95 protein-coding genes, 2 tRNA genes, 1 pseudogene and 1 riboswitch (2 of these 99 running past the window's edge) are annotated in these 114,718 nt (G+C 67.2%); of the genes and pseudogenes, 29 read left to right on the forward strand and 69 right to left on the reverse strand.

The features are described 5' to 3' along the window. Window positions 1–976, forward strand: partial view of a TonB-dependent receptor gene (locus M6E97_RS21485; protein WP_277600584.1) — the end only. Its footprint begins 1,961 nt before the window's first position; only the last 976 of its 2,937 coding nucleotides appear in the window; the start codon falls outside the window, past its left edge; the stop codon is at window positions 974–976. Between the two features lie 144 nt (window positions 977–1,120). Here the strand turns inward: M6E97_RS21485 and M6E97_RS21490 are convergent, their stop codons facing one another. The 4 genes and pseudogenes from M6E97_RS21490 to mdlC all read right to left on the reverse strand — a co-directional run bounded on the left by M6E97_RS21490 (window position 1,121) and on the right by mdlC (window position 6,986). After that, the gene (locus tag M6E97_RS21490) at window positions 1,121–2,374 is read right to left on the reverse strand and encodes an OprD family porin (protein WP_009314331.1); all 1,254 of its coding nucleotides are present in this window, start codon (window positions 2,372–2,374) and stop codon (window positions 1,121–1,123) included. A gap of 107 nt (window positions 2,375–2,481) precedes the next feature. After that, the gene (locus M6E97_RS21495; protein ID WP_003141686.1) at window positions 2,482–3,951 is read right to left on the reverse strand and encodes an aldehyde dehydrogenase family protein; all 1,470 of its coding nucleotides are present in this window, start codon (window positions 3,949–3,951) and stop codon (window positions 2,482–2,484) included. Window positions 3,952–3,973: 22 nt separating this feature from the next. Further along, window positions 3,974–5,313: pseudogene (locus M6E97_RS21500) on the reverse strand (MFS transporter). A gap of 86 nt (window positions 5,314–5,399) precedes the next feature. Further along, the gene (mdlC, locus tag M6E97_RS21505) at window positions 5,400–6,986 is read right to left on the reverse strand and encodes a benzoylformate decarboxylase (protein WP_023094236.1); all 1,587 of its coding nucleotides are present in this window, start codon (window positions 6,984–6,986) and stop codon (window positions 5,400–5,402) included. Window positions 6,987–7,086: 100 nt separating this feature from the next. Between mdlC and M6E97_RS21510 the strand changes: the two genes are divergently transcribed. After that, window positions 7,087–7,983, forward strand: coding sequence for a LysR family transcriptional regulator (locus M6E97_RS21510; RefSeq protein WP_011666777.1), 897 nt, complete (start codon window positions 7,087–7,089; stop codon window positions 7,981–7,983). A gap of 14 nt (window positions 7,984–7,997) precedes the next feature. Here M6E97_RS21510 and M6E97_RS21515 read toward each other — a convergent pair whose 3' ends face one another. Beyond that, window positions 7,998–9,332 (reverse strand): MFS transporter, encoded by a 1,335-nt coding sequence (locus M6E97_RS21515; protein WP_019484471.1) that lies wholly within the window; start codon window positions 9,330–9,332, stop codon window positions 7,998–8,000. Between the two features lie 378 nt (window positions 9,333–9,710). On the opposite strand from M6E97_RS21515, the gene M6E97_RS21520 reads away from it, so the two are divergent. Together M6E97_RS21520 and M6E97_RS21525 are read left to right on the forward strand one after the other, a co-directional pair. Then, window positions 9,711–10,766, forward strand: a complete 1,056-nt coding sequence (locus M6E97_RS21520) for an aromatic ring-hydroxylating oxygenase subunit alpha (protein ID WP_003099966.1) — start codon at window positions 9,711–9,713, stop codon at window positions 10,764–10,766. 14 nt (window positions 10,767–10,780) lie between these two features. Further along, complete coding sequence (locus tag M6E97_RS21525; protein ID WP_019484472.1) at window positions 10,781–11,734, forward strand: PDR/VanB family oxidoreductase; 954 nt, start codon at window positions 10,781–10,783, stop codon at window positions 11,732–11,734. Here M6E97_RS21525 and M6E97_RS21530 read toward each other — a convergent pair. The 8 genes from M6E97_RS21530 to M6E97_RS21565 all read right to left on the reverse strand — a co-directional run bounded on the left by M6E97_RS21530 (window position 11,731) and on the right by M6E97_RS21565 (window position 19,773). After that, a complete protein-coding gene (locus tag M6E97_RS21530; RefSeq protein WP_003109450.1) occupies window positions 11,731–12,444 on the reverse strand; it encodes a GntR family transcriptional regulator in 714 nt (237 codons plus the stop codon). The two genes, M6E97_RS21525 and M6E97_RS21530, sit on opposite strands and share 4 nt — an antisense overlap. 63 nt (window positions 12,445–12,507) lie before the next feature. Further along, window positions 12,508–13,269, reverse strand: coding sequence for an SDR family oxidoreductase (locus M6E97_RS21535; RefSeq protein ID WP_003095557.1), 762 nt, complete (start codon window positions 13,267–13,269; stop codon window positions 12,508–12,510). A gap of 357 nt (window positions 13,270–13,626) precedes the next feature. Continuing rightward, window positions 13,627–14,559 carry an ornithine cyclodeaminase family protein gene (locus tag M6E97_RS21540; RefSeq protein ID WP_014603519.1) on the reverse strand — a complete coding sequence of 311 codons (933 nt, stop codon included), beginning with the start codon at window positions 14,557–14,559 and terminating at the stop codon, window positions 13,627–13,629. A 70-nt stretch (window positions 14,560–14,629) separates the two neighbouring features. Then, complete coding sequence (locus M6E97_RS21545) at window positions 14,630–15,346, reverse strand: ABC transporter ATP-binding protein (RefSeq protein WP_003095563.1); 717 nt, start codon at window positions 15,344–15,346, stop codon at window positions 14,630–14,632. Further along, window positions 15,343–16,215, reverse strand: a complete 873-nt coding sequence (locus tag M6E97_RS21550) for an ATP-binding cassette domain-containing protein (protein WP_003095566.1) — start codon at window positions 16,213–16,215, stop codon at window positions 15,343–15,345. The genes M6E97_RS21545 and M6E97_RS21550 overlap by 4 nt, the downstream gene beginning before the upstream one ends. Continuing rightward, window positions 16,212–17,489 (reverse strand): high-affinity branched-chain amino acid ABC transporter permease LivM, encoded by a 1,278-nt coding sequence (gene livM, locus M6E97_RS21555; protein ID WP_003161297.1) that lies wholly within the window; start codon window positions 17,487–17,489, stop codon window positions 16,212–16,214. The genes M6E97_RS21550 and livM overlap by 4 nt, the downstream gene beginning before the upstream one ends. Window positions 17,490–17,499: 10 nt before the next feature. Next, window positions 17,500–18,414, reverse strand: coding sequence for an ABC transporter permease subunit (locus tag M6E97_RS21560; protein ID WP_003095571.1), 915 nt, complete (start codon window positions 18,412–18,414; stop codon window positions 17,500–17,502). Between the two features lie 234 nt (window positions 18,415–18,648). Next, window positions 18,649–19,773 (reverse strand): branched-chain amino acid ABC transporter substrate-binding protein, encoded by a 1,125-nt coding sequence (locus M6E97_RS21565; protein ID WP_003135508.1) that lies wholly within the window; start codon window positions 19,771–19,773, stop codon window positions 18,649–18,651. Window positions 19,774–20,392: 619 nt separating this feature from the next. Here M6E97_RS21565 and M6E97_RS21570 point away from each other — a divergent pair. Beyond that, window positions 20,393–21,331, forward strand: a complete 939-nt coding sequence (locus tag M6E97_RS21570) for a LysR substrate-binding domain-containing protein (protein WP_003095575.1) — start codon at window positions 20,393–20,395, stop codon at window positions 21,329–21,331. 56 nt (window positions 21,332–21,387) lie between these two features. Further along, the gene (locus M6E97_RS21575; RefSeq protein WP_003095577.1) at window positions 21,388–23,013 is read left to right on the forward strand and encodes a methyl-accepting chemotaxis protein; all 1,626 of its coding nucleotides are present in this window, start codon (window positions 21,388–21,390) and stop codon (window positions 23,011–23,013) included. Between the two features lie 46 nt (window positions 23,014–23,059). On the opposite strand, the gene M6E97_RS21580 is transcribed toward M6E97_RS21575, so the two are convergent. Next, window positions 23,060–23,755 carry an NUDIX domain-containing protein gene (locus tag M6E97_RS21580; RefSeq protein WP_019484473.1) on the reverse strand — a complete coding sequence of 232 codons (696 nt, stop codon included), beginning with the start codon at window positions 23,753–23,755 and terminating at the stop codon, window positions 23,060–23,062. Window positions 23,756–23,769: 14 nt separating this feature from the next. Next, the gene (locus tag M6E97_RS21585) at window positions 23,770–24,372 is read right to left on the reverse strand and encodes an adenylyltransferase/cytidyltransferase family protein (RefSeq protein ID WP_003095582.1); all 603 of its coding nucleotides are present in this window, start codon (window positions 24,370–24,372) and stop codon (window positions 23,770–23,772) included. 109 nt (window positions 24,373–24,481) lie between these two features. On the opposite strand from M6E97_RS21585, the gene M6E97_RS21590 reads away from it, so the two are divergent. The 4 genes from M6E97_RS21590 (at window position 24,482) to choE (ending at window position 28,256) form a co-directional block, all read left to right on the forward strand. After that, window positions 24,482–25,141 carry a nicotinamidase gene (locus M6E97_RS21590; protein ID WP_003141693.1) on the forward strand — a complete coding sequence of 220 codons (660 nt, stop codon included), beginning with the start codon at window positions 24,482–24,484 and terminating at the stop codon, window positions 25,139–25,141. 2 nt (window positions 25,142–25,143) lie between these two features. Next, the gene (gene pncB / locus M6E97_RS21595) at window positions 25,144–26,343 is read left to right on the forward strand and encodes a nicotinate phosphoribosyltransferase (RefSeq protein ID WP_033937841.1); all 1,200 of its coding nucleotides are present in this window, start codon (window positions 25,144–25,146) and stop codon (window positions 26,341–26,343) included. Window positions 26,344–26,371: 28 nt separating this feature from the next. Continuing rightward, complete coding sequence (gene nadE, locus M6E97_RS21600; RefSeq protein WP_003099998.1) at window positions 26,372–27,199, forward strand: ammonia-dependent NAD(+) synthetase; 828 nt, start codon at window positions 26,372–26,374, stop codon at window positions 27,197–27,199. A gap of 133 nt (window positions 27,200–27,332) precedes the next feature. Further along, window positions 27,333–28,256: a cholinesterase ChoE gene (gene choE / locus M6E97_RS21605; RefSeq protein WP_034005288.1), complete on the forward strand. Its 924-nt coding sequence runs from the start codon at window positions 27,333–27,335 to the stop codon at window positions 28,254–28,256. Window positions 28,257–28,324: 68 nt separating this feature from the next. Here the strand turns inward: choE and azu are convergent, their stop codons facing one another. After that, on the reverse strand, window positions 28,325–28,771 hold the full coding sequence (gene azu / locus M6E97_RS21610) for an azurin (protein ID WP_003095591.1): 447 nt from the start codon (window positions 28,769–28,771) through the stop codon (window positions 28,325–28,327). A 275-nt stretch (window positions 28,772–29,046) separates the two neighbouring features. Here azu and M6E97_RS21615 point away from each other — a divergent pair, with 275 nt between their 5' ends. Continuing rightward, window positions 29,047–29,634: a TIGR00730 family Rossman fold protein gene (locus M6E97_RS21615; protein WP_034005287.1), complete on the forward strand. Its 588-nt coding sequence runs from the start codon at window positions 29,047–29,049 to the stop codon at window positions 29,632–29,634. Window positions 29,635–29,646: 12 nt separating this feature from the next. Here M6E97_RS21615 and M6E97_RS21620 read toward each other — a convergent pair whose 3' ends face one another. From M6E97_RS21620 to M6E97_RS21640, 5 genes are all read right to left on the reverse strand, one after another. Then, on the reverse strand, window positions 29,647–30,342 hold the full coding sequence (locus M6E97_RS21620) for a peptidoglycan DD-metalloendopeptidase family protein (protein ID WP_003095596.1): 696 nt from the start codon (window positions 30,340–30,342) through the stop codon (window positions 29,647–29,649). Window positions 30,343–30,528: 186 nt separating this feature from the next. After that, a complete protein-coding gene (locus M6E97_RS21625) occupies window positions 30,529–31,380 on the reverse strand; it encodes a mechanosensitive ion channel family protein (protein WP_003095599.1) in 852 nt (283 codons plus the stop codon). Between the two features lie 250 nt (window positions 31,381–31,630). Then, on the reverse strand, window positions 31,631–32,566 hold the full coding sequence (locus tag M6E97_RS21630; protein WP_003121150.1) for a transglutaminase family protein: 936 nt from the start codon (window positions 32,564–32,566) through the stop codon (window positions 31,631–31,633). Beyond that, window positions 32,566–35,064: a circularly permuted type 2 ATP-grasp protein gene (locus tag M6E97_RS21635; protein ID WP_033937842.1), complete on the reverse strand. Its 2,499-nt coding sequence runs from the start codon at window positions 35,062–35,064 to the stop codon at window positions 32,566–32,568. Before M6E97_RS21635 ends, M6E97_RS21630 begins: the two co-directional genes overlap by 1 nt. A gap of 261 nt (window positions 35,065–35,325) precedes the next feature. Next, window positions 35,326–37,569, reverse strand: coding sequence for a YgiQ family radical SAM protein (locus tag M6E97_RS21640; protein WP_003135540.1), 2,244 nt, complete (start codon window positions 37,567–37,569; stop codon window positions 35,326–35,328). A gap of 212 nt (window positions 37,570–37,781) precedes the next feature. Here M6E97_RS21640 and M6E97_RS21645 point away from each other — a divergent pair, with 212 nt between their 5' ends. Both M6E97_RS21645 and M6E97_RS21650 read left to right on the forward strand, forming a co-directional pair. Further along, window positions 37,782–39,662, forward strand: coding sequence for a diguanylate cyclase (locus tag M6E97_RS21645; protein ID WP_033937843.1), 1,881 nt, complete (start codon window positions 37,782–37,784; stop codon window positions 39,660–39,662). A gap of 166 nt (window positions 39,663–39,828) precedes the next feature. Beyond that, on the forward strand, window positions 39,829–41,370 hold the full coding sequence (locus M6E97_RS21650) for a glycoside hydrolase family 1 protein (protein ID WP_033937844.1): 1,542 nt from the start codon (window positions 39,829–39,831) through the stop codon (window positions 41,368–41,370). A gap of 23 nt (window positions 41,371–41,393) precedes the next feature. Here M6E97_RS21650 and alr read toward each other — a convergent pair whose 3' ends face one another. The 8 genes from alr to rnr form a co-directional block, all read right to left on the reverse strand. Beyond that, window positions 41,394–42,485 (reverse strand): alanine racemase, encoded by a 1,092-nt coding sequence (gene alr, locus M6E97_RS21655; RefSeq protein WP_019484479.1) that lies wholly within the window; start codon window positions 42,483–42,485, stop codon window positions 41,394–41,396. A 68-nt stretch (window positions 42,486–42,553) separates the two neighbouring features. Further along, window positions 42,554–43,948: a replicative DNA helicase gene (gene dnaB, locus M6E97_RS21660; RefSeq protein ID WP_003095622.1), complete on the reverse strand. Its 1,395-nt coding sequence runs from the start codon at window positions 43,946–43,948 to the stop codon at window positions 42,554–42,556. Between the two features lie 128 nt (window positions 43,949–44,076). Beyond that, window positions 44,077–44,523, reverse strand: coding sequence for a 50S ribosomal protein L9 (rplI, locus tag M6E97_RS21665; RefSeq protein WP_003095627.1), 447 nt, complete (start codon window positions 44,521–44,523; stop codon window positions 44,077–44,079). A gap of 21 nt (window positions 44,524–44,544) precedes the next feature. Continuing rightward, the gene (locus M6E97_RS21670; protein WP_003095630.1) at window positions 44,545–45,414 is read right to left on the reverse strand and encodes a hypothetical protein; all 870 of its coding nucleotides are present in this window, start codon (window positions 45,412–45,414) and stop codon (window positions 44,545–44,547) included. 36 nt (window positions 45,415–45,450) lie between these two features. Further along, window positions 45,451–45,681: a 30S ribosomal protein S18 gene (gene rpsR / locus M6E97_RS21675; RefSeq protein WP_003095634.1), complete on the reverse strand. Its 231-nt coding sequence runs from the start codon at window positions 45,679–45,681 to the stop codon at window positions 45,451–45,453. A gap of 29 nt (window positions 45,682–45,710) precedes the next feature. Further along, window positions 45,711–46,130: a 30S ribosomal protein S6 gene (gene rpsF / locus M6E97_RS21680; protein ID WP_003095636.1), complete on the reverse strand. Its 420-nt coding sequence runs from the start codon at window positions 46,128–46,130 to the stop codon at window positions 45,711–45,713. A 214-nt stretch (window positions 46,131–46,344) separates the two neighbouring features. Continuing rightward, entirely contained in the window at window positions 46,345–47,091 is a 747-nt protein-coding gene (gene rlmB, locus M6E97_RS21685; protein ID WP_003095638.1) for a 23S rRNA (guanosine(2251)-2'-O)-methyltransferase RlmB, read from the reverse strand. Next, entirely contained in the window at window positions 47,088–49,805 is a 2,718-nt protein-coding gene (gene rnr / locus M6E97_RS21690; RefSeq protein WP_004347671.1) for a ribonuclease R, read from the reverse strand. Before rnr ends, rlmB begins: the two co-directional genes overlap by 4 nt. A 204-nt stretch (window positions 49,806–50,009) precedes the next feature. Here rnr and M6E97_RS21695 point away from each other — a divergent pair. Both M6E97_RS21695 and M6E97_RS21700 read left to right on the forward strand, forming a co-directional pair. Then, window positions 50,010–50,096, forward strand: a tRNA-Leu gene (locus M6E97_RS21695). 129 nt (window positions 50,097–50,225) lie between these two features. Beyond that, window positions 50,226–50,312 (forward strand) — tRNA-Leu (locus tag M6E97_RS21700). A 156-nt stretch (window positions 50,313–50,468) separates the two neighbouring features. Here M6E97_RS21700 and M6E97_RS21705 read toward each other — a convergent pair. From M6E97_RS21705 to M6E97_RS21760, 12 genes are all read right to left on the reverse strand, one after another. Further along, window positions 50,469–51,761, reverse strand: coding sequence for an adenylosuccinate synthase (locus M6E97_RS21705; protein WP_003095642.1), 1,293 nt, complete (start codon window positions 51,759–51,761; stop codon window positions 50,469–50,471). A gap of 51 nt (window positions 51,762–51,812) precedes the next feature. Then, a complete protein-coding gene (locus tag M6E97_RS21710) occupies window positions 51,813–52,997 on the reverse strand; it encodes an ATP phosphoribosyltransferase regulatory subunit (RefSeq protein WP_003095644.1) in 1,185 nt (394 codons plus the stop codon). A 34-nt stretch (window positions 52,998–53,031) separates the two neighbouring features. After that, window positions 53,032–53,217 carry a DUF2065 domain-containing protein gene (locus M6E97_RS21715; protein WP_003095647.1) on the reverse strand — a complete coding sequence of 62 codons (186 nt, stop codon included), beginning with the start codon at window positions 53,215–53,217 and terminating at the stop codon, window positions 53,032–53,034. A 95-nt stretch (window positions 53,218–53,312) separates the two neighbouring features. After that, window positions 53,313–54,182 carry a protease modulator HflC gene (gene hflC, locus M6E97_RS21720; protein ID WP_003106429.1) on the reverse strand — a complete coding sequence of 290 codons (870 nt, stop codon included), beginning with the start codon at window positions 54,180–54,182 and terminating at the stop codon, window positions 53,313–53,315. Beyond that, complete coding sequence (gene hflK / locus M6E97_RS21725; RefSeq protein WP_003116168.1) at window positions 54,182–55,381, reverse strand: FtsH protease activity modulator HflK; 1,200 nt, start codon at window positions 55,379–55,381, stop codon at window positions 54,182–54,184. The genes hflC and hflK overlap by 1 nt, the downstream gene beginning before the upstream one ends. A gap of 94 nt (window positions 55,382–55,475) precedes the next feature. After that, the gene (gene hflX / locus M6E97_RS21730) at window positions 55,476–56,777 is read right to left on the reverse strand and encodes a ribosome rescue GTPase HflX (protein WP_003095652.1); all 1,302 of its coding nucleotides are present in this window, start codon (window positions 56,775–56,777) and stop codon (window positions 55,476–55,478) included. 12 nt (window positions 56,778–56,789) lie between these two features. Next, window positions 56,790–57,038, reverse strand: a complete 249-nt coding sequence (gene hfq, locus M6E97_RS21735; protein WP_003095657.1) for an RNA chaperone Hfq — start codon at window positions 57,036–57,038, stop codon at window positions 56,790–56,792. A gap of 105 nt (window positions 57,039–57,143) precedes the next feature. Continuing rightward, complete coding sequence (miaA, locus tag M6E97_RS21740; RefSeq protein WP_003109468.1) at window positions 57,144–58,115, reverse strand: tRNA (adenosine(37)-N6)-dimethylallyltransferase MiaA; 972 nt, start codon at window positions 58,113–58,115, stop codon at window positions 57,144–57,146. Between the two features lie 57 nt (window positions 58,116–58,172). After that, window positions 58,173–60,074, reverse strand: a complete 1,902-nt coding sequence (gene mutL / locus M6E97_RS21745) for a DNA mismatch repair endonuclease MutL (protein WP_003106411.1) — start codon at window positions 60,072–60,074, stop codon at window positions 58,173–58,175. Next, on the reverse strand, window positions 60,074–61,501 hold the full coding sequence (amiB, locus tag M6E97_RS21750; RefSeq protein WP_003123571.1) for an N-acetylmuramoyl-L-alanine amidase AmiB: 1,428 nt from the start codon (window positions 61,499–61,501) through the stop codon (window positions 60,074–60,076). The genes mutL and amiB overlap by 1 nt, the downstream gene beginning before the upstream one ends. Window positions 61,502–61,509: 8 nt before the next feature. Further along, entirely contained in the window at window positions 61,510–61,977 is a 468-nt protein-coding gene (gene tsaE, locus M6E97_RS21755) for a tRNA (adenosine(37)-N6)-threonylcarbamoyltransferase complex ATPase subunit type 1 TsaE (protein ID WP_003095664.1), read from the reverse strand. Then, complete coding sequence (locus M6E97_RS21760; protein WP_009314350.1) at window positions 61,965–63,473, reverse strand: bifunctional ADP-dependent NAD(P)H-hydrate dehydratase/NAD(P)H-hydrate epimerase; 1,509 nt, start codon at window positions 63,471–63,473, stop codon at window positions 61,965–61,967. Before M6E97_RS21760 ends, tsaE begins: the two co-directional genes overlap by 13 nt. 81 nt (window positions 63,474–63,554) lie before the next feature. Between M6E97_RS21760 and queG the strand changes: the two genes are divergently transcribed. Beyond that, complete coding sequence (gene queG / locus M6E97_RS21765; protein WP_003110324.1) at window positions 63,555–64,640, forward strand: tRNA epoxyqueuosine(34) reductase QueG; 1,086 nt, start codon at window positions 63,555–63,557, stop codon at window positions 64,638–64,640. Window positions 64,641–64,673: 33 nt separating this feature from the next. On the opposite strand, the gene orn is transcribed toward queG, so the two are convergent. After that, window positions 64,674–65,216, reverse strand: coding sequence for an oligoribonuclease (orn, locus tag M6E97_RS21770; RefSeq protein WP_003095671.1), 543 nt, complete (start codon window positions 65,214–65,216; stop codon window positions 64,674–64,676). 111 nt (window positions 65,217–65,327) lie between these two features. Here orn and rsgA point away from each other — a divergent pair, with 111 nt between their 5' ends. Beyond that, window positions 65,328–66,347 carry a small ribosomal subunit biogenesis GTPase RsgA gene (gene rsgA, locus M6E97_RS21775; protein WP_003113927.1) on the forward strand — a complete coding sequence of 340 codons (1,020 nt, stop codon included), beginning with the start codon at window positions 65,328–65,330 and terminating at the stop codon, window positions 66,345–66,347. Window positions 66,348–66,350: 3 nt separating this feature from the next. Here the strand turns inward: rsgA and motB are convergent, their stop codons facing one another. Both motB and motA read right to left on the reverse strand, forming a co-directional pair. Beyond that, window positions 66,351–67,394: a flagellar motor protein MotB gene (gene motB, locus M6E97_RS21780; protein WP_003095673.1), complete on the reverse strand. Its 1,044-nt coding sequence runs from the start codon at window positions 67,392–67,394 to the stop codon at window positions 66,351–66,353. A gap of 19 nt (window positions 67,395–67,413) precedes the next feature. Next, window positions 67,414–68,265 carry a flagellar motor stator protein MotA gene (gene motA / locus M6E97_RS21785; RefSeq protein WP_003095674.1) on the reverse strand — a complete coding sequence of 284 codons (852 nt, stop codon included), beginning with the start codon at window positions 68,263–68,265 and terminating at the stop codon, window positions 67,414–67,416. Window positions 68,266–68,405: 140 nt separating this feature from the next. Between motA and M6E97_RS21790 the strand changes: the two genes are divergently transcribed. From M6E97_RS21790 to fimX, 5 genes are all read left to right on the forward strand, one after another. Further along, the gene (locus M6E97_RS21790) at window positions 68,406–69,917 is read left to right on the forward strand and encodes an HDOD domain-containing protein (RefSeq protein WP_003102046.1); all 1,512 of its coding nucleotides are present in this window, start codon (window positions 68,406–68,408) and stop codon (window positions 69,915–69,917) included. A 74-nt stretch (window positions 69,918–69,991) separates the two neighbouring features. Next, window positions 69,992–70,807: a thiosulfate sulfurtransferase gene (gene rhdA / locus M6E97_RS21795; protein ID WP_033989618.1), complete on the forward strand. Its 816-nt coding sequence runs from the start codon at window positions 69,992–69,994 to the stop codon at window positions 70,805–70,807. Between the two features lie 3 nt (window positions 70,808–70,810). After that, the gene (asd, locus tag M6E97_RS21800) at window positions 70,811–71,680 is read left to right on the forward strand and encodes an archaetidylserine decarboxylase (RefSeq protein ID WP_034005285.1); all 870 of its coding nucleotides are present in this window, start codon (window positions 70,811–70,813) and stop codon (window positions 71,678–71,680) included. A gap of 317 nt (window positions 71,681–71,997) precedes the next feature. Further along, the gene (fimW, locus tag M6E97_RS21805) at window positions 71,998–73,821 is read left to right on the forward strand and encodes a cyclic-di-GMP receptor FimW (protein ID WP_003095679.1); all 1,824 of its coding nucleotides are present in this window, start codon (window positions 71,998–72,000) and stop codon (window positions 73,819–73,821) included. Window positions 73,822–73,885: 64 nt separating this feature from the next. Further along, window positions 73,886–75,961: a cyclic di-GMP-binding protein FimX gene (gene fimX, locus M6E97_RS21810; protein ID WP_003095680.1), complete on the forward strand. Its 2,076-nt coding sequence runs from the start codon at window positions 73,886–73,888 to the stop codon at window positions 75,959–75,961. 86 nt (window positions 75,962–76,047) lie between these two features. On the opposite strand, the gene serB is transcribed toward fimX, so the two are convergent. Further along, complete coding sequence (gene serB, locus M6E97_RS21815) at window positions 76,048–77,262, reverse strand: phosphoserine phosphatase SerB (RefSeq protein ID WP_003095681.1); 1,215 nt, start codon at window positions 77,260–77,262, stop codon at window positions 76,048–76,050. A 220-nt stretch (window positions 77,263–77,482) separates the two neighbouring features. Here serB and M6E97_RS21820 point away from each other — a divergent pair, with 220 nt between their 5' ends. Both M6E97_RS21820 and M6E97_RS21825 read left to right on the forward strand, forming a co-directional pair. Beyond that, entirely contained in the window at window positions 77,483–79,021 is a 1,539-nt protein-coding gene (locus M6E97_RS21820; RefSeq protein WP_003095683.1) for a YtjB family periplasmic protein, read from the forward strand. After that, window positions 79,018–79,554, forward strand: a complete 537-nt coding sequence (locus M6E97_RS21825; protein ID WP_267261950.1) for a metal-dependent hydrolase — start codon at window positions 79,018–79,020, stop codon at window positions 79,552–79,554. The genes M6E97_RS21820 and M6E97_RS21825 overlap by 4 nt, the downstream gene beginning before the upstream one ends. Before the next feature lie 57 nt (window positions 79,555–79,611). On the opposite strand, the gene M6E97_RS21830 is transcribed toward M6E97_RS21825, so the two are convergent. The 9 genes from M6E97_RS21830 to M6E97_RS21870 all read right to left on the reverse strand — a co-directional run bounded on the left by M6E97_RS21830 (window position 79,612) and on the right by M6E97_RS21870 (window position 89,113). After that, the gene (locus M6E97_RS21830; protein ID WP_003110318.1) at window positions 79,612–80,322 is read right to left on the reverse strand and encodes a PqiC family protein; all 711 of its coding nucleotides are present in this window, start codon (window positions 80,320–80,322) and stop codon (window positions 79,612–79,614) included. A gap of 292 nt (window positions 80,323–80,614) precedes the next feature. Then, complete coding sequence (parC, locus tag M6E97_RS21835) at window positions 80,615–82,879, reverse strand: DNA topoisomerase IV subunit A (RefSeq protein WP_003095687.1); 2,265 nt, start codon at window positions 82,877–82,879, stop codon at window positions 80,615–80,617. 7 nt (window positions 82,880–82,886) lie between these two features. Next, window positions 82,887–83,411, reverse strand: a complete 525-nt coding sequence (locus tag M6E97_RS21840) for a retropepsin-like aspartic protease family protein (RefSeq protein WP_033989617.1) — start codon at window positions 83,409–83,411, stop codon at window positions 82,887–82,889. Continuing rightward, window positions 83,408–84,421, reverse strand: coding sequence for an esterase-like activity of phytase family protein (locus M6E97_RS21845; protein ID WP_174217645.1), 1,014 nt, complete (start codon window positions 84,419–84,421; stop codon window positions 83,408–83,410). Before M6E97_RS21845 ends, M6E97_RS21840 begins: the two co-directional genes overlap by 4 nt. Beyond that, window positions 84,421–86,310 (reverse strand): DNA topoisomerase IV subunit B, encoded by a 1,890-nt coding sequence (gene parE, locus M6E97_RS21850; protein ID WP_003095690.1) that lies wholly within the window; start codon window positions 86,308–86,310, stop codon window positions 84,421–84,423. The genes M6E97_RS21845 and parE overlap by 1 nt, the downstream gene beginning before the upstream one ends. A gap of 11 nt (window positions 86,311–86,321) precedes the next feature. Then, entirely contained in the window at window positions 86,322–86,942 is a 621-nt protein-coding gene (locus M6E97_RS21855; RefSeq protein WP_003110317.1) for a YqiA/YcfP family alpha/beta fold hydrolase, read from the reverse strand. A gap of 132 nt (window positions 86,943–87,074) precedes the next feature. Next, on the reverse strand, window positions 87,075–87,893 hold the full coding sequence (cpdA, locus tag M6E97_RS21860; protein ID WP_003135609.1) for a 3',5'-cyclic-AMP phosphodiesterase: 819 nt from the start codon (window positions 87,891–87,893) through the stop codon (window positions 87,075–87,077). Window positions 87,894–88,046: 153 nt separating this feature from the next. Then, window positions 88,047–88,505, reverse strand: a complete 459-nt coding sequence (locus M6E97_RS21865) for a DUF1249 domain-containing protein (RefSeq protein WP_003095693.1) — start codon at window positions 88,503–88,505, stop codon at window positions 88,047–88,049. Further along, on the reverse strand, window positions 88,496–89,113 hold the full coding sequence (locus M6E97_RS21870) for an NUDIX domain-containing protein (protein ID WP_003095694.1): 618 nt from the start codon (window positions 89,111–89,113) through the stop codon (window positions 88,496–88,498). Before M6E97_RS21870 ends, M6E97_RS21865 begins: the two co-directional genes overlap by 10 nt. A gap of 242 nt (window positions 89,114–89,355) precedes the next feature. Here M6E97_RS21870 and M6E97_RS21875 point away from each other — a divergent pair, with 242 nt between their 5' ends. Further along, complete coding sequence (locus M6E97_RS21875; protein ID WP_016264100.1) at window positions 89,356–90,102, forward strand: RsiV family protein; 747 nt, start codon at window positions 89,356–89,358, stop codon at window positions 90,100–90,102. A 53-nt stretch (window positions 90,103–90,155) separates the two neighbouring features. Here M6E97_RS21875 and thiC read toward each other — a convergent pair whose 3' ends face one another. Continuing rightward, window positions 90,156–92,039 carry a phosphomethylpyrimidine synthase ThiC gene (gene thiC, locus M6E97_RS21880; protein WP_003135615.1) on the reverse strand — a complete coding sequence of 628 codons (1,884 nt, stop codon included), beginning with the start codon at window positions 92,037–92,039 and terminating at the stop codon, window positions 90,156–90,158. Between the two features lie 89 nt (window positions 92,040–92,128). Beyond that, window positions 92,129–92,265: riboswitch (TPP riboswitch) on the reverse strand. A gap of 229 nt (window positions 92,266–92,494) precedes the next feature. Here thiC and opmH point away from each other — a divergent pair. Then, window positions 92,495–93,943, forward strand: a complete 1,449-nt coding sequence (gene opmH / locus M6E97_RS21885) for an efflux transporter outer membrane subunit OpmH (protein WP_023099992.1) — start codon at window positions 92,495–92,497, stop codon at window positions 93,941–93,943. Window positions 93,944–94,008: 65 nt separating this feature from the next. Here the strand turns inward: opmH and M6E97_RS21890 are convergent, their stop codons facing one another. The 12 genes from M6E97_RS21890 to M6E97_RS21945 all read right to left on the reverse strand — a co-directional run bounded on the left by M6E97_RS21890 (window position 94,009) and on the right by M6E97_RS21945 (window position 109,370). Next, window positions 94,009–94,713, reverse strand: coding sequence for an NAD(P)H-dependent oxidoreductase (locus M6E97_RS21890; protein ID WP_023099993.1), 705 nt, complete (start codon window positions 94,711–94,713; stop codon window positions 94,009–94,011). A 50-nt stretch (window positions 94,714–94,763) separates the two neighbouring features. After that, on the reverse strand, window positions 94,764–95,945 hold the full coding sequence (gene aruH / locus M6E97_RS21895) for an arginine--pyruvate transaminase AruH (protein WP_003135629.1): 1,182 nt from the start codon (window positions 95,943–95,945) through the stop codon (window positions 94,764–94,766). A 22-nt stretch (window positions 95,946–95,967) separates the two neighbouring features. Then, a complete protein-coding gene (locus tag M6E97_RS21900; RefSeq protein WP_078463843.1) occupies window positions 95,968–97,647 on the reverse strand; it encodes a 5-guanidino-2-oxopentanoate decarboxylase in 1,680 nt (559 codons plus the stop codon). Between the two features lie 42 nt (window positions 97,648–97,689). Further along, on the reverse strand, window positions 97,690–99,780 hold the full coding sequence (locus M6E97_RS21905) for an acetate--CoA ligase family protein (RefSeq protein ID WP_003095707.1): 2,091 nt from the start codon (window positions 99,778–99,780) through the stop codon (window positions 97,690–97,692). A gap of 66 nt (window positions 99,781–99,846) precedes the next feature. Next, on the reverse strand, window positions 99,847–101,007 hold the full coding sequence (locus tag M6E97_RS21910; protein ID WP_003095708.1) for an acyl-CoA dehydrogenase family protein: 1,161 nt from the start codon (window positions 101,005–101,007) through the stop codon (window positions 99,847–99,849). A 20-nt stretch (window positions 101,008–101,027) separates the two neighbouring features. Beyond that, window positions 101,028–101,819, reverse strand: coding sequence for an enoyl-CoA hydratase/isomerase family protein (locus tag M6E97_RS21915; RefSeq protein WP_019484702.1), 792 nt, complete (start codon window positions 101,817–101,819; stop codon window positions 101,028–101,030). A gap of 258 nt (window positions 101,820–102,077) precedes the next feature. Continuing rightward, window positions 102,078–103,490 carry an amino acid permease gene (locus M6E97_RS21920; RefSeq protein ID WP_003095711.1) on the reverse strand — a complete coding sequence of 471 codons (1,413 nt, stop codon included), beginning with the start codon at window positions 103,488–103,490 and terminating at the stop codon, window positions 102,078–102,080. Between the two features lie 183 nt (window positions 103,491–103,673). Then, entirely contained in the window at window positions 103,674–105,926 is a 2,253-nt protein-coding gene (locus M6E97_RS21925) for an ATP-binding protein (RefSeq protein ID WP_023094242.1), read from the reverse strand. Then, window positions 105,923–106,699, reverse strand: coding sequence for a substrate-binding periplasmic protein (locus tag M6E97_RS21930; protein ID WP_019485809.1), 777 nt, complete (start codon window positions 106,697–106,699; stop codon window positions 105,923–105,925). Before M6E97_RS21930 ends, M6E97_RS21925 begins: the two co-directional genes overlap by 4 nt. Before the next feature lie 3 nt (window positions 106,700–106,702). Continuing rightward, a complete protein-coding gene (aruR, locus tag M6E97_RS21935; protein ID WP_003109882.1) occupies window positions 106,703–107,437 on the reverse strand; it encodes a two-component system response regulator AruR in 735 nt (244 codons plus the stop codon). A 117-nt stretch (window positions 107,438–107,554) separates the two neighbouring features. Then, window positions 107,555–108,202, reverse strand: a complete 648-nt coding sequence (locus tag M6E97_RS21940; RefSeq protein WP_019485810.1) for a TetR family transcriptional regulator C-terminal domain-containing protein — start codon at window positions 108,200–108,202, stop codon at window positions 107,555–107,557. Between the two features lie 76 nt (window positions 108,203–108,278). Further along, on the reverse strand, window positions 108,279–109,370 hold the full coding sequence (locus tag M6E97_RS21945; RefSeq protein WP_003095722.1) for an ABC transporter substrate-binding protein: 1,092 nt from the start codon (window positions 109,368–109,370) through the stop codon (window positions 108,279–108,281). Between the two features lie 173 nt (window positions 109,371–109,543). Here M6E97_RS21945 and M6E97_RS21950 point away from each other — a divergent pair, with 173 nt between their 5' ends. Then, a complete protein-coding gene (locus M6E97_RS21950) occupies window positions 109,544–111,490 on the forward strand; it encodes an FAD-dependent oxidoreductase (protein WP_003095725.1) in 1,947 nt (648 codons plus the stop codon). A 77-nt stretch (window positions 111,491–111,567) separates the two neighbouring features. Beyond that, window positions 111,568–112,167 (forward strand): helix-turn-helix domain-containing protein, encoded by a 600-nt coding sequence (locus tag M6E97_RS21955; RefSeq protein ID WP_003095727.1) that lies wholly within the window; start codon window positions 111,568–111,570, stop codon window positions 112,165–112,167. A gap of 48 nt (window positions 112,168–112,215) precedes the next feature. Here M6E97_RS21955 and waaA read toward each other — a convergent pair whose 3' ends face one another. Next, on the reverse strand, window positions 112,216–113,493 hold the full coding sequence (gene waaA / locus M6E97_RS21960) for a lipid IV(A) 3-deoxy-D-manno-octulosonic acid transferase (protein WP_003109887.1): 1,278 nt from the start codon (window positions 113,491–113,493) through the stop codon (window positions 112,216–112,218). A gap of 35 nt (window positions 113,494–113,528) precedes the next feature. Continuing rightward, window positions 113,529–114,413 carry a LysR family transcriptional regulator gene (locus M6E97_RS21965; RefSeq protein ID WP_003109888.1) on the reverse strand — a complete coding sequence of 295 codons (885 nt, stop codon included), beginning with the start codon at window positions 114,411–114,413 and terminating at the stop codon, window positions 113,529–113,531. Window positions 114,414–114,497: 84 nt separating this feature from the next. On the opposite strand from M6E97_RS21965, the gene M6E97_RS21970 reads away from it, so the two are divergent. Then, window positions 114,498–114,718, forward strand: the 5' portion of a protein-coding gene (locus M6E97_RS21970) for a DMT family transporter (protein ID WP_003095735.1). Its footprint extends 112 nt past the window's final position; the window shows 221 of its 333 coding nt (coding positions 1–221); its start codon is at window positions 114,498–114,500; its stop codon lies beyond the right edge, outside the window.

Raw genomic sequence — 114,718 nt, forward strand, 5'->3', positions numbered from 1 at the left:
TAATCCGTTCGAAGGCATTCCCTTCGACGAGTTCGGCCCGGCCAACGTGACGGTCCATCCCTCGCGGGTCACCAACGTGGTCACCGGCTACAACTACAGCAAGAAGGGCAGCAGCCGCGGCGGCGGTTTCTCGCCGGCATTCGGGATCAATTTCGAGCTGGCCCCGGATACCTTCGTCTACGCCTCCTACACCGAAGGCCTGCGCCTGCCGTCGCTGTTCGAGACCAGCCAGGGCACTCTCCAGGTCGAGCCGGGCAAGGACCTCAAGCCCGAGCGTTCGCGCAGCTGGGAGATCGGTGCCAGCGCGCTGCGCGACAGCCTGTTGGCCGACGGCGACTCGGCGGCGATCAAGCTGGCCTACTTCAACAACACCATCAAGAACTACATCACCCGCTATTACGATCCGGGCCAGATGGGCCTGATGACCTTCAGCAACACCGACAGCTACCGCACCAGCGGTCTCGAACTGCAATCGCACTACGACGCAGGGCGGGTGTTCGCCGACCTGTCGGCGACCTACTACCTGAAGACCGAGACCTGCGACGCCGCCTTCGCCGCCAGGCTGCGCGCCGGCGCCAACCGCTACCAGCGCACCGAGAACACGCCGAACTGCACACCGGGCAGCTTCATGGGCTCCTATACCAACACGCAGAACCCGCCGCGGCTGGCGACCAACCTGACCGCCGGCCTGCGCTTCTTCGACCAGGCCCTGACCCTGGGCGGACGCATGACCTATACCTCCGACCCCACCGCCACGGCGGACAAGCCCTGGCAGGTCGGCGCCACCACACCGCAGATCGAGTACCGCTCGGTGCAGCTGTTCGACCTGTTCCTCAAGTACAAGCTGTTCGAGCACACCGAACTGAATGCCTCGCTGCAGAACCTCACCGACCGCTATTACCTCGACCCGCTGGCACAGAGTTTCATGCCCGCGCCCGGGCGTACCCTGCGGGTGGGGATGCAGGCGAAGTTCTGAGCCGCCCTCTCCCCCTCCAGGCGTTGTCGGCGGAGCGCCGCTCCGGTAGGGCGGATAACCGCCCAGCGGTTATCCGCCGAAGCACCGGGCCTCCCGCTCCCCGTCCCTCCGGAGCTGTCCGGAGGAGCGGCGAGACAGCGTCCGTCACCACGACAACGGATAACTCACCACCAGCCGCGTCTGGTCGAAGTCGCTGTTGAAGCTGCGTCGGTTGCTGGCGTGGTTGAGGCGCACGTTGAGCCGCGCCAGCGGACCGCTCTGCACGGTGTAGCCGAGTTCGACATCGCGCTCCCATTCCTTGCCGCCGCTACCGGCCTTGGTGGTGGCGTTCGAGCCATGGCCGTAGCGGACCATGCCGATCAGGCCGGGCCAGCCGAGGCCGACGAAATCGTAGTCGTAGCGAACCTGCCAGGAGCGTTCGTCGGCGTTGGTGAAGTTGCCGTTGAACATGTCGTTGCCCATGCTCCGCCCACTGCTGCCGTAGACCGACTGCCAGCCGCTGTCGCCGCCGACCTTCTGCAGGCCAAGGTAGAAGGTATGCAGGCCGATGCCGGCGGAAAACAGGCCGTAGACGGTATGGCTGTCGATCTCGCCGGCGCGCGCGGCGCCGTCGTCGCGATCGACGAACAGGCCGAGGTTGGCGCCCAGGGTCCAGTCGCCGACACGCTGCTTGTGCAGCAGGTTGGCGTAGCTCTGCCGGTAGACGTCCTCCAGTTGCCCGTGCCACAGGCCCAGTTGGGTGCGCTCGCGGTTGAAGCGGTACTCGGCGCCGGCGTAGTTGAAACCGTCCGATTTCTGCGTCGGCGCGCTCCAGGCCGACAGGTCCTGCATGTCCGCCGAATTGCGCAGGCTCACCGCGTCGAAGCGTCCGGCCTGCAGGGCCAGGCCCGGCAGCTCGCGGGAAACCACGGCGAAGCCGCGGAACGTCTGCGGCAGCAGGCGTCCGTCGTCGTAGCGCAACAGCGGAATGTCCGGGAGCATCTCGCCGATCTTCAATTCGCTGGCCGAAACGCGCAGCTTGGCGGCCACGCCGACACGCCCATAGTCGTCCGCCGCGCGACCGTCGTCGTGCAACGGAAGAAGCTCGGAATTGCTGGTGCCACGTCCGCTGTTCAGCTTCACGCCGAACAGGCCGATGGCGTCGAGGCCGACGCCGACCGTGCCCGGGGTATAGCCGGAACTGAACTTGAGGATGAAGCCCTGCGCCCACTCGTCCACCAGGCTCTTGCCGGCATCGTGGTCGCGGAAATCGCGGTTGAAGTAATAGTTGCGCAGGACCAGGTCGGTCTTCGCATCCTCCAGGAAGCCGCCCTCGGCAGCTTGCGCGGCAAGACAGGCGAGCATCGGCAGGACCGCCCCTGCATTGCGCGGGACTGCGGTTTTACGACGGATTTTCATTGTTATTGTGCTCCGTTTTTCAGGGACGACCGGGCCCCGGCAGCCTCTGCGGGCCACCTGGCGACGACGGTCGGGTCAGCGGCGGGGCGCGGGCCCCGCCGCCAGGGTCAGAACGGGTACTGGCGCGGCGCGTGCTGCACGCTGATCCAGTGGTCGGTGGTGAATTCCTCGATGGCCCAGTCGCCGTTGAAGCGGCCAAGTCCGGAGTTCTTCTCGCCGCCGAACGGCGCGTTGGCCTCGTCGTTCACCGGAATGTCGTTGACGTGGGTCATCCCCGCGCGAAGCTGGCGGGCAAAGCGCACCGCGCGTTCCAGGTCGCGGCTGAACACCGCGCTGGACAGCCCGTATTCGCTGGCGTTGGCCAACTCCAGCGCATGCGCCTCGTCGCGCGCGCGGAGCAGGCCGACCAGCGGGCCGAAGATTTCATCGCGGGCGATCTCCATCGTCGCGCTGACCTCGCCGAATACGTGCGGAGCCAGCAACTGCCCATCGACGCCGCCCTCGTACAGCGGCTTGGCGCCTTCCTGGCGGGCCAGGCGGATCTTTTCCAGCAGGCCTTCGAGCTGGCGCGCGTTGACGATCGGCCCGACCGCGGTATCGGCGCGCTGCGGATCGCCGACGCGGAGACCCTTGACCCGCTCGACGAAGCGCGCGGCGAAGGCGTCGTAGAGGCTGTCCTCGACGATGATACGGTTGATCGCCATGCAGATCTGCCCCTGGTGGAGGAACTTGCCGAACACCGCGGCATTCACCGCCTGCTCCAGGTCGGCGTCGCCGAGCACCACGAACGGACTGTTGCCGCCCAGCTCCAGCGCCACGTGCTTGAGGTGCGCGCCGCCGCTGGCGATGCGGCCGATGTTGCGGCCCACCGGGGTCGACCCGGTGAAGGTCACCAGGCCCGGCACCGGGTGCTCGACGAAGGCGTCGCCGATCTCACTGCCGGGGCCGACCACCACGCTGAACAGCCCGGCCGGCAGCCCGGCCTCTTCGAAGATCCGCGCCAGCAGCAGTCCGCCGCAGACCGGCGTGTCGCTGGCCGGCTTGACCACCACCGCGTTGCCCAGCGCCAGGGCCGGGGCGATGGAACGCTGGGTCAGGTGCAGCGGGAAGTTCCACGGGCTGATCACCCCGACCACGCCGATGGCGCTGCGGTAGACCCGGCTTTCCTTGCCCGGCACGTCGGACTCGACGATGCGCCCGTGCACCCGTGCCGGGAACGACGCCGACTCCAGGGTGATCGCGCGCGCCGCGCCCCATTCGATCTCGGCCTTCAGGCGGGTGCTGCCGGACTCGCGGATGAGCCAGTCGACGATCTCCTCGTGGCGGCGGTCGAACACCTCCACCGCCTTGTACAGCACCGCCGCGCGTGCCGAGGGGCCAAGCGCGGCCCATGCCGGCTGGACCTCGGCGGCCTTGGCGTAGGCGGCATCGAGGTCGTCGCGGTCGGCCTGCTCGATCTCCAGCAGCAGGCTGCCGTCGAACGGATTGCTCACCTTCAGCCGGCGGCCGGCCCGGCCGTGGCGCCACTCGCCGGCCAGTGGCTGGAGACCGAGGTCGGTATAACGGGAATCGCTCATCGCTCTTCTCCTCTTTCGAAAATCACAGGGGTTTCTTCGCCGTCGCGTCGACGGACACTTCCGCCGGCACGCGCGGCCGCAGGTGGATGCAGGCGATCGCCAGCGCGCCGATCACGCCAGGCGCGGCGAAGGCCAGGAAGTTCTGCTGGAACGGCAGCTCCAGGGCCAGCAGGCTGCCGCCGAGCATCGGCCCGGCGATGGCGCCGAGGCGGCCGACACCGGCGGCCCAGCCGACCCCGGTGGAGCGCACCCAGGCCGGATAGAACTGCGCGGCGTAGGCATGGATCACCGCCAGGGTGCCGATGGTGGTGGCGCCGGCCACCACCAGCAGGCCGTTGAGCAGCCAGGGGCCTGGCCCCAGGCCGAGGGCCGCCAGGGAGGCCGCGGCCAGGGCGAAGAACAGCACCAGGGTGCGGCCGGCGCCGAGGCGGTCGGCCAGCCAGCCACCGAACAACGCGCCGAGGGTCGCCCCGACATTCAGAGTGACGAGGAACGCCAGGCTCGAACCGAGGGCGTAGCCGCCGCCGGCCATCAGTTTCGGCAACCAGGTGTGAGCCCGTAGCTCATCAGCATGCACATGGCGAAGGCCACCCACAGCAGCAGAGTGCCCACTGCCTGGCGCCCCTCGAACAACTGGGCGACCCGTCCGCTCGGCGCTTCGGCCGCGACAGCGTTCGCCCGCTCGGCGCCGGGCCGGTAGTCGGGATCGACCTTGCGCAGCAGCGCGTCCAGTTCGGCGCGGCGGCCCTTGAGTTCGAGGAACGCCGCCGACTCCGGCAACCAGCGCAACATCAGCGGCACCGCCAGTACCGGCAGCACCGCCACGTAGAACACCGATTGCCAGCCCCAGGCGGGGATCATGGCGATCGCCAGTAGCGCCGAGAGCACCGCGCCCACCGAGTAGAAGGCCGACATCACCGTGACCAGGGTGCTGCGCCGCCCGGCCGGGGCGAATTCGCTGATCAGGTTGATCGCGCTGGGCACCAGCGCGCCCAGTGCCAGGCCGGTGAAGAAGCGTCCGGCGCCCAGTTCCAGCGGGTCGCGGGCGTGCCCGGTGAGGAAGGCGGCGAGGCTCGCCAGCAGGGTGGTGGCGATCACCAGGCGGCGCCGGCCGAAACGGTCCGCCAGCGGCGCCAGCAGGGTGCCGCCGAAGAGCATGCCGAACAGCGCGCAACTGCCGAGGGTGCCGGCCTGCACCGGGCTCAGCTGCCACTCCTGCATCAGGCGTGGCACCACCGAGCCGTAGATGACCATGTCGTAGCCGTCGAACAGCATGATGAAACACCCCCAGCCGAGGATCAGCCAGTGAGTACGGTTAAAGCGGGCAGCGTCGATCACCGCCGCAGCGGATTGCCTGTTCATACCAACCTCTCTCTTGTTCTTGTTATGGGCGCACGCGGGCGTCGGTCGGCACCGCCCACTCTGGCATGGGGCGGCGCCGTGGAACATCAGGGTTCGATGGTTTGCGTCGGCACCTCGATCAAAACCGGGCGATCAGCGGCCAGGGCATGCTTCAAGGCGCTTTCCAGCTCTTCGCGGGTGGCCGCGTGGAGCGCCTCGACGCCATAGCCGCGGGCGATCGCGCAGAAGTCCAGGCCGGGCACGTCGAGCCCCGGCGCATCGGGCACCTCGAGCACCCCGGCGAACCAGCGCAGGGCGCCGTAGGTACCGTTCTTGAGGATGATGAACACCGCCGGCACACGGTATTGCGCGGCGCTCCAGAGTGCGGTGATGCCATAGTTGGCCGAGCCGTCGCCGATGATCCCGATCACCTGCCGCCGCGGCTGCGCCAGTTGCGCGCCGACCGCCGCCGGCAGGCCGAAGCCGAGTCCGCCGGCGGCCGGGAAGAAGTAGCTGCCCGGCTCGCGCATCTCCACGCGCTGCCAGAAGGCGGTCACGGTGGAAGTCGACTCCTTGACGAAGATGGCGTCGCGCGGCGCCAGCGCATCGACCACGTCGAACACGGTTTCCGGCCGCAGCGGTCCGCCCTCCTCGGCCAGCGCCGGCGGTCGCGGCAGCGCCTCGGGCAACGGCCGCGCACTGGGGCGGACCTGTTCGAGCAGTGCCTCGAGGGTCAGCGCGATGTCGCCGACCAACGCGTCGCCCATCGGCGCCCGTGCCGCTTCGCCGGGATCGCAGGTGACCTGCACCAGCTCGGCGCCGGCCGGCAGGTAATCGCCGGGGGCGAACTGGTGATAGCGGAACACCGGCGCGCCGACCACCAGGATCAGGTCGTGGCCGTCCAGCAGCCGGCTGATCCCGGCGATGGCCGCCGGCAGCACGCCGCGGAAGCAGGCATGGCGGGTGGGGAACGGACAGCGCGAGGCCGACGGCGCGACCCAGGCCGGCATCCGCAGCTTCTCCGCCAGTTGCACGGCCAGGCCGTTGGCATTCGCCCCGTCGACGTCCGGACCGAGCACCAGCACCGGGTTGCGCGAGCGCGACAGGCGCTCGCCGAGTTCGGCCAGCAATGCCGGCGCGGGCAGCGCGGCGCCGCTGACCTGGCGCGCGGCCAGGTGTTCGACACCGGCCGGCGCCGGTTGCGCCCAGTCGTCGTAGGGAATCGACAGGTACACCGGCGCCCGCGGCGGCAGGCTGGCGGTCTGGATCGCCTGGCTCAACGCGCGCGGCACATCCTGGGCGCAGGCCGGCTCGTGGCTCCATTTCACCAGCGGCTTGGGCAGTTGTCCGGCATCGACGTTGGCGAGCATCGCCTCGACCCCGATCATCGAGCGCACCTGCTGCCCGGCGGTGATGACCAGGGGGCTATGGGAGTACCAGGCGTTGGTCAGCGCGCCCATGCCGTTGCCGGTGCCGGCCGCCGCATGCAGGTTGACGAAGGCCGGGCGGCCGCTGGCCAGGGCGAAGCCATCGGCCATGCCGACCACCGCGCCCTCGTGCAGGCCGAGGATGTAGCGGAAATCCTCGGGGAAGTCCTTGAGGAACGGCAGCTCGTTGGAGCCGGGGTTGCCGAAGACGGTGGTCAGGCCGTGGCGACGGAGGATCTCGTAAGACGCGGAATGGACGGTTTTCATGCAGGCCTTCAAGCTCGTTTCCTGGATTTGCGCTACTGTTGCAGCCGCTCGATAATCAATCAAATCGATACTCTTTCTATAAAAAATAGAACTGGTCTATATGAGTCCGATCGATCTCAACCTGATCCGCACCTTCGTCACCCTCTACGAAGCGGGCAGCGTGACCCTCGCCGCGGAGCGCCTGTTCGTCACCCAGCCATCGGTGAGCTACGCCCTGGCGCGCCTGCGCGAACTGTTCGACGACGCGTTGTTCACCCGCACCCGCGACGGCATCCAGCCGACCTTCGTCGCCGAGCAGCTCTACGGCACCTTCCGCGAGTCGCTGACGCGCATCGAGGGCGCGGTACAGAGCGTTCGCCACTTCGATCCGGCGACCACCGAGCGACGTTTCCGCATCGCCCTCACCGATCTCGGCGAGGTGGGTTTCCTCTCGCTGATCCTCGAACGCCTGACCCGCGACGCGCCGTTCGCCGAAGTGGAAGTGCTGCCGCTGCAGGTGGACGAGGTCGGCGCCTGGCTGAGCAGCGCCAAGGTCGACGCGGCGATCTGCCGCCAGCCGGTGCCCGGCGCGCGCAGCCAGCGGGTCCTGCACGAGCGCTACGTGTGCCTGCTCAGCGACCGCCACCCGCGGATCGGCGACAGCCTGAGCCTGGAGCAGTACCTGGCCGAGCGGCACATCGTGGTGACCCGCACCTCCGGCCACGGCATCGCCGAGGACGTGCTCGAGGCCATGCAGGTGCGGCGCCGCATCAGCCTGCGGGTGCCGCACTTCTCGGTGCTGCCGAAGATCATTCCCGGTACCGAGCTGCTGACCATCCTGCCGGCGCAGATCGCCTATCGCTTCGTCGCCGAAGGCGGCATGCGCATGCTCGAACTGCCCTTCACCCTGCCGCCGTTCGACGTCTCCCTGCACTGGCACGAGAGCAGCGAACGCTCGGCGGCGCTGAACTGGTTCCGTACCACCATCGCCGAGGCGATCATCGCCGCCCAGCGCTGAAACGCCGGCGGCCCTCACGCAGCGTCTCCCAGCGTCAGCGAGCGCTCGCGACGCCGCGCACCGAGCAGCGGCAACACGGCGGCCGCGGCGACGAACACCGCCGCGAACGCCCCATAGAGGGACAGCGGCTGCCAGCCGTCGTCGAGCAGGAGTCCGGCCACCAGCGGCGAGAGGATCGCCCCGCCGCGACCGACGCCGATCCCCCAGCCGACCCCGGTGGCGCGCACCGAGGCGTCGTAGAGGCTCGGTGCCAGGGCATACAGGCCGGCCACGCAGGCGTTGGCGCAAAGCCCGATCAGCAGTCCCAGCGGCAAGGCCGCGCCGGGCAGCCCGGCGCTCAGCGAGAACAGCGCGAGCAGAGCGGCAGTAAGCAGCATGAACAGCGCCAGCACCCGTTCCAGGCGAAAGCGCGCGGCAAGCCCGCCGAGCAAGGCGGCACCGAAGATCCCGCCGATGCTCAGCAGGGTGCCGCCGGTGATGCCCTGGGCGGTGGACAGGCCGGCGGCGACCAGCAGCTTCGGCGTCCAGCTCATGATGAAGTAGAAGCCGAACATCACCAGGAAGAACAGCGCCCAGAGCAGCAGCGTGGTGCGTCGCTGGGCGACGCAGAGCAACCGGGCGAGGTGGCTACCGTGCTCCGCTCCGCCGCCAGGCGGGCTCGGCAGTTCGGCGAGCGCCGCGCGGCCCAGGCGCCGGGCCAGCGCGTTGACCCGTTGCAACGCCCGCGGCGGCCGGCGCGCCAGGAGGAAGTCCAGCGACTCCGGCAGGCACAGGCAGACCAGCGGGATCACCGCCAGGGTCAGGCCAGCGCCGAAGACGAACACCGAGCGCCAGCCCCAGGCGCCGATCAGCCATACCGCGAGCAGTCCGCCAAGGGTCGCGCCGAGCGCGTAGCCGGTGGACTGCAGGCTTACCGCCAGGCCGCGCCAGCGGCGCGAGGCGTACTCGCTGGCGATCACGTTGCTGCTGGCGAGGATGCCGCCGATACCCAGTCCGGTCAGCCCGCGCAGCAACGCCAGTTGCCAGGCCGCCTGGCTCAGCGCCGAGGCGAGCATGCCCAGGCCCGACAGCGCCAGGCAGGCGAGGATCAGCGGGCGGCGCCCCCAGCGGTCGGCCCAGGGCGCGATGAACAGCGAGCCGGCGGCCATGCCGAAAAGGCCGGCGCTGAGCAGCAGGCCGATCTCGGCGCCGCCAAGGTTCCATTCGGCGGCCACCGAGGATGCGGTGAAGGCCATCACCAGCACGTCGAAGCCATCGATCAGGTTGAGCACGATGCACACAGCCACCGCCAGCCACTGGAACGGCCGCATCGGTTCGTCGTCGAGAGCGCGGCGCAAGTCCCGGTTCATGGGCGGCCCTCCCCGAGCGGACAGGAAAGAAGCGACGGCAGGCGGGAGCGAGGCGCGGGAATGCAGGAATCCATCATCGGGAAGACCCTTTTTCTTGTTGTTGTAGGCACGGCAAGCGCAGGCACCCTGGCACCGTTGCGTCGATGCCGCAATCCTATTGGATCCATTTGTGCGACAAGAAAACGGAAGGCCAGCGGATATCCCACTGTCAGCGAAATCTGAGAAAGGCTCTGGAACGAGATAATTGAGCGATTTATTCCTGAAGTTTTTTATGTGCGACTATCGAACGGATTATTTTTTGTACAGAAGCGGTTGACTTGGAAAAGTTGCCTCGCGAATCATTGGATCCAATTACAAAAACAACGAGAGGATCCGACGATGTTTCCGAAGAACGCCTGGTACGTGGCCTGCACCCCCGACGAACTGGCCGGCAAGCCGCTCGGCCGACGCATCTGCGACGAGCCGATGGTTTTCTACCGAGGCGAGGACGGCCGCGTGGCGGCCCTCGAGGATTTCTGCCCGCACCGTGGCGCGCCGCTGTCGCTGGGCTTCGTCGAGGACGGCGTGCTGGTCTGCGGCTACCACGGCCTGGCGATGGGCGAGGACGGTCGCACCCGCGCGATGCCCGGCCAGCGGGTCCGCGGCTTCCCCTGCATCCGTCGCTTCCCGGTGCAGGAGCGGCACGGCTTCGTCTGGGTTTGGCCGGGCGCGGAAGAACAGGCCGACGCCGCGCTGATACCCCGCCTGGAATGGGCGGAAAGCCCCGATTGGGCCTATGGCGGCGGGCTGTACCACATCCACTGCGACTATCGCCTGATGATCGATAACCTGATGGACCTGACCCACGAGACCTATGTCCATGCGTCCAGCATCGGCCAGAAGGAAATCGACGAGGCCGCGCCGACCACGCGGGTGGAAGGCGACGAGGTGATCACCAGCCGCCACATGCAGAATGTCATGGCCCCGCCGTTCTGGCGCATGGCCCTGCGCGGCAACGGCCTGGCCGACGACGTGGCGGTGGACCGCTGGCAGATCTGCCGCTTCACGCCGCCCAGCCACGTGCTGATCGAGGTCGGCGTGGCCCACGCCGGCCACGGCGGCTACCAGGCGCCGGCGGAGCGCAAGGCGGCGAGCATCGTGGTCGACTTCATCACCCCGGAGAGCGCCACTTCCATCTGGTACTTCTGGGGCATGGCGCGCAACTTCCAGGCCCACGACCAGGCGCTTACCGAGAGCATTCGCGAAGGCCAGGGAAAGATCTTCGGCGAAGACCTGGAAATGCTCGAAAGCCAACAGCGCAACCTGCTGCGCCATCCACGGCGCGACCTGCTGAAACTGAACATCGACGCCGGCGGCGTGCAGGCCCGGCGCATCATCGAGCGCCTGCTGGCGGACGAGCGCCAGGCCGCCGCCCCCAACCGCGCCCAGGCCTGACGGGAGCCTTCGCCATGATCGAGGTCATCGTCGGCGCCATCCGCCTGGAGGCGCAGGATATCCACAGCTTCGAACTGTTCCGGGCCGACGGGGCGGCACTGCCGTCCTTCGAGCCGGGCGCGCACATCGACCTGCACCTGCCCAACGGCCTGGTCCGCCAGTACTCCCTCTGCGGCCCCGCCGAACGGCCGCGCCACTACCGTATCGCCGTACTGCGCTGCCGCGACTCGCGCGGCGGCTCGGCCACGCTGCACGCCGAACTGCGGGTCGGCCAGCGGCTGCGCATCGGCGAGCCGCGCAATCTCTTCCCGCTGTCGCCGGAGCCCGGTCCGCGCCTGCTGTTCGCCGGCGGCATCGGCATTACGCCGCTGCTGGCGATGGCCGAACGCCTGGCCCGCGATGGCGCCGACTTCCAGTTGCACTACTGCGCGCATTCCGCCGAGCGCGCGGCCTTCGTCGACTATCTTGACCGGTGCGCCTTCGCCGACCGCGTGTACTGCCACTTCGACCACGGCGACAGCCGCCGCCGCGCGGACCTTCGCGCCCTGCTGGCGGCCAGTCCGCGCGACGCCCAGCTATACCTTTGCGGGCCGGCGGGCTTCATGCAGTGGATCGAAGAAAGCGCCCGCGAACTGGGCTGGGAAGCAAGCCGCTTGCATCGCGAGCACTTCGCCGCCGCGCCACGGGACGCCAATGCGGACGGCACCTTCGAAGTGCAGTTGGCGAGCAACGGGGCGCTGATCCGAGTCGCCGCCGGGCAGACCGTGCTGGCGGCCCTGCGCGAAGCCGGGGTGGACCTGCCGGCCTCCTGCGAGCAGGGCATCTGCGGCACCTGTCTGACCCGCGTGCTGGACGGCGAACCGGAGCATCGCGACCTCTACCTCAGCGAAGAGGAGCAGGCCGCCAACGATTGCTTCACGCCCTGCTGTTCGCGTTCGCGCAGCCCACGGCTGGTGCTGGATCTCTAGTCGGCGGCGACGTCGCCGTGAAGCACGGTGACGCCCTTCCGCGCCGGATCGAAGTAGTCGGCATAGCGCAGGGTCGCGTTGGCGTGCTCGCGCATGATCGCCTCGGCGCGCGCCCCCTGGCCGTTGACCAGCGCGTCGACCACCGCGTGGTGCTGCATGTGGGCGAAGTTGAAACGGCGGAATTCCTGCTCGAGATTGTCGCGATCCACCGCCAGGGCGCTCACCGAGGCGAACGGCAGGTGGTCGTTGCGCGCCAGCGCCACGGCGATCGCCGGGTTGCCACTGGCCTCGATGATGGTGCGGTGGAAACGCATGTTCATGCGCTGGTAGCGCTCCAGCTCCTCCAGCAGGACCTGGCCGTTGGCGAACAATCGGTCGCCCTCGGCCAGGCATTCCTCCAGGGTCGCCCGTGCCTCGGCGGACAGCCCGCGCTCGGCCGCCTGGCGCGCCGCCAGGCCTTCCAGCACGCCGCGCACCTCGACCGCGCCGGCGATATCCTCGCGGGTCACCGCGCGCACCCTGTAGCCGCGCCCGGTCTTGCACAGCAGGCCTTCCTGCTCGAGGGTACGCAGAGCGATGCGCACCGGCATGCGCGAGACCTGCAGGCGTTCGGCGGTGGGAATCTCGACGATGCGCTCGCCGGCGGCGAGTTCGCCGGAAGCGATCAGCTTGCGCAGCTCGGCCAGCACGCGTTGGCCCGGTTTGCTCATGGAATTCGCTTATTCGATCGGGACGACCGGGGCATCATAGCGCGCCCCGGCCGCCTCCGCCGGTCAGCTTTCGCGGTGGATGGCGAAGCCGGCCCAGGACTGGCTCACCGGCATGATCTCGAGGCTGTTGATGTTCAGGTGGGCGGGCTGGTTCATGATCCAGAAGATGGTCTCGGCGATGTCTTCCGGCTGGATCGGATGGGCCCCGGCGTAGGTCTTGTCGTAGCGCGCCTGGTCGCCGCCGAAGCGGACCAGGGAGAACTCGCTCTCGCACAGCCCCGGCTCGAGGTTGGTCACGCGCACCCCGGTGCCCTGCAGGTCGCAACGCAGGTTCAGGGAGAATTGCTCGACGAAGGCCTTGGTGCCGCCGTAGACATGGCTACCCGGATAGGGCCACTTGCCGGCCACCGAACCCAGGTTGACGATGCTCGCCCCGGCGCCGTGGGCGATCAGCCGCGGCAGCAGCAGGCGCGTGCTGTAGAGCAGGCCCTTGATGTTGGTGTCGACCATGGTGTCCCAGTCGTCCAGGTCGCAGGACTGCGCCGGGTCGGTGCCCAGCGCCAGGCCGGCGTTGTTGATCAGGCCGCGCAGGGTGGCGAACTCTTCCGGCAGGTTGTCCACGGCCGCGCTCATCGCCGCGCGGTCGCGCACGTCCAGGGTCAGCGGCAACACCCGGGTCTTCGCCGAAAGCTCGCCGGCCAGGGCCTGCAGACGCTCCTCGCGACGGCCGGTGAGCACCAGCGACCAGCCGGCCTCGGCGAAACGACGGGCGCAGGCTTCGCCGAAGCCTGAGGTGGCGCCGGTGATGAACAGGGTGGACGACATGGGCATCTCCTCGTACGGGGCGGAAAAACGATATCCGGGGATTCTAGAGCCTCGCCGTGCCCGGTTGGCCATACAGTTGCGCACGAGTTTGCCGAGGCGCCTGCTCAAAAAACGACCAACCTCGCGGAACCCGCACCGTGCTTGGGCCGCAGCGAACAGCCACCAACTTGTCCACAGGGCGTCGCACAGTTTTCCTGAACAACTGTGGCAGCGGCATGACCACGCGCTGGGGATAAGTGCCCCGGCGCGAGCACTGATCATTTTCTGACCAGCCACGCCTAACCCTCGCCAATTCAAGGGCTTGGCGGTTCTTACCCACCTTATCCACAAGCCCCCGCACAGAAATCCTGAACAACCTCAGGCGGCGTTATCCACAACCCGGCGCGCGGCGACCAGGTCCTCCAGCGCATAACCCACCGACTTGAACAGGGTGATTTCCCCGGGATCGCCGCGCCGCCCTGCCCCGCCCAGCAAGTCGCGCAGTTCGGTGGATATCGCCTCGCGCCCGATGGCGCCTTCGGCGATCGCCTGCAACAAGTCGCCAGCCTCTTCCAGCGCGCCTGCGCGGGTATCCACCACGACCCGCGCGCGCGCCACCGCCAGGGCGTCAGTCTCGCGCATGGACGGCAGGAAGGCGCCGACCAGGTCGAGATGGACGCCCGGCTTCAGCCATGCGCCGCGCACCAGCGCTTCGCGGGAGGTGGTAACGCAACTGACGCAATCGGCCGCCTCCACCGCCGCGCGCAACCCGTCGGCCGCTCGCGCCGGGTAGCCCTCCTCGCGCAGCCGGGCGGCCAGCGCGGCGGCCTTGGCCGGATCGCGGCCCCAGATGTCGATGTGGCGATAGTCGCGCACGCAGGCGTGGGCCCGCACCATGTGCGCAGCCAGGGTTCCGCAGCCGACCACCAGCAGGCGCCGCGCATCGTCCCGCGCCAGGTAGTCGGCGGCCAGCGCCGAGCTGCAGGCGGTACGCCGGGCGGTCAGCTCCGAAGCCTCCAGCAACGCCAGCGGGCGACCGTCTTCGCCGTCGAACAGAGCGAACACCGCGGCCACCGCCGGCAGGCCACGCGCCCCATTGCCAGGGAACACCGTCACCAGTTTCACGCCGATCCCCTCACCGGCCTGCCACACCGGCATCTGTAGCAGCGAGGCCTGCGCCGGCAAGGCATGGCAGCTGCGCAGCGGCGCACTGCAAGGCTTGGCCAGGCCGATGCGCAACGCCTCGATCAGTTGTGGATAAGACAGGCGCTCGGCGACCTCGGCGTTGCTGAAAAAGCGCAGGCTGTGCATAAGTCTAGTTTCCTCCGTGGCTCCAGGGCAGCGCCCGCCCCGGCGGCCAGGCAGCCGGGGCGGGGCGCGCTCAATGTCCGCCGAGATAGGCGTTGCGCACCTCCTGGTTGCCGAGCAGTTCTTCGCCGCTGCCGCTCATGCGGATTTCCCCGGTGACCATTACGTAGGCGCGGTCGGAGAGCTTCAGCGCATGGTTGGCGTTCTGCTCGACGAGGAAGATGGTCATGCCGCTCCTGGCCAGCTCGCGCAGGGTCTGGAAGATCTGCTTGACCACGATCGGCGCCAGGCCCAGGGAGGGCTCGTCGAGCAACAGCAACTTCGGCCGGCTCATCAGCGCGCGGGCGATGGCGAGCATCTGCTGCTCGCCGCCGGACATGGTCATGGCGCGCTGGTTGCGCCGCTCCTTCAGGCGCGGGAACAGCTCGAACATGCGCTGCATGTCCTCCTCGGCGTGGTCCATGCCGATGGGAATGGTACCCATCAGCAGGTTTTCCTCGACGCTCATGTCGGGGAACACCCGGCGTCCTTCCGGCGACTGCGCGATGCCGTTGGACGCCACGTAGTGCGCCGACTTCTGGCGGATGTCCTGGCCGCGATAGAGGATCTGCCCGGCCGCCGCGCGCGGCTGGCCGAAGATCGACATCAACAGCGTCGACTTGCCCGCGCCGTTGGCACCGATCAGGCTCACCGTCTCGCCCTCGTTGACCTGCAGCGAGACCTTCTTCAGCGCCTGGATCGGCCCGTAGAACACGTCCACCTCACGGAATTCCAGCAACGCCGCGCTCATGACAGCTCCTCTTCGTCGGCACCGAGATAGGCGGCGATCACCTTCTCGTCATGGCGGATCTGTTCGGGGTTGCCACGGGCGATCACGTCGCCGTGGTCGAGCACGATGATGTGGTCGGAGATGTTCATCACCATGCCCATGTCATGCTCGATCAGCAGTACGGTGATCCCGTGGTGGTCGCGCAGGTAGCGGACGATGTTGCTCAGGGCGTGGGTCTCGGCCGGGTTGAGGCCGGCGGCCGGTTCGTCCAGGCAGATGAGTTCCGGCCGCGTGCACATGGCCCGGGCGATCTCCAGGCGCCGTTGCTGGCCGTAGGACATCTCGCCGGCCAGGCGGTTGGCGCAGTCCACCAGGTCGACCACCTCCAGCCAGTAGAACGCGTGGTCCAGCGCCTCGCTCTCGGCGCGGCGATAGCCGGGAGTGTTGAGGATGCCGGCGAGCAGGTTGCGGTTGACGAACATGTGCTGCGCCACCAGCAGGTTCTCCACCACCGACATGTCCTTGAACAGGCGGATGTTCTGGAAGGTCCGCGCCAGCCCGGCGCGGTTCACCAGGTGGGTGCCGCCGAACATCTTGTAGTAGAGGCGACTGCCCAGTTGCGGCGGCTTGACGAAGTCGTCCAGCTGGAACGGCTCGCCGAGCACCTGGATGACGTCCGTGGTGCGCCCCTGGGTGTTGAGCAGGATGTTGCCGCCGGTGGCCTTGTAGAAGCCGGTGAGGCAGTTGAACACGGTGGTCTTGCCGGCGCCGTTGGGGCCGATCAGCGCGGTGATCGAACCGCGCTCGACGTCGAGGTTGACGTCGTTGAGCGCCTTGATGCCGCCGAAGTGCATCATCAGGTGCTCGACGCTGAGGATCTTGTCGCTCATGGCGCCACCCCCTTGCGCGGGGCGAAGCCCACCCGGCTGATGCGGATCAGCCCGCGCGGCCGCCAGATCATCATCACCACCATGAGTATCCCGAGCAGCAGCACGCGGATGTCGGCGAAGCTGCGCAGCAGCTCCGGCGCCACGGTGAGGACGAAGGCGGCGATCACCACCCCGACCGTCGAGCCCATGCCGCCGAGCACGACGATGGCGAGGATCAGCGCCGACTCGAAGAAGTTGAACGAGGACGGGTTGACGAAGCCCTGGTAGCTGGCGAAGAACACCCCGGCCAGTCCCGCGGTGGAGGCGCCGAGCATGAACGCCGAGAGTTTCACCAGCACATGGTTGAGGCCCATCGCGCGACAGGCGATCTCGTCCTCGCGCAGCGCCTCCCAGGCGCGCCCGACCGGCATCCGGGTCAGCCGGTGCTTGATGTAGAGCACCAGCAGCACGACCAGGAACAGCACCACGTAGATGAACAGGAACTTCATGTTGGGGTTGTAGGCGATGCCGAGGAACTCGTGGATCGGCACCCCGCCATCCTTGGCCCGGCGGCCGAACTCCAGGCCGAGGAAGGTCGGCGCCGGCGCCGGCATGCCGTTCGGCCCGCCGGTGAAGGACAGCCAGTTGTTCAGTACCAGGCGGATGATCTCGCCGAAGCCCAGGGTGACGATCGCCAGGTAGTCGCCATGCATGCGCAGCACCGGGAAGCCGAGGATCGCCCCGGCCACCGCGGCGGTCAGCGCGGCCAGCGGCAGGACGGTCCAGAAGCCCAGGCCGAGGTACTGGTAGCCCAGCGCCAGGCCATAGGCGCCGATGGCGTAGAAGGCCACGTAGCCGAGGTCGAGCAGCCCGGCGAGGCCGACCACGATGTTCAGGCCCAGGCCCAGCAGCACGTAGATCAGGCCGAGGATGACCACCGCCAGCAGGTACTTGCTGGCGAAGAACGGGAAGATCACCGCGGCCACCAGGATCAGCGGCACGATCCAGCGCAAGCGGGTCTTGTAGCCCGGCGGCAGGACGTGGACGCCGCTGCCAGCCCCCTCGAAGCGCTCCAGCACGGCCCGCCCGCCGCGGGTCTGCAGGTAGAGGCTGAGCAGGAAGCGCCCGGCCATCACGATCGCGATGATCCAGCCGACCCGCTCGTAATGCAGGTTGAAGCCGTAGCCGTCGAGGACCACGCCGACGATGGGGCCGAACACCACCAGGGCGATCAACCCGGAGAGCACGGCATCGACGACGCACTGCTTGAGATCGATGGAAGTCTCGTTGCTCATCGTCGTCCCCTTACACCTTGGCGATCTGCGGGCGGCCGAGCAGGCCCTGGGGACGGAAGATCAGGATCAGTACCAGCAACGAGAAGGCGAACACGTCCTTGTAGTCGGTGTTGACCATCCCCGAGAACTGCGCCTCGGCCACTCCCAGCACCAGGCCGCCGAGCATCGCCCCGGGCAGCGAGCCGATGCCGCCGAGCACCGCCGCGGTGAACGCCTTGATGCCGATGATGAAGCCGGCGTAAAAGTCGAAGGTGCCGTAGTTCATGGTGATCAGCACCCCGGCCAGGGCGGCCATCGCCGCGCCGATGACGAACACGTAGGAGATCACCCGGTCGGTGTTGATCCCCAGGATCGAAGCCATCTTGCGGTCCTGCTGGGTCGCCCGGCACATGCGCCCGAGCTTGGTGTAGCGGATCACGTAGGTCAGCACCGCCATGCCGATCAGCGAAGCGATCAGGATGAACAGCTTGGTGTAGGTGAGCTGGACGAAACCGTCGCCGACGTGGAATTTCAGGGCGCCGTCGAGCAGGGTCGGGATCCCCTGCTGGCGCGGTCCCTGTGCCACCTGCACGTAGTTCTGCAGAATCAGCGACATGCCGATCGCCGAGATCAGCGGCGCCAGGCGCGTGGAGTTGCGCAGCGGCTTGTAGGCGATGCGCTCGATCACCCAGCCGTAGGTGCAGGTCACCAGCACGGTGAACAGCAAGGTGCCGAGGATCAGCAGCGGGAAGTTCTGCAGGCCGAAGAAGGCCAGCAGGGCAAGGGCGATGGCCGACAGGTAGGCGGAGATCATGTACACCTCGCCGTGGGCGAAGTTGATCATGCCGATGATGCCGTAGACCATGGTGTAGCCGATGGCGATGAGGCCGTAGACCGAGCCGAGGGTCAGCCCGTTGATCATTTGCTGGAGGAAGATGCCGTCCATTTTTCAGTCTCTTCAGGGCGAATCGCGACGGCCTTTGTAAGGCGCGCCGGCGCTCGCCGGTGAAAGCGGACGGGTGCTACTGAAACGGCCCCGGATCGCGGGACTCCAGACCGACCACACGCAGACGTCTTCGGTGAATCCGCACTACGGCGGCAAGCACGGGCGAGCACTTCAGCAGCTCCCGGACTTACCCATGCGCCGAGCCTGTGCCCGGCGCATGGCGGTCGAGCGCGATCAGGGCAACTGGTGGTACTTGCCCTTGTCGTCCCACTCGTAGACCACGTAGTCGGAGACTTTCAGGTCGCCCTTCTTGTCCCATTCCTTCTTGCCCATCACGGTCTGCACCGGATGCGACTTCAGCCACTCGGCGGCCTTGGCCGGATCGTTGGCGCCGGCGCCGTTGAAGGCCGCCGCCAGGGACTGGATCGAGGCGTAGGAGTAGAGGGTGTAGCCTTCCGGCTCGAAACCGCCGGCACGGAACTTCTCCACCACCGCCTTGCCGTCGGGGATCAGCCGCGGGTCGGCGCCGAAGGTCATCAGCACGCCCTTGACGTACTGCGGACCGCCGGCGGTGGTCGCCAGTTCGTCGGTGACCACGCCGTCGTCGGACATGAACCTGGCGGTCAGTCCCTGTTCACGCATCTGCCGTACCAGCGGACCGGCTTCCGGATGCAGGCCGCCGAAGTAGACGACCTCGGCACCGGAGGCGCGGATCTTGGTGACCAGCGCGTTGAAGTCCTTCTCGCCGCGGGTCAGGCCCTCGTAGAGAACCTCTTTCACGCCGAGCTTGTTCAGTTGCGCCCTGGTGGCGTCCGCCAGGCCCTGGCCATAGGTGTCCTTGTCGTGGATCACTGCGACCTTCTTGGCCTTCAGCACCTTGACGATATAGTCGCCGGCGACCACGCCCTGCTGGTCGTCGCGGCCGCACATGCGGAACATCCCGGAGAGTCCGCGCTCGGTGACCTGCGGGTTGGTGGAACCGGGGGTGATGGCGATGATCCCGGCCTCGTCGTAGACCTCGGATGCGGGGATGGTCGAAGAAGAGCAGAAATGGCCGACCACGGCGATGGCCTTGTCCTGGTCCACCAGGCGGTTGGCCACGGCCACGGCCTGCTTCGGTTCGCAGGCGTCGTCGGCCTTGACCAGCTTGATCTTCTCGCCGTTGATCCCACCCGCCGCGTTGATGTCTTCCGCCGCCTGGGACGCGCCGCGCCAGTATTGTTCGCCGAAGGAGGCGTTGGCGCCGGTATGCGGTCCGGCCACGCCGATCACGACGTCGGCCAGCGCATGCGTGGAAAGACCCATCACGGACGAAACCGCGAGAGCCAGGATGCCTTTTCTGAACAGCTTCTTGGACATGGGGTGTTGCTCCTGAGGATGATGTTGGCGCTCGTAACTACGATGTTGTTGTTGTGTTTCGCTCAACAGGCAGAGCAAGCGGCGTGCCATTCGTTTTTTTCCTGAGTGGCCGGCCACAAGAACTTTAGCCCTCCTTTCCGTTTTTATCTTTGTTATTGGAAATCAGTCATTTAGGCATTTCTCCGAATCCCCTTCGGAGAGCTACAGCCCAGGCCTCACAAGGCCTGAACCGTTCCTAGGAATAACTCTACAACGATATTGAAGCGGTTAGAAACTGCACGTCACTGGTGCGCTGCACGCACTAATTGAGGTCCTCTTTTTCAATGAAAGTGCAGGACAGAGCGGTTTTTAAAATTAATATGAACATGAACTTCCCGGGATTCGGTACTTGGCGGAAAAAGTCGATTCGAATACGACATGGACATATCCGTGAGCGACGCCACGTTCGGCGCAAAGCCCTGTGACGGATTCGTCATAAGCCAGCGAATGCTCTATCGCGAGACTTGCCGGCAGTAATAAGCGTCGCCCGGCACTCCGGCAAGCGAGCTTTCCTCCCCACGTCATTCCGTTTATTCATATAACGCGTTCCGCCCGCTCCACCCGCGCCAGGAAACCCGCCATGCTGAACAAACGCCGCCTGCCGTCGATGACCGCCCTGCAATGCTTCGAAGCGGTAGCCCGGCACCTGAGCTTCACCCGCGCCGCCGAAGAGTTGAGCCTGACCCAAAGCGCCATGAGCAAGCAGGTCGCGCAACTCGAGGAGCAGTTGCAGCACGCCCTGTTCCGCCGGGTGCGCAAGCGCCTGCAACTGACCCCGGCCGGCGAGCTGTACCTGGCCGAGGTACGCCGCATCCTGCAACAGGTAGAGCTGTCCACCCGCTTCCTGCTTTCCTACGGCGGCGAGACCGAAGTGCTGCGAGTGGCGACCCCGCCGACCTTCGGCGCGCGCTGGCTGATCCCGCAACTGAACGGCTGGCGCCACCGCCACCCGAACATCCACCTCGACCTGCGCCAGGAACTGGAACCTGACGACCTGCGCCAGGGCCATTGCGACCTGGCGTTCTTCTTCGGCCCCGGCACCCTGCCGGGCGCCGAGTGCATACGCCTGTTCGGCGAACAACTGGTGGCGGTCTGCGCGCCATCCCTGCTGCCGGCCGGCGGACTGGACGAACCGACCCAACTGGCGGGGCTGGTGCTGCTGCAGAACGCCAGCCGCGCGGAGGCCTGGCACGACTGGTTCGCCAGCCTGGAGCGAAATTGCCAGGGTTGCTACCACGGTCCACGCTTCGACACCTTCTACATGTGCATCCGCGCCGCCCAGGCCGGTTGCGGGGTAGCCCTGCTACCGCGCTTCCTGGTCGAGGAGGAACTCGCCGAAGGCAAGCTGGCGATCGCCTGGCCGCACGCCCTGCCCAGCCAGGAGGCTTACTACCTGGCCTATCCCGAGCATGCCGCGGAAGTCCCCAAGGTGCGCCATTTCATCGAGTGGATGGTAGAGCGCCTGGAGCAGGAGCAACCCTCAGCGGGCCCCCGCCAGACGCGCCACGGCCCGGTTTGACGTTTCCGCTGCGCGGAACCATCTTTACTCTCACTCGGTTCACCTCGGAACGTCCCATGCTCACTGGCGTCACGGTTCGAATCCGCCTGCTGGTCCTGGCGTTGCTGCCCCTGACGATGCTCGTCACGGTCATCGCGATGGCGCTGGCCAACGCCAGTCGACTCGATGCCAGCTTCCAGGACCTTTTCAACAACCGGATGAAGCCCATCAGCCAGCTCAAGATCGTCGCCGACGCCGTTGCGGTCAGCGTGGTCGACGCCCTGCACAAGTACCGTGCGGGCGTCTTCGATGAAGAGCGCCTGCAGCAGGAGTTGAGTGGGGCGCTGTCGCGCATCGAGAAGTCGTGGGCCGACTATTCCGCAGACCACCGGACTGCCGCCGAGAAGGAAATCATCGAGTCGCTGGTCCCCACCCTGGAACAGGTCAAGCGGATGACCCTGGCATACGGCGAGCAGGCCAGGGCCGGAAGCCTGCGAAACGTCGAGGCCGGAACGTTCAATCGCGAGATGTATGGTGCGTTCGATCCCCTGGGAACCGCGCTGTCGACGCTGATCGACCTGCAGCTCAGCGAAGGCGCCAAGCTCAACGAGCAGATGGAGAAACGCTACGACTCCATGCGCACCACCTTCCTGCTCATCGGCGCCGCAGCCCTGGTCCTCATCGTCGCCGCGGCCTGGTTCATCAGCCTGTCGATCATGCGCCCGCTTTCCGATCTGCGCGGGGTGATCCGCCGCGTGCAGGACTCCTCGAATCTCACGCTCCGCGCCGATGCGCGCGGGCGCGACGAAGTGTCCGATACGGCGCGCGCATTCAATATGATGCTGGAAAGCCAGCAGGCGCTGCTCCGCCATCTCGCCGAAACGGCCAGGAAGCTGACCGTCACCTCGGACGAGATGAGCGCCATCAGCAACCAGGTCAGCCATGTCGCCACGTCCCAGGGCGACCAGACCGACATGGTCGCCACGGCGGTACACCAGATGAGCATGGCGGTCCAGGACGTGGCGCGGAACGCCCAGGCCGCCGCAGCCAGCGCGGAATCGGCGAACAGCGAGGCGCACACCGGAACCGGCCTCGTGCATGCGAACCTCGACGCCATCCAGGGCCTGTCGGTCATGGTCGGAGAGGCGGGAGCCGTCATCGACACGCTGCGCAACAAGACCGAGGAAATCAGCACCGTCCTGGAAGTCATCCAGAACATCGCCCAGCAGACCAACCTGCTCGCCCTCAATGCCGCGATAGAAGCCGCACGGGCGGGCGAGGCCGGACGCGGGTTCGCGGTGGTCGCCGATGAAGTGCGCAGCCTGGCCACCAATACGCACAAGGCCACCGAAACCATCCGCGAGATGATCGAAGCCCTGCAGGCAGGCGCCAGCAGCGCGGTCAGCGTGATGCAGCAGTCACGCGAGCAGGCCCAGGTCAGCGTCCAGCGCGCCCACGAGGCGGGAAAGGCGCTCGGTCTCATCGCCCAGGCGATCGAAGGCATCGCCCAGAGCAACGCGCAGATATCCACGGCGACGGAAGAACAGACCGCCACCGCGAGCGAGGTCAGCCAGAACATCGACTCGCTCAATGCCAGCATCGGTGAAGTCGCCGAGGGCGCGGTGAAGACCTCCACCTCCAGTGTCGAGCTGGCGAAGCTGGCAAACGGACTGGAGCAGCAGATCCAGCGCTTCACCGTCTAGCAAGCGCGGCAGGGAGCGGCCTCACCGGCCCTGCCGCACCCGTTTGTCAGGACGCCAGCAGGCTGCGGTCGAAAACGAAGGCGCCGCCCTGCTTCGGGGTGAAATGCAGGACGTGTTGCGGGCGCCCCATGGGCGGACGCTGGCGTTCGCCGGTGTCCTCGACCCAGCCAGCCTCTTTCATCCGCTCCAGGCGCCCGCGCAGGCTGGAATGCTGGACTTCCTGGCCGATGGCGCACTCGAAGGCCTTCAGCGCCTCGGCCACGGTGAAGCGCGGCGCCAGCAGGAACAGCGGCAGGGCGCTGTACACCGACTTGCTCGCCAGGCGCTCGCAGGCCTGCTGTACCAGTTGGGCGTGGTCGAACGGCAGGGCGAAGCGCTCGCTGCGAACGTCGCGCAGCGGCACGAAGTCGAGGTCGTCGTCCTCCACCCGGGTGTCCGGGCCGACCAGCACCAGGTAGAACACGCTCAACGACCAGCCGCGCGGGTCGCGTACGGCGTTGCCGACCGTGGCCACCTGCTCGATGTAGGCCGGCTCCAGCCGCGCCTTGTCGCGCAGGGCGCGCACCGCCGCGTCGTCGAGGCTGTGGTCGGCGCTGCGGCCGTTGACCAGCACGCCGGGCAAGGCCCACTGGCCGGCGAAAGGCGCCTGGGCGCGGCGGATCAGCAACAGCTCCAGTCCGTGCCCGGGGTTCAGGCGCAACGCCACGATATCCACGCTGGCCAATACTTCCGCTGAACTCATCGTCACTCCTCTCTTCAGACCGCCTGGCGTTCGCCGCCATAGCAGTGCAGTTCGTCCTTCACTTCCGGCAGGCACCAGGCCTCCGGTATCGCCAGTCCTTCGCGCAGGCGCTGGCGGATCATCGAGCTGTGCAGCGGCAGCCGCTCCTCCGCCACCAGCCGGCCGAAGCGCCAGCACAATTCGGCGGCGCGTTCGAAGCGCGGCAGCTCCGCCTCGTTGTCGGCGCCGATCAGCAGGGCGATCCGCGCTGACGCCAGGCCGCTACGCGCGGCCAGCGCTTCCAGCAGGTCGATGCTGTAGACCGCCGGACGATCGGGCATCAATCCTGCTTCGATCGGCTCGCAATACACCCGCCGCGGATCGATCCGCCGGGCCAGCCGCGCCAGCCAGCGGCAGCGCAGCTCGAAATCGCCCATGCGCTTGCCGAAGGCGTGGCGGTGGCTCGGCACCAGGGCGACCCGTTCGGCGCAAAGCAGCGCCCGGCGGATCACCGACTCATGGCCGGGGTGCGGCGGGTCGAACGCCCCACCATAGACCGCGAGAGCGAAGTCGGGGGCGCGTCCGCCGCTCATCCCGGCAGGCAGTCGGCGAATCCGGGAACTTATTTCATCACGCATAGAAAATACCTTCCACTGCGAAATTTTGTAGTACAAGTGCTTGACGACTTATTTCACGTGATGAATTATGTACCCACATTCAGCCCCAACCCGTCAAGCGGAGGCTTCCATGAATCGCCCCAGCAAGATCGCCAGCTTCGATGTCGACGCCCAGAAAGGCTTCACCCCGCTGTGCCCGGACGAACTGCCGGTGCCCGGCGGCGACGCCATCGGCGCCGCCCTCAACCAACTGGCCAGCCGCGCCGCGCTGCGCCTGGGCAGCAAGGACGCGCACAGCCCGAAGGCTGCCTGGGTAGTGGAAAGCGCCGAGCAGATGCTGCGGCCGCTGGCCTATCCGGATGCCGACCTGACCTGGGTGAGCCACTGCGTACCGGGTACGCCGGGCTTCGAGCTGCTCGACGAACTGCCGCGGCCGATCGACTACGACTTCTTCGTCTGGAAGGGCGTGGAGCCGGACCTGCACCCCTACGGCGCCTGCTACCACGATCTGGCGGAACGCCGCAGCACCGGGGTCATCGAATACCTGAGGCAGAATGGCGTGAGCCATGTGCTGGTGGGTGGCCTGGCGCTGGACTACTGCGTGAAGAACACCGCCCTGCAACTGCGCCGCGCCGGTTTCGAGGTGCTGCTCTACCTGCCCGCCTGCCGGGCCATCGCCGAGGACACCGCGCAGCGGGCCTGCGACGAGATGCGCGACGCCGGGGTGATCCTCTGCGCCGACCTGGAACGACTGGATAGCGCCCTCACCGGCGCCGACAAGGAGAAGTGAACATGGCCGAAAGCGTCTTTGCCGAGCGCATCGCGCAGAACCTGCTCGATACCGATTTCTACAAGCTGACCATGATGCAGGCGGTGCTGCACAACTACCCCAACGCCGAAGTGGAGTGGGAATTCCGCTGCCGCAACGCCGAGGACCTGCGTCCGTACCTGGCGGAGATCCGCTACCAGATCGAGCGCCTCGCCGAAGTCGAGGTAACCGCCGACCAGCTCGCCTTCCTCGAACGCATCCCGTTCATGAAGCCGGACTTCATCCGCTTCCTCAGCCTGTTCCGCTTCAACCTGCGCTACGTGCACACCGGCATCGAGGATGGCCAACTGGCAATCCGCCTGCGCGGCCCATGGCTGCACGTGATCCTCTTCGAGGTGCCGCTGCTGGCCATCGTCAGCGAGGTGCGCAACCGTTATCGCTACCGCGAGGTGGTCCTGGAACAGGTCGGCGAGCAGCTCTATCGCAAGCTCGACTGGCTCTCCGCCCAGGCCAGCAGCGAGGAACTCGCGGAATTCCAGGTCGCCGACTTCGGCACCCGCCGGCGCTTCTCCTACCGCACCCAGGAGGAAGTGGTGCATATCCTCAAGCGCGACTTCCCCGGGCGCTTCGTCGGCACCAGCAACGTGCACCTGGCCCGCGAGTACGATCTCAAGCCGATCGGCACCATGGCCCACGAATGGCTGATGGCCCACCAGCAGCTCGGCCCGCGGCTGGTCGACAGCCAGCAAGCGGCGCTGGACTGCTGGGTCCGCGAGTACCGCGGACAGCTCGGCATAGCCCTGACCGACTGCATTACCATGGATGCCTTCCTCGACGACTTCGACCTGTACTTCGCCAAGCTCTTCGACGGCCTGCGCCACGATTCGGGCGACCCGCTGGCCTGGGCGGAGAAAGCCATCGCCCACTACCGCCGCCTGGGTATCGACCCGCTGAGCAAGACCCTGGTGTTCTCCGACGGACTGGACATGCCCAAGGCGTTGCAGCTGTTCCGCGCGCTACGTGGCAAGATCAACGTCAGCTTCGGCATCGGCACCAACCTGACCTGCGACATCCCGGGGGTCGAGCCGATGAACATCGTCCTGAAGATGACGGCCTGCAACGGCCATCCGGTGGCGAAGATATCCGACGCCCCGGGCAAGACCCAATGCCGCGACGAGAACTTCGTCGCCTACCTCCGCCACGTCTTCAACGTGCCGGCCTAATCCTTTCGCACCTAACGGGAGCCCGAACATGCAACAGATCCAACGCGACATCGCCCAAGCCCTGCAGGTCCAGCCGCCGTTCCAGTCGGAGGCCGACGTGCAGGCGCAGATCGCCCGGCGCATCGCCTTCATCCAGCAGTGCCTGAAGGATTCCGGGCTGAAGACCCTGGTGCTGGGGATCAGCGGCGGCGTCGACTCGCTCACCGCCGGCCTGCTGGCCCAGCGCGCCGTCGAGCAACTGCGCGAGCAGACCGGCGACCAGGCCTACCGCTTCATCGCCGTGCGCCTGCCCTACCAGGTGCAGCAGGACGAGGCCGATGCCCAGGCCTCGCTGGCGACCATCCGCGCCGACGAAGAGCAGACCGTCAACATCGGTCCGTCGGTGAAAGCCCTGGCGGAACAGCTGGAAGCCCTGGAAGGACTCGAGCCGGCGAAGAGCGACTTCGTCATCGGCAATATCAAGGCGCGCATCCGCATGGTCGCCCAGTACGCCATCGCCGGCGCACGCGGCGGCCTGGTGATCGGCACCGACCATGCCGCCGAGGCGGTCATGGGGTTCTTCACCAAGTTCGGCGACGGCGCCTGCGACCTGGCTCCGCTCAGCGGCCTGGCCAAGCATCAGGTACGCGCCCTCGCCCGCGCCCTCGGCGCTCCGGAGAACCTGGTGGAGAAGATCCCCACCGCCGACCTCGAGGACCTGCGCCCCGGCCATCCGGACGAGGCTTCCCACGGCGTCACCTATGCCGAGATCGACGCCTTCCTGCACGGCCAGCCGCTGCGCGAGGAAGCTGCGCGGGTGATCGTCGACACCTACCACAAGACCCAGCACAAGCGCGAACTGCCGAAGGCGCCCTGAGCCTCCCGGTCCGTGCGGCAGGCCCGTCGTCGACGGGCCTTTGTCGCGGGCGGGAATGTGCCTGTCGCAACCAGGTCTTCAAGTCCGCGCGGCGGCGCGCTAGAAGGAAGCTGAATCCCTGCGAAGGCCAGCCATGCGCACCCGTCTCCCCACCCTGCTCCTCGGTGTCCTGCTGGCCGGCCAGGCCTGCGGACACACGTCCCCGCTGCTCGCGCCGGTACGGCAGATCCACGCCTTCGGCGACAGCTATTCGGACAACGGCGAAAGCCAGCGACTGACCCGCGAGATGCTCGCCAAGGGCATCGCCGGCACCCAGGCATTGCCCGGCGAAGTCTACTGGCAGGGCCGCTGGAGCAACGGCCCGACCGCCGTCGAGGTACTCGCCCGCCAGCTCGGCGCACAACTGGCCGACCATGCGGTGGGCGGCGCCAAGAGCGGAGCGGACAACTACTACGGCTGGATGAGCGCCTACCGCCATACCGGCCTCGCCGGCCAGGTCGACGCCTACCTCGCCACGCTGGACGGCAAGCCGGCCGACGGCCAGGCGCTGCACTTCATCTTCGTCTCCGCCAACGATTTCTTCGAGCATGAGGATTTCGCCGGCGAGCAGACCCTGGAACAACTGGCCGGCAGCAGCGTGGCGAACATCCGCGCCGCGGTGCAGCGTCTCGGAGAGGCCGGCGCACGACGCTTCCTGGTGGTCAGTTCGACCGACCTGAGCGTGGTCCCGGCGGTGGTCGTCGGCAACCGGGTCGAGCGTGCGCAGCGCTACCTGCAAGCGGTCAACGCCAGCCTGCCGATCCAGCTCGCCGCCCTGCGCAAGACCCGCGGCCTGGAGCTGAGCTGGTTCGACCATCTCACCTTCAGCCGCCACTTGCGGCGCAACCCGGCACGCTACGGCCTGGTGGAGCTGGACGCGCCCTGCCAGCCGACCCAGCCCAGCGTCCGCCCGGCCTGCGCCAACCCGGACCAGTACTACTTCTGGGACGAGTGGCATCCGACCCGGCGCGTGCACCAACTGGCCGGCGAAGCGATGGCGGCGCGCTACGCGCGCTGAGCCCGGCGCGCGCCCATGAAAAAGCCCGGCAGCGGCCGGGCTTTTTCATGCAGCGGATCGCTCGCGCATCACTTCAGGGTCAGGGTGCCCTTCATCAGCGCGGAGTGGCCCGGGAAGGTGCAGAAGAACATGTACTGCTCGCCTTCCTTCAGCTTGGAGACGTCGAAGGTCACCGAGTCTTTCTCGCCCGAGCCGATCAGCTTGGTGTGGGCGATGACACGGCTGTCGTCGGGCTTCAGGTAATCCTTGTCCAGGCCGGAAGCCATGCCGTCGGTGACCACGCCCTGCATGTCGGCGGCGGTGCTCAGTACCCAGTTGTGGCCCATGACGTTCTTCGGCAGGTTGCCGGGGTGGGACAGGTTGACGGTGAACTGCTTGCAGCTCTTGTCGACGGTGATGGCATTGGTGTTGAACTGCATCTGGTCGTTACCCTGGATGTCCACCGAGCACTCGGCAGCCAGCAGCGGCGCACTGAGCAGGGACAGCAGGGATACCGCAGCGAGTTTACGTAGCATGGAGCAGCCTCCTAGGCAGGTTGGGCGATGAATCCTGAAAGAGCAGACTGCCCGATCGGGCACCGAGTTCCACTGATTCAGGTCAAACCCGAACCGGACGTGGCGGGGCATCGAGCGGGATCTGCCCGGCGTTTACTACGGGGAACTCCTGTTTTAGCACAGATGTGCCGCTTCGCGCCTGCGACGCAACGTCCGGCAATGCTTCGCACGGCTTGGTCGAAGCGCTCCCAGCCGCTACCCTGTGCGCCTTTTTCCACCCCCGACAGGAGTCGATCATGACCTTGCGTTCCGTCTGCGTATTCTGTGGCGCCAGCCCCGGCGCTTCCCCGGTCTACCAGGAAGCCGCCGTGGCCCTCGGCCGGCACCTGGCCGAGCGCGGCCTGACCCTGGTCTACGGTGGCGGCGCGGTCGGTCTGATGGGCACCGTGGCGGACGCCGCATTGGCCGCCGGCGGCGAAGTGATCGGGATCATCCCGCAGAGCCTGCAGGAGGCCGAGATCGGCCACAAGGGCCTGACCCGCCTGGAAGTGGTAGACGGCATGCACGCGCGCAAGGCGCGCATGGCCGAGCTGGCCGACGCCTTCGTCGCCCTGCCCGGCGGGCTCGGCACCCTGGAAGAGCTGTTCGAGGTCTGGACCTGGGGCCAACTGGGCTACCACGCCAAGCCGCTGGGCCTGCTCGAAGTGAACGGTTTCTACAACCCGCTGCTGACCTTCCTCGACCACCTGGTCGACGAACGCTTTGTCCGCGCCGAACACCGCGGCATGCTGCAGCGCGGTGCCAGTCCGGAGGCGCTGCTCGATGCCCTCGCCGCCTGGACGCCAAGCGTGGCGCCAAAGTGGGTCGACCGCACCCCGCAGTGATCCGCTCCTCTCTCAGGACGGCGGCAGCAGGCTCAGCGGGTCGAGCGGCCGGCCGTTCTGGCGGATCTCGAAGTACAGTTGCACCCGGTCGGCATCCGAGGAACCGGCCTCGGCGATCTTCTGGCCCTTGCTGACCATCTGCCCCTCCTTCACCAGCAAGCGGCTGTTGTGCGCGTAGGTGCTGGTGTACGAGGTACCGTGCTGGATGATCACCAGGTTGCCGTAGCCACGCATGTTGTTCACCGCGAACACCACCTTGCCGGCCAGCGAGGCCTGTACCGGCTGGCCCAGGGTGCCGGCGATGCGGATGCCCTTGTTGAGCTTGTCGGAACTGGAGAAGCGGCGGATCACCGGCCCCTTCATCGGCCACTGCCAGCCGCGCAGGGTCACCGACGGCGGCGGAGGCGGCGGCTTGCGCGCACGGCTGCTCGACGAGGAGCGGCTGCTGGCGACGTAGGTCGACTTGCGCCCGTCGAAGCGCACTACCTGGCCGACCTTGACCGCGTAGGGCGGGCGGATGCCGTTGGCGCGCGCCAGGTCCTTGTAGTTCCAGCCGTGCCGGGTGGCGATCGAATAGAGGGTGTCGCCGCGCTTGACGCGATACTCGCCGCGCACGACCTTCGGCACCGACGCCCCCGGGCCGGGAGCCTTGGAGCTGCACGCGGATACCGCCAGCAGGACGGCGATCAAGAGCAATCTGAAGAACACACGGAATCCTTTTCCCGATGAAACCCGGCCGGCTGCAGCGACGGTTGCAGGCCCGCACTATACCTTGTTCGCCGGGGTGCCCGTTGGACTCGCCGATGGCCCGTTTTCTCCGCGCGGCCCGCCACCCGGTCCGCGCACAAACGCCAACGCCCCGCAGGACGGGGCGTCGGTGCCGAGCGGGAAACGTCAGGCGCCGGCGGACTGCTGCACGATCACCGTCTGCGCCGGCATCGGTGCCGGGAAGTCGGCGCCGAGGGCGTCCTTGATCACCTTGTTGGTATCGAAATAGACCTGCCAGTAATGGTCGTTGTGGCAATACGGGCGCACCGCCAGCACCGGCCCGACCAGGTTGAACTCGAGGATCTCCACGTCCACCGGCGGCTCGCCGAGCACGTTGGGAATCGCCGCGACGCGCTGCTTGAGCAGGGCGATGGCCGCCTGGTAGTCGGCGGCACCGGAAAGCTGCGCCTTCAACTCGACCCGGCGGAACGGGTTGTGGGTGAAGTTCTGGATGTTGTCGCCGAATATCTTGTTGTTGCCGACCATGGTCAGCACGTTGTCCGGAGTGTTGATCGCCGTGGTGAACAGGCCGATCTCCTTGACCGTGCCGGTCACTCCGCCGGCGCAGATGAAGTCGCCGACTTTGAACGGCCGCAGGACGATGATGAAACCGCCGGCCGCCAGGTTCGCCAGCAATCCCGACCAGGCCATGCCGATGGCCAGGCCGACCGCCGCGATCAGCGCCGCCAGGCTGGTGGTCTGGATGCCGAAGAAACCGAGGATGCCCACCACCAGCAGCACGTTCAGGGTCACCGTGATGAACGAGCCCACGTAGCGCAGCACGGTGGGATCGACCTTTTGCCGCTCGAGGGATTTCTGCACCATGCCGACGGCGAAGCCGATCAGCCAGCGGCCGATCACCCAGAAGGCGATGGCCGCGAGAATCTTGATGCCGAAGGCGAAGGCGTACTGGGACACCGTCGCCCAGAGCGCGTTGATCTTCTCGGTACCTACGTTGACGATCGTCGTGTCATCCATATCGCTCACCGTGCGCAAGGAAGGAGTCTGGCTCCGTACGAGAACCGCCCCTGGCACCGGAAAGGCAGGCTCCGGCCCTTGGCCCGACAACGTCCGTAGCGGATTCTGGAAAAGCTAGCACGGCGCCGCGAATTTGCCGGAGCAGCGCTTCGTTGTCCCCAAACGGCGTGGGCGAGGCTGTGGACAACCTGGGTGAAAAGGTCCGGGAGTCCCGGGCGGCAGGGCCTCCGCGGAGCCGATCATTTTCTGATCAGCCGGCAGTTTCCCGTAGCGGCAGCACGGTCACCCGCACCTCCGGGTCATGGCTACCACCGCCGAGGATCACCCCGCGCAGCGGCGACACATCGGAAAAATCCCGCCCCCAGGCCAGGGTGATGTGCTCCAGGTCGGGCAACAGGTCGTTGGTCGGGTCGAAATCCACCCAGCCGTTCTCCGGGCAATACAGCGAGACCCAGGCATGCGAGGCGTCGGCGCCGATCAGTCGCGCCTGCCCGGGCGGCGGGCGGGTCAGCAGGTAGCCGCTGACGTAGCGCGCCGCCAGTCCGCGCGCGCGCAGGCAGGCGAGCATCAGGTGGGCGAAGTCCTGGCAGACCCCGCGACGGCGCTCCAGCACTTCGTCCAGCGGCGTCGCCACCTGGGTGGCCTGCGCATCGAAGGCGAACTCGCGGAAGATCTTCTCCATCAGTGCCGCCGCCGCCACCAGCAACGGCCGTCCGGGCGGGAAGCAGTCGGCGGCGAACTCGGCGAATCGCCGCTGGATGCGCACATAGGGCGACTCGACGCGATAGCGGCAGGCTTCCAGCTCGGCGGCGGACAGCGCCCGCCCGGAAAATGCCAGCCCGGCGGCGACGGTTTCCCATGCCGGCGACGCGGTCAGTTGCGCCGGCGCATGGGCGAACACTTCGACCTGCAGTCGCGCGCTGACCCGCAGCGCCTCGTGGGGACGCTCGAAGGCCAGCCGGCTCAGCGGATTGCCGAATGCGTCGTGGCCATCCTCGCGCCGGCTCGGCCCCGGCTCGATCAGCAGTGCCCGCTCATGACAGGCCTGCCAGGCGCATTCGCGTGGCCAGAGATGCGCCAGTTGCCGCGACAGCGAGACCGGCGTCGCATAGCGGTAATGGGTGTCGTGCAGCACCTGGTAGCGGGCGCCCTGGAGCGGAACGGAGCGAAGCGCGGGTGCGGACATCAGGTGGATACCGTTCTCTGGCTGACATCGTCGACATGGGCGAAATAGCGCAAGCCTAGCCGATCGGAGACCTGTCCGGCGCAGGCGGCGATGTCGCGCAGCAGTCGCGCCAGCCCGACGAGCACCTCGTCGAGTCCTGCCGCGCCGAACAGCGGGCTTTCCAGGGCCGCCAGGTCGAAGCTGCGCAGGCGTTCGCCCAGGGTCCTGAGTTCCCGCTCGCGTGGCGCGCCGAACTCCTCGTGCAGGCGCTCCAGCGAACGCTCCAGGGCCTGCAACTGGAAGCGCAGCGAGTGCGGGTTCTGCTCGTGCAACAGGAGCAGGTCGAGCACCGGGACCAGCTGCGGCGACGCCAGGTAGCGCGAGCGGTAGGTGATGCCGCTGTTACCCAGCTCCAGCAGCCACTCCAGCGCGCCGGCGTCCCAGGCGCTACCGCCGTCGAGGAAGGCGGCGATGCTCTCGGCGAAGAAGCGCACGCGCTCGATGCGCCGGCCGATCATCAGGAAACGCCAGCCGTCGTCGCGGGTCATGTCGTCGAGGGCGAAACCGGACAACGCGGCCAGGGACATCACTAGCCGGTTGAGGAAGTCCAGCGCTTCGCCGAGGTCGGTGCGTGCCGGATCGAGCGCCTGCATGTCGCGTTGCAGCTCCAGCAAGGCCAGCCAGTTCTCCCCGGACAAGCGCCCGCGCACCTGCGCCGCCGCCCAGTGCAGGCGCCGCAGGTTGGCGCACAGGCTCGCCGGCCAGTGCTCGTCGAGCAACGCCCGCAACAGGCACCTTTCCAACGGCGCGCCATCCCCGGGCAGCAGGCCGATGCCGCCGGCCAGGGCCAGGGCGCTGCGCAGCGCCTCTTCGTCGCCATCGGCATCCACGTAGCGCGACAGCACCACCCGCAGCAGGCGCGCGTGGTCGTCGCAACGCTCGGCATAGCGGCCGTACCAGAACAGATTTTCCACCACCCGCGACGGCAGGTAGGGATCCTCGCGGACCAGGTCGCGCACGCCGAGCCGGCGCGGCCGCCACGGCTCGCCGCCGACCGCACGCTCGGCCAGTACCCAGGTGTCCTTGCTGGCGCCGCCGCGTTGCATCGACACCACTTCGGCGTCCGCCGCCGAGGCTACGCGGGTCAGGCCGCCGGGCATCACCCAGTAGCGGCCGTCGCTGGCGGCGACGGCGAATACGCGCATGCCGATGGCCCGCGACTGCAGGCCGACGCCGGCCTCGCCGTCGCGCCAGACCGGCGCCTGGGACAACTGCGCCAGGCGTTGCGCCACGTAGGCCTGCGGGCGCTCGCGCAAGCGCTCGCCGAGGGACGCCAGGCCGGCACCGTCGAGGGCGTGGCCGAACAGAGGTTCGCAGCGCTGGCCGGGAAAGGCCGGCTTGATCACCAGGTCGGGCAGTGCCGCGAGTATCGCCTCGAGTGCCTGCGGCTCGCCGCACCAGCGGGTGTCGAGCGAGGGCAGCGCCAACTCCTCGCCGAGCAGGCGGCGACAGGCCTGCGGCAGGAAGCCGAGCAGGCCGGGCGATTCCAGCACCCCGCTGCCCAACGCGTTGGCCACCAGTACGCGCCCCTGGCGTACCGCCTCGAGCAGGCCGGGAATGCCCAGCGCCGAGTCGGTACGCAATTCCAGCGGGTCGCAGAAGTCGTCATCGAGGCGCCGCAATACCGCGTGCACCCGTTTCAGGCCGCCGAGGGTCTTGAGATAGAGGGTGGCGTCGCGCACCGTCAGGTCGTGCCCCTCGACCAGCGGGAAACCGAGCTGGCGCGCCAGGTAGAGATGCTCGAAGTAGGTTTCGTTGAAACGTCCGGGAGTCAGCAGCACCACCAGCGGCGTCTCGCCGTCGCCGGCGGCCTGGCTGGCGAGGGTCTCCTGCAGGGTGCGGAAATACCCGGCGAGATGCTGCACACGCAGGTCGCGATAGAGTTCCGGCAAGGCCCGCGAGACGATCTGCCGGTTCTCCAGCGCATAGCCCGCGCCGGACGGCGCCTGGGTGCGGTCGGCAAGGACCTGCCAGCGTCCGTCGGCATCGCGCGCCAGGTCGACGGCATAGCTGTGCAGGAAAATCCCGCCGGGCGGCCGGATGCCGAGCGCCGGCCAGAGGAAGTTCGGATGGCCGAAGACCAGTTCGCTGGGCAGCAGCCCTTCGGCGAGCAGACGCTGCTCGCCGTACAGGTCGGCCAGCAGCGCGTTGAGCAGCCGAGCACGCTGTGCCACGCCGGCGGCGATCGGCTGCCACTCGGCGGCGGACAGCAGGTTCGGCAGAAGGTCCAGCGCCCAGGGGCGGTCAGTGCCCTTGGGATCGGCGTAAACGTTGTAGGTGACGCCGTTCTCCTGGATCTGCCGTTCCACCAGGGCCTGGCGCTGGCGCAGTTGCTCAGGGCTGCTGCGCTCCAGTTGGCGGAACAGCCGCTGCCAATGGGGACGCACGCCACCCTGGCGATCGAGCAGCTCATGGTAGGCCGTATCGGTGAACGGATAGTGGGCAAGCAGCTCGGGCATCGAAGGCTCGCGGGGCTGGGGTTGCGGTCACTGTAGCGGAGTCGGCGACGCGCCGCCGGAGCGAAGCGACGAGGCGTTGCCGGGTCCGCCAGCGCGGTTCTCCGCGAAGACCGGGTTGCCCCGGAAGCGCAAGACTTGTGCCAGCGCCGCCAGGCCCGGGAGGCCAGGAGGTCGCGCCACGGCGATGCACCGCGACGGTGCGCGACCGCTGGCCGGGTTGCAGCCACGCACCCTTTGCGGGCGGCAGGGCCGCCCCGGCGATCAGCGCGGGATGTTCGGCTGGCGCGACTTCTTCTTGCCCTTGGCGAAGGCCGTCGCCTTGTTCTGCTGGCCCTTGCTCCACGGCTTGCCGCCGTCGCTGGCGCGGGGTGGCAGGCCGGTATGCTGGGTCAGCAGCTTGCCGGCCTTCTTGCTGCCGGCCGGCGTCGAGTTCTTCCGCCGGGCGCTCTGGTATTCGCCGGTATCCGGCTGGTAGGTCGGGACCAGGTGGTGCTTGCCATTGCCGATCAGGTCGGCGCGCCCCATCCGCTCCAGCGCCTCGCGCAGCAGCGGCCAGCCTTTCGGGTCGTGGTAGCGCAGGAAGGCCTTATGCAGGCGCCGCTGCTGGTCGCTCTTGACGATGGTCACGCCATCGCTCTTGTAGGTGACCTTGCGCAGCGGGTTCTTGCCCGAGTGATACATCGCGGTGGCGGTGGCCATCGGCGAGGGATAGAACGCCTGGACCTGGTCGGCGCGGAAGCCGTTGCGCTTGAGCCACAGGGCCAGGTTCATCATGTCTTCGTCGGTGGTCCCGGGGTGGGCGGCGATGAAGTACGGGATCAGGTACTGCTCCTTGCCGGCTTCCTTCGAGAACTTCTCGAACATCTGCTTGAAGCGGTCGTAGGTGCCGATCCCCGGCTTCATCATCTTGTCCAGCGGACCGCGCTCGGTGTGCTCCGGGGCGATCTTCAGGTAGCCGCCGACGTGGTGGGTCACCAGTTCCTTGACGTACTCGGGCGACTCGACGGCGAGGTCGTAGCGCAGGCCGGAGGCGATCAGGATCTTCTTCACCCCCGGCAGCGCCCGGGCCTTGCGGTACAGCTCGATCAGCGAGCTGTGGTCGGTATCGAGGTTCTCGCAGATGCCGGGGAACACGCAGGACGGCTTGCGGCAGTGCCGCTCGATGTCCGGGCTCTTACAGGCGATGCGGTACATGTTCGCCGTCGGTCCGCCAAGGTCGGAGACCACGCCGGTGAAGCCGGGCACCTTGTCGCGCATCTCCTCGATCTCGCGGATGATCGAGTCGTGCGAGCGGTTCTGGATGATCCGTCCCTCATGTTCGGTGATCGAGCAGAAGGTGCAGCCGCCGAAGCAGCCACGCATGATGTTCACCGAGAAGCGGATCATCTCGTAGGCGGGAATCTTCGCCTTGCCGTAGGCCGGGTGCGGTACGCGGGCATAGGGCATGCCGAACACGTAGTCCATTTCCTCGGTGCTCATCGGAATGGGCGGCGGGTTGAACCAGACATCCACTTCGCCGTGCTTCTGCACCAGGGCACGGGCGTTGCCCGGGTTGGTCTCCAGGTGCAGCACGCGGTTGGCGTGGGCATAGAGCACCGGGTCGTTGCGCACCTTCTCGAAAGACGGCAGGCGGATCACGGTCTTCTCCCGGGTCAGCCTGGGGTTCGCCAGCAACTGCACGACCTTGGCTTCCTGCGGGTCCTCCTGCACGCCCTTTTCCTGCTCGATGGCGCAGGCGGCAGTGTCCTGGGTATTCACGTAGGGATTGATGATCTTGTCGATCTTGCCCGGCCGGTCGATCCGCGTGGAATCGATCTCGAACCAGCCCTCCGGGGTGTCGCGACGGACGAAGGCGGTGCCGCGCACGTCGGTGATCGCGCTCAGCGGTTCGCCCTGGGCCAGGCGCTGGGCGATTTCCACCACCGCACGCTCGGCGTTGCCGTAGAGCAGGATGTCGGCCGTGGCGTCCATCAGGATCGAGCGGCGGACCTTGTCCTGCCAGTAGTCGTAATGGGCGATACGGCGCAACGAGGCCTCGATCCCGCCGAGGATCACCGGCACATGGCTGTAGGCCTCCTTGCAGCGCTGGCTGTAGACCAGGCTGGCGCGGTCCGGGCGCTTGCCGGCCAGGCCGCCGGGGGTGTAGGCGTCGTCGGAACGGACCTTCTTGTCCGCGGTGTAGCGGTTGATCATCGAGTCCATGTTGCCGGCCGCCACGCCGAAGAACAGGTTCGGCTCGCCGAGCTTCATGAAGTCGTCCTTCGACTGCCAGTCCGGCTGGGCGATGATGCCGACGCGGAACCCCTGGGCCTCCAGCAGGCGGCCGATGATGGCCATGCCGAAGGACGGGTGGTCGACGTAGGCATCGCCGGTGACGATGATGATGTCGCAGGAGTCCCAGCCGAGCTGATCCATCTCTTCCCTACTCATAGGCAGGAAGGGCGCCGGACCGAAACACTCGGCCCAGTACTTGGGATAGTCGAACAGCGGCTTGGCGGCTTGCATCACGGGCACCAGGGGGTATCTCTAGGAATAGGGGGTCGCGAAAACGCGGGCGCGGAATATAGCACAAAAAATGAGCAATTCCGACGTTTTCACTGGGTATTGCCTGCCGTCGGCCGGCTTCGAAAAAATGCCATCATTTCGCCACCTTCTTTCTATACTCCATTCATCGTCATCTCACCCGGCCTCTAAGGCAGGCCCCCGGGAGAGTCATCGTGCGCCATCCTCTTGCCCTGCTCGCGGTCGTCTTCCTGCTACTGGCCAGCGCCGTTTCGCGCGCCGCGCCGGAGTTTCCAGCGCCCCCGGCCAGCGGCGCCTGGTTGAACGGCTCGCTGGACCTGCTCGAAGACCCCGATGGCAACCTGGCGGTGGAGGACCTCGAACAAACGGAGCAGGCCGGCCGCTTCGTCGCCGCCGCCGGCCGCACCAGCGTCGGCCTCAGTCGCAGCGTCTGGTGGCTGCGCCTCGACCTGCCGAGACGCGAGGCGGTATCCGGCGGCTGGTGTCTGGAAGTCGCCAGCGCCAGCCTGCACGACCTGCGCCTGTACCTCCCCGACGAGCGCGGCGGGTTCCGCGAACATCGCAGCGGCGAAGCGGTGCCCTTCGCCGAGGGCCGCGACCACGCCTATCGTCATCCGCTGTTCCAGCTCCCTCCCGGCGATGGGCCGTTGCGCGTCTACCTGCGCAGCTACGATCCCGGCGGCAACGCCTTTCCGCTGAGGCTCTGGAGCCACGACGAACTGCTGGAATACCGCAGCCAGGGCAACCTGCTGTTCGGCATGGCCTACGGGCTGATCCTCGCCCTGCTGCTGTACAACCTGTTCCTCTTCACCAGCCTGCGCGATCGCGCCTATTTCTGGTACGTGCTGACCGCTGCCAGCGCGCTGGTGCTGACCCTGAGCATCAGCGGCCATGGTTTCGAGTATTTCTGGCCCGAGCGGGCGGTGCCCTGGTGGCTTGACCGCCTGGCGCTGCTGGCGATCTGGGGCATCTGCGTGATCCGCTTCAGCCAGAACCTGCTGCAAAGCCGGCAGCACGCACGCTGGGCCCATCACCTGCTGAACGCCTGTTGCCTGCTGTTCCTTGCCTGCCTGGCGTTCAACGCCGCCGGCTGGCGCTGGCAGGCGGCCGGCGTGCTGGCGCTGACCCTGCTGGCCAACCTGCCGATCGCCATCGGCCTGGCAGTGCAGCGCTGGCGCCAGGGTTCGGCCACGGCGCGCCTGTACCTGGTCGGCTTCGGCCTGGTGCTCGGCAGCGTCAGCCTTGGCGTGATGCGCGCCACCGCGCTGGTCCAGCCGACCTCGGCCAACGCCATGGTCTTCCCGCTGGCGCTGACCCTGGAGGCCCTGCTGTTCTCCCTGGCGCTCGCCTCGCGCATCCAGGATCTGAAGCAGGAAAGGGCCCTGGCCCTGGACCAGGCCGACCAGGAAAAGAACGCGCGCCTGGCCCTGCTGCACAGCGCCCAGCGCGACCTGGCACGCGCCGTGGAAGTCCGTACCAACGAGCTGAGCGAGGCCAATCGCCAGTTGCAGATGCGCGAAGCGCAACTGCAGTACGCCGCCCATCACGACTCGCTGACCGGGCTTGGCAACCGCAGGCACCTGATGGAATTCGCCGAAAGCGCCCTGGACGATGCGCGCCGCCACGGCAACAGCATGGCGCTGCTGCTGATCGACCTGGATCACTTCAAGCCGATCAACGATACCCATGGCCACGATGCCGGCGACTTCGTCCTGCAGAACGTGGCCCAGCGGCTGCGCCATTGCGTGCGCACCGAGGATTGCGTGGCACGCCTCGGCGGCGACGAATTCGCCGTGCTGGTCGGCGGGTCGAATGCCGAGCAGCATGCCCGCGACATCGCCGAACGCCTGCTGCGAGAACTGGCGAAACCGGTGGAGTTCGCCAAGCAGTGGCTGGTGATCACACCGAGCATCGGCGTCGCCCTGTTTCCCGGCGACGCCCTGCAGTTCGGCAAACTCTACAAGGCCGCCGACCAGGCGCTGTACCGGGTCAAGGGCGCCGGGCGCGCCGGCTATGCGATGGTCCAGGAGCTACAGTTGGAGCAAGCCATGGACAGCCTTCGAACTTACAAATGAAGCCTGGAGACAGCCCACATATCGAGCTATCCTACAATTCCTTTGAAAGATGATTTCCAGACCTGCGAGTAAAACGCTCAAAACGAGTAGAAATATAAAAATCGACTCGATATCACGAAAACACCTAGACCCCTACAATCATAAACCAACCTAAAAAACCATAAAAATGCGAAGAAGCCTCCTCCAATTTAAAAATTTTCGAAAAACCCTAAAAAAAAATATAAAGAACCGTCTCGCGCTTCTTTCTCTTGCGCTCCTATATGATACCTCGCTGGCCACTGCGAAGCCTCAGGAAAACTGCAACTTTCTCTGGGGAACGGCCTCAGCGGCCTATCAGGTAGAGGGCGGTTGGAATCTGGACGGGAAAGGACCTTCGAACTGGGACGACTTCACCCATAGAGGCATTACCAAGTATCTTATCGGAGAGAGCCACACTGGCGATGTTGCCACGAACCAGATATCCAGAGACGTCTATCTAAAAGACATAGATCTGATGCGCAAACTCGGAGTCAACTCGTACCGTTTCTCGATAAGCTGGGCACGAGTGCTGCCCGATGGCCAGACGATAAACCCCAAAGGGCTCGAGTACTACAAGATACTCATACAAGATTTGAAGAATGCCGGAATAACTCCAATTGTAACACTTTACCACTGGGATATGCCCTTAGCTCTTTACAAGAAAGGTGGATGGTACTCCTCTAAATCGCCCGACTGGTTCGCTGGCTACGCAAAGCTCATTTTCAGCAATTTTGGCGAAGAGGTACCTTACTTCATAACTTTCAATGAGCCGGAGGGCAATATCTTTACCCTGACGCCCTTGGTAGAGAACTTCCTCACCGAGACCCCCTCACCCTATGAGAAAGTACTATCCGTAGAGTCACGCGCAGCTCAGGCAGAGGCCATGCACAACCTCCTGCTGGCGAACTCGCTAGCGGTTACCTCATACAAGGAAGCAGGGTACAAGGGACGAATCGGTATTGCCCTGAATCTATCCCCCTGTGTCGATAATGAGAACCCGAACAGCGCAGCCAAGAGGAACTGTAACTCTGTGCACAATGCCTGGGTTCTGGACGCGCTTTACAAAGGAAACTACCCGAAAGATATAAAAACTCTCTATCAGAAGTACGCACCCGCGTTCCAGCCCTCTCAGGATGATATGAAAAAGATCATGCAGGGAAGACCTGACTTCATCGGCGTAAACTTCTACTCTCCCACCCTGGTGAAAGACGATCCAAGCCAACCCTTCGGAATAGCAAATCGCCCAAATCCAGACCAGTATCCTTCCTATAACGGCCCCGTCTCTCCTTCTCATCTGGTCGAACTACTAATGCAGATAGACAAAGAATACGACCATCCTACTCTGATCATAACGGAGAACGGAGCCGGTTTCGGAGTGGACGATGAAAAACTCACTGAAAATAGGGTGCTAGATCCACTCAGGGCAAAGTATCTCTCTGACCACATTGATGCAGTGCTCTCAGCCAGGCATGCAGGAGTGAAAGTAGAAGGGTATCTATTCTGGAGTCTTCTGGACAACTTCGAGTGGCTGTTCGGCTACAGAAATCGCTTCGGAATGATTGGGGTCGACTTTGAAAGCCCACAACTAGCGAGGACACCAAAATCCAGCTATTACAAATACCAAGAGAAAATCAGGGATTATAAAGAGCGTAACAAGTGCCTGCCCCAGCAAAGCCGGCACTCAGGTTAACGACTTCAAAAAAAGACCTGGCGCTATAGGCGGCCAGGTCCGTACTGGAAGGCACGCGGAACCCGCGCACCAACCTTGCTCAGAAGCTCGTAGCCGAGGGTGCCGCAGGCACGGGCGACCTCGTCCACCGACAACCCGGCGCCCCACAACTCCACCGGGTCGCCAACGCGAGCCTCCGGCAGGTCGGAGAGGTCGACCGCCAGCATGTCCATCGAGACCCGCCCGGCCAGGGTCGCGCGGCGTCCCCCGACCAGTACCGGAGTCCCGGCTGGCGCGGTGCGCGGGTAGCCGTCGGCGTAGCCGCAACTGACCGTGCCGATCCGCGCCGGCCGCTCGGCGATCCAGGTGGCGCCGTAGCCGACGCTCTCGCCCACGGCCACCTCGCGCAGCGAAATCAACTGCGCGCCCAGGCTCATGGCCGGCCTCAGGCCCAGTTCGGCGGCACTCAGGTCGGCCAGCGGGGTCGACCCGTAGAGCATGATCCCCGGCCGTAGCCAATCCATGTGGGCGGCCGGGATGGTCAGCACCGCCGCCGAGTTGGCCAGGCTGCGCTGGTCGAAATCCAGGTCGAGCAGGCCGAGGAAACTCTCCAACTGCTGCTCGGTGAGCGGATGGTTGCGTTCGTCGGCGCAGGCGAAATGGCTGATCAGGTTCAGTTCGCGCACACCGGGATGGTTGCGCAGGCGCGCATGCCAGGCGCGCAGCGCGACGGGATCGAAGCCCAGGCGGTGCATGCCGGAGTCGAGCTTGAGCCAGACGTTGAGTGGAATATCCAGGCCGGCGGCGAGGAACGCCTCGCCCTGTTCCGCGCCCTGGATCACCAGGTCCAGGCGCAATTGCCCGGCGAGGGCGTATTCGCTCGCCTCGAAGCAGCCTTCCAGCAACAGGATGCGCGCGCTGGCGTGCAAGGCGCGGACTACCGCGGCCTCCTCCAGGCAGGCTACGGCGAAGCCATCGGCATCGTCGTGCAACGCGGTAACCACTTCGCGCGCACCGTGGCCATAGGCGTTCGCCTTGACCACCGCGAACGCCTGGCGCTGCGGCGCGCAGCGCTTGGCCAGGGCATAGTTGTGGCGAATGGCGGAAAGGTCGACGGTGGCAACGAGGGGACGCATGGCATCGGGTCCTGCAACTGAAACGGGTGCCTATGGTAAGGCGCCCGCCGGGCAAGACCCAAGCCGGGTCATTCGTCCTCGAAGTTGTACATGCCGGCGGCAAGGTTCTCGAAGCGCGTGTATTTGCCGATGAAGGCCAGGCGCACCGTGCCGATCGGACCGTTACGCTGCTTGCCGATGATGATTTCGGCGACGCCCTTGAACTCGGTCTCCGGGTGGTACACCTCGTCGCGGTAGACGAACATGATCACGTCGGCGTCCTGCTCGATCGCCCCGGATTCGCGCAAGTCGGAGTTCACCGGGCGCTTGTTGGGTCGCTGCTCCAGGGAGCGGTTGAGCTGCGACAGGGCGATCACCGGGCAGTTGAATTCCTTCGCCAGGGCCTTCAGCGAGCGGGAGATCTCGGAAATCTCGTTGGTCCGGTTGTCGCCGCTGGAGCCGGGTATCTGCATCAGCTGCAGGTAGTCGATCATGATCAGCGCCAGGTCGCCGTGCTCGCGCACCAGGCGACGGGTCCGCGCACGCATTTCCGAGGGGCTGATGCCGGCGGTGTCGTCGATGAACAGCTTCTTGTCGTTGAGCAGGTTGATCGCCGAGGTCAGGCGCGGCCAATCCTCGTCGTCGAGCTTGCCGGAACGGACCTTGGTCTGATCGATGCGACCGAGCGACGAGAGCATACGCATCACGATCGAGTCGGAGGGCATCTCCAGGGAGTACACCAACACGGCCTTGTCGGTGCGCATCACCGCATTCTCGACCAGGTTCATGGCGAAGGTGGTCTTACCCATCGACGGACGCCCGGCGACGATGATCAGGTCGGCCGGCTGCAGGCCGCTGGTCTTCTCGTCGAGGTCGGTGAAACCGGTGGACACCCCGGTCAGCGCCTCGCTGGTGTTGAACAGGTAGTCGATGCGGTCGATGGTCTTGACCAGGATATCGCTGATCCCCACCGGCCCGCCGGTCTTCGGTCGCGCTTCGGCGATCTCGAAGATCTTCCGCTCGGCCTCGTCGAGGATCTCGTTGGCGCCGCGTCCTTCCGGGTGGAAGGCGCTGTCGGCGATCTCGTTGCTGATGCCGATCAGTTGGCGCAGGGTGGCGCGCTCGCGGATGATCTGCGCGTAGGCCTTGATGTTGGCGACCGACGGAATGTTCTTCGCCAGTTCGCCGAGATAGGCCAGGCCGCCGACCTGGGCCAGTTGTCCTTCCTTCTCCAACTGCTCGGAGAGGGTCACCACGTCGATCGGCTGGTTGGCCTCGGCCAGCTTGTAGATGGCGCGGAAGATCAGGCGATGGTCATGGCGGTAGAAATCGCCGTCGGACACCGAGTCCGACACCCGCTCCCAGGCGTTGTTGTCCAGCATCAGGCCACCCAGCACGGCCTGCTCGGCCTCGATCGAGTGCGGCGGCACCTTCAGGGCTGTGGTTTCCAGGTCGTATTGCTCGGGGCTGGTGATCTCGTTCATAGACTCGACGCAAGAAAAAGGAACAGCGGAAAAAACAACGGGCACGGTGCCGTTGCCGGTACCGTGCCCGATGTTAGCGGACTGCCGCGGACACGCATATGCCCGCCCAGCCCTACCGATCGGATCGCTTACTCAGCGACGATGATCAGCTTCAGAGTGGTTTCCACGTCGGTGTGCAGGTGCACGGCGACGTCGAACTCACCGGTGTTGCGCAGCGCGCCGTTGGGCAGGCGAACTTCGGCTTTTTCCAGCGGGTAACCGGCAGCGGAAACGGCTTCGGCGATGTCGCGGGTGCCGATCGAACCGAACAGCTTGCCTTCGTCGCCAGCGTGGGCGCCGAGGGTTACCACCAGCTCGGAGAGCTGGGCAGCACGGGCTTCGGCAGCGGCCTTCTTCTCGGCGGCAGCCTTTTCCAGCTCGGCGCGGCGGGCTTCGAACGCAGCGACGTTCTCGGCGGTGGCGACGGTGGCCTTGCCCTGCGGCAGCAGGAAGTTACGGGCGTAACCGCCCTTGATGTTCACCTTGTCGCCCAGGTTGCCCAGGTTGGCGACTTTTTCCAGCAGGATGACTTCCATTTGAGTCTTACCTCTTAACTTTTAACCTTCACCGTTCGTGGAACCCTGGCGCCGGGCCAGGCGTCCACGAAAATCAAACAGACTGTCGACAACCGCCAAAAGACAGATCAGGTTCCCCAGCAGCAATACAGCCAGGTACAGGCCCACCAGCCAACCACCCGCGAGGCGCTTCAGGGCGATCAGGCCATGCCCGAGCGCCACGCCGGCGATGATCAGCGGCACGCTGCACAACGGACCGAGCACCGCGGCCTGCACTTCCAGCGCCGGGACCACGACGGCCCCCAGCAGCAGGATCACGGCAACCGCCGGCGCCAGCCGCAAACTCCGGAATTCGCGGCCGAAGCCGCCCGGGTTGTACAGCGAAGCCTGCCAGTACCGCGCGAGCATCAGGCAGAGCAGGCAGGTCACCTGCAGCGAGGAAGCCATGACCCCGGTCAGGGTCGGCACCAGCGCCACCTGCAACTTGTCCAGCTCTTCGCCCGACAGCTGGGACTCCCCGCGAAGCTGGGTCAGGACCTTGGTGACTTCCGTCGCCAGGGCGCCGATCAGCTCGCTGGAGGTATGCCCCAGCACCAGCGCGAATACCACGCCAACTGCAACACTGCCCAGCAGCACATGGCTCCAGGACGTGCTGGCGCGCAGGATCTGCGCCAGCGTCAGGGTACCGAGCAGGACCAGAAGGATGCTCGGATCGCCCAGGTACCACCAGAACATCGCCGGTAGCACCGCCCAGGCCAGGACGCCGAAGGCGTCGCCGAATCCGCGCCGCAGCAGCACCAGGCTACCGGCGGCGGCACTCAGCCAGAACAACAGTGGAACAACCGCGGAGCCTGCCACGGCGAGCGTGGCCTGCATGCGGCCGCGCATGGTGAACTCAGCCAGTGCGCGCATGCGATCTATCCCTTACCAGCGTTCGACTGCCCGATCTCAACGGCCGTGGCTGTCGGTGTAAGGAAGCAGGGCCAGGTAGCGGGCGCGCTTGATAGCGGTCGCCAGCTGACGCTGGTACTTGGCCTTGGTGCCGGTAATACGGCTCGGAACGATCTTGCCGGTTTCGGAAACGTAGGCCTTCAGGGTGTTGAGATCCTTGTAATCGATCTCTTTCACGCCTTCGGCGGTGAAGCGGCAGAACTTACGACGACGGAAGAAACGTGCCATGTGATTGGCTCCTCAATACTGGTCCGGAATTACTCGTCAGCGTTATCGCTATCGCTGTTGTCGTCGCCATCGGCGCCTTCAGCGTTATCGTTCGGACGCTCACGACGCTCGCGACGCTCGTTGCGGCTTTCTTCAGCCTTGAGCATCTCGGACTGCTCGGTGACAGCTTCGTCGCGACGCATGACCAGGTTACGGATCACGGCATCGTTGTAACGGAAGTTGTCTTCCAGCTCAGCCAGGGCCTTGGCGCTGCACTCGACGTTCATCAGAACGTAGTGGGCCTTGTGCACGTTGTTGATGGCGTAGGCCAGCTGACGACGGCCCCAGTCTTCCAGACGGTGGATCTTGCCGCCGTCTTCTTCGATGGCCTTGGTGTAACGCTCGACCATGCCACCGACTTGTTCGCTCTGGTCCGGGTGAACCAGGAACACGATTTCGTAATGACGCATAAATGCTCCTTACGGGTTGCAGCCTGCCGCAGAACGGTCAGGCAAGGAGTGAATGTTTTCTTGGCTTGCCTGGCGGAGAGGCGAACGAACGCCTGCCCGCGCGGCAAGGGGCGACATTCTAGAGAAGGGCAACCGGCGAAGCAAGGAAGATTGGCGAATATTTGTACAGCGGATGGAATGGCGCGGGGCCGCGCCGCGGCGGCCCCGCACGCGCTCACTCCAGCGGGGTGCGCTGGCGGAGGATCTCGAACAGGCAGACGCCGGTGGCGACCGAGACGTTCAGGCTGCTGACGCTGCCGGCCATCGGCAACCTGGCGAGGAAGTCGCAGTGCTCGCGGGTCAGCCGGCGCATGCCCTTGCCTTCCGCGCCCATCACCAGCACGGTCGGCCCCTTGAGGTCGAGCTGGTAGAGGGTCTTGTCCGCCTCGCCAGCGGTGCCGACCACCCACAGGCCGCGCTGCTGGAGCTTTTCCAGGGTGCGCGCGAGGTTGGTCACCGCCACCAGCGGGATCACCTCGGCGGCCCCGCAAGCGACCTTGCGCACGGTGGCGTTGAGGGTCGCGGACTTGTCCTTGGGCACGATCACCGCCTGCACCCCCGCCGCATCGGCGGTACGCAGGCAGGCGCCGAGGTTGTGCGGATCGGTGACGCCATCCAGGGCCAGCAGCAGCGGCACGCCCTCGCTCCGCTCGAGCAGTTCCTCGAGCATGTTTTCGCCCCAGACCTGGCTGGGGCTGACTTCCGCGACCACGCCCTGGTGGACGCCTTCCGCCCACTCGTCGAGTTCGCGCCGATCGCGCTGCCCTACCGGAATACGGAACCCGGCGGCCAGCTCGGTGAGCACCTGGACCCGCGGATCATGCCGCCCCTCGGCCAGCCACAACTGCTTGACCCGCTTCGGGTGATGACGCAACAACGCTTCCACGGCATGCACGCCGTAGACCTTTTCCCACTGACTCATGACTTGGCCTTACGTTTGCGCGCCCCGGTGGCGGCCGGAGCGTTGTCGGCCTTCGGCTTGGAAGGCCCCTTGCGATGCTTGGTCGGCTTTCCCGGCTTGGCGGCAGCGGCGGGCTTGCCGCCCTTGGCCTTGCCCTTCGCGCTCTTGCCCGCAGGAACGACCTTGCCCTTCTTCCCGCCCTTGTCCTTGCCGCCGCCGACGCGCGCCTCGGCGAGCAGCGCCTGCTTCACCTCGCGACTCTTGCGCACGTCGGTGTTGCCGAGCATCTCCGCGGCCTGCGCCAGCAGCTCCGGCGCGACCGGCGGCAGCGCCTGCACCTTGCCGGCCTTGCGCCGCGGCACCACCGCGGCGTCAGGACTGGCCAGCGCCGGCTCCAGGTCGACCTCGGGCACGGATGCGCCCTTGCGCCCCTTCGGCGCCTTGCCGGCGTTCGCCGACTTGTCGCCGTTGCGCTTCTTGCGTCCGATCGGCGCGCTCAGCACGTTTCCGGCCAGCTCGAAATCGATCTTCCGCTCGTCCAGGTCGACCCGCGCCACTACCACTTCCGTGGTGTCGCCGAGACGGAAGCTGCGCCCGGTGCGCTCGCCGCTGAGGCGATGGTGCACGGCGTCGAAATGATAGTAATCGCCGGGCAGCGCGGTCACATGGACCAGGCCTTCGACGAAGATGTCGGTCAGCTCGACGAACAGACCGAAACCGGTGACCGCGGTGATTACGCCAGGGAAGGTCTCGCCGACCCGCTCGCGCATGTATTCGCACTTCAGCCAGTTGGTCACGTCGCGAGTGGCCTCGTCGGCACGCCGCTCGGTCATCGAGCACTGCTCGCCCAACTGGTCCAGGCGCAATTCGTCGTACGGATAGATGCGCGCCTTGGGCATGCTCGCCGCGCCGGCCCGCTGCACGTGCGGAGTCTCCGCCTTGGAGCGGATCACACTGCGGATCGCACGGTGCACCAGCAGGTCCGGGTAGCGCCGGATCGGCGAGGTGAAGTGGGTGTAGGCGTCGTAGTTGAGGCCGAAGTGGCCATTGTTGTCCGGGCTGTACACCGCCTGGCTGAGCGAACGCAGCATGACCGTCTGGATCAGGCGGAAGTCGGCGCGGTCGTGGATCTTCTCCAGCAACTCCTGGTAGTCGCCCGGGGTCGGCGCGGCCTTGCCGCGGCCGAGGCTCAACCCCAGCTCGCCGAGGAACTGGCGCAGGTTGTTGAGCTTCTCCTGCGGCGGGCCGTCATGCACCCGGTACAACGCCGGGATGGCGTGCTTCTGCAGGAAGCGTGCGGTCGCCACGTTGGCGCAGAGCATGCACTCTTCGATCAGGCGGTGCGCATCGTTGCGCTGGGTCGGGCGGATTTCCGAGATCTTCCGGTCGGCGCCGAAGACGATGCGGGTTTCCTGGGTCTCGAAATCGATCGCGCCGCGGACATGGCGGCCGGCCAGCAGCGCTTTATACAGCGCATACAACTGCTGCAGGTGCGGCACCACGCCGGGCAACTGCTGGCGCAGGTTCTCGGCCTCGACGCTGTCGGGATGCTCGAGCAACTGGCTGACCTTGGTGTAGGTCAGGCGCGCATGGGAGTGGATCACCGCTTCGTAGAACTGATAGCCGGTCAGCTTGCCGGCCTTGGACAGGGTCATCTCGCAGACCATGGCCAGCCGGTCGACCAGCGGATTCAGCGAGCAGAGACCATTGGACAGCACCTCCGGCAGCATCGGGATCACCCGCTCGGGGAAATACACCGAGTTGCCGCGCCTGGCCGCCTCTTCGTCCAGCGCCGAACCGACCTTCACGTAGTGCGAGACATCGGCGATCGCCACGAACAGGCGCCAGCCGCCGCCGCGCTTGGCCTCGGCGTACACCGCGTCGTCGAAGTCGCGGGCATCCTCGCCGTCGATGGTGACGAAGGGCACCTGGCGCAGGTCGACACGCTTTTCCTTGTCCTTCTCCGCCACTTCCGGCTTGAGCTTGGCCGCTTCCTTCTCCACTGCGGCCGGCCAGACGTGGGGGATATCGTAGCTGCGCAGGGCGACTTCGATCTCCATCCCCGGCGCCATGTAGTCGCCGAGCACCTCGACGATCTCGCCCTGGGCCTGGCGGTGGATGCTCGGCCATTGCTCGATGCGCACCTGGACGAACTGGTTGTGCCTGGCCTTGCCGGCCTTGCCCGGCGGGATCAGGACTTCCTGCTGGATCTTCGGGTTGTCCGCGACCACCACGCCGATGCCGCTTTCCTCGAAGTAGCGGCCGACCACGATCTCGTGGGCCCGCTCGATCACCTCGACCAACTGGCCTTCGCGGCGTCCGCGCCGGTCATGGCCGGACACCCGGGCCAGGGCGCGGTCGCCGTCGAACACCAGGCGCATCTGGGTGGGGCTGAGGAACAGGTCGTCGCTGCCATCGTCGGGGATCAGGAAGCCGAAGCCATCGCGGTGCCCGCTGATGCGGCCGCGGATCAGGTCCAGCTTGTCCACCGGCGCGTAGGCGCCACGACGCGTATAGATAAGCTGCCCGTCGCGCTCCATGGCGCGCAGGCGACGACGCAAGGCCTCTTCCGGCTCCTCGCCGGCGAGCCCGAACTCGTCGAGCAACTGGGAGCGAGTCGCCGGAGCGCCTCGCTCGGATAGGTGAGCCAGGATCAGTTCCCGGCTGGGGATGGGGTTTTCGTACTTTTCCGCTTCGCGAGCGGCCTCGGGATCGAGGTTTTGCCAATCGGCCATTAGAGGTAGGTCACCTTTTCTTCTTTAGCGTTTGCTGCCATTGCTCTATTGAAGCGCGAAAACGCTTCGTCGGTCAGCTTCGGCAGCAGAATAATTTTTATCGCATCAGGGGTTTACAAGCAGAATACGTACTCGTATAGTTCGCGCCCACAACGTTGCTGAGACGTTGTAACACGGAAACGATGAGCGATCATCGACTCCAGTGCCCAGGTGGCGGAATTGGTAGACGCACTAGGTTCAGGTCCTAGCGGTGGCAACACCGTGGAAGTTCGAGTCTTCTCCTGGGCACCATATTTCAGACAAAGCCGGGCATTAGACCGTTTTTGTTTCAGCAGTTCAGCCACTACCAGGCATTGAAACTGCGACAAGGTTTGCAACACCCAAGTCGATGAGCGATCATCGCACAATGCTGAAAAGCATGCCCAGGTGGCGGAATTGGTAGACGCACTAGGTTCAGGTCCTAGCGGTGGCAACACCGTGGAAGTTCGAGTCTTCTCCTGGGCACCATCTTCAAGACAAACAGCCGAGCATCGCTCGGCTTTTTGTTGTCCGCGATTTTTCCCTTCGAGCCACGCCACCTCCCCCCGCTCGCCGCGGCGCCGACCCCGGAAATGAAAACGGGCCGCATGCGCAGCCCGTTCCGTCATCGCCCCGCTATCCGCCTCAGGCGAATGGATGGCGCAGGATGATGGTTTCGTTGCGGTCCGGACCGGTGGAGATGATATCGATCGGCGCACCCACCAGTTCTTCCACGCGCTTGATGTAGGCGCGGGCGTTGGCCGGCAACTCTTCCAGGGTCTTCGCACCCACGGTCGACTCGCTCCAGCCGGGCATTTCCTCGTAGACCGGCTGCAGGCCGATGTAGCTGTCGGCATCGGTCGGCGCTTCCAGCACATCGCCATCGGCATTCTTGTAGCCGACGCACAGGCGCACCACGTCCAGACCATCGAGCACGTCGAGCTTGGTCAGGCACAGGCCGGAGATGCTGTTGATCTCGATGGCGCGGCGCAGGATCACGGCATCGAACCAGCCGCAGCGACGAGCGCGACCGGTGGTGGCACCGAACTCGTGGCCGCGCTTGGCCAGGTAGGCGCCGACGTCGTCGAACAGCTCGGTCGGGAACGGACCGGAGCCGACGCGAGTGGTATAGGCCTTGGTGATACCCAGTACGTAGTCCAGGTACAGCGGGCCGAAGCCGGAACCGGTGGCGGTACCGCCAGCGGTGGTGTTGGAACTGGTCACGTAGGGATAGGTGCCATGGTCGATGTCCAGCAGCGATCCCTGGGCGCCTTCGAACATGATGTCCTTGCCGTGCTTGCGCAGGTCGTGCAGGGTCGCAGCGACATCGGCCATCATCGGCTTGAGCAGCTCGGCATACTCCATCGCCTCGTCCAGAGTCTTCTGGAAGTCGATGGCCGGCTCCTTGTAGTAGTGCTGCAGGACGAAGTTATGGTAGTCCAGCAGCTCGCCCAGCTTGGCGGCGAAGCGCTCGCGGTGGAACAGGTCGCCGACGCGCAGGCCGCGACGCGCCACCTTGTCCTCGTATGCCGGGCCGATGCCACGACCGGTGGTGCCGATCTTGGCTTCGCCGCGGGCCTTCTCGCGCGCCTGGTCGAGGGCGACGTGATAGGACAGGATCAGCGGACAGGAAGGACTGATGCGCAGGCGCTCGCGCACCGGCACGCCCTTCTCTTCCAGCTTGGTGATTTCGCGCAGCAGCGCATCCGGCGCCAGCACCACGCCATTGCCGATCAGGCACTGCACGCCTTCGCGCAGGATGCCCGATGGAATCAGGTGCAGGACGGTTTTCTCGCCATCGATCACCAGGGTGTGGCCAGCGTTGTGACCACCCTGGTAGCGAACTACGGCAGCCGCCTGCTCGGTGAGCAGGTCGACGATCTTGCCCTTGCCCTCATCACCCCATTGGGTGCCCAGGACTACGACATTCTTACCCATAACACTTGTCCCCATCGTGGAAGTTCGATGCCGGCCGCGGCCGGCGGAATCTCAGGACGCCAGCGGCGCCACCTGCCAATTGCCATCGCGCAGCGCCAGCTGCCGGTCGCAGCCCGCCTCGCGCGCAGAAGCCGCATCCTGCCCGGGCAGAGCCTGGACGACACGCTGCCCGTCGCGGCGCAGTCGTTGCACCGCCTGCCAGAGCCCGGCCCCTTCGGCCGGCGCCCAGATACCCGATACAGCCTGGTCCAACCGGGCCTGGCCGAGAGTGACCAGGCTTTTCAGATCGGTGGAGAAACCGGTGGCCGGGCGGGCGCGCCCGAAATCGGCACCGATATCATCATAGCGACCGCCCTGGGCGATGGACTGGCCAACGCCGGGCACGAAGGCCGCAAACACCACGCCGGTGTGATAGTGATAGCCACGCAGCTCGCCGAGGTCGAAATACAGCGGCAAGCCGGGGAAACGTCCAGCCAGCGAATCGGCGATCTCGATCAGCTCGTTCAGCGCCACCTGGACATCGGCCGGCGCCGCCGCCAGACGGGCACGGCCCTGCTCCAGCGCATCGCGGCCGCCGCATAGCTCGGCCAGCGCACGCAACATGCCGCGCAGCTCGGCAGGCAGGTCTGCAGTCAGCGCCTCGACCTCGTCCACCGCCTTGCGCTGCAAGGCATCGAACAACTGCTGCTCGACTTCGCCGGACAGCCCTGCCGCGCGCGCCAGGCCGCGGTAGATACCGACATGGCCGAGGTCCATGTGCACGTCCGGCACTTCCGCCATCTCGAGCATTTCCAGCATCAGGCTGATCACCTCGACATCGCTGGCAGGGCTCGGATCGCCGTACAGCTCGGCGCCCAGCTGGATCGGACTACGCGAAGTGGACAGCGCGCGCGGCTGCGCATGCAGCACACTGCCGGCATAGCACAGGCGGCTCGGTCCCTCGCGGCGCAGGCTGTGCGCATCCATCCGCGCCACTTGCGGCGTAATGTCGGCACGGAAACCCATGAGCCGGCCGGACGCCGGGTCGGTCACCTTGAAGGTGCGCAGGTCAAGATCCTGTCCCGCACCGGTGAGCAGCGACTCCAGGTATTCGATATGCGGGGTCACGACGAACTCGTAACCCCAGCGGTGGAACAGATCCAGCACCTGACGGCGGGCTGCTTCGATGCGCGCCGCCTCCGGGGGCAGCACCTCTTCGATCCCATCTGGCAGCAGCCAGCGGTCTACCGTTGCCATTTCGCCTCTCCCCTTTCAGCCGGGCGGCACATCATCAGTGAATCCAGTAAAGAAGCAGGGTGCCGAGCAGCATGCTGCCCAGCCCCACGAGACGCAGGTGACGGTCGCTCAGCCGGCCGATGCCGGTGACCGCCTCGCGCCATTGTCGCGGACACAGGAACGGCAGGATGCCTTCCAGCACCAGCACGAGACAAAAAGCGATGCCGAATTCCTGCCACATGATTCTCGCGGACGCAAAAAAGCCGGGATTTCCCGGCTGGCTCATCATAACACGATTTCTCCGGCGGGCGCTGCCGCCCGCCGGAGAACCGAGTATTACTTGTTGGCCTTGTTCAGATAGCGGAAGAACTCGCTGCTCGGATCGAGCACCAGTACGTCGCGCTTCTCGGCGAAGCTTTCGCGATACGCCTTCAGGCTACGGTAGAAGGAATAGAACTCCGGATCCTGGTTATAGGCCTTGGCGTAGATCGCGGCAGCCTTGGAGTCGCCGTCACCGCGGGTCTCTTCCGACTCGCGGTAGGCTTCGGCAACGATTACCCGGCGCTGGCGATCGGCGTCGGCACGAATGCCTTCGGCCAGTTCGCGACCCTTGGCGCGGTGCTCGCGGGCCTCGCGCTCACGCTCGGTGCTCATCCGCTCGAAGACGCTGCGGTTGACTTCCTTCGGCAGGTCGATGGCCTTGACCCGCACGTCGATCACCTCGATACCCAGCTCCTTCTGCGCCATGCGGTTCAGCGAAGCGGTGATGTCGCCCATCAGCGCGTCGCGCTCGCCCGATACCACTTCATGCAGGGTACGCTTGCCGAACTGGTCGCGCAGACCCGCTTCGAGACGCCGCGACAGGCGTTCGTCGGCGATCTGCTTGAGGCCCGAGGTAGCGGTATAGAAGCGCTCGGCATCCGCCACCCGCCACTTGGCATAGGCATCTACCATCACCGCTTTCTTTTCCAGGGTCAGGAAGCGCTGGGTCGGGGCATCCAGGGTCAGCAGGCGAGCGTCGAACTTGCGCACTTGGTTGACGTACGGGATCTTGAAGTGCAGGCCCGGCTTGACGTCGGACTCGACCACCCGGCCGAAGCGCAACATGACCGCGCGCTCGGTCTGCTGGACTACGTAGACGCTGTTCCACAGGACGATGGCGGCGACGACACCGACGATCAGAGCGATCAAAGACTTGTTGCCCATCAGCGGCTCTCCCTCGTACGCGCGTCTTGCTGGCGCAGGTCGTTGACGATCCGCGACCCCAGGTCGGAAGCGCTGGCGCTGCCACCACCGGCGGAAGCACCGGCACCCGTAGCGGGGGCGGCGTTACGACCATCGATCATCTTGTCCAACGGCAGGTAGAGCAGGTTGTTCTGCCCCTGCTGACCGGTCACCAGCACCTTGCTGGTCTGGCTGAAGACTTCCTGCATGGTGTCCAGGTACAGACGCTCGCGCGTCACTTCCGGAGCCTTGCGATATTCCACCAGCAGCTTGGAGAAGCGATCCGCCTCACCCTGGGCGCGCGAAATCACCTCGTCGCGGTAACCGTTGGCTTCTTCGATGATGCGCTGGGCCTGGCCACGCGCCTCCGGCACCACGCCGTTGGCATAGGCTTCGGCCTGGTTCTTCTCGCGCTGCTCGTCCTCGCGGGCCCGGATCACGTCGTCGAACGCTTCCTGCACCTCACGCGGGGCCTGGGCGCTCTGGATGTTCACCTGGGTCACGGTGATACCGGTCCTGTAGGTATCCAGGAAGCGTTGCAGGCGCTCGCGCACCTCGGTCGCCATCTGCTCGCGGCCTTCGGTGAGGATCCGGTCCATGGTGGTGGAGCCGGCGACATGCCGCAGCGCGCTCTCGGTCGCCTGCTGCAGGCTGACCTCGGGCTGGTCGACGTTGAGCACGAAGTCCTGCAGGTTGCTGATCTTGTACTGCACGGTCAGCGGCACTTCGACGATGTTCTCGTCCTCGGTGAGCATCTGCCCCTGCTTGCTGTACGCACGCTCGCGGGTGACGTTCTCCTGGAAGCGCTTGTCGATCGGCGGGAAGTAGAAGTTCAGGCCGGGACCGACCGTCTCGTAATACTTGCCGAAGCGCAGGATGACCGCCTGCTCCTGCTCGTCCACCACATAGATGGCGTTGTACAGCCAGAGCACGGCGAGGATCGCCAGGCCGATACCGAACAGGCCCAGGCCACCGCCCTTGCCGCCGGAACCGGAGCCGGAACCGTTGCCACTGCGTTTTTTTCCACCGAACAGCCCGTTCAGGCTGTCCTGAAGCTTGCGGAAAGCCTCATCCAGGTCGGGCGGCCCCTTGCGGTCACCACCGCCACCACCACCGCGGCGGCCTCCCCACGGGTCTCGATCGTTGTTGTTCGAGTTGTCACCCGGCTCGTTCCAAGCCATAGCGCTCTCCATCTAGTAACGCGAAACGCGCCTGCGGCGCGGCCACCCATGCTACCGAATGCCCTGCCCGCTGCCAAAAGCAGCGATACGGGCTTTATTGCAAAGTGTGTTGCGCAACGAACTCCGCCGGCTGCCAGCCAGCGCGGCTCGCCAGGCGGTTCAACTCGGCCCGCGGCAGGCGCACCTGCAGCAGGGTACAACCTTCCTCATCGTGCGCCTCGGACTGCACCGCGCCCAGTTCGAACAACTGGGCGCGCAGGCGCCCGAGCCGCTGGGGCAGGCGCAAGGTCCCGACGAAGAGGTCCTCGCCGAGCAGCTCGGCGATGGCCTGGCGCAACAGGTCGAGGCCTTCGCCGGTCTGCGCCGACAGCCAGACGCGCACCGGCTTGCCGGAGTCGTCGCGCTGGATGTGCGGCTCGACCGAGGGTAGCAGGTCGACCTTGTTATAGACCTCGAGCATCGGCAATTCGTTGGCGCCGATCTCGCCGAGCACCGCCAGCACCTGCTCGACCTGCGCATCCCGTTCGGGCTCGTAGGCGTCGATCACGTGCAGCAGGAGGTCGGCGTTGCTCGACTCTTCCAGCGTAGCGCGGAAGGCCTCCACCAGCTTGTGCGGCAGGTGACGGATGAAGCCCACCGTGTCGGCCAGCACCACCGGCCCGAGATCGTCCAGTTGCAGGCGACGCAGGGTGGGGTCGAGGGTGGCGAACAACTGGTTGGCGGCATACACCTCGGAGGCGGTGAGCGCATTGAACAGGGTCGATTTGCCGGCGTTGGTATAGCCGACCAGGGAGACCGCCGGGATATCCGCGCGCTTGCGCCCGCGTCGAGCCTGCTCGCGCTGGCTGCGGACCTTCTCCAGGCGCTGCTTGATCTGGCGGATGCGCACGCGCAGCAGGCGTCGGTCGGTTTCCAGCTGGGTCTCGCCCGGACCGCGCAGGCCGATACCGCCTTTCTGCCGTTCGAGGTGGGTCCAGCCGCGTACCAGCCGCGTGCTCATGTGCTCCAGTTGCGCCAGCTCCACCTGCAACTTGCCTTCGTGGGTACGTGCGCGCTGGGCGAAGATGTCGAGGATCAGCCCGGTCCGGTCGAGTACGCGGCACTCGAACGCTCGCTCGAGGTTGCGCTCCTGGCTGGGCGTCAAGGTGTGGTTGAAAATCACCAGCTCGACGTTTTCGGCCTTGACCAGGTCGTGCAACTCCTCGACCTTGCCACTGCCGATAAGATATTTGGCGCTCGGCTGGTGGCGGGAGACGCTGACGAATGCCACCGTTTCCGCGCCGGCCGAACGCACCAGCTCCTGGAACTCCTGCGGGTCTTCACGCGCCTCGGGGTTCTGCCCTTCCAGATGCACCAGAACAGCCTGTTCCCCACCACCTGGGCGCTCAAAGAACAAAGCGGACTCCCGTCAAGCGTTGCCCGGCTCGGCCGGCTGGTCACCGCTCGGCAGACGCACCGGACGGCTCGGTACCACGGTGGAGATCGCGTGCTTGTATACCATCTGGCTGACGGTGTTCTTCAGCAGGATGACAAACTGGTCGAAGGACTCGATCTGGCCTTGCAGCTTGATGCCGTTGACCAGATAGATGGAAACCGGGACGCGTTCTTTCCGCAGGGTATTGAGGTAAGGGTCTTGTAGCGAATGCCCTTTTGACATGTGCCGCACTCCTTTAAGGATCGTAGTTTGAAGTAGTCGAATAGGGTGACTTGGCGCCGTCCAAACTCCGGTCTCGCTCCGGAAACAGACGGACAAATTAAGGTCTCAGGCCAATATGGAGACCGTTTTCAGGTATTTCAAGGCACGCGGCAGATTGTCACCTGCTAGGCTGTCCATCCAGTGTAGATGGCTCCAGCTTCGCAGCCAGGTGAACTGGCGCTTGGCCAACTGGCGGGTAGCGATGATGCCGCGTTCGGTCATTTCAGCGTAGGACAGCTTGCCATCCAGGTAATCCCACACCTGACGGTAACCCACGGCTCTAATAGACGGTAATCCTGCATGCAAGTCACTTCTGGCATGCAGTGCTTCGACCTCGGCGATGAAACCCTGTTCCAGCATCTGGCGAAAACGCTGCGCAATCCGCGCGTGCAACACCTGGCGCTGCTCGGGAGCAATCGCCAGCTGAGCGACAGTATACGGCAATTGATTCCTGCCTGACGCGTCAAAATCCGCCTTTTCAGCGCTTTGCCGGCGACGCAGGTCGCTCATCGACACCCCGCCGAGGCGATACACCTCGAGCGCCCGCATCAGTCGCTGCGGGTCGTTGGGGTGGATGCGCGCAGCCGACTCCGGGTCGACCTCGGCGAGTTGCCGGTGCAGCGCCTCCCAACCTTCGGCCAGGGCCTCGGCCTCGATCGCCGCGCGCACCTCGGGATCGGCGCCGGGCATGTCGGCCAGGCCCTCGAGCAACGCCTTGTAATAGAGCATGGTGCCCCCCACCAGCAGGGGAATCCTGCCGCGCGCGGTGGCCTCGGCCATCGCCGCCAGGGCGTCGGCGCGAAATTCCGCGGCCGAATAGCTCTCCGCCGGGTCGCGGATATCGATCAGGCGGTGCGGATAGCGCGCCAGCAGCTCCCGGGAAGGCTTGGCCGTACCGATATCCATGCCGCGGTAGATCAGCGCCGAGTCGACGCTGATCAGCTCGCAGGGCAGCACATCGGCCAGCGCCATCGCCAGGTCGGTCTTGCCGGCGGCGGTCGGCCCCATGAGAAAGATGGCGGGAGGCAGGGAAGACATCGGAAAGCTCTTGGACAAAGCGCATAGCTTCGGGCTTTGCGCCCGAAGCTGCAAGGCTCAGCGTCCGCGCAGGAAGAGCTTGTCCAGCTCGTCCAGGCCCAACTGGGTCCAGGTCGGACGCCCATGGTTGCACTGGCCGCTGCGTTCGGTGATTTCCATGTCGCGCAACAGGGCGTTCATTTCCGGCAGGGTCAGGCGCCGGTTGGCGCGCACCGCGCCATGGCAGGCCATGGTGCCGAGCAACTCGTTCAGGTGTGCCTGGATACGGTCGCTGGTGCCGTACTCCAGCAGGTCGGCGATGACATCGCGCACCAACTGGGTCGCCTCCGCCTGCTTGAGCAGCGCAGGGATCTGCCGGATCGCCAGGCTTTCCGGCCCCAGGCGCTGCAGCTCGAAGCCCAGGCGCTGGAACCAGCTGGAATGCTCTTCCGCGCAATCCGCCTCGCGCTCGCTGACCGCGATCGACTCCGGCACCAGCAACGGCTGCCCACGCAAGCCTTCGCTGGCCATCGCCACCTTGAGGCGCTCGTAGGTGATCCGTTCGTGGGCCGCGTGCATGTCCACCAGCACCAGGCCGTGGGCGTTCTCGGCGAGGATGTAGATGCCCTTGAGCTGCGCCAGGGCGTAACCCAGCGGCGGGATGTCCTGGGCGCTCTCGGGCAACGCGGCTGGCGCCTCGCCCGCGGGTAACGGCGCGAAGTAGGCCTTGTAGGCGCCACCGGCCTCGGCCAGAGAAGGCGGCGCCTCCGGCCGGGTGTAGGCGGAATAGCCGGAGGAGCCGCCGGAGGCCGACGAGCCGCCACTCCAGCCCACCCGTGCCGCCGGACTCTCCAGCACGCTCTCAGCCAGGCGCATCTCGCCCTGCGGGCCGAACTCGCCGGCGGCAGCGCCGGTCGGTCGCGGCTCGGTCAGGCTGGTCGCCCCGGGCGGCGCGAGCTGGTCGTCGGGACGGACCTCGCCCAGCGCACGATGCAAGGTGCCATAGAGGAAGTCATGGACCATCCGGCTGTCACGGAAGCGAACTTCGTGCTTGGTCGGGTGCACGTTGACGTCCACCACCGCCGGATCGACTTCGAAGAACAGCACGAAGGTCGGATGCCGGCCGTTGTACAGCACGTCGCGATAAGCCTGGCGCACCGCGTGGGCGACCAGCTTGTCGCGCACCATGCGCCCGTTCACATAGAAGTACTGCAGGTCCGGCTGGCTGCGGGAGAAGGTCGGCAAGCCGACCCAGCCCCACAGGTGCAGGCCGTTGCGCTCGACCTCGATCGGCAGCGCCTGCTCGAGGAATGCCTGGCCGCACACCGCGCCGACCCGGCGCGCGCGGGCCAGCTCGTCTCGCGCCTCGTGCAGGGCGAAGATGGTCTTGCCGTTGTGGCGCAGGTGGAAAGCCACGTCGAAACGGGCCAGCGCCAGGCGCTTGATGACTTCCTGCAGATGGTCGAACTCGGTCTTCTCGGCGCGCAGGAACTTGCGCCGCGCCGGGGTGTTGAAGAACAGGTCGCGAACCTCGACGCTGGTCCCCACCGGGTGCGCCGCCGGCTGTACCCGCGGCTGCATGTCGCGGCCCTCGGTTTCCACCTGCCAGGCTTCGCCAGCGTCGGCGGTGCGCGAGGTCATGGTCAGGCGCGCTACCGAGCTGATCGAGGCCAGCGCCTCGCCACGGAAGCCGAGGCTCATCACCCGCTCCAGGTCTTCCAGCTCGCGGATCTTGCTGGTGGCGTGGCGAGCCAGGGCCAGCGGCAGGTCGTCGGCGGGGATGCCGCGACCGTCGTCGCGCACTCGCAGCAACTTGATGCCGCCCTGCTCGACCTCCACGTCGATGCGCCGGGAACCGGCGTCAAGGCTGTTTTCCAGGAGTTCCTTGGCCACCGAGGCGGGACGCTCGACCACCTCACCGGCGGCGATCTGGTTCGCCAGCCGCGGACTCAGCAGCTGGATACGCGGTGCTTCACTCATCACTGGGCCGCCAGGGCGGTGCTCGGGATGGACAGGGCCTGGCCGACTTTCAGGTTGTCGCTGGACAGGCTGTTGCTGCTGCGCAGCGCGGCCATGCTCACTTCATAGCGCTGGGCGATCATCGCCAGGGTCTCTCCGGGCCGCACCACGTGCTCGCGCGGCCCCATGGAGAGCTTGCCCTGGGCGCGCAAAGAGGCGATGTAGGTGCCGGGCGGCGGGCTCTGCTGGAAATACTGGCGGATGCCGCTGGTGATCGAACGCGCCAAGGCCTGCTGATGGCTGGCGCTGGCCAGCTTGCGCGACTCGTTGACGTTCGAGATGAAGCCGGTTTCCACCAGGATCGACGGGATGTCCGGCGACTTCAGCACCATGAACCCGGCCTGCTCGACACGACGCTTGTGCAGCGAAGTGATGCGGCCGACATTGGTCAGCACCTTGTGGCCGACGTCCAGGCTCGACGAGAGGGTGGCGGTCATCGACAGGTCGAGCAGCACGCCGGCGAGCATCTGGTCCTTGTCGCCGAGGCTGACGCTGCCATCGCCGCCGATCAGGTCGGAACGGTTCTCGCTGTCGGCCAGCCAGCGCGCGGTTTCCGAAGTGGCGCCGCGGTCGGACAGGGCGAACACCGAGGCACCGAAGGCGCTGCGGCTCGGCGCGGCGTCGGCATGGATCGAGACGAACAGGTCGGCGCCCTTCTTGCGGGCGATCTCGGTGCGCTTGCGCAGTGGGATGAAGTAGTCGCCGGTACGGGTCAGCTCGGCCCGGTAACCGCGCACCTGGTTGATCTGGCGTTGCAGCTCGCGAGCGATCGACAGGGTGATGTTCTTCTCGTGCAACCCGCCCGGGCCAAGGGCGCCAGGGTCTTCACCGCCGTGGCCGGCGTCGATGGCGATGACGATATCGCGGGTACCGCCCTTGGTCGGCAACGGCAGCTTGGCCACCGGCTGGGTCGGCGTCACCGGAGTGACCGGCACGCTCGGGGTCGGCGTCGCGGGTACGTCCGGGGTCAGGTCGGCGCCCTGGTCGTAGAGATCGACCACCAGGCGGTTGCCGTATTGCTGGTTGGGCGGCAGGACGAAGCTTTTCGGGGTGACCTGCGCCGACAGGTCGAGGACCATGCGCAGGTCGTTGGGCGTGCGCTGGGCGGAGCGCACCGCGGTGATCGGGGTGTTGCCGAGCTTGAGACCGTTGAGCTGGGTCGCCAGCTGGGCGCCGCTGACGTCGATGACGATACGGTTGGGTGCGGCCAGGGTGAACAGGCTGTGCTGCACCGGACCGGAGAGATCGAAGACCAGACGGGTGTTGTCCGGAGCGCGCCAGATCCGCACGCTCTTGATTTGCGCGGCGGCCAGAACCTCGCCGACCTGGCAGGCCAGCAGAATCATCACCCCAGTCAACAACGTCCGCAGACGCAAGCCCCAACCCATCGTTTTTCTCATGCTCCCATGGTCAGGGTGGCACACCAGGCTTCGCCCCGCGCACCGTGCGGTACCAGGCGCAGTGTCCGTCCACCCGCTTGGGCAGTAATGGTAATGTCCAGATCGGCGGTTGGCAAAACGCCCGCACCGCGCTCGGGCCACTCGATCAGACAGAGTGCGCTGCCGTCGAAATAGTCGCGGATGCCGAAGAACTCCAATTCCTCCGCATCGGCGAGCCGGTACAGGTCGAAATGGTAGGCGCGCAGCTCGCCGATTTCGTAAGGCTCGACCAGGGTAAAGGTCGGGCTTTTCACCGAGCCGGCATGGCCGAGGCCGCGCAGGATGCCGCGCGAGAGGGTGGTCTTGCCGGCGCCGAGGTCGCCATGCAGGTAGATCACCCCCTGCCCCCCGCTGACCCGGGCGATGCGCCCGCCCAGTTCGAGCATCGCGTCTTCCCCTTCGGCGGACAGGATCACTTCAGACACGGACTGCACTCCTCGAGCAACTGACGAACGGTAGGTATGAGATCGGTCGCCGCCAGCCCGCGACCCTGGGCGCCGAGCCGCTCACCGGCGGCGGCATGCAGCCAGACCGCCAGGCAGGCCGCCTCGAACGCCTCCACGCGCTGGGCCAGCAAGGCACCGGTGATGCCCGACAGCACGTCACCCAGGCCGGCGCCGGCCATCGCCGGATGCCCCTGGGAACAGACGGCGAGTCGTCCGTCGGGCGCGGCGACCAGGCTGCCGGCGCCCTTCAGCACCACCACCGCCTGGTAGCGACGCGCCAGTTCCAGCGCCGCCGCCGGACGATCCGCCTGCACCTCGGCGGTCGAGCGACCCAACAGGCGCGCGGCCTCGCCGGGATGCGGCGTCAGAATCCATGTCTGCGGCCCTGCTCCGACCGGTTCCAGGGCCAGCAGGTTCAACGCGTCGGCATCCCAGACCTGCGGCAACGGTCGCGACCGGACAGCGCTCAGCAGGCTGCGACCCCAGGCGCGCTGGCCAAGCCCGGGACCGAGCACCAGCACGCTGGCGCGTTCGGCAAGGGCCAGCAGTTGGTTCGCCGACGCCACGCCATGGGCCATGACCTCGGGACAACGGCTCAGCAACGCCGGCACATGTTCGACGCGGGTCGCCGCCGAGACCAGCCCGGCGCCGCAGCGCAGGGCGCTTTCCGCGGCCAGTAGCACGGCCCCGCCCATGCCGGTGTCGCCGCCGACCACCAGCAGGTGGCCGAACAGCCCCTTGTGTGCGGTCCGCGGCCGCGCTGCCAGCCTCGGCAGGGCATTTCGCGCCAGGCGGCGAGCCCGGGGCTGGAGCGCTTGCAGCACGACGGCGTCGCTACCGAGTTCGTCGAACACCAGCTCGCCGACCCGTGCCGGCGCCTCGCCAGTGAACAGCCCGATCTTCAGGCCGATGAAAGTCACTGTCAGATCCGCCCTGATCGCTTCCCCCAATACCGCGCCGGTGTCGGCGCTCAAGCCGGAAGGAATATCCACCGCCAGCACCGGCAGGTCGGCGGCGTTGGCCAGGCGGATGGCCTGCGCAAAGGGCTCGCGCACGGCACCTGCCAGGCCGGTGCCGAGCAATGCATCCACTACTACGCCCTCGAGCACGGCGCACTCGCTCCAGGGCTCCACCACGACCCCGGTCGCCAGCGCGGCGGCATGCGCCTGCGCCGCGTCGCCGGCAAGCCGCTGCGGCGCCGCGACCGCCAGCACCCGCACTCGCCAACCCGCACGTTGCGCCAGCGCCGCGATCAGGTAGCCGTCGCCGGCATTGTTGCCGTGCCCGGCGAGCACCGTCAGCGCCGCGGCCTCCGGCCAACGGCGGCGCAAGGCACGCCAGGCGGCGTGGGCGGCGCGCTGCATGAGTTCGAAGCCCGGCGTGCCGGCAGCGATCAGGCGCGCATCCAGGTCGCGCACCTGGGCGGCGGAATAGAGGGCGAGTGGCAGGTCGTCGTGCTGGAAGGTCATGGTCATCGGATCGATTCGGCGTCAGGCGCGCAGTCTGGCAGAATTATACCTATCCCATTTCGCTTTCCCTCGTCTTCGTTGCCTCCCATGACTCCCCAACCTCTGGCCGACAACCTTTCCCCGCCGGACCCCGCCCGCCTCGCCCAGTCCATCAAGGACTGGGGCCGCGAGCTGGGGTTCCAGCAGGTCGGTATCAGCGACGTCGAGCTGGGCGAGCACGAAGCGCACCTGCAGCGCTGGCTGGAGGCCGGCTACCACGGCGAGATGGACTACATGGCGGCGCACGGCAGCAAGCGCTCGCGACCTGCCGAGCTGGTTCCCGGCACGCTGCGGGTGATATCCCTGCGCATGGATTACCTGCCCGGCGACACGCGCATGGCGCAGGTCCTCGCGACACCGGAAAAAGCCTACGTCTCGCGCTACGCCCTCGGCCGCGACTACCACAAGCTGATCCGCAAGCGTCTGCAACAACTGGCCGAGCGCATCCAGGCCGAAGTCGGCCCGTTCGGTTTCCGCGCCTTCGTCGACAGCGCGCCGGTGCTGGAAAAGGCCATCGCCGAACAGGCCGGCCTCGGCTGGATCGGCAAGAACACGCTGGTGCTCAACCGCAAGGCCGGCAGCTACTTCTTCCTCGGCGAGCTGTTCGTCGACATGCCGCTACCCGTCGACCCGGCGATGGACAGCGAGCATTGCGGACGCTGCTCGGCCTGCCTGGACATCTGCCCGACCGCGGCCTTCGTCGGCCCCTACCGACTGGACGCGCGACGCTGCATCTCCTACCTGACCATCGAGTACAAGGGCGCGATTCCGCTGGAGCTGCGGCCACTGATCGGCAACCGGGTATTCGGCTGCGACGACTGCCAGATCGTCTGCCCATGGAATCGCTTCGCCCGCCCCACCGGGCAGGGCGACTTTCAGCCGCGCCACAGCCTGGACAACGCCGAACTCGCCGAACTGTTCCTCTGGAGCGAGGAGGAGTTCCTCGGCCGCACCGAGGGTTCGCCGCTGCGCCGCGCCGGCTACGAACGTTGGTTGCGCAACCTGGCGGTGGGGCTGGGCAACGCGCCCTCGACCATCCCGGTGCTGGAGGCGCTGAAGGCGCGCCGCGGGTTCCCTTCGGAGCTGGTCCGCGAGCACGTGGAATGGGCCCTGCGGCGCCACGGGGAAACCTAGCCCAGCCGGCGCCTGCCGCCCGGCCCGGACGGATCAGAGCTTGATGAAGTGGTCGCGATAGTGGCGCAGCTCGGCGATCGACTCGCGGATATCGTCCAGCGCCAGGTGGGTGTTGCCCTTCTTGAAGCTCTCGCGGACCTGCGGCGCCCAGCGCGCAGCCAGCTCCTTGAGGGTGGAGACGTCGAGGTTGCGGTAGTGGAAGTAGCCTTCCAGCCTGGGCATGTGCCTATAGAGGAAGCGGCGGTCCTGGCAGATGCTGTTGCCGCAGATCGGCGAGCTGCGCTTGGGCACCCACTGCTCGAGGAAGGCCAGGGTCTGCGCCTCGGCCTCGGCCATGCTCACGGTACTTTCCCGAACCCTCTGGGTCAGGCCGGACTGGCCGTGCTGGCGGGTATTCCACTCGTCCATGCCGGCGAGGATTTCCTCTGGCTGGTGGATGGCGATCACCGGTCCTTCGGCCAGGGTGTTGAGGTCACTGTCGGTGACGATGGTGGCCATCTCGATGATGACGTCCCGGTCCGGATCGAGGCCGGTCATCTCCAGGTCGATCCAGATAAGGTTCTGCGGGTTCTGCATGGGGAGTCGCTCCAGTCGCTATGCCGTGCATTCTAGCGTGGAACGCCGCCGCGCGAATGATGGCCGCGCGCCCATGTTAAACTCGCCGCCGATTTTTCATGCGGACGCATCATGGCCAAACGCCACTTGACCCGCCGGCAGAGCTGGCGCATCGAAAAGATCCAGGAAGAACGCGCGGCCCGAGCGGCCCGTCGCGAGTCGCGTGCCGTGGAAGAGCTGGAGGGCGGCGACCTGGGACCGGAGCAGACCGGCCAGGTGATCGCTCATTTCGGGGTTCAGGTAGAGGTCGAGTCCGCCGACGGCCAGGTTTCCCGCTGTCACCTGCGCGCCAACCTGCCGGCACTGGTGACCGGCGACCAGGTGGTCTGGCGTGCCGGCAACCAGGGCATCGGCGTGATCGTCGCGCAATTGCCACGTCGCTCCGAGCTGTGCCGCCCGGACATGCGCGGGCTGCTCAAGCCGGTAGCGGCCAACGTCGACCGCATCGTCATCGTCTTCGCCCCGCGTCCCGAACCGCACGCCAACCTGATCGACCGCTACCTGATCGCCGCCGAACATGCCGGCATCCAGCCGTTGCTGCTGCTGAACAAGGCCGACCTGGTCGACGAGAGCAATGCCGAAGGCATCGATGCGCTGCTGAATGTCTACCGCACCCTGGGTTACCCGCTGATCGAGGTGTCGGCCTTCAATGGCCTGGCGATGGACGAACTGCGCGGCGCGCTGGACGGTCACGTGAGCGTCTTCGTCGGGCAGTCCGGGGTGGGCAAGTCGTCGCTGGTGAATGCCTTGTTGCCAGGTGTCGACACCCGTGTCGGCGACCTCTCCACGGTGACCGGCAAGGGCACCCATACCACCACCACCGCGCGACTGTTCCATTTTCCCGGCGGCGGCGACCTGATCGACTCGCCCGGCATCCGTGAGTTCGGCCTGGGGCACGTGTCGCGAGACGACGTCGAGGCCGGTTTCATCGAGTTCCGCGACCTGCTCGGGCATTGCCGCTTCCGCGACTGCAAGCACGACCGCGAACCAGGTTGCGCCCTGCTCCAGGCCCTGGAGGACGGGCGCATCATGCCGCAACGCATGGCCAGCTACCGGCACATTCTGGCAAGCATGCCGGAAACGGACTACTGAACCTCAGTCGCCCTTGATCTGCTCCAGCTTCAGGCTGCCGCCGTCGTCGAACAGGTTGAGCTTCTTCTGCACCTCGTCCGCCGGTAGCGAAGGTTGCGCGCCCGCCGCCGGTGCCTCGGCAGCCGGCTTCGGCTGCTCGCCCGGGGCAGCCGCGGGGGCGCTGGCTTCGGGAGCGCCGGTCTCGCCTTCGATGGCCTTCTGCGCCTTGCGGGTCAGGACCACGATGTCGATCCGCCGGTTCACCGGGTTCAGCGGGTCCTTGTCGTCGAACAGGCGTGCCGAGGCATAGCCGACAACCTGGGCGATCTGCCCTTCCGGATAGCCGCCGGCGACCAGTGCACGGCGCGCGGCGTTGGCGCGATTGGCCGATAGCTCCCAGTTGCCGAAGTCACCGTTGCCGGCATAGGGCTTGGCGTCGGTGTGGCCGCTGATGCTGATCTTGTTCGGCACCTGGCGGATGGTCTCGGCCATGGCCAGCAGGATGTCCTCGAAATACGGCTGCAGGCGCGCGCTGCCGAGGTCGAACATCGGCCGGTTGGCGGCGTCGACGATCTGGATGCGCAGGCCGTCGCGGGTGATCTCGAAGTGGATCTGGTCCTTGAAGTCCTTGAGCATCGGATTTTCGTCGACCTTGTTCTGCAACTCCTGCAGCAGCAGCGCCAGGCGCTCTCGCTCAACCTGCTCGGCGAGGTTCTCGGCCTGGTCGGCGTTGACCTGGTGGTCCTGCTCGGGGCTGATCCGGCTTTCGTTGGAGTCCGGCTGGGCCTGGACCTGCGGATTGAGGGTCTTGTCCGGCGCCGGCGTCGGCGTGCCGCCGAGGTCGATGACGTAGGGGCTGGCGCTTTCGCTGAAACCGATGGGGTCCTGGAAGTATCCGGAAATCGCCTTCTTCTGCTCCGGGGTGGCCGAAGACAGCAGCCAGAGCACCAGGAAGAACGCCATCATCGCCGTGGCGAAGTCGGCGAAGGCGATCTTCCACGAGCCGCCGTGGTGGCCGGCGGCATAGCGCTTGACGCGCTTGACGATGATCGGCTGGTTATTGTCCATCTATCGACAGTGCCTCCACTCAGCGGCCACGCACGGCCTGCTCGAGCTCGGCGAAGGTCGGCCGATGGGCGGGCAGCAGCACCTTGCGGCCGAACTCGACGGCCAGCGAAGGCGGCATGCCGGAAGCGGAAGCGACCAGGCAGGCCTTGATCGCTTCGAACATGTTCAACTCTTCCTTGGCATCGTGCTCCAGCGCGACGGCCAGCGGGCCGACGAAGCCGTAGGCGGCGAGAATCCCGAGGAAGGTACCCACCAGGGCGGCGGCGACGTGGTGGCCGATCTCCGCCTGGCTGCCTTCGCCAAGCAACGCCATGGTGATGACGATGCCGAGTACCGCGGCGACGATACCGAAGCCCGGCAGGGCGTCGGCGACCTTGGTCACCGCGTGGGACGGATGCTCCAGGTCCTCCTTGAGACTGGACAGCTCCATGTCGAACAGGCCTTCCAGCTCGTGCGGCGCCATGTTGCCGGAGGACATGATGCGCAGGTAGTCGCAGACATAGGCGGTCATCCGTTCGTCCTTCAGCACGCCGGGGTACTTGCTGAAGATGGGACTGGCCGCGGGGTCCTCGATGTCCGCCTCGATCGCCATCATCCCTTCGCGCCGGCTCTTGTTGAGGATCTCGTAGAGCATGCCCAGCACCTCGAGGTAGTAGGTCTGGGTAAAGCGGTTGCTGAACATCTTCGGCGCTTTCTTCAGCACCACCATGAACGTGCTGCCCGGGTTGGCCTGGAGGAACGCCCCCAGTGCCGCACCGCCGATGATCAGGACCTCGAAGGGCTGGATGATGGCGCCGATCTTGCCGCCGGAGAGCAGGAAGCCCCCGAGGACACTGGCGAAAACGACGATGATGCCGATGATTTTTGACATGAGGACCGGACGTGCGAAATGAACAGGATAAGGAGGGGGACTGCTAGGCTCCCTCTTGTTATCGGTTGCTAGCCGCAAGACTATAGTCCGAATACTCGAAAAGCCAGTTCGCCGCCTCGCCGACACCGAGCCCGACACCCATGACAGACCGCCTCGCCGCCTGGCTCGAAGAGCTCGACCGGCAACCCCTGCCGATCCCCGCCAGCCACTATGCCGGCCTGCACGCCGCGCTGAGCGACAGCCGCCGCTCGCTGCGCGAGATCGCCGACCAGTTGCAGGGCAGCCCGACGCTGGCGTTGTCCATCCTGCGCGAGGCCAATCGCGCCGAGAGCGCCCGCGACAACCCCGCGGAAAGCCTGGAGGTGGCCCTCAGCCGCCTCGGCCTGGCGCGCGCGAGCCAACTTCTGAAGACCCTGCCGAGTATCCAGGATGCGGAGATGCCCAGGGTCCTCGGGCAGATGCTGCTGATCAGCCAGCACGCCATGCAGCAGGCCAGCGGCCTGTTCGGCGCGCGCCTGGCCAGGCTCTGGCAGGAAATCCACTGGGGCAGCCTGCTGACCATGGCTCCGGTCTGGGCGCTGGCCAACGCCCGCCCGCAGCTGCTGGAGCAATGGCAGCAACGCGTGCTGGTACAGGGCGAACCGACCCTGCGAGTGGAGCGCGAACTGCTCGGCATGCGCCTGCTGCCGATCTGCCTGGCGCTGGCCGAACGCTGGCGGCTACCGCAGTGGGTCATCCAGGGCTATCGCCTGCTCGCCTGCGACCGTCGCCTGCTGGTTCGAGCCCTGCGTATCGCCCGCGACCATCAGTCGCCCCTGCTCCAGCAACAGCAACTCGATGCCCAGCCCGATCTCGCCCGCTGGCTGACCCAGCCGGCCAACTGCACTCTCCTCGCCAATGGCCTGGCCATCGCCGCGCACCAGAGCTGGGACGGGCCGCACATGCTGCGCTGGCAGCGCCTGACCGGTCTGTACCTGGGCCAGCCGCTGACCGAAGTCCAGCAGCAGGTGCACATGCTCGCCGCGCAAAGCGCGCGCCTGCACGCCCGGCCGCCGCTGTGGCATCCGGCGGTGGCCTTGATCTGGCCCTGGCAGGCCAGCCGCTGGCGTGCCGAAGCGGCGCCCCCGCCGCCGCCCTCGGCGGAAGCCCTGGCCGAGTGGCGGCAGCATTGCGCCGAGTTGCTCCGCGAGCCCAGCCCGTTCAGCAACGTGGTGCAGCTCACCGCCTGTGCCCGCGATGCGCTGCGCGCCTGCGGCCTGCAAAGGATGCTGCTGCTGGTGGCCGATCGCACCCAGGTACACGTGCTGGCGCAGCAGAGCGCCGGACTCGAACCGGGCCAGGAGAAATTGCAACTGGAGATTGCCAGCAGCCCGCTGCTGAAGAAACTGTTCCAGCAGCCTGCCCTGCTGCGCATCGGCCCGAACAACCAGGACCAGTTGCTGCCGGCCCTCGGCGAACCCTTGCGCCAACTGTTCCCCGGACCTCACCTGCTGCTGCGCTCGCTGGGCAACGGCTCGCGGGTGGTGATGCTGGTCCTGGCCGACCTCGGCGGCCAGCCGTTCAGCGACCTGCATGCCCAGGCCTTCGCCAAGACCGCCCAGTGCACCGAGCGCGCGATCCAGCAGTTCGGCCGCCAGCGCCGCACGGAATGAGGGACATGCCCGGCACACTGGTCGGGCGCGCTTTCCGTTAAACTGCTGCCCTTCTTCAACCCGGGGGTACTCGCATGTCCGTCTTCTCCGACCTGCCATTGGTGATCGAGCCCAGCGATCTCGCGCCGCGCCTGGGCGCGCCCGAGCTGATCCTGGTCGACCTGACCAGTGCCGCCCGCTACGCCGAAGGGCATATCCCCGGCGCGCGTTTCGTCGACCCCAAACGCACCCAGTGGGGACAACCCCCGGCACCCGGCCTGCTACCGGCCAAGGCCGACCTGGAAGCCCTGTTCGGCGAGCTGGGCCACCGCCCGGAGGCGACCTACGTGGTCTACGACGACGAAGGCGGCGGCTGGGCGGGCCGCTTCATCTGGCTGCTGGACGTGATCGGCCACCACCGCTACCACTATCTCAACGGCGGCCTGCCGGCCTGGATCGCCGACGCCCAGGTGCTCGACCGCGAGGTCCCGGCGCCTGTCGACGGCCCGCTGCCGCTGACGTTGCACGACGAGCCCAGCGCGACCCGCGAATACCTGCAAAGCCGCCTCGGCGCCGCCGACCTGGCGGTATGGGATGCGCGCAACCCCAGCGAATACGCCGGTACCAAGGTGCTCGCCGCGAAGGCCGGGCATGTGCCCGGCGCGATCAATTTCGAATGGACCGCCGGCATGGACCCGGCTCGCGCCCTGCGCATCCGCGCGGATATCGCCGAAGTCCTGGAGGACCTCGGCATCACGCCGGACAAGGAAGTGATCACCCACTGCCAGACCCACCATCGCTCCGGCTTCACCTACCTGGTGGCCAAGGCGCTGGGCTACCCGCGGGTCAAAGGCTACGCCGGCTCCTGGTCGGAATGGGGCAACCACCCCGATACCCCTGTAGAGGTTTGAGGAATGTCGTTCAAAGATCGTCTGTTCATCTGCAGCCAGTACCTGCTGCCGCACCACCTGCTGTCCCGGCTGATCGGCTTCGCCGCCGACTGCCGGGCGACCTGGTTCAAGGACCGCCTGATCGCCTGGTTCGCCCGGCGCTACCAGATCGACATGCGCGAAGCACAGGTCGAGGACCTGCAGGCCTATGAACATTTCAATGCCTTCTTCACCCGCGCCCTGAAGGATGGCGCCCGCCCGCTGGCCCAGGAGCCCGGCGCGGTGCTCTGCCCGGCCGATGGCGCGATCAGCCAGCTCGGCCCGATCGAGCACGGGCGGATCTTCCAGGCCAAAGGCCACAGCTACAGCCTGGCCGAACTGCTCGGCGGCGACGCCGAACTGGCCGCGCCCTTCATGGGCGGCGACTTCGCCACCGTCTACCTGTCCCCCCGGGACTACCACCGCGTGCACATGCCGCTGGCCGGCACCCTGCGCGAGATGGTCTACGTTCCCGGCCGGCTGTTCTCGGTGAACCAGACCACCGCGGAAAACGTTCCCGAGCTGTTCGCCCGCAACGAGCGGGTGGTCTGCCTGTTCGACACCGAGCGCGGTCCGATGGCCGTGGTGCTGGTGGGCGCGATGATCGTGGCCTCCATCGAAACCGTCTGGGCCGGCCTGGTTACGCCGCCGAAGCGCGAACTGAAGACCTTCCGCTACGACGAAGCCGCCCGTGCGCCGATCCGCCTGGAAAAAGGCGCCGAGCTGGGTCGCTTCAAGCTGGGCTCCACCGCCATCGTCCTGTTCGGCCCGCAGCAGGTCGCGTTCAACGACGGCCTCGGGGCAGCGAGCCCGGTGCGCATGGGCGAATGCCTGGCCCTGCCGAAACAATCCTGACCTCGCCGGGACGGAGCACCCCGAGCGTCTCCGTCCCATCTCTCCCCGCCGCCGGAACCTCCCGGCGGGATCGTGGCGTCCGAAGGCTGCGGGTCCATTTCGATGCTGCTAGAGTTCGGAAAGGTCCTATCGAGCCTGTGCCGACCCCTCGGTCAGGAAAGCGGACTGCCGCACAGTTCCTGTCCTGGCCACGACGATGAACCCGCCTCCCGTGTTAAGAAAGAGGAGGCGCAGCCGCGGCGATCGGAAGTCCGGCACCTCTCCGGGGCTTCATCCCCCCGTAGAGCCTTTTCAGTAGCGGAGCCGTCTAACCCCCCATGGAAAACCAGAGCCCCCACCTCTCGTTGCGCGTCCCCACTCCGACGCAGCAGAACCTGAGCTTCTGCGACGCCACCCCGAAGGACATCAAGTACTGGCTGGCGCACCTGCCCAAGGCCAACCTCGGGGAAACCGCGCGCCAGCTCTACCAGGGCCTGATCGAACTCAACCAGTTGGTGCTGCCCGTCGAGGCCCGCCTGCAACTGCTCGAACTGTTCCGTCCAGAGGTGCATTTCGTCTGCGCCCACCTGGAACGGCACTTCCTCAACCAGGCCATCGTCCTCGACGAACGGCCGCGCAAGATCGCCAACCTCTGCCAGGCCCTGCAGAACCACCTGGCCATCGGCTACAAGCTGATCGTGGTCCAGGAAGCGCCGCGCAACAGCCGCGACCGCGCGCAGTTGCTCGCGGTCGGTATCCAGCGGGCGATCCGCAGCCTGTGCGGCCCGCTGATCCGTGCCAGCCAGTTGTACTGCCCGGTCCCCGAGGGGCTTTGGCTGGAACTCCACCAGCTGTACCAGTTGGCCAGCCAGCGCGGTGTGCATCGTCTCGCGGTGCGCGACGAACTGGCCAAGCACACCCCCGGCCTGAGCGTCGAGCAGGCCTACCTGATACCGCTGCTGCTCGGCTGCGCGCGCTGCAACCAGATGCGCCAGAACAACATTGCACGGCTCGCCGAGGTGCTCGAACCCTGGAGCCAATTGCTGTCGATACAGAGCGCGGCGCTGCCCGGCTCGCTGTTCATCGCCGTGCCGCAGATCGACGGCCCGCCGCGCTACCGCTCGCTGTACCCGGAGACCCAACTGGCCAATGCCCTGGGCATCGACACCCAGCCGCTGGTCGAACTGATCCGCGAATACCTGCTGCAGCCCGAGGCCGAGCGCGCGAAGGCGCGCCTGCCGCTGATCGAAGGGGTGACCCTGGACCTGCTGCAACATCTCTCCTCGGCCTGGGGTGACATCGCCGAACGTACCTTCCAGCGCACCCAGGGCCAGGGCCAGTTGACCCTGTGCATCGGCATGAGCGCCCTGCACTACTTCCTCGCCGGGCGCCGCCCGTTCAACGAGGTCCTGCAGATCCAGGAAGCGCCCGAGGCGCCTCGCTTCAAGGCCGACGTCCAGGACGCCTGGGCCGGCGCCTTCGATGCGCAGAAGGTCACCGACTGGCAGCCCGGCATGCCGCTGGAGGAAATCGAGTACCGCCCGCACCAGTCGCCCCGCGGTGGGCAGCCCGATCACCCGCAGGCCCACGCACAGACTGACGCCACCGAGGACTATCCGACCTACGCCCTGCCCATCGTCAACCACAGCCCCGGCGGTTATTGCCTGAGCTGGCCAAAGGAGGTGCCCGCCCAACTGCAGGCGGGCGAACTGGTCGGCCTGCAGGACCTTCCCGGCCAGGCGTGGAGCATCGCGGTGGTGCGCTGGATCCGCCAGGTGCGCAATGGCGGCACGCAGATGGGCATCGAGATGATCGCCCCGGCGGCGCAGCCCTGCGGCCTGCAACTGCTGCGCAAGACCGAGCAGAGCAGCCACTACCTGCGCGCCCTGCTGCTGCCGGAAATCGCCGCGATCTCGCGGCCGGCGACGGTGATCACCCCGCGCCTGCCGTTCCAGGAGGGCAGCCGGGTGCAGATCAACCTGCACGGCGAGGAGCGGCGCGCGGTGCTGAATCGCCGGCAGGCCTCGACCGGCAGCTTCAGCCAGTTCGAATACCGTTCGGCGGAACCGGTGAACACCCCGAGCGATAAGCCGGTCACAGCGCCAGTGGCCCGGCCGCCTGCGGGGGAGGAAGATTTTGACTCGCTCTGGAAGTCTCTGTAGATTGCCCCGACACCTCCATTCGCCGTCTTTTCGCGCCCGCCCGGACGCGGACTGAGCCCTTTCCATGGCCATCGAAAAGAAAACCATCCGCCTGCTGATTCTGGAAGACTCGCAGAACGAAGCCGAACGCCTGGTCAGTCTGTTCCGCAATGCCGGCCACGCGACCCGCGTACATCGACTGACCTCTCCCGAGGACCTCGCCGAGACCCTCCAGCAAAGCTGGGACCTGCTGATCGCCGCGCCGACCAGCGAGTGTCTCGAGCCCGGCGAGGCGCTCGCCACCTTGCGCCGCCAGTCGCGCGACATCCCGTTCATCCAGCTGGTGGCCGACAACAGCTCCGACGCCATCACCGACGCCTTGATGCTCGGCGCCCAGGACGCCCTGCCGCAAGGCGAGGACGAGCGCCTGGTGCTGGTCGCCAACCGCGAGCTGGCCGGCCTCGCCGAACGCCGCGCGCGCCGCGCCGCCGAACTGGCCCTGCGCGAGGCGGAAAAACGCTGCCAGTTGCTGCTCGACAGCTCGGTCGACGCCATCACCTACGTCCACGACGGCATGCACATCTACGCCAACCGCTCCTACATGGCGCTGTTCGGCTACGAGGACGCCGAGGAACTGGAAGGCCTGCCGGTCATCGACCTGATCGCCTCCTGCGACCAGGGCGCCTTCAAGGATTTCCTCAAGGGCTACCAGAACGACCAGCGCCAGACCGAACTGGTTTGCACCGGGGTCAAGCTCGACGGCCAGGAATTCAAGGCGCGCATCAGCCTCTCCGCCGCCACCTACGACGGCGAACCCTGCATCCAGGTGGTGATCCGCGGCGAGGTCGACAACGCCGAACTGGAAGAAAAGCTCCGCGAAGTCAGCAGCCAGGACCCAGTCACCGGACTCTACAACCGCAGCCACTTCCTCGACCTGATGGATGCCGCCGTGCAGCAGGCGGTGACCGCCCGCAAGCCGTCGACCCTGGCCTATATCCATCTCAACGGCTACCCCTCGCTCCAGGCCGACCACGGGCTTTCCGGGATCGACCTGCTGCTCGGCCAGTTGGCCGGACTGATGCGCGAACAGTTCGGCGAGGAAGCCGACCTGGCGCGTTTCGGCGATTCGATCTTCGCCGCCCTGTTCAAGGGCAAGACTCCCGAGCAGGCGCAAGCGGCACTGCAACGACTGCTGAAGAAAGTCGAGAACCACCTTTTCGAGCTGAACGGCCGCAGCGCCCAGGCCACTCTCAGCATCGGCGTCGCCGGTCTCGACGAGAAGACCGCCAAGGCCCAGGACGTGATGAACCGTGCGCATCGCTGCGCCGATGACGCGGCACGCAAGGGCGGGTCGCAGATCAAGCAGTACAACCCGGCGGAAGAGCTTGCCGCCGCCGCCCAGCGCGGCGACGTCATCGCGATCCTCCAGCAGGCGCTGGAGACCAACAGCTTCCGCCTGCTGTTCCAGCCAGTCATCAGCCTGCGCGGCGACAGCCACGAGAACTACGAGGTGCTCCTGCGCCTGCTCAATCCGCAGGGCCAGGAAGTGCCGCCGGCGGAGTTCCTGCATGCCGCCAAGGAAGCCGGGCTGGCGGAGAAGATCGACCGCTGGGTGATCCTCAACTCGATCAAGCTGCTCGCCGAGCATCGCGCCAAGGGGCACCAGACCAAGCTGTTCGTCCACCTGTCCAGCGCCAGTCTGCAAGACCCCGGCCTGCTGCCCTGGCTCGGGGTGGCGCTGAAGGCCGCGCGCCTGCCGCCGGAGTCGCTGGTGTTCCAGATCAGCGAAGCCGACGCCACCAGCTATCTGAAGCAGGCCAAGCAACTGACCCAGGGCCTGGCCACCCTGCATTGCCAGGCGGCGATCAGCCAGTTCGGCTGCTCGCTGAATCCGTTCAACGCGCTGAAGCACCTGACCGTGCAATTCATCAAGATCGATGGCTCCTTCGTCCAGGACCTCAACCAGGTGGAAAACCAGGAGATCCTCAAGGGCCTGATCGCCGAACTGCACGAACAGCAGAAGCTCAGCATCGTCCCCTTCGTCGAGAGCGCCAGCGTCCTCGCCACCCTGTGGCAAGCCGGCGCCACCTACATCCAGGGCTACTACCTGCAGGGGCCGAGCCAGGCGATGGACTACGACTTCTCCTCGGGAGACGAATGAAGAACGGGCGCCCTGGGCGCCCGTTGCTTTTCCGCTCTACCGACCTGGTTCGTGGCTGCCGGGCCGGCAAGAGGCGCCCGCCGGCCTCAGGCTCGCCCTTCGCGGTCGCGGTAGCCGAGCAGGTAGAGGATGCCGTCCAGGCCCAGGGTCGAGATCGCCTGCTTGGCCGACTGCTTGACCAGCGGCTTGGCGCGGAACGCCACGCCCAGGCCGGCCAGGCCGAGCATCGGCAGGTCGTTGGCGCCGTCGCCGACGGCGATGGTCTGCTCCAGGCTCAGACCTTCCTTCGCCGCCAGTTCGCGCAGCAGGTCGGCCTTGCGCTGGGCATCGACGATCGGCTCGACCGCCACCCCGGTGACCTTGCCGTCGACGATCTGCAACTCGTTGGCGAACACGTAGTCGATCCCCAGCTTCGCCTGCAATTGACGGGCGAAATAGGTGAAGCCGCCGGACAGGATGGCGGTCTTGTAACCCAGGCGCTTGAGTTCGGCGAACAGGGTTTCAGCACCCTCGGTCAGACGCAGCGAGGCGCCGATCTCCTCCAGTACGTCTTCCGACAGTCCCTGCAGCAGCGCCAGGCGCTCCTTGAAGCTGGCGCGGAAGTCCAGTTCACCGCGCATCGCCCGTTCGGTGATCGCGGCGACCTTCTCGCCGACGCCGGCGGCCTTGGCCAGTTCGTCGATGACTTCCGCCTCGATCAGCGTCGAATCCATGTCGAACACCGCCAGCCGGCGATTGCGGCGGAACACGCTGTCCTGCTGGAAAGCGATGTCGACGTTCAATTCCTGGGCGACGCTGAGGAATTCCGCACGCAGCGCCGCCGGATCGGCCGGTTCGCCGCGTACCGAGAACTCGATGCAGCCCTTGCCCTGGTCGGCGGGCATGTCCAGCGGCATGCGCCCGGAGAGACGGTCGATGTGGTCGATGTTCAGCGCGTACTTGGCGGTGATCGAGCTGACCCTCTGCAGTTGCTCGGCAGTCACCCGGCGGGTGAGCAGGGTCACGATGTGCCGCGCCTTGCCCTGGCCGTCGACCCATTGCCGGTAGTCCTCTTCCGAGACCGGGGTGAAGCGCACCTGCTGGTCCAGCTTGTAGGCGGTGAACAGCACGTCCTTGAGGACCGAGGAACCGGCTTCGGTATCCGGGATTTCCACCAGGATGCCGAACGACAGGGTGTCGTGGATCACCGCCTGGCCGATGTCGAGGATGTTCACCCCGCCCTGGGCCAGTACGCCGGTGATGGCCGCGGTGAGACCGGGGCGGTCTTCCCCGGTGATGTTGATCAGGACAATTTCGCGCAAGGCGTAAGCTCCGCCAGGTAAAAGACGCCATTCTACCCGCTTTCCCGCACACCCGAGAGACGCAGAGCCGAGCATTTGCCATCACCACCGGTCGGAACCGACCGGGAAAACCCGCGAAACCGCCGCGCGGCGGCCTGGAAAGCGCGTCAACGGCCCTTTGCCCCTCGGGGGGCGCTGGTTATACTGCGCGATACCTCTATTTCAGAAGACCGAGCCCCCTGTGACCCGGCCCACGTCCGTCAAGCCCGACAATTTCTTCCTCCTGCTGTTTCGTGCCTTGCGCCAGCGCCGCGTCCCGATCGCCCTGCGGCTCGCCAGCCATAGCCTGATCCTGGTGGCCCTGGCCCTGCTGATCTACGCCTGGGTCATGGGCATGCAGTTTCGCCAGGCCATGCAGCAGCAGGCCGATGCCCTGGGCCAGAGCCTGATCACCCAGACCGCCGCGTCCGCCACCGAGTTGCTGGTGTCCAACGACATCCTTAGCCTCAACGTGCTGCTGAACAACCTGGTGAAGAACCCGCTGGTGGCCCATGCGGCGATCTACAGCGTCGACCAGCGCATCCTCGCCGAGGCCGGCAGCCGTCCGAAGCAGAGCCTGCTCGGCGCCACCGAAGGCCTGTACTCGACGCCGATCACCTTCCAGGAAGTGATCGCCGGGCACCTGCGCATCAGCCTGGACATGCAGCAGTTCCAGCAGCCGATGATGATCAGCCTGCAGAGCATGGGCCTGATCAGCCTGATCCTGCTGATCCTCGCCCTGTATTTCAGCCTGCGCCTGGGGCGGCAGATTTCCACACCCTTGTTGCAATTGCGTGTCTGGTTGCGCGATCCGGACAATCCGGCCCCCGGCGCCGAACTGCAGAACGAGCTGGGCGACCTGGCGCGCGACCTGGAAGAGCGCCTGGTGCCGGAGAAGCCGCCGGCGCCGGAGCCGGAAGAAGCACCGCTGCCGCAGAACTTCGACGACATCCTGCTGGAGGACGACGAAGCCGACCTGCGCAGCCGCAAGGTCGAGGCCTCGGCCTTCGAGGAAGACGACATTCCGCTGGGCGACGCCCTGCTGGACGAGACCAAGCCGGTGGAATTCACCTCCATCGACGAAGACCCGCTGGACCAGGACGCCTTCGACGAGAACGGAGCCGAAGCCGGGGACCAGCCCGCGGCGCCCGCCGCTGCGCGCGAACCGCAACACAGTGCAGTGCTGGCGATCCAGCTCGGCGCCCAGGAACAGTTGCGCCGGTTGCCGCGCAGCCGCCTGGTGGACCTCCTGCAACGCTATCGCGACTGCCTGGAACAGGCCGCCCGCCAGTACAAGGGCAGCCTGCACACGCTCAGCGACGGCGGCAGCCTGATTCTCTTCCACAGCCGCGACAACCGCGCCGACTACCTGACCAACGCGCTCTGCTGCGGTGAACTGATGCGCGCGCTCGGCCATGCCCTGCAGATCGAGGTCGCCGACAGCGGCATCACCTTGCAGTTGCAACTGGGCCTGAGCCTCGGCGAAGACCTCAGCGAACAGACCCAGGCCGACCTGCTGCTCAACGAAACCGTGCAGAACGCCCTCGCCCTCAACCAGCACAGCCGCAACCTGCTGCTGGTCGAACGCAGCATCGCCGACGACGCGGTGGTCCGCGAGCGCGCCCGTATCCGCGCCATCGCCAGTCCGGAAGGAGCCTGCTGCGTCGAGCGTCTGCTGGAGCCGTATCCGTCGATGCTCGAGCGCCAACTGGCGCGCATGCACGACCGCGCCCGCCCGTGACCACCCTGATCACCCACCCGCTGCCGGTCCTGGCGGTGGGACTGGCCCTTGGCAGCCGGGTGATCCCGCCACGCCTGCTGCTGGCAGGCATGCTCGCCGCCTGCCTGCCGGACTTCGACGTAGTCGCCTTCAAGCTCGGCATCGCCTATCACGATGCCTTCGGCCATCGCGGCTTCAGCCATTCGCTATTGTTCGCCGCGATCCTCGGCGCGCTCGCCGCCTTCGCCTGCCGGCCGCTGCATAGCGGACCGCTGAAAGCCGGGCTGTGGGTGGCGCTGGCCACCGCCTCGCACAGCCTGCTGGACGCGATGACCAATGGCGGGCTGGGCGTCGCCTGGTTCTGGCCCTGGAGCGACGCCCGCTACTTCATGCCCTTCCATCCGATCGCCGTGTCGCCGATCGGTCTGTCGCGCTTCCTCAGCGAACGCGGATTGCTGGTGCTGCAGTCGGAGGCGCGCTGGGTCTGGCTGCCCTGCCTGCTGCTGGCGCTCACCGGCATGGTCCTGCGCTTCCTGTTGCGCCGCTCACGCTGACGCCGAAACGAAAAAGCCCCGCTTCGGCGGGGCTTGTTCCTGGTCGGCTCTCGACAATCAGAACCGATAGACCTCGGCATCGGTGCGAATCGGCACCACCAGCGGCATTTTAGGACCTTCCTCTTCCTTGGCCTTCGGCTTGGCCACCGGCTTGCGCGCGGTCGCCGGCGGCGGCGCCTCGGCCGCCACGGCGATCGGCTTGACGTCCTTGGCCAACTGCGCTGCCAGGCGCTTGAGCAGGTCGCTCTGGGCACGGATCTGGTCGCCGATGCTGCCCTGGTGCCGTTCTTCCTCGTGGAACACCCGGCTATCCTTCAGGTCGCCCTTCTGGTCCAGCAGGCGCCAGCGCGCCTCGATCACCGCCGGCTGCTTGGGGCCGGAGTCGAGGCGACTGATGGTCAGCATCACCTGGACCTGGGGGGTGAAACCAGGTTTTTCCGGGAACAGCGCCAGGCGGCTGCTGCCCAGCTCGCTGGACATCTGCCGCAGCAGTTGCTGGCTGACATTGGTCTCCAGGTTGCCGGCCCAGCGTGCGTCGGTGGACAGGCTGAGAATACCGTCGGCCTGCCGCTGCACCATCACATCGCGCTTGAGATAGTCGGCCAGTTGTACCGGGCCGAGCAGGACGGCCGCACCGCCATCCTTTTTCGGTACTGCGGCGGCACCGACGTCCAACTGGTAGAGCTGGGCCGGCGGATGGACCGCACAACCCGTCAGCCCGAGCAGGCTGACGAGGGAAAGACATGCGAAGACGCGCCACGCGCTCATCGAGAACCACCGTATTTCGCCGAAGATCGGCACTACTGATGCAAGACTTGAATTCTACTGGCCACCCGCCATCGGAAACGGCGGCCGAAGGGGCGTATCATCCCCTAACCAGCGCCATAGCTCCAGAGGCAGAGCGTATTCCGAAACCGGTTTCGGACCACCTGCGTCAGGGGAAAACCCGGCGGAACCCGCCAGGGAGACGACATTCCCCCGGAAAGCCGGCCTCGGAAGAGGCCGCTTTCGCCATTCTCTTGCGGATATGCGAGAGATCGGAGACCGGTAACGGCTCATTTCAATCCTGTGGCGGAATATCCACCAGCAGGCTGTCGACGCGCTGGAAACCGCGCGGCAGCTTGTTGCCTCGCCGGCCCCGCTCCCCCTTGTAGTGTTCCAGGTCGTCGCCCTTGAGCGACAGGGTACGCTTTCCAGCCTGCAGGACCAACGTCGCCCCGGCTGGCAGAACAGCCAGGTCGGTGAGGTACTCCTCGCGGCTGGCCACGCGTTCGCCGGGGATGCCGATGATCTTGTTGCCCTTGCCCTTGCCGAGCTGCGGCAGGTCGGAGACCTTGAACAATAGCAGACGGCCCTCGGTCGTCACGGCCGCCAGCCAATCCTGCTCCACATCGCGCACCGGGCGCGGCGCCACCACGGCGGAGCCGTTGGGCAGGCTGAGCAGGGCCTTGCCGGCCTTGTTCTTGGCTTGCAGGTCCTCGCCCTTGACCACGAAACCATAGCCGGCGTCGGAAGCGATCACGAACAGCGCATCGTCGTCCGGCAGCAGCACGCATTCGAAGCTGGCCCCCGGCGGCGGCGTCAGCCGGCCGCTGAGTGGCTCGCCCTGGCCTCGCGCGGACGGCAGGCTGTGGGCCGGCAGCGAGTAGCTGCGCCCGGTGGAGTCGATGAACACCGCATACTGGTTCGAGCGTCCCGGCGCGGCGGCCTTGAAGCCGTCGCCGGCCTTGTAGGAGAGGCCGGCGGCGTCGATGTCGTGGCCCTTGGCGCAACGCACCCAGCCTTTTTCCGAGAGCACCACGGTCACCGGTTCGGTGGGCATCAGCTCGGTTTCCGACAGCGCGCGGGCCTCGGCGCGGGCGACGATCGGCGAACGGCGGTCGTCGCCGTAGGTCTCGGCGTCCTTGATCAGCTCCTCGCGCACCAGCTTCTTCAGCTTGGCCTCGCTGCCGAGCAGGGTCTGCAGGCGCTTCTGCTCCTTCAGCAACTCTTCCTGCTCGCCGCGGATCTTCATCTCTTCCAGGCGTGCCAACTGGCGCAGGCGGGTGTCGAGGATGTAGTCGGCCTGCACCTCGCTGAGTTCGAAGCGCTCCATCAGCACCGCCTTGGGCTGATCCTCGGTGCGGATGATGTGGATCACCTCGTCGAGGTTGAGGAAGGCGATCAGCAAGCCATCCAGCAGATGCAGGCGGCGCTCGACCTTGTCCAGGCGGAACTGCAGGCGTCGACGCACGGTGCCGATGCGGAACTGCAGCCACTCCGAGAGCAACTGGCGCAGGTCCTTGACCTGCGGCTTGCCGTCGAGGCCGATGATGTTCAGGTTGACCCGGTAGCTGGTTTCCAGGTCGGTGGTGGCGAACAGATGGGTCATCAGCTCTTCGACATCGACCCGGTTCGAACGCGGGATGATGACGATGCGGGTCGGGTTCTCGTGGTCCGACTCGTCGCGCAGGTCGGCCACCATCGGCAGCTTCTTGGCCTGCATCTGCCCGGCGATCTGTTCCAGCACCTTGGAACCGGACACCTGGTGCGGCAGGGCGTGGATGACGATGTCGCCGTCCTCGACGCGGTACACCGCGCGCATGCGCACCGAACCGCGGCCAGTCTCGTAGACCTTCTGCAGATCGGCGCGCGGGGTGATGATCTCGGCTTCGGTGGGGAAGTCCGGGCCCGGCACGTGTTCGCACAATTCGGCGACCGTCGCGCCCGGCTGGTCGAGCAGGCGCACGCAGGCCGACGCGACTTCCCGCAGGTTGTGCGGCGGCACGTCGGTGGCCATGCCCACCGCGATGCCGGTGGTGCCGTTGAGCAGCAGGTTGGGCAGGCGGGCCGGCAGCACGGCCGGCTCGTCGAGGGTGCCGTCGAAGTTCGGTACCCAGTCCACGGTACCCTGGCCCAGTTCGCTGAGCAGCACCTCGGAATAGCGCGACAGGCGCGCCTCGGTATAACGCATGGCGGCGAAGGACTTGGGATCGTCCGGCGCCCCCCAGTTGCCCTGGCCGTCCACCAGCGGATAGCGATAGGAGAACGGCTGCGCCATCAGCACCATGGCCTCGTAGCAGGCCGAGTCGCCGTGCGGGTGGAACTTGCCGAGCACGTCGCCGACGGTGCGCGCCGACTTCTTGTGCTTGGAATCGGCATCCAGCCCCAGTTCGCTCATGGCGTAGACGATGCGTCGCTGCACCGGCTTCAGGCCGTCGCCGATATGCGGCAGGGCGCGGTCCATGATCACGTACATGGAATAATTCAGATAGGCCTGCTCGGTGAACTCGGCCAACGACCGGCGTTCGACCCCTTCCAGGCTTAGATCGAGGGATTCGCTCATGCGTACCTCACGGAGAAGTGTTTTGGCGCAGCACCAGGGTGCCGTCGCGCTGGGTGAATTCGAGTTGTTTCAGGGCGCTCATGCCGAGTAGCACCTCATCGCCGTCCATGCCCGGCGCAATCAGCGCCGCGACCCCGGACAGGCGGATATCGCCGAGTTGCAGCTGGTCCAGCCGCGTGCGCCAGCCCGTGGCGCGGCCGTTGGCCGTGCTCAGGGTGATCGGCGCGCCGCGCTCCAGCGCGAGTCTTGCCGCCAGGGCTTCCGGCACCGCCACCTGGGTCGCCCCGGTATCGAGCAGGAAGGTCACGCCCTGGCCGTTGATCTGCCCGTTCAGCAGGTAATGGCCCTGGCGGCTGCTGGCCAGGCGCAACTCGATGTAGCCGTCGCCATGGATCGATTGCGGCGCCTGGTTCGGGTTGCGCTGTCGATCTTCCCAGACGCCGAAATAGCGCGTCGCCAGCGCCAGGCCGGCGATCCACGCCAGCACCAGCATGATCCGTCCCAGCCGCTGACCGGGCGCCTGTTGCGTCACTTGTCCCCCAACCAGCCGCCGGCGGGCGCGGCGAAGCGCAGGACGAAGGGCCGCACGTCGCCATCGGCGCGCGCATGGTCGCCATTGTCGATGCCCAGCCAGGCGCCCTTGTCGTCCAGCGACAGGGCTTCCGCGACGCCATAAGGCAGCTCGTAGCGACGCTCCGGCGCCAGGACCGCCGAGGCGAACGACCAGCAGCGCTCGACCTTGGCCTGGGCCAGGTCGCGGCGGCAGATCTGATGCGCCAGGCGCTCCAGGGTGAACAGCTTGCCGCGGTAGAAGGCGAGGTCGGAGAAATCCTTCGGCAGCTTGCGCGCGCTGCCCAGTTCCGGCGGCGGCTCGATCTTGCCGCCCTCGGCGAGCAGTACGCAGCTGCCCTCGTAGCGCCAGGCACTGTTGTCGCGGTGGGCCACCAGCAGGCCGCGGCGCTCGCGCTCGGCAGCCAGCCAGAGGCGCTTGCCCTCGGGGTCGACGGCGATCCCTTCGAACAGCGCGTTGAAATTCATCAGCATGCCGCTGGCCCGCGCTTGCGGCAGCAGGCCGGGCGGCAGGCGCAGCCAGTTCGGCGCGCCGCTCACCGGCAGTTGCAGGACCGCCGCGTGCGCCTCGCTGACCAGGTAGCGATTGCCGGCGGCATCGCAGGCGATGCCTTCGAAGTCGAGGTTGCCGCCGCGCACCAGGCCACTGAGCCAGACCCGCGTGCTCATGCCCCAGGGCAACCCACTGTCCGGCGGGGTCGGAGCGATGAAACTCTCGGCCTCGGCCTGCCAGGGCTGGTCGGAGCCTTCGGCCGAGGGTTGCAGGCGATACAGGCGGTCGTCGTCGCGGTCGGAAACCGTCCACAGCGCGCCGCCACACCAGGCCAGCCCGGAGAGGTTGCCGCCGCGCATGCCCTCCACCGCATGTTCGGAGATGAAGCTCAAGGCTGCCGGAACCGGTGGCTCTGGCGGCGCCTCGGCCGCCTGGACCAGGCCCCCGAACAGGCCGAGGATGGCCAGCAGGCGGCGCATCAGACCAGCACCTCGGCCAGGTTGCCCTTGCTTTCCAGCCAGGACTTGCGGTCACCGGCGCGCTTCTTGGCCAGCAGCATGTCCATGATCTCCAGGGTACCGGTGGCGTCCTCCAGGGTGAGCTGGACCAGCCGTCGGGTATTCGGATCCATGGTGGTCTCGCGCAGTTGCAGCGGATTCATTTCGCCAAGGCCCTTGAAGCGGGTGACCTGCGGCTTGCCGCGCTTCTTCTCGGCGGCCAGGCGCTCGAGGATGCCGTCGCGCTCGGCTTCGTCGAGGGCGTAGTAGATTTCCTTGCCGAGGTCGATGCGGTACAGCGGCGGCATCGCCACGTAGACGTGGCCGGCTTCCACCAGCGGGCGGAAATGACGGACGAACAGCGCGCAGAGCAGCGTGGCGATGTGCAGGCCATCGGAGTCGGCATCCGCGAGGATACAGATCTTGCCGTAGCGCAGCTGAGCCAGGTCGCTGGCGCCCGGATCGACGCCGATGGCCACCGCGATGTCGTGGACCTCCTGGCTGGCGAGCACCTCGCCGCCGTCCACTTCCCAGGTGTTCAGGATCTTTCCGCGCAGCGGCATGATCGCCTGGAATTCCTTGTCCCGCGCCTGCTTCGCCGAGCCGCCGGCGGAGTCGCCCTCGACCAGGAACAGTTCCGCGCGCATCGGTTCCTGTCCGGCGCAGTCGGCCAGTTTGCCGGGCAGCGCCGGCCCCTGGGTGATCTTCTTGCGCTCGACCTTCTTGCCCGCCTTGAGGCGACGCCCGGCATTGCTGATCGCCAGTTCCGCCAACTGCAGGCCGATCTCGGCGTGCTCGTTGAGCCACAGGCTGAAGGCGTCCTTCACCACGCCCGAGACGAACGCCGCCGCCTCGCGGGACGACAGGCGCTCCTTGGTCTGCCCGGAGAACTGCGGCTCCTGCATCTTCATCGAGAGGACGAAGGCGATCCGCTCCCAGACGTCCTCGGGCGCCAGCTTGACGCCGCGCGGCAACAGGTTGCGGAACTCGCAGAATTCGCGCATGGCGTCGAGCAGGCCCTGGCGCAGGCCGTTCACATGGGTGCCGCCCTGGGCCGTGGGAATCAGGTTGACGTAGCTTTCCTGCACCGACTCACCGCCCTCGGGCAGCCACAGCAGGGCCCAGCTCACCGCTTCCTTGGAACCTTCGAGGTTGCCGCAGAAGGGTTCATCGGGCAGGCGCGGCAGCTCGGCGACCGCGTCGGTCAGGTAGGAGCGCAGGCCGTCCTCGAAGTGCCACTCGACGCGCTCGCCGGTGTTCTTGTCCTCGAACACCACGCTCAGGCCCGGGCACAGCACCGCCTTGGCCTTGAGCACATGCTTGAGGCGGCTGACCGAGAACTTCGCCGAATCGAAATACTTCGGATCCGGCCAGAAATGCACGCTGGTACCGGTATTGCGCTTGCCGACCGTGCCGATGACTTCCAGGTCGCTGTCCTTGAAGCCGTCGGCGAAGGTCATCCGGTACTCGTTGGCGTCGCGCTTGACGCGTACCTCGACCCGGGTCGAGAGCGCGTTCACCACCGAGATGCCGACCCCGTGCAAGCCGCCGGAGAACTGGTAGTTCTTGTTCGAGAACTTGCCGCCGGCATGCAGCTTGGTAAGGATCAGCTCGACGCCCGGCACGCCCTCTTCCGGGTGGATGTCCACCGGCATGCCGCGGCCGTCGTCGATGACTTCCAGCGAGTTGTCCTGGTGCAGGATCACCTGCACGCTCTTCGCGTGGCCGGCCAGGGCTTCGTCGACGCTGTTGTCGATGACTTCCTGGGCCAGGTGGTTGGGGCGGGTGGTGTCGGTGTACATCCCCGGGCGCTTGCGCACCGGGTCGAGGCCGGAAAGGACTTCGATGGCGTCTGCGTTGTAAGTAGCCATGGGGTCTCTATTCAGTCAAAAGTCGAAAAATCGGTGTCGCGCCACAGCGCCGACGGGTAGCCGGCGAACGCCAGCAGCGCCGGCAGGTGCCGGGCGAAGCCCTGGAAGCCGTGGTCGCCGCCGGCCTGGATGCGTAGCGCGCAGGCTCGGTAGAAGGCCTGCGCGGCGCGATAATCGAGGGTTTCGTCGGCGGTCTGCAGCCATACCTGGTAGCGCTCGGGACGTTGCAGGCGCGTGACTTCCAGTTCGGCCAGCGCCGCCACGTGGTCCTCGGTGAGTTCCCAGGTCTCGCCGCTGTAGTGGTTGGTCTGCGCGCCCAGGTAGCCGTCGAAGGAGCGATGCGGGGCGACCGCCGGATTGACCAGGATCGCCGCCAGGCCATGGCGCTCCGCCAAATGGGTCGCATAGTAGCCACCCAGGGAGCTGCCGACCAGCACCGGTCGCCCGAGCTCGGCAATGGCCCGCTCCAACTGGGCGATGGCCTGCCGTGGGTGATGGTGCAGGGCCGGGACGCGCAGGCCTTCGGCCAGGCCCAAGTGGCCGAAAGCCGCCTGCAGCTGGCGCGCCTTGTGCGATTCGGGCGAACTGTTGAAGCCGTGGATATACAGCAGGGATGGGCTGGTCGCAGTCATCGGGAACGGGCTAATGGGCTTCAACTCGGTAGGGAAAGCCGAACGGTACCAGCTTCCAGGCTTCATCTTCCAGCCTGCGCGCCGATCGGCAACGACGCACGCGGCCGCGGCATCCCGCGACCGGGGGGCATGTCAGTATCCGGCGGTGTCGTAGTCCACTTCGAAGACGACGTCGTCGACCCGCGAGATCCCCGTCTCCAGGCGCCCGTCGTCGTGCAGGCGCAACCAGCGGTAGCCCGGCGCCAGGCGGTCGAGGGTGAAGTCGCTGCTGCCGGGGGCGAACTGTACGCAGGTGGACGGCGAGGCCAGCAGGCGCAGCGGGCCGCGCTGGCGGTCGAACTCCTGGTGAATGTGCCCCCACAGCAGGCAGCGCACCTGCGGATAGGGCGCCAGCAGGTCGAACAGCGCCTGCGGGTTGCGCAGGCCGATGGGGTCCATCCAGTCGCTGCCGATCGGCACCGGGTGGTGATGGAAGGAAACCAGCAGGAAGCGTTCGCCGGCGCTGTCGATGGCGCGCCGCAGCAGGTCGAGCTGGTCGTCCTCGAGATAGCCCGGCACCGCGCCGGGAATGCTCGAGTCGAGCAACACCACGCGCCAGTTGCCGACGTCGACGACCTGCTCCAGCAGGTCGCTGCCCTCGGACGCCCGCTGCATCGGCTCGCGTTCGTCGTGGTTACCGGCGAACCAGCGCAACGGCGCGGCCAGCGGCGCGCTCAACCTGCGGAAGCGTGTGTAGGAATCCAGGCTGCCGTCCTGGGAGACGTCGCCGGTGGCGAGGATCAGGTCGATCCGCGGTTGCTCCCGGGCGACCCGCTCGACCACCTTTTCCAGGCTATGGGCGGTATCCATGCCGAGCAGGCGCGCGCCGTCCTCGGCGAACAGGTGGCTGTCCGAAAGCTGCACCAGCAGTACGGAGGCGTCGGTGGCGGGAGTGTTCGAATGGCGTGACAAGGGGCCGTCTCCTGAAGGCGAGGCGTCCGCGGTGAATGGGGTGATTATGGTGACCGACGAAAGTGGCGGCAAACCCGGAAAGCGGAACAGATCACAGTTGCGAGGACTACTTTTGGCTTGATGCCATTCAACTGGCCTTTTGCCTGCAACCGCTCAGCGCTGGGCCACCGGCACCATCTCGTGGCCGCAGGCCAGGCAGTGGGCGAGCCACTCGCCGAGGAACAGGTTGAGCTGGTTCTTCTCGTCGGGCTGGTGCATCGCCTGGTTCGGGTAGGGATAGATCGCCATCAGCCGCCGCGCCTGTTCGGCGCCGATCACCTCGGCCATCCGTGCATCGTGGTAGACCCGCACTTCCAGCCGCGGCGCCGGCAACCAGGGCAGGCCCAGTTCCTGGCGCACCTGCAGGGTGGTGGTGTACGGGCAGGCCTCGGTCACTTCCAGCGCCAGGACGCCGAGCAGCCGCTCCCCTTCGCTCAGCGCGACCCGGCGCGAGGCCTGTGCCTCGCGCATGTCCGGGAGCAGGCGCATGAGCCGCGCGTAGTTCGCTTCGCAGGTCGCCTGCAGGCTGGCCAGGTCGACCCGGTAGCGCTCGCGCAGCAGGTTCAGGCCCATAGCCCACGCACCTCGGCCCGGTTCAGGGCCAGCCACTGCAGGGCGATGATGCTCGCCGCGTTGTTGATCCGCCCGTCGCGCACGGCCTGCAGCGCATCTTCCAACGGCCAGACGTGGACGCGGATGTCCTCGCCCTCCTCCGGCAAGCCATGCACGCCGCCGACGCCTTCGCTGTCGCAACGGCCGACGAACAGGTGCACCACCTCGTCGGTGCCGCCCGGCGACGGCAGGTACTGGGTTATCGGCCAGAGCGCACCGAGGGTCAGCCCGGCCTCCTCCATCGCCTCGCGATGGGCCACTTCCTCCGGTTGCTCGTCCTTGTCGATCAGGCCGGCGACCAGCTCCAGCAGCCAGGGGTTGGCGAGCTTCTGCATCGCCCCGACACGGAATTGCTCGATGAGCACCACGCAATCGCGCTGCGGGTCGTAGGGCAGCACGCAGACCGCGTCATGGCGGACGAACAGTTCCCGACTGATTTCCCGGCCCATGCTGCCGTCGAACTGGCGATGCCGCAGGCGCAGGCGATCGAGACGATAGAAGCCGCGGAAGCATTCCTCGCGCTGCACGAGCTCGACGTCACCGGGGGCGGGTTTGAAGGTTTCGGACATCCTCGACTCACTTCACTCGGGTATGTGGGTTTCGCGCCATCCTATCGCGGCCCGGCGCAGGGCGCAGCCACTTTCAGGACGGCTCGGGAAAACTTCGTGGCGCTCGCCGCGCGGGCGTGTTTCCCGGCCACGGCTAAGCCATACTTGGGGTTTGCGCGGGCCGAACTCAAGCGCGGCGCCAGGGTCGAAACGGACTGGTCGACGCTTCGAGCCCGCCCATCCACCGTCGCAAAAGGAATCCCATGCGCCTTCTGAAATTCGCCGCCCTCGGCAGCCTGGTCGTTCTGCTGAGCGCCTGCCAGAGCTTCTTCAAGCCCGGCCTCGACGACCCGCTGCCCACCGAGCGCCTCGCCAGCGAGCACCTGAAGCCCGGCTGCCAGGGCGAACAGTGCCCCTTGGTAAACATCGACACCCTGAAGTTCCCCGACGAACCGCAGCTGGACCCGATCGTCGAGCGCGCCCTGCTGGAAATGACCCGGGAAAACAACGAAACGCCCCTGCCGGCATCGCTGGCGGACTACGAACGGCAGTTCCTGGACAGCGCCGAACCGGGCTGGAGCAGCTACCTGCAAGCCAAGGTGCGCGAACAACATGACGGTCTGGTGATCATCGAGCTTTCCAGCTACCTGTTCACCGGCGGCGCCCACGGCATGCCCGGTCGCGGCTTCATCAACTACGACCGCAGGCAGCACAAGGTGCTGAGCCTGCAGGACATGCTGGTTCCCGGCCAGGAAGAAGCCTTCTGGAAACAGGCCGAGCTGGCACACAAGGCCTGGCTGCTGGCCAACAAGCTCGACCAGGACGCCGATTTCCAGAAGACCTGGCCGTTCCAGCGCACCCCGCACGTGGCATTGACCTTCGGCGCGGTGACGCTGAAGTACGACGCCTACTCCATCGCACCGTATTCCTTCGCCCACCCCGAACTGAAGATCCCGTATCCGCGCCTGAACGGCATCGTCAAGCCGAACCTGTTCCCCGGCCGCGGCTGACGCTTCCGACACCCCGAATCCCCTCGCCGCGGCGAGGGGCCCGGTGGCGCGACCTACACCTGCCTGTAGATCACCGATCCTTCGTCCTTGAAGCGCGCCGCCTGCTCCTGGAAGCCGGCCTCGATGGCCTTGCTCTCGTCGGACAGGCCGTTCTCCTTGGCGTAGTCGCGGACTTCCTGGGTGATCTTCATCGAGCAGAACTTCGGTCCGCACATGGAGCAGAAGTGCGCGACCTTGGCCGAGTCCTTCGGCAGGGTCTCGTCATGGAACGCCCGCGCGGTGTCCGGGTCCAGGCCAAGGTTGAACTGGTCCTCCCAACGGAACTCGAAGCGCGCCTTGGACAGCGCGTTGTCGCGGATCTGCGCGCCCGGGTGGCCCTTGGCGAGGTCGGCGGCATGGGCGGCGATCTTGTAGGTGATGATCCCGGTCTTCACGTCATCCTTGTTCGGCAGACCCAGGTGCTCCTTGGGCGTGACGTAGCAGAGCATGGCGCAGCCGAACCAGCCGATCATCGCCGCGCCGATGCCGGAGGTGATGTGGTCGTAGCCGGGGGCGATGTCGGTGGTCAGCGGGCCGAGGGTATAGAACGGCGCCTCGTCGCAGCACTCCAGCTGCTTGTCCATGTTTTCCTTGATCAATTGCATCGGCACGTGGCCGGGGCCTTCGATCATCACCTGCACGTCGTGCTTCCAGGCGATCTTGGTCAGCTCGCCGAGGGTTTCCAGCTCGCCGAACTGGGCGGCGTCGTTGGCGTCGGCCACCGAGCCCGGACGCAGGCCATCGCCCAGCGAGAAGCTGACGTCGTAGGCCTTCATGATTTCGCAGATCTCTTCGAAATGCGTGTAGAGGAAGTTCTCCTGGTGGTGCGCCAGGCACCACTTGGCCATGATCGAGCCGCCGCGGGAAACGATACCGGTGACCCGCTTGGCGGTCAGCGGCACATAGCGCAGCAGCACGCCGGCGTGGATGGTGAAGTAGTCGACGCCCTGCTCGGCCTGTTCGATCAGGGTGTCGCGGAAGATTTCCCAGGTCAGGTCCTCGGCGACGCCGTTGACCTTCTCCAGCGCCTGGTAGATCGGTACGGTGCCGATCGGTACCGGGCTGTTGCGCAGGATCCACTCGCGGGTTTCATGGATGTGCTTGCCGGTGGACAGGTCCATCACCGTGTCGGCGCCCCAGCGGATGCCCCAGGTGAGCTTCTCCACCTCTTCCTCGATCGACGAGCCCAGCGCGCTGTTGCCGATGTTGCCGTTGATCTTCACCAGGAAATTGCGGCCGATGATCATCGGCTCAAGCTCGGTGTGGTTGATGTTCGCCGGAATGATCGCGCGGCCGCGGGCGACTTCCTCGCGGACGAACTCGGGGGTGATTTCCTTCGGGGTGTTGGCACCGAAGCTGTGCCCCGGGTGCTGCTGGTCGAGCAGGCCGGCGGCCCGGGCTTCCTGCAGCTTCATGTTCTCGCGGATGGCGATGTATTCCATCTCCGGGGTGATGATGCCTTTCTTCGCGTAGTGCATCTGCGAGACGTTGGCGCCCGGCTTGGCCCGGCGCGGCGTGCGCACGTGGGCGAAGCGCAGGGCGTCGAGGCTGGCGTCGGCCAGGCGGGCCTGGCCGAACTCGGAGGTCAGGCCTGGGAGGATCTCGGTGTCGCCGCGCTCGTCGATCCAGCGCGAACGCACGTCAGGCAGGCCCTTGCGCAGATCGATGCGGACCTCGGGGTCGGTATACGGGCCGGAGGTGTCGTAGACGAACACCGGCGGGTTCTTTTCGCCGCCGAAGGCGGTGGGGGTGTCGGCGAGGGAGATTTCCCGCACCGGGACGCGGATGTCCGGGCGCGAGCCGGTCAGGTAGACCTTGCGCGAGTTCGGGAAAGGCTGCGTCGACTGGCGGTCGAGCTGCTCAAGGCGGGTGATGTTGTTCTTCTGCGTTGCGCTCATCGATGGCTCTCCTGGGTGATTGTCGGGAGAACCTGGCACGCGGGGCCACCGGGACTGGTGGCGAGAAGGACGCGCCGGCAAGGCAGGCATGGCGCGGACATCTTGTTCCCTACGCGGGTTGCTGCGGTCCGCGCGAGGCGGAACCGGACGCTAGCCCGATCAGGTTCAACGGGATCCGGAACTATCCGATCTCAGCCCCTCGTATAGGGCACCCCGACAAGAACCCCGGCAGTCTAATCAACACCGGCGGGATACGCCAACGGGAAAACGCCCCGCCCGACCGGCAGTCATGGTCCAGTCCGGCGCCCTCTCGCCAGGGAAGACGCAGATCCCCGCACGTTCGCCGGCACATCGATCCGGACTGGCTCTTCGATCAGTTGCCGCGCAGGTGCCTTGACCGCTACCGGTAGCGACCTTAGCCTTGCCCCACCTCGCATCTTTTCCAGGACGAACGAATGCTGCGCAGACTCTCCCTGGCGGCCGCCGTGGCCGCTGCTACCGGTGTCGCCTGGGCCGCCCAGCCGACCCCGCTGCCGACCAAGACCGACCTGATCAGCGTCTACAAGGAAGCCGTCGACAACAACGCCGACCTCGCCGCCGCCCAGGCCGACTACCTGGCGCGCAAGGAAGTGGTGCCCCAGGCCCGCGCCGGCCTGCTGCCGCAACTCGGCGCCGGCGGCCGTATCGGCGACTCACGGATCGCTCTCGACGAACCGGCCGCCACGGTCAAACGCAGCAGTCATGTGGTCCAGGCCAGCCTCAGCCAGCCGCTGTTCCGCGCCGACCGCTGGTTCCAGTGGCAGGCCGCCAAGGAAACCAGCGACCAGGCCAAGCTGGAATTCTCCGCGACCCAGCAGGACCTGATCCTGCGCAGCGCCGAGACCTACTTCACGGTGCTCCGCGCCCAGGACAACCTGGCCACCAGCAAGGCCGAGGAAGCCGCCTTCAAGCGTCAATTGGACCAGGCCAACGAGCGCTTCGACGTGGGCCTTTCCGACAAGACCGACGTACTCGAGGCCCAGGCCAGCTACGACACCGCCCGCGCCAACCGGCTGATCGCCGAACAGCGCGTGGACGATGCCTTCCAGGCCCTGGTGACCCTGACCAACCGCGACTACAGCGCCATCGAGGGCATGCGCCACACCCTGCCGGTGGTGCCGCCGGCGCCGAACGACGCCAAGGCCTGGGTCGACACCGCGGTGCAGCAGAACCTGCGCCTGCTGGCCAGCAACTACGCGGTCAACGCCGCCGAGGAAACCCTCCGCCAGCGCAAGGCCGGGCACCTGCCGACCCTCGATGCCGTGGCCCAGTACCAGAAGGGCGACAACGACGCCCTCGGCTTCGCCAACAGCGCCGCCAATCCGCTGGTGCACTACGGCAAGGATGTCGAGGAACGCACGATTGGCCTGGAACTGAACATCCCGATCTACACCGGCGGCCTGACCTCCTCCCAGGTCCGCGAGTCCTACCAGCGCCTCAACCAGAGCGAGCAGTCCCGCGAAGGCCAGCGCCGCCAGGTGGTGCAGGACACCCGCAACCTGCACCGCGCGGTGAATACCGACGTCGAGCAGGTCCAGGCGCGGCGCCAGGCGATCATCTCCAACCAGAGTTCGCTGGAAGCCACCGAGATCGGCTACCAGGTCGGCACCCGCAACATCGTCGACGTGCTCAACGCCCAGCGCCAGTTGTACGCCGCCGTGCGCGACTACAACAACAGCCGCTACGACTACATCCTCGATACCCTGCGCCTGAAGCAGGCGGCCGGCACCCTCAGCCCGGCCGACCTGGAGGCGCTCAGCGCCTACCTGAAGCAGGACTACGATCCGGACAAGGACTTCCTCCCGCCGGACCTGGCCAAGGCCGCCGCCGAGCAGTTACAGAGCAAGCCGCGCCAGCAGTACTAGCACGAGCGAAGACGCCCCCGGTCGGGGGCGTCTTCGCTTGACTGGCCTGGCGCGCGTCGCCCGGGTCAGCGCGCCAGCGGCTGGAGCAGCGCGTCGAACTGCTCCAGCCGCGGGAACCGCAGGGGTTCATCCTGCTCGAGATTTTCCAGCCGCGCCCGGTAGGCGCGCAGGAAGTTGCCGCGCGCTTCCTCGCTGATGTATGGCACGTGCCAGGCGACGAAGGGCTCCAGCACCTGCATGCCGACATAGGCCAGGGTGCCGCGCAGGATCGGCCGCAGCATGTCCTCCAGCGGTCCGTGGACGGCACCCTCGCCGAACATGTGCTGGCGCCCGCCCAGGGTCAGGCTGACCAGAGCCTTCTTGCCGGCCAGGCCACCCTGGTCGTAGAAGCGCTTGCCGCCATAGCAGACCCCGGACACCAGTACCCGGTCGAACCACCCCTTGAGGATCGCCGGCACCGAGAACCAGTAGATCGGAAAGTTGAGGATCAGCAGGTCGGCCCACAGCAGCTTGTCCAGCTCGGCCTGGATGTCGGCGGCCAGGCTCTGGCGCTTGACGCCCTCGCGCTGCTCCAGGGCGTAGACCAGGTAGTCGGGATCGGCGCGTTCGGCGAAGTCGGCGGCACTGGCCACCGGATTCCAGTTCATCGCGTAGAGATCCGAGACCTGTACCGCGTGGCCCTGGCCTGCCAGGGTCTCGCATGCCTGGTCACAGAGCGCGCGGGTGAAGGATTGCGGTTCGTTGTGGGCGTGGACGATCAGTACGTTCATCGTGGTTTCCGAATCGTGGTGACCGGCCGCATCGCTCGCGGCCGAGGGGTTCAGGCCTGGCCGAGCAACTCGGCGGCGCACAGCGCGATGCGCCGACAGGCTTCGCGCAGCGGTTCGGCGCCCAACACCAGGCCGAGGCGGATGTGACCGGCGGCGCTCGGGCCGAAGGCTTCGCCGGCGAGCACCGATACGCCATGGCGGTCCAGCAGGCGGTCGGCGAAGGCCTGGGCGGAAAGTCCGGTGGGACGGATGTCGACCATCACGAACATGCCGCCGTCCGGGCGCAGTGGACGCAGGCCGGGGCTGTCGGCCAGGCACTCGATTACCAGGTCGCGGCGGCGGCGGTAGGCCTCGCGCATCGCCTCCAACTCCGGCAGCGGCGCCTCCAGCGCGGTGCAGGCGGCATCCTGGATGAATTCCGGCGAGCCATAGAGCATGCACAGGGCGAGGTTCTCCAGGTGCGCGCAGAGCGCCGCGGGACCGACCACCCAGCCGACCCGCCAGCCGGTCATGGCGTGGGATTTCGACAGGCTGTTGAGGGTCGCGGTACGTTCGGCCATCCCCGGCAAGCTGGCCGGGCTGACGTGCTCGCCGTCGAACAGCAGTTCGCTGTAGACCTCGTCGGAGATCATCCACAGGTCATGGGCCGTGCACAGCTCGGCCAGGGCTTCCCAGGTGGCCCGCGGCAGGCTGGCGCCGGACGGGTTGTGCGGGCTGTTCAGCGCCATCGCGCGAGTGCGCGGGGTGATCAGTGCGGCGACCTCCTCGGCCTGCACGCGGAAGCCATTCTCGGAGCGCACCGGCACCGGCACCACCCGCGCGCCACAGGCGCCGAACACCGCTTCGTAGGTGACGTACATCGGCTCGGCGACTATCACCTCGTCGCCCGGATTCAGCAGGCACTGCACCACCGCGTACAGCGCGCACTGGGCGCCGGCCAGCACCACCACCTGCTCCGCGTCCACCGCCTGGCCGCTGCGCTGCCGGTGGCGTTCGGCGATGCGCTGGCGCAGGGCGCGCTTGCCGCGCACGTCGGCGTAGTGGGTGTTGCCGGCCAGCAGGCTGTCGATGGCCGACTGGACGATGGGCGCCGGGGTATCGAAGTCGGGGTCGCCGACCGACAGCAGGAGGATTTCCTCGCCCTGCTCGACCCGTGCCAGCGCGCGATAGTGGATGTCCCAGGCAGCGGCGCCGTCGCCGGCGATACGTTGGGTGAAGTCGGAATAGCGCATGGATGCTCTCCTTGTCCGGCGGTCAGCGCGCGCAGGCGTGCCGCAGTTCGATCAGGGTCACGCCGGGCTGCCCGAAGCCGGCGCGCAGGTCGCGCTCCAGTTCGTCCAGGTCCTGCGGCTGGCGCACCGCGCAACCGTAGGCGCGGCCCAGCAGGGCGAAGTCGGGGTTGCGCGGCAGCACGCCGACCGGCTCGATGTCCAGGCCGAGCATGTCGTCGCGGATCTGGCCGAGCGCGCCGTTGTTCCACAGTAGCACCACCAGCGGACTGTCCAGTTCCTCGCTGGCGGTGGCCAGTTCCTGCGCGGTGTAGAGGAAGCCGCCATCGCCGACCAGCACCAGGCCCGGGCGCTGCGGGGCGCCGAGCTTGGCGCCGATGCCGGCCGGCAGGCCGTAGCCGAGGGTGCCGTAGCCGGTGGGATGCAGCCAGCTGCGCGGTGCTCGGCTGGCGAACGCGTAGTTGCCGGTATAGGCCAGTTGGGTCATGTCGGTGCTGACGAACGCATCGGCCGGCAGCGACGCGGCGATCCGGTCGAGGATCGCCTGGTGCAGCGCCTGCAGCGGCGCGTGTGCCGCGCGGATCTCCGCGCGCAGGCGCGCCACCCTCGCGGCGGCCGGCGCGGCGTCGCGGGCCTCCTGCGGCAGGCGCGCCAGCAGCGCTTCCAGGGTCTGCCGGGCATCGCCCCTGAGCGCTACGGCAGAGGGATAGAAGTCGTTGAACTTGCGCGGGTCGATATCGACGCGGATCAGTTCGCCGGACAGCGGCAGGCGTTCGCGCCAGAAGTCGGTGTCGGCCATCTCGGTGCCCACCGCCAGCACCAGGTCGGCCTCGGCGATCATCTCCCAGCCCGGCGCTACGCACAGGCTGGCCCCGGCGTTGAGCGGCGCGTCCGGCGGCAGCAGACCCTTGCCGGCGACGCTGGTGAACAGCGGCGCGGCCAGGCGCTCGCTCAGCGCGGCAAGCGCCTCGCCGGCCGCCAGCGCGCCGCCGCCGGCGATGAGCATTGGTCGCCGGGCCGCAGCCAGGCGCTCCGCCGCCGCCCGCAATGCCTCGCTGCACGGCACACCACGACCAGGGCGGCGCGCCACGGCAGCGCTCCAGTCATGGGCCACCGGCGCGGCGAGCACGTCGAGCGGGATCGAGATATGCACCGGGCGCGGACGCTCGCTGTCGAACACCGCGTAGGCCCGGGCGATCAGTTCGGGCAGCTGTTCCGGGCTCAAGGCCAGGGCGGAGAAGGCAGTGATCGGCGCGGTCATGGCACGCTGGTCCTGGGTCTCGTGCAGGCAGCCCCAGCCCTTGCCCAGGCTGGCGCTGTGGTTGACGCTGGAAATCACCAGCAGCGGTACCGAGTCGGCGTAGGCCTGGCCGATGGCGGTGGCGACGTTGGTCACGCCCGGCCCGGTGATGACGAAGCACACTCCCGGCTTGCCGCTGACCCGCGCATAACCGTCGGCCATGAAGCCGGCGCCCTGCTCGTGGCGGGTCAGCACGTGGCGGATGCCGCTGCCCGGAAGTCCGCGGTACAGCTCGAGGGTGTGCACGCCGGGGATACCGAAAACGGTATCCACGCCGTAGTTGGCCAGCAAGCGGACCAGGGCCTGGCCGGCGGTGAGGGTCTTCTGTGGTTGCATGGGCAATATCCTCGTCCAGTTCGGCGACCATCGGAGTCGCCGCTCGCGCCGCAGCGCTCTTGCTCCCATTCCCACAAGCGGGAGGGGGAGCCGTAGTGTCCGCCCGGGCCTTCAGCCATTGGCCAGCCGGATCAACGCATCCACCGCCAGCGCTCCCTCGGCATCCGCCAGCAATGGGTTGACGTCCAGCTCCAGCAAGCGCTCGGCATGTTCGCAGGCGAATTCGGCGACCGCGCGGATCGCCGCCACCAGGGCCTCCATGGATACCGCCGGGCGACCGCGGAAGCCGCTGAGCAACGGCGCGCTGCGCAGGCTCAGCAGGGCATCGCGGATCGCCGCGTCGGTGGTCGGCAGGAGCAGGCTGCGACTGTCGCGCAGCAGCTCCACGAGTATCCCGCCGGCACCGATCACCAATGCCAGGCCGAAGCCCTCCTCGCGCTTGACCCCGACGATCAGCTCGGCCAGCGGCGCGCCTGCCATGCGCTCCAGCAACACACGCTCGAAGACCAGTTGCGGCGCGTGCCGGGCCAGGCTTTCGCGCATGTCGAACAATGCCGCCTCCAGCGCCGCCTCGTTGCGCAGGCCGAGCGCCACGCCGCCGGCCTCGGTCTTGTGCGGCAGCGCGGCGCTGACCGCCTTGAGCACCAGCGGGAAGCCGAGGTCGAGGGCCGCTTCGCGGGCCTGCCCGGGGGTGCTCAGCACCCCCGGGGGCAGTGGCAGGCCGAAGGATTTCAGCGCCTGCTTGGATTGCCACTCGTCGAGCAGGTAGCCGTCGCCCGCCAGCGGCCCTGGGCAGATCGGCACCAACGCCGCCTCGCCGCGCTCCAGCAGCGCCGCGCGGCGCTGGCGGTAGCGGGCGATCCGTCCCCAGGCGGCGAGACCATCCTCGACGCCTTGCAGCGCGGCGACGCCCTCGCCGTGCAACAGCTCGCGGGCCCGGGCCGGCAGCAGTTCCGGGAACGCCGAGGCGATGAAGCCGACTTTGCCGTGGCGCTTCAGCGCGGCGCAGTAGCGTTGCAGAAGCAGGTCGCACTGCGGCCGCTCGCCGGTTTCCTCGCCCGGATAGTCGAGCACCAGCAGGGCGGCGTCGGCAGGGCTGCGCAAAGCGCTGTCGAGCATTTCCTCCAGGGCCGCGGCATCGCCCCAGATGGCGGTGGTGAAGTCCAGCGGGTTGGCGATGTTGGCGTAGTCGGGCAGTACCCCGGCCAGTTCGTCGCGCTGTCCGGCGTCGAAAGACGGCAACCCCAGGCCGTTGCGCTCGGCGTAGTCAGCGATCAACCCGGCGTCGCCGCCGGAACAGGCCAGCGCGACCAGGCTCGGCCCGCCAGGCAGGTGGCCGCAGGCGGCGGCCTTGAGGGTTTCGACGAAGCTCACCGGGCCGCTCACACGGATTACCCCGAGGCGCTCGAACAGGCTGTCGTAGAGCGCGTCGGAACCGGCCAGGGAACTGGTGTGGCTGAGCGCGAGGGCCGCGCCGATCTTCGACACTCCGGTCTTCAGGGCGATCACCGGCACGCCTTTCTGCAACGCCTTGTAGGCCGCGCGGGCGAACCCCGGGACGTTCTTCAGACCTTCCAGATGCAGGCCGATGGCAGTCACCCGCGGCTCGTCGAGCAGCACGTCCATCAGCTCGGCGATGCCCAACTGCGCCTGGTTGCCCACCGATGCCATATAGGCCACCGGCAGCGAACGGTCGCTCATCGACAGGTTGTAGGCGAAGTTGCCGCTCTGCGTCAGCACCGCGACGCCCCGCTCCACCTGCCGACCGCCATGTGCCACCGGCCATAGCGCGGCGCCGTGCAGGTAGTCGAGCAAGCCGTAGCAGTTCGGGCCAAGCAGCGCCATTTCGCCGGCGGCGGCCAGCAGCCGGCGTTGCACGGCCAGGCCCTGTTCGCCGGTTTCGGCGAAGCCGGAGGCATAGCAGATCGCCCCGCCGGCGCCTTTGGCGGCGAGCGCGGCGACCGCGTCGAGGGTCAGTTCGCGGTTGGTGGCGACGAACGCCGCGTCCGGGCCGCACGGCAGGTCGGCGACGCTGGCCACGCAGGGTACGCCTTCGAGTTCGGCGTGCTGCGGATTGACCAGCCACAACTGGCCGGCGAAACCGCCTTCGGCACAGCGTTTCAGGGCACGCGCCATGCCACGGCCGCCAATGAAGGCGAGATGCCTGGGTGCCAGCAGGCGCTTGAGGTTTTCACGATTCATGTCGGTTCTCGATTCGGAACATGGCAGCCTTCCCCTCTCCCCTGGAGGGAGAGGGGAGCCAGGACTTCAACGCAGCAACGGCCGCAGCAGTTCGCGGGAAACGATGTGCCGCTGGATTTCCGAAGTGCCCTCCCAGATCCGTTCGATCCGTGCGTTGCGCCAGATGCGCTCGACCGGTCCTTCATCCATCAGGCCCATGCCGCCGAAGATCTGCACCGCTTCGTCGGCGACCTTGCCGAGGGTCTCGCTGGCGAACAGCTTGGCCATGCCGGCCTCGCCGTCGGTCATGGTGCCCTGGTCCATCTTCCAGGCGGTGTGCAGGGTCATCAGCTCGGCGGCACGGATCTGCGTGGCCATGTCGGCGAGCTTGAAGGAAACGCCCTGGTAGCTGCCGATCGGCTGACCGAACTGCTTGCGATCGGCCGCCCAGCGCAGCGACAGGTCGAGGGCGCGCTGGGCCTGGCCGACGCAGTTGGCGGCGACCATCACCCGTCCGGCGGTGAGCCAGGCGTTGGCCACTTCCCAGCCCTTGCCGACCTCGCCGAGTACCTTGGAGGCCGGCACCCGGCAATCGTCGAAGAAGATCTCGTAGGTGTGGTAGCCACGGTTGCTCACGCATTTCGGTCCGCGGCGCACGGTCATCCCGGGCGTGCCCTTGTCCACCAGGAAGGCGGTCACCGCGTTGCGCTTGCGGCCGTTGTGCTCGTAGCTGTCGGTGACGGCGAAGACGATGGCGAAGTCGGCGTGCCCGGCGTGGCTGATGAAGTGCTTGCTGCCGTTGATCACGAAGGCGTCGCCGTCGCGCACCGCGCGGGTCTTGATCGAATTGGCGTCGGAGCCGGCGCCCGGCTCGGTGAGGGCGAAGCAATCGGTCTTTTCGCCCTGCACGCAGGGCAACAGGTAGTCGCCGAGCTGTTCTCCGGTGCAGGCCATGAGGATCTTCGAGGGCCGCGCGACGAATACGTGGAGGGCCCAGGAGACCTTCGACAGCTCGCGTTCGACCAGCGCCTGGGACAGGTAGTCGAGGCCGCCGCCGCCCACTTCCTCGGGCATGTTGAAGGCATAGAAACCGGCGGCGAGGGCCTTGCCGCGAATCTGTGCGGCCAGCTCCGGCGACACCGCGTCGGCGCGGTCGACATCGTCCTCGTGGGGCAGCAGTTCCTTCTCGACGAAGCTGCGCACCGCCTCGACCAGCATGTCCTGTTCCTGGGTCAGCCTGAAATCCATGGGAATCACCTGCTCGGCGCCTAGCGCCCGCTGAATTGAGGGGAACGTTTCTCGGCCACGGCGCGCAGCGCCTCGGCGGCATCCTCGCTGCGCCCGCAGAGCAGCCCGGCGGCCTGCTCGGCCCGCAACTGCTCGGCCAGCGAGCGCCCGGCGCCGTCGCGCAGCAGGCGCTTGGTCTGGGCGAAGGCAAAGGTCGGACCGCTGGCGAGACGCGCAGCGAAGGCGCCGACCGCCTCAACCAGGCGCTCGTCGGCGACCACCTCGCCGACCAGTCCGGCGCCCAGGGCTCGCTCCGCGCTCCAGGCTTCGTCGAGGAACAGCAGGCGCTTGGCCGCCTCGCTGCCGAGCAGCCGTGGCAGATGCCAACTGGCGCCGGCGTCCGGGCAGTAGGCCATGCCGGTGTAGCCGGCCTTGAAGCGCGCCGAGGCGGCGGCGATGCGGAAATCGCAGCACAGCGCCAGGTCCATGCCAGCGCCCACGGCGCTGCCGTTGACGGCGGCGACTGTGGGTTTGTCGAGGGCGTGCAGGCGCCCCATCAGGGCGTGGGAGGCCTCGGTCCAGCCATAGCGTTCCAGCTCGCCACGGGCTTCAGCCGCCGCCCATTCGGCGAGATCGGCCCCGGCGCAGAAGCTGCGTCCGCTGCCGCCGAGCACCACAGCGCGCACTGCCGGGTCGCGCTCGCAGGCATCGAGTCGGACGTGCAGGGCCTCCAGGGTGGGGATATCCAGCGCATTGCGCTGTTGCGGACGATTCAGGACGAGCCAGGCGATCCCGGCTTCGACCCGCGTCTGCAATGGGGAAAGGTCAGTCATGCGGCCCTCGTTCTTATTGTTGGTTGATGGCGATCGCGGCTTTCAGGCAATACTAAACACTCGTTCAACAAGACCACAATCCACCCATTCGGGTGTATGTAACGGCCCTGCGGCAGGCGCAAAGCCACACGCCATGCGATCCGCCGAAAAGCGGCGGAGGCCCGCGCGAGCCGGCTGTTACAACTTCGAACAAACCAACCAGGCGAAAACGAAAACGCCCGCCGGATGCGGCGGGCGTCGGGTCCTGCGAATGGCCGTTCAGCCGGCCCGTCCCAGGGCGGGGTCGCCCAGTCCCTGCGGCTGCCGGCGACGAACCACGTAATAGGCCAGGTAGCAGGCGGCGATGAAGCCGAAGCCCCAGTACAAGGACGGCCGCTGGGTGGGATCGAGGGCGAGGAAGACGAACAGCGAGCAGCACACGGCGATGCAGGCCAGCGGCACCAGCGGGAACAGCGGCGCGGCATATTTCAGCTCGGCGACCGTGCCGCCGCTGGCCATGTGCTCGCGGCGGAAGCGGTATTGGGCGTAGGCGATGACGATCCAGGTGACGGTGCCGGACATCCCGCTCACCGCCATCAGCACCATGAACAGGGTGTCGGCTGCGACCACGCTGGTCAGCAACGAGAGCAGGGCGAAGCACAGGGTGATCAGCAACGCGTAGAGCGGCACGCCGCGCGCGCTGAGCTTCGACAGGCCGCGCGGGGCCATGCCGGTCCTGGACATCGCCCAGAGGATCCGCGTCGAGGCGTACAGGCCCGAGTTGCCTACCGAGAGGATGGCGGTGAGGATGACGAAGTTCATCAGGTCCGCCGCGTAGGGAATCCCGACCATGTCGAACACCTGCACGAACGGGCTTTCCATCAGCCCGGCCTGTTGCCAGGGAATGATGGCGGAAAGCACGACGATGGCCAGCACGTAGAAGATCAGTACGCGGAACACCACGTTGCGCACCGCCCGCGGGATGCTCTTCTCCGGTCGCTCGGTCTCGCCGGCGGCGACGCCCATGATCTCGCAACCCTGGAAGGCATAGACCACCGTCATCATCACCGCGAACACCGCCGACAGGCCGTTGGGGAACAGCCGCTCGCCGACCAGGTTGGAGAACATCGGCGCCGGCGCACCGCTCTTCAGTTCGATACCGCCGAAGATCACCAGTCCCCCGACCACGATGAACACCAGGATCGCCGCCACCTTGATCCCGGCGAACCAGTACTCGGCCTCGCCGAAGGCGCGGGTCGCCAGGGCATTGAGGGAGAACAGCACAACCACGAAGAAACCCGACCATAGCCACACGGGCACCTCCGGGAACCAGCGGGTCATGAGCATCCCGGCCGCGGTGAATTCCAGGCCTACCGTGGAGGCCCAGCTCATCCAGTAGACCCAGCCGATCATGAAGCCGGTCGCCGGGCCGATGAAACGCGTCGCGTGGGCCTGGAACGAACCGGAGACCGGCATCTGCACCGACAGCTCGCCGAGGCAGACCATCACCAGGTACATCAGCACCCCGGCCACCAGGTAGGCCAGCACCGCGCCGGCCGGGCCGCCCTGGTTGATGGTCACGCCGGAGCCCATGAACAGCCCGGTGCCGATCACCCCGCCGAGGGACAGCATGAAGATGTGGCGGCTCGCCAGGGCCCGGGTGAGTTGCAGCCTTTCCTTGCCGTCAGCCATGGCGCACCTCCGGATGAGGGTACGTGCAGGGGTCTTCGAGATGGCTCATTATTCTTGTCTCCACTCTGTCAGAGGCCGTGTCTTGCGCACGGATGAGCGGATTATTGGCGGCGGATGTAAGACGCCGTTGAACGCGCGGATCGAAGATGTAAAAAGCTGTAAGGAAGTTGTTCGCCGCGCCGCTCAACCGGCCGCTGCGTCGGCTTCGCCGAGGAAGCCGGCGCGGCGCAGGGCCTCGGCACCGTCGCGGCGCAGGCTACCCAGGCGTGCGCCCCAGGCCCGCGGGTCGACCCCGGCCGCGCCCAGGGCCTCGCGCTCCAGCTCGCCCAGGCCGGCGCCGAGCGCCACCAGGCCCATGGACTGGCAGCTTCCGGACAGGCGATGGGCGATGTTCGCCGCCTCGGCCAGGTCCGCCTGGTCCAGGGCTTCGGCTAGCAGCGGCAACTGCTCGTCCAGGCTTCCCAGCAGGTTGCCCAGCAGTCCGGCGAGCTTGTGCCGCCCCAGCAGGCGGCGGTGGGTCTCGAGCATCTGCCGGTCCAGCGCGGCGTCCGCCGCAAGCGCAGGCACGCTGGTGCCGACCTCGCCCAGCGCGCGGCGCAGCTCGTCCATCCGCAGGGGCTTGCCGAGCACGCCCTGCATGCCCGCGGCGAAGTACCGACGCACCATGTCCGGCTGGATGCTGGCGGTGAAGGCGAAGATCGGCGTGGCGCGGTTCAGGCCATCGAGCTGCCGGCGAATCCCGGCGCAAAGCTCGAGGCCAGCCATCCCCGGCAGGTGCATGTCCAGCAGGATCAGGTCGAAGCGCCGCTGCCGGCACAACGCCAGGGCCGGCCCCGCGTCCTCGGCCAGCATCACCCGGTGGCCGTCCCGCTCGAGCAGGCCCTGGGCCACCTCGCGGTTGAGCGCCACGTCCTCCACCAGCAGCACCTCCAGCGCAGACACCGATGCCGCCGGCGGCGTCGCGCCGGACAAGCTCGCCAGCGCCAGCTCGATCTCGAACCAGAACGTGCTGCCCTGGCCGACCCGGCTTTCCACGCCGATCCGCCCGCCCAGCGCTTCCACCAGCCGCTTGCTGATCGCCAGGCCCAGGCCGGTTCCGCCGTAACGGCGGGTCACGGCGTCGCCGCCCTGGGTGAAGCGTTCGAAGATGCGTTCGCGCATTTCCTCGGGAATGCCGATTCCATCGTCCGCGACGCTCAGCCGCAGGCGCTCGCTTCCTGCGCTGCGCGCCAGCCGCTCGACGCGAACGCGCACCTCGCCGGCCTCGGTGAACTTCACCGCGTTGCCCAGCAGGTTGGTCAACACCTGGCGCAGGAACTGCTCGGCGCCGCGATGGCCGTCATGAACCTGTGGGTCCAGCCACAGGTCCAGCCGTGTGGCGTTCTCCCGCGCCCGTGGTTCGAGCAGGGTGAGGACGTCCTCGAGCAGGCTCCGCAAGGAAAAGTCCACCGCTTCCGGCACATCCGCCGCTTCCTCCAGCCGGGCGAAGTGGAGGACCTCGTTGAGGATCGCCAGCAGTCCCTCCCCCGCTCTCGCCAGTGCCCGCAGGCGCTGGCGGTCACGCTCGCCGAGCGATGCCTCGCGCAGCAGCTCGGCCATGCCCAGGATGCCGTTCAGCGGGGTACGGATCTCATGGCTCATGGTCGCGAGAAAACGGCTCTTGGCGCGGTCGGCGGCTTCCGCCTGGTCCTTCGCCCGGCGCAGGCTGGCGGTGCGTCGCTCGACCTGCCGACGCAACTCGTCGCGGTCGGCGTCGCGCCGGCGGCGATCGGTGCGCAAGGCCTGGCGCATGTCCTCCAGGGCGGTGGCGACGGCGTCGATCTCGTCGCGTTCGCGGTCCGCCTTGTCCAGTCGCAGCGGCTGTTGCAGGTCGCCTTCGGCGATATGCCCGGCGAACTCGGACATGCGCCACAGGTGCCGGGTGACCAGGCTGTGGAACAGCCAACTGAGGGCCACCGCCAGACCGCAAAGGAAACTGCCCATCCACAAGAGGCTGGCCAGGCCGCCGGAGGCCAGCCGGCGATAGACCGCCGCCAGGTCGATGGCGATCTCCAGCTCACCCAGTTGCCGACGCTCGCCCCCCGGCGGCTGGTAGCTCAAGGGAAAGCGCTCGACCCGCAGCAGGCCGCGTGGACGCTGGTCGCCCTGCAACAGGTTGAAGTCGGCGCTTTGCAGGCTGACACGGGCGATGTCGGGGAAATCCCCGAGGCCGCGCAACTGCACGTTCAACTGCTCCTGGTTGAGATCCCACAGGCTGCGCTCGAAGCTGGCCAGGTAGCCGCTGCGGATCAGTTCCAGGCGCGCCTCGATCTCGCGCATTTCGCGACGGTATTCGAAGAACAGCTGAACGGCGCCGGCGAGGACGGTGAAACACAGGCTGAACAGCAGCACCCGCCACAGCAGGCGCCGCGCCAACACTCCGCCGTGGCTGCTCACCAGGCGTCCGCGCGGTTGCCGGCGAGGCGCCGATAGTCGCGCACACTGTCGTCCAGCCAACGCTGGATGCTGCCGTCGTCGCGATAGCCACGCAGGGCCCGGTCGATCTCGTCCATCTTCGCCGCCAGCGGCGAGTGTCGCGAGACCGCCACTCGCAGGTAGTCCACCGTCAGCGGTTCGGGCAGCGCACGGATGTTCTCGCCGCCGGCCAGGCGCTCGGCGAACAGCGTGCCGGTGCGGCGTTCGTGGGCGATGTAGTCGATGCGCTGGCGCACCAGCTTGCCGAAGTTCTGTCGGCTGTCGGAAACCCATTCGACGTTGCCGTGGCGGCCGACGAAGCGGTCGAAGTCCGCCCCGTAGCTTTCGCCGAACAACAGCCCGCCGCGATAGCCGGCGAGGTCGCCGAGGGATCGGATGCGCACCGGCCGCTGGCGGTTGTAGAAGATCGCCACATCCTCGCGCAGCACCGGCTCGGCGGAAAACGCCAGGTCGCGATCGCGCGCGGGCGTGCGGTAGGCCAGTACCAGATCGACCCGTCCGGCGGCGGCGTCCAGCAGGCAGCGCCGCCAGTTGCCCAGCACCACCACCTCGACCCGGTAGCCCAGCGCGCCGAACAGCCGCTTCACCAGCTCCGGCGCCAGCCCCCGGACCTGCTGGCCATCGCTCCAGGAGATCGGCGGGTATACCGGATAGTCGCAATAGCGGATGGTCTCCGCAGCCTGTGCCAGGCCGCCCAGCAGCCATCCGTAGAGCGCCAGCCAGCGGGCCTGCATGGCTCAGGCGTCGCTGGCCGCGGCGGTGAACAGGTAACCGGCGCCGTGGATGGTGATGATCAGTTGCGGTTCGGCCGGGTCGTCGCGCAGCTTACGACGCAGGCGGCCGACCAGCACGTCGATGGAGCGATCGCTGGGCAGCCACTCGCGGTTGCGGATCTGGTCCATCAACTGGTCGCGGCTCAGGGTATGCCCGCTGTTGCGCAGGAAGGCGCCGAGCAATTGGAATTCGCCGTGGGTGAGCAGGGTCTCGTTGCCCGCGTGGTCGATCAGGCGGCGCCGGTCGGCGTCCAGCAGCCAGTCGCCGAACTGCCTGAGGGCCTGCCGGGCGGGGGCGGCGCTGGCCTGGGCATGGCGCACCCGGCGGATCAGGTTCTTCGCCCGCGACACCAGTTCGCGCGGGTTCAGCGGCTTGATCACGTAGTCGTCGGCGCCGCACTCCAGGCCGACGATGCGATCGATCTCGTCGTTGCGCCCGGTGATCAGGATGATCCCCACCTCGGAGCGCACCCGCAGCTCGCGGGTCAGGGTCAGGCCGTCCTTGCCGGGCAGGCGGATGTCCAGCAGCACCAGCTCGACCGGCTGGCCGAGATGGGCGCACTCGGCAAGGCAGGCTTCCGCCTGCTCGGCGTTGCCGGCGCAGAGTACGTCATAGCCCTCCTCGCCGAGATAGGCCTGGAGAAGCTCACGAATCACCGGGTCGTCGTCGACCACCAATACGCGCGGAACCATCGCCATCACCTTGCGCCTCCGGCGGGCCGGGGCGTTTCTTGTTCTGGGTTGTCGGACGGTGGGCGGAAGGGGCCGGGGCGCCTTCCGCTGCCAGCAGCAGCCTATCCACTACTGAACGGACGATCAACAAGCTTCCGTCGCACGCCGGAAGCGGCGATGGGCGCCCGCCTCCAGGCCATCCACCCAGGCCTCGCAGATCTGCACGCCCTGCCGCGGCGTGAAGGTCGTGGGATTCAGCCCAGACTCCAGCCACAGCCCGTCGAGCAGGGCGCTGAGGCTGATGGCCGCCAGTTCCGCGTCGAAGTCCGCCCAGCCGCCCTCCTCCGCCAGTTGCCGCAGCACGCCGACCAGCAGCGCCCGGTACTCGCCATAGGAATGGTCGTGGACCCGCCCGATCGCTTCGATGCTGCCCACCGCACCCCAGAACGCCAGCCAGGCGTCGAGCAATTGCGGATCGAGCAGCTCGGCGGAGAAGGATGCCTCGAAGAACGCCGAGAGCCGCGGGCGGGCGCCGCCCGGCGCGGTGTCGATGGCACCGCGGAGCAGGCGCATGACGCGTCCGGTGACCGCCAGGTAGGCCTCGGCCACCAGCGCGTCCTTGCCATCGTAGTGGTGATTGATCAGGCCCACCGATACCCCGGCCTCGGCGCAGATCTTGCGCACCGAGGCGCCCTGGAAGCCATGCCGCTTCAGGCAGGCCAGGGTCGCCTCGATCAGCAGCGCCTTGCGCTGCTCTGGTTCCAGACGGGAAAAGCGCACTTCCTGGTTCATCCTTTCGCGGCTCCTGCTCGTCGCCCGCGACCACCGGCGGGCAGCCCCGATGATCGCAGGTTACGTGGCGCCCGTCTCACTGGCTGGCCCAGGCGTTGAAGCGCTCCTCCAGCTCCTCGCCATGCTCGACCCAGAATTCGTCGTCCATCGCCAGGCCCTGCTCCAGGTTCGCCGGCGCGGTCGGCACCCAGCTCGCCAGTTGCGCGGGCAGGCGCTGGGCGGCCTGGCGGTTGGTCGGCCCGTAGGGAATGTTCTCGACGTAGCGCACCTGGGCATCCGGGGCATTGGCGAAGGCGATGAAGCGACGCGCCTCGGCGCCGCGCTTCGAACCCTTGACCACCGCCCAGTAGTCCATGCCGTACAGGCTGCCCGGCCATACCAGGGCCAGGTTGCGTCCCGCGCGGTGGGCGTCGGCGATGCGCCCGGTGTAGGTGGACGTCATCACCACGTCGCCGGCGGCCAGCCACTGCGCCGGCTGCGCTCCCGCCTCCCACCACTGGATGTAGGGCTTGAGCTGGCCCAGCTTGGCGAAGGCACGGTCGGCGCCGGCGCGGGTCGCCAGCAGCGGATAGACCTGCTCGCGTGGCACGCCGTCGGCGAGCAGGGCGAACTCCAGGTTGTAGATCGCCCGCTTGCGCAGGCCGCGCTTGCCGGGGAAGCGCTGGACGTCCCAGAAGTCGGCCCAGGACGCCGGCGGCTGTTGCAGCCGGTCGGCGTCGTAGCCGATCGCCACGCCCCAGACCAGCGCGGCGGAACCGCATTCCTGGGCGGCATTGGCGATCAACTGCTGCTTGCCGCCGATGGCCTGCCAGTCCAGACGCTCGAACAGGCCGTCGTCGCAACCGCGCGCCAGATCCGGCCCCTCGACCTGGACCAGGTCCCAGTCGGCGTGACCGGTGTCGGCCATCACCTTGATCCGGGCCATCTCGCCGTTGTACTCGCTCTGCACTACGGGAATCCCGGTCTGCTGCGTGAACGGCTGGAAGAACGCCACCTCCTGGGCCTTCTGTCCGGCGCCGCCGTAGCCGACCACCACCAGGCCATCATCGGCCTGGACTGGCGCGAGGCCGCCGAACGCCAGCAGGACGGCACCGAGCAGGACGCGGCAAGGAAAAACCGGATGCGGACGGGCGCTGGCCGCGCGGCGCAATGGAAAGGAACGGTTCATGTGCGTCTCCTCTTGTTCTTGTTGTGGAGTGGATCGCAGCGAGCCGCCGGGAAGCGGCCACGGGACAGAAACTATCCAGTCGATTTTAAAAAAACAAGTTGATTTTTTACTGATGGTAAATTCATATCCTGTTTCTGAAGCGCGCCGCGAGAACAACAAGAAGGACGCCAACCGTGAATTTCCCGCACCTGTTCAGCCCCCTGGAAATCCGGGGCAAACGCCTGAAAAACCGCATCATGTCGAGCGGCCACGACACGTCGATGCCTACCGACAACCTGGTCAACGAGCCACTCGTCGCCTATCACCGCGCCCGGGCCCGCGGCGGCGCCGGACTGATCGTCATGCAGGTGGCGGGGGTCCACGACAGCGCGCGCTACACCTCGCACGTGCTGATGGCCACCGACGATGCCTGCATCCCCGGCTACCGGCGGGTCGCCGAGGCCTGCCACGCCGAAGGCTGCGTGGTGCTGTCGCAGATCTTCCATCCCGGGCGCGAGATCATGGAGTCCGCCGACGGCCTGCTGGCGGTGGCCTATTCCGCCTCGGCCTCGCCCAACGAACGGTTCCGGGTGATGCCGCGCGAACTCGACCAGCCGCTGATCGACGAGATCGTCGCCGGCTACGCCGCCGCCGCGCGCCGCCTGCACCAGGCAGGGCTGGACGGGGTGGAGGTGGTCGCCAGCCATGGCTACCTGCCGGCGCAATTCCTCAACCCGCGGGTGAACCGCCGCACGGATGGCTACAACGGCGACCTCGATGCCCGCCTGCGTTTCCTCCGCGAAGTGCTGGCGGCGGTGCGCGCGGCCACCTCCGAGGACTTCATCGTCGGCCTGCGCCTGTCCGCCGACGAGCGCGACCCCGAGGGTCTCAGCGAAAGCGAGTCGCTGCAGGCGGCCGAGGCGGTCCAGGGCGAGCTGGACTACCTGCACATCGTCGCCGGCACTTCGGCCTCCCTCGGCGGCGCCATCCATATCGTCCCGCCGATGGCCATCGAGCCGGCCTACCTGGCCCGCGAAGCCGGTACCTTCAAGGCGCGCCTGGCGATCCCGCTGTTCGTCACCGGGCGCATCAACCAGCCCCAGGAGGCCGAGGCCATCCTCGCCCGAGGCCAGGCCGACGTCTGCGGCATGACCCGCGCGCTGATCTGCGACCCGCAGATGCCGAACAAGGCCGAGGCCGGGCGCAGCGACGACGTGCGCGCCTGCATCGCCTGCAACCAGGCCTGCATCGGACATTTCCACCGAGGCTATCCGATCTCCTGCATCCAGCACCCGGAAACCGGCCGCGAGCTGACCTACGCAACGCCCAATCCGCCCTCGCGGCGCAAGCGCGTGCTGGTCGCCGGCGGCGGCCCGGCGGGGATGAAGGCGGCCGCGGTGGCGGCACAGCGCGGCCATGAGGTAGTGCTCTGCGAGGCCGGCGCCCAGCTCGGCGGCCAGGTCAACCTGGCGCAACTGCTGCCGCGCCGCGCCGAATTCGGCGGCGCCTCCACCAACCTGCAACGGGAGATGCAACTGGCCGGCGTCGAGGTACGCCGCAACACGCCGGTCGACCGCGCGCTGGTGGAGCGCGAGCGGCCGGACCTGGTGATCGTCGCTACCGGCGCCGAACCCTACTGGCCGCCTTTCGAGCGCGGCGGCGAGCTGCAGGTGGTGGATGCCTGGCAGGTGCTGCGCGGCGAGGTGCGGGTCGGTCGTTCGGTGCTGGTCACCGACTGGCGGGGCGACTGGATCGGCCCCGGTATCGCGGAAAAGCTTGTACGCGAGGGCCACCAGGTGCGCCTGGCGGTGAACGGCACCCACTGCGGCGAGAGCCTGCCGCTGTACGTGCGCGACCAGTTGGCCGGCGAGCTGCACCGCCTGGGTATCCCGGTCACGCCCTACGCCCGCCTGTACGGCTGCGACGATACCACGGTGTACATGCAGCACAGCGCCAGCGGCGAGGCGATGCTGTTCGAGGAGGTCGATACCCTGGTGCTATGCCAGGGCCACCAGCCGGTGGACCGCCTGGCCGACAGCCTGCACGGCCTGGCGGAGGTGCTGCGGATCGGCGACTGCCTGGCCCCCCGCACCGCCGAGGAGGCGATCTACGAAGGGCTCAAGGCCGCCTGGAGCATCTGAGCGGCGCGGCCGCGGCTCCCTCGACGGGTCCCGGCCCAGCCCCTAGAATGCCGCAAACGCAGCCAGGACCCCGCCGCATGCCCCGCCCGTCACCGCCGGACGCCACCGACACGCCGCGCAGCGAAACGCACTTCCTCGGCACCCGCATCCGCGGCCTGCGCAAGCGCCGCGGCCTGACCCTGGCCGAGCTGGCCGCACAGAGCGAACTCACCGCCGGCTACATCAGCCAACTGGAACGCAACCTGGCATATCCGTCGATTCCGGCGCTGTTCAACATCGCCCGCAGCCTCGGCGTGACCATCCAGTGGTTCTTCGCCAGCGAGGCCGCGGTGGACCCGGCGGACGCCGGCTACGTGGTGCGGCGCAACACGCGCATGAGCGTGCATTACGAAGACGGCATCATCGACGAACTGCTCACCCCGCAGCCCAGCCGCCAGTTGGAGATCCTCCACTCGCGTTTCCCGCCGGGCACCTACAGCCAGCAGAGCTACAGCCATGAGGGCGAGGAAGCCGGCTACATCCTCAGCGGAATCTTCGAACTCTGGGTCGGCGACCGCCATTTCCAGCTCCGCGAGGGCGACAGCTTCAGCTACTCCAGCCAGGAACCGCATCGCTACGGCAACCCAGGCGACAGCGATACCCTGGTGCTCTGGGTGATCACCCCGCCGACGTTCTGAAACGCCCTGTCGCGATGCAGGGCCAGGGGAGCGCCGACGGGGCGGGCGCTACCCGCCGCGCTCGAGCAACCGCGCCAACCCCGCCAGCAGCCGCTCCAGGGCGCCCTGGTTGTTGCGCAGCACCTTCTCTCCGGCAGTGGCCATGGCCGTCGCGACCTCCGGCTGCGCCCACAGGCGCGTGAGGCCGTCGCACAGCTCGCCGGCATCCGTCACCTCGAGCAGCGCCCCGGCGTCGCGCAATTGCGCGGCGATGTCGAGGAAGTTGAACAGGTGCGGACCGGCGAACACCGGCTTGCCCAGGGCCGCCGGCTCCAGCAGGTTGTGCCCGCCGTTGGGCACCAGGCTGCCGCCGACGAAAGCGATGTCGGCCAGGGCATAGAGGAACAGCAGCTCGCCCATGGTATCGCCGAGCAGCACCTGGGTCGCGCGTGCCACCGGCTCGCCGCCGGAGCGCCGGACCGTGGCGAAGCCTTCGCGGCGGCATAGCTCGTGGACGCCGGCGAAGCGTTCCGGATGGCGCGGCACCAGGATCAGCAACGCGTCGGGACGCGTTTCCAGCAGGCGCCGGTGGGCTGCCAGGACGATCTCGTCCTCGCCGGCATGGGTGCTGGCGGCGATCCACAGCGGTCGCGCCGTCGCGTCCCATTCCTCGCGCAGGGCGGCAGCGGCCAGCGGCAGCTGCGGGTCGATGCGCAGGTCGAACTTGATCGAGCCGGTCACGCTGACGCACTCAGGACGCGCGCCGAGACGACGGAAGCGCTCGGCCTCGGCCTCGGTCTGCACGGCGATCCAGGACAGCTCGGCGAGCATCGGCCGGGTCAGCCCGGCGAAGCGCGCGTAGCCACGCGCCGAGCGCTCGGACAGGCGCGCATTGGCCAGCGCCACCGGGATCCCGCGCACGGCGCAGGCATGGATATGGTTGGGCCACAGCTCGGTTTCCATGATCACCGCCAGGCGCGGCCGCACCCGGTCGAGGAAGCGCGCCGCCGCCCAGGGCAGGTCGTAGGGCAGATAGCAGTGCCGGACCTGCTCGCCGAACAATGCGCGGATGCGCTCCGAGCCGGTCGGGGTCATGCAGGTGACGGTGACCGGCAGCTGCGGATGGCGCTCCAGCAGCGCCCGCACCATCGGCGCGGCGGCGATGCTCTCGCCCACCGAGACGGCGTGCACCCAGATGCCGCCGGGCGGCACCTCGGGCAAGGACAGGGAAAAACGCTCGCCGATGCGCTTGGCGTAGGCCGGCGCCTGGCGCGCGCGCCACCACAGGCGCAACGCCACCAGCGGTAAGCCGAGGTGGAACAGCAGGGTATAGAGGGTACGGTTCATGGGCGCGCAGCTTAGCAAAACTCCCGCCGACCGGCTCAGCCGATGGCGCGCAGGTGGCGGGTGAAGGTTTCGCCGAGCCAGGCCGCCGCCGGGCCGAGCACCTCGTTGCGCCGCCAGACCAGTTCGACCACCAGCGACGGCGGCGTCCAGTCGCTGGTCAGCTCCACCATCAGCCGGTCGTAGGTGGGGTACTGCACCACGTGCCGCGGCAGCCAGGCCCAGCCGAGGTTGCGCATCAGCAACTCGGCCATGGAATAGAAGCTGTCCAGCCGCCACACCTGCGGGCTGATCTGCTCGCCGCCCGGATAGCCGCTCTGCTGGGGCACGATCAAAAGTTGCCGGTGCTGTGCCAGCTCGCGGCGACTGACCCGTTGCAGCCCGGCCAGCGGGTGGCCGGCGCCGCACACCGTGACCATCTCGACGCTGCCGAGGCGCCGCCGCTCCAGCGACTCAGGCATGCGCTCATGGTGGAACAGCAGGCCGAGGTCAGCCTGCTCCTCGAGCAAACGACGGGTCACGTCGCCCTGGCCGCCGCTGGACACCTGCACCTCCAGACTGGGAAAGCGCTGCGCCAGCGCTTCCAGGCTGTCCAGCACCGGCTGGTAGGGCATCGCCTCGTCCTGGGCCAGGCGCAGCCGCGGCTCCTCGCCGCGCGCCAGGCCCAGCGCGCGCCCCTGCAGGCGCTCGCACTGGCGCAGCACCTCGCGCGCCTCCGCCAGCAGCACCCGGCCCTCGTCGGTCAGGCGCGGCTGGCGTCCGCTGCTGCGTTCGAACAGGGTGACGCCGAGGTCCGCCTCCAGCAGCGCGATGCCGTTGCTCACCGCCGATTGCACCCGCTTCAGTTCGCGGGCGGCGGCAGAGAACGACTGGCGCTCGGCGACGCTGACGAACAGGCGGATCTGCTCCAGGTTCCACTGCATAACCTATCTCCAATACAGATAGGTAACGACTTTATCCCATCCGCCGGCTCCCTAGAATGGCCGCAGTTTCCGGAGGACGCCGCCATGACCAATTATCTCTACCTCGCCATCGCCATCGCCGCCGAAGTGGTCGCCACCACCTCGCTGAAAGCCGTCGCCGGATTCAGCAAGCCACTGCCGCTGCTGCTGGTGGTGGGCGGCTACGTGCTCGCCTTCAGCATGCTCGTGCTGGTCATGCGCACCCTGCCGGTCGGCGTGGTCTACGCCATCTGGTCCGGGCTCGGCATCGTCCTGGTCAGCCTGGT

Origin of the sequence: Pseudomonas sp. B111, from assembly GCF_026428275.1 — a bacterium.
Lineage (GTDB): Bacteria > Pseudomonadota > Gammaproteobacteria > Pseudomonadales > Pseudomonadaceae > Pseudomonas > Pseudomonas aeruginosa.

Excerpts from the sequence above, each read along its gene's own strand:
- M6E97_RS21490 (WP_009314331.1), bottom strand. The coding sequence starts at position 2,374 with ATGAAAATCCGTCGTAAAACCGCAGTCCCGCGCAATGCAGGGGCGGTC.
- M6E97_RS21495 (WP_003141686.1), bottom strand. The coding sequence starts at position 3,951 with ATGAGCGATTCCCGTTATACCGACCTCGGTCTCCAGCCACTGGCCGGC.
- mdlC (WP_023094236.1), bottom strand. The coding sequence starts at position 6,986 with ATGAAAACCGTCCATTCCGCGTCTTACGAGATCCTCCGTCGCCACGGC.
- M6E97_RS21510 (WP_011666777.1), top strand. The coding sequence starts at position 7,087 with ATGAGTCCGATCGATCTCAACCTGATCCGCACCTTCGTCACCCTCTAC.
- M6E97_RS21515 (WP_019484471.1), bottom strand. The coding sequence starts at position 9,332 with ATGAACCGGGACTTGCGCCGCGCTCTCGACGACGAACCGATGCGGCCG.
- M6E97_RS21520 (WP_003099966.1), top strand. The coding sequence starts at position 9,711 with ATGTTTCCGAAGAACGCCTGGTACGTGGCCTGCACCCCCGACGAACTG.
- M6E97_RS21525 (WP_019484472.1), top strand. The coding sequence starts at position 10,781 with ATGATCGAGGTCATCGTCGGCGCCATCCGCCTGGAGGCGCAGGATATC.
- M6E97_RS21530 (WP_003109450.1), bottom strand. The coding sequence starts at position 12,444 with ATGAGCAAACCGGGCCAACGCGTGCTGGCCGAGCTGCGCAAGCTGATC.
- M6E97_RS21535 (WP_003095557.1), bottom strand. The coding sequence starts at position 13,269 with ATGTCGTCCACCCTGTTCATCACCGGCGCCACCTCAGGCTTCGGCGAA.
- M6E97_RS21540 (WP_014603519.1), bottom strand. The coding sequence starts at position 14,559 with ATGCACAGCCTGCGCTTTTTCAGCAACGCCGAGGTCGCCGAGCGCCTG.
- M6E97_RS21545 (WP_003095563.1), bottom strand. The coding sequence starts at position 15,346 with ATGAGCGCGGCGTTGCTGGAATTCCGTGAGGTGGACGTGTTCTACGGG.
- M6E97_RS21550 (WP_003095566.1), bottom strand. The coding sequence starts at position 16,215 with ATGAGCGACAAGATCCTCAGCGTCGAGCACCTGATGATGCACTTCGGC.
- livM (WP_003161297.1), bottom strand. The coding sequence starts at position 17,489 with ATGAGCAACGAGACTTCCATCGATCTCAAGCAGTGCGTCGTCGATGCC.
- M6E97_RS21560 (WP_003095571.1), bottom strand. The coding sequence starts at position 18,414 with ATGGACGGCATCTTCCTCCAGCAAATGATCAACGGGCTGACCCTCGGC.
- M6E97_RS21565 (WP_003135508.1), bottom strand. The coding sequence starts at position 19,773 with ATGTCCAAGAAGCTGTTCAGAAAAGGCATCCTGGCTCTCGCGGTTTCG.
- M6E97_RS21570 (WP_003095575.1), top strand. The coding sequence starts at position 20,393 with ATGCTGAACAAACGCCGCCTGCCGTCGATGACCGCCCTGCAATGCTTC.
- M6E97_RS21575 (WP_003095577.1), top strand. The coding sequence starts at position 21,388 with ATGCTCACTGGCGTCACGGTTCGAATCCGCCTGCTGGTCCTGGCGTTG.
- M6E97_RS21580 (WP_019484473.1), bottom strand. The coding sequence starts at position 23,755 with ATGAGTTCAGCGGAAGTATTGGCCAGCGTGGATATCGTGGCGTTGCGC.
- M6E97_RS21585 (WP_003095582.1), bottom strand. The coding sequence starts at position 24,372 with ATGCGTGATGAAATAAGTTCCCGGATTCGCCGACTGCCTGCCGGGATG.
- M6E97_RS21590 (WP_003141693.1), top strand. The coding sequence starts at position 24,482 with ATGAATCGCCCCAGCAAGATCGCCAGCTTCGATGTCGACGCCCAGAAA.
- pncB (WP_033937841.1), top strand. The coding sequence starts at position 25,144 with ATGGCCGAAAGCGTCTTTGCCGAGCGCATCGCGCAGAACCTGCTCGAT.
- nadE (WP_003099998.1), top strand. The coding sequence starts at position 26,372 with ATGCAACAGATCCAACGCGACATCGCCCAAGCCCTGCAGGTCCAGCCG.
- choE (WP_034005288.1), top strand. The coding sequence starts at position 27,333 with ATGCGCACCCGTCTCCCCACCCTGCTCCTCGGTGTCCTGCTGGCCGGC.
- azu (WP_003095591.1), bottom strand. The coding sequence starts at position 28,771 with ATGCTACGTAAACTCGCTGCGGTATCCCTGCTGTCCCTGCTCAGTGCG.
- M6E97_RS21615 (WP_034005287.1), top strand. The coding sequence starts at position 29,047 with ATGACCTTGCGTTCCGTCTGCGTATTCTGTGGCGCCAGCCCCGGCGCT.
- M6E97_RS21625 (WP_003095599.1), bottom strand. The coding sequence starts at position 31,380 with ATGGATGACACGACGATCGTCAACGTAGGTACCGAGAAGATCAACGCG.
- M6E97_RS21630 (WP_003121150.1), bottom strand. The coding sequence starts at position 32,566 with ATGTCCGCACCCGCGCTTCGCTCCGTTCCGCTCCAGGGCGCCCGCTAC.
- M6E97_RS21635 (WP_033937842.1), bottom strand. The coding sequence starts at position 35,064 with ATGCCCGAGCTGCTTGCCCACTATCCGTTCACCGATACGGCCTACCAT.
- M6E97_RS21640 (WP_003135540.1), bottom strand. The coding sequence starts at position 37,569 with ATGCAAGCCGCCAAGCCGCTGTTCGACTATCCCAAGTACTGGGCCGAG.
- M6E97_RS21650 (WP_033937844.1), top strand. The coding sequence starts at position 39,829 with ATGCGAAGAAGCCTCCTCCAATTTAAAAATTTTCGAAAAACCCTAAAA.
- alr (WP_019484479.1), bottom strand. The coding sequence starts at position 42,485 with ATGCGTCCCCTCGTTGCCACCGTCGACCTTTCCGCCATTCGCCACAAC.
- dnaB (WP_003095622.1), bottom strand. The coding sequence starts at position 43,948 with ATGAACGAGATCACCAGCCCCGAGCAATACGACCTGGAAACCACAGCC.
- rplI (WP_003095627.1), bottom strand. The coding sequence starts at position 44,523 with ATGGAAGTCATCCTGCTGGAAAAAGTCGCCAACCTGGGCAACCTGGGC.
- M6E97_RS21670 (WP_003095630.1), bottom strand. The coding sequence starts at position 45,414 with ATGCGCGCACTGGCTGAGTTCACCATGCGCGGCCGCATGCAGGCCACG.
- rpsR (WP_003095634.1), bottom strand. The coding sequence starts at position 45,681 with ATGGCACGTTTCTTCCGTCGTCGTAAGTTCTGCCGCTTCACCGCCGAA.
- rpsF (WP_003095636.1), bottom strand. The coding sequence starts at position 46,130 with ATGCGTCATTACGAAATCGTGTTCCTGGTTCACCCGGACCAGAGCGAA.
- rlmB (WP_003095638.1), bottom strand. The coding sequence starts at position 47,091 with ATGAGTCAGTGGGAAAAGGTCTACGGCGTGCATGCCGTGGAAGCGTTG.
- rnr (WP_004347671.1), bottom strand. The coding sequence starts at position 49,805 with ATGGCCGATTGGCAAAACCTCGATCCCGAGGCCGCTCGCGAAGCGGAA.
- M6E97_RS21705 (WP_003095642.1), bottom strand. The coding sequence starts at position 51,761 with ATGGGTAAGAATGTCGTAGTCCTGGGCACCCAATGGGGTGATGAGGGC.
- M6E97_RS21710 (WP_003095644.1), bottom strand. The coding sequence starts at position 52,997 with ATGGCAACGGTAGACCGCTGGCTGCTGCCAGATGGGATCGAAGAGGTG.
- M6E97_RS21715 (WP_003095647.1), bottom strand. The coding sequence starts at position 53,217 with ATGTGGCAGGAATTCGGCATCGCTTTTTGTCTCGTGCTGGTGCTGGAA.
- hflC (WP_003106429.1), bottom strand. The coding sequence starts at position 54,182 with ATGGGCAACAAGTCTTTGATCGCTCTGATCGTCGGTGTCGTCGCCGCC.
- hflK (WP_003116168.1), bottom strand. The coding sequence starts at position 55,381 with ATGGCTTGGAACGAGCCGGGTGACAACTCGAACAACAACGATCGAGAC.
- hfq (WP_003095657.1), bottom strand. The coding sequence starts at position 57,038 with ATGTCAAAAGGGCATTCGCTACAAGACCCTTACCTCAATACCCTGCGG.
- miaA (WP_003109468.1), bottom strand. The coding sequence starts at position 58,115 with ATGTCTTCCCTGCCTCCCGCCATCTTTCTCATGGGGCCGACCGCCGCC.
- mutL (WP_003106411.1), bottom strand. The coding sequence starts at position 60,074 with ATGAGTGAAGCACCGCGTATCCAGCTGCTGAGTCCGCGGCTGGCGAAC.
- amiB (WP_003123571.1), bottom strand. The coding sequence starts at position 61,501 with ATGGGTTGGGGCTTGCGTCTGCGGACGTTGTTGACTGGGGTGATGATT.
- M6E97_RS21760 (WP_009314350.1), bottom strand. The coding sequence starts at position 63,473 with ATGACCATGACCTTCCAGCACGACGACCTGCCACTCGCCCTCTATTCC.
- queG (WP_003110324.1), top strand. The coding sequence starts at position 63,555 with ATGACTCCCCAACCTCTGGCCGACAACCTTTCCCCGCCGGACCCCGCC.
- orn (WP_003095671.1), bottom strand. The coding sequence starts at position 65,216 with ATGCAGAACCCGCAGAACCTTATCTGGATCGACCTGGAGATGACCGGC.
- rsgA (WP_003113927.1), top strand. The coding sequence starts at position 65,328 with ATGGCCAAACGCCACTTGACCCGCCGGCAGAGCTGGCGCATCGAAAAG.
- motB (WP_003095673.1), bottom strand. The coding sequence starts at position 67,394 with ATGGACAATAACCAGCCGATCATCGTCAAGCGCGTCAAGCGCTATGCC.
- motA (WP_003095674.1), bottom strand. The coding sequence starts at position 68,265 with ATGTCAAAAATCATCGGCATCATCGTCGTTTTCGCCAGTGTCCTCGGG.
- M6E97_RS21790 (WP_003102046.1), top strand. The coding sequence starts at position 68,406 with ATGACAGACCGCCTCGCCGCCTGGCTCGAAGAGCTCGACCGGCAACCC.
- rhdA (WP_033989618.1), top strand. The coding sequence starts at position 69,992 with ATGTCCGTCTTCTCCGACCTGCCATTGGTGATCGAGCCCAGCGATCTC.
- asd (WP_034005285.1), top strand. The coding sequence starts at position 70,811 with ATGTCGTTCAAAGATCGTCTGTTCATCTGCAGCCAGTACCTGCTGCCG.
- fimW (WP_003095679.1), top strand. The coding sequence starts at position 71,998 with ATGGAAAACCAGAGCCCCCACCTCTCGTTGCGCGTCCCCACTCCGACG.
- fimX (WP_003095680.1), top strand. The coding sequence starts at position 73,886 with ATGGCCATCGAAAAGAAAACCATCCGCCTGCTGATTCTGGAAGACTCG.
- M6E97_RS21830 (WP_003110318.1), bottom strand. The coding sequence starts at position 80,322 with ATGAGCGCGTGGCGCGTCTTCGCATGTCTTTCCCTCGTCAGCCTGCTC.
- parC (WP_003095687.1), bottom strand. The coding sequence starts at position 82,879 with ATGAGCGAATCCCTCGATCTAAGCCTGGAAGGGGTCGAACGCCGGTCG.
- M6E97_RS21845 (WP_174217645.1), bottom strand. The coding sequence starts at position 84,421 with ATGCGCCGCCTGCTGGCCATCCTCGGCCTGTTCGGGGGCCTGGTCCAG.
- parE (WP_003095690.1), bottom strand. The coding sequence starts at position 86,310 with ATGGCTACTTACAACGCAGACGCCATCGAAGTCCTTTCCGGCCTCGAC.
- M6E97_RS21855 (WP_003110317.1), bottom strand. The coding sequence starts at position 86,942 with ATGACTGCGACCAGCCCATCCCTGCTGTATATCCACGGCTTCAACAGT.
- M6E97_RS21865 (WP_003095693.1), bottom strand. The coding sequence starts at position 88,505 with ATGGGCCTGAACCTGCTGCGCGAGCGCTACCGGGTCGACCTGGCCAGC.
- M6E97_RS21870 (WP_003095694.1), bottom strand. The coding sequence starts at position 89,113 with ATGTCCGAAACCTTCAAACCCGCCCCCGGTGACGTCGAGCTCGTGCAG.
- M6E97_RS21875 (WP_016264100.1), top strand. The coding sequence starts at position 89,356 with ATGCGCCTTCTGAAATTCGCCGCCCTCGGCAGCCTGGTCGTTCTGCTG.
- thiC (WP_003135615.1), bottom strand. The coding sequence starts at position 92,039 with ATGAGCGCAACGCAGAAGAACAACATCACCCGCCTTGAGCAGCTCGAC.
- opmH (WP_023099992.1), top strand. The coding sequence starts at position 92,495 with ATGCTGCGCAGACTCTCCCTGGCGGCCGCCGTGGCCGCTGCTACCGGT.
- M6E97_RS21890 (WP_023099993.1), bottom strand. The coding sequence starts at position 94,713 with ATGAACGTACTGATCGTCCACGCCCACAACGAACCGCAATCCTTCACC.
- aruH (WP_003135629.1), bottom strand. The coding sequence starts at position 95,945 with ATGCGCTATTCCGACTTCACCCAACGTATCGCCGGCGACGGCGCCGCT.
- M6E97_RS21900 (WP_078463843.1), bottom strand. The coding sequence starts at position 97,647 with ATGGGAGCAAGAGCGCTGCGGCGCGAGCGGCGACTCCGATGGTCGCCG.
- M6E97_RS21905 (WP_003095707.1), bottom strand. The coding sequence starts at position 99,780 with ATGAATCGTGAAAACCTCAAGCGCCTGCTGGCACCCAGGCATCTCGCC.
- M6E97_RS21910 (WP_003095708.1), bottom strand. The coding sequence starts at position 101,007 with ATGGATTTCAGGCTGACCCAGGAACAGGACATGCTGGTCGAGGCGGTG.
- M6E97_RS21915 (WP_019484702.1), bottom strand. The coding sequence starts at position 101,819 with ATGACTGACCTTTCCCCATTGCAGACGCGGGTCGAAGCCGGGATCGCC.
- M6E97_RS21920 (WP_003095711.1), bottom strand. The coding sequence starts at position 103,490 with ATGGCTGACGGCAAGGAAAGGCTGCAACTCACCCGGGCCCTGGCGAGC.
- M6E97_RS21930 (WP_019485809.1), bottom strand. The coding sequence starts at position 106,699 with ATGCAGGCCCGCTGGCTGGCGCTCTACGGATGGCTGCTGGGCGGCCTG.
- aruR (WP_003109882.1), bottom strand. The coding sequence starts at position 107,437 with ATGGCGATGGTTCCGCGCGTATTGGTGGTCGACGACGACCCGGTGATT.
- M6E97_RS21940 (WP_019485810.1), bottom strand. The coding sequence starts at position 108,202 with ATGAACCAGGAAGTGCGCTTTTCCCGTCTGGAACCAGAGCAGCGCAAG.
- M6E97_RS21945 (WP_003095722.1), bottom strand. The coding sequence starts at position 109,370 with ATGAACCGTTCCTTTCCATTGCGCCGCGCGGCCAGCGCCCGTCCGCAT.
- M6E97_RS21955 (WP_003095727.1), top strand. The coding sequence starts at position 111,568 with ATGCCCCGCCCGTCACCGCCGGACGCCACCGACACGCCGCGCAGCGAA.
- waaA (WP_003109887.1), bottom strand. The coding sequence starts at position 113,493 with ATGAACCGTACCCTCTATACCCTGCTGTTCCACCTCGGCTTACCGCTG.
- M6E97_RS21965 (WP_003109888.1), bottom strand. The coding sequence starts at position 114,413 with ATGCAGTGGAACCTGGAGCAGATCCGCCTGTTCGTCAGCGTCGCCGAG.